Annotated in this window: 91 protein-coding genes and 1 pseudogene (1 of these 92 running past the window's edge); 32 read left to right on the top strand and 60 right to left on the bottom strand. The window is 70.2% G+C overall.

Annotated features, from left to right (window positions below; translation table 11 throughout):
* Together A4X17_RS19750 and A4X17_RS18780 are read right to left on the bottom strand one after the other, a co-directional pair.
* Window positions 1–201: pseudogene (locus tag A4X17_RS19750) on the bottom strand (hypothetical protein); the annotation flags it as partial.
* Window positions 189–758: a hypothetical protein gene (locus A4X17_RS18780; RefSeq protein ID WP_064297167.1), complete on the bottom strand. Its 570-nt coding sequence runs from the start codon at window positions 756–758 to the stop codon at window positions 189–191. The gene A4X17_RS18780 and the pseudogene A4X17_RS19750, both read right to left, overlap by 13 nt.
* A gap of 291 nt (window positions 759–1,049) precedes the next feature.
* Between A4X17_RS18780 and A4X17_RS18775 the strand changes: the two genes are divergently transcribed.
* Window positions 1,050–2,051 carry an ABC transporter substrate-binding protein gene (locus A4X17_RS18775; protein WP_197479120.1) on the top strand — a complete coding sequence of 334 codons (1,002 nt, stop codon included), beginning with the start codon at window positions 1,050–1,052 and terminating at the stop codon, window positions 2,049–2,051.
* Between the two features lie 112 nt (window positions 2,052–2,163).
* Here the strand turns inward: A4X17_RS18775 and A4X17_RS18770 are convergent, their stop codons facing one another.
* Complete coding sequence (locus A4X17_RS18770; RefSeq protein WP_064297165.1) at window positions 2,164–3,906, bottom strand: hypothetical protein; 1,743 nt, start codon at window positions 3,904–3,906, stop codon at window positions 2,164–2,166.
* On the bottom strand, window positions 3,903–4,571 hold the full coding sequence (locus tag A4X17_RS18765) for an ABC transporter ATP-binding protein (RefSeq protein WP_064297164.1): 669 nt from the start codon (window positions 4,569–4,571) through the stop codon (window positions 3,903–3,905). The genes A4X17_RS18770 and A4X17_RS18765 overlap by 4 nt, the downstream gene beginning before the upstream one ends.
* A 106-nt stretch (window positions 4,572–4,677) precedes the next feature.
* On the opposite strand from A4X17_RS18765, the gene A4X17_RS18760 reads away from it, so the two are divergent.
* Window positions 4,678–6,936, top strand: coding sequence for a beta-glucosidase (locus A4X17_RS18760; protein WP_064297185.1), 2,259 nt, complete (start codon window positions 4,678–4,680; stop codon window positions 6,934–6,936).
* Window positions 6,937–6,946: 10 nt separating this feature from the next.
* Here A4X17_RS18760 and A4X17_RS18755 read toward each other — a convergent pair whose 3' ends face one another.
* From A4X17_RS18755 to dnaK, 12 genes are all read right to left on the bottom strand, one after another.
* On the bottom strand, window positions 6,947–8,410 hold the full coding sequence (locus A4X17_RS18755; protein WP_064297163.1) for a glycosyltransferase: 1,464 nt from the start codon (window positions 8,408–8,410) through the stop codon (window positions 6,947–6,949).
* Window positions 8,411–8,419: 9 nt separating this feature from the next.
* Window positions 8,420–9,625, bottom strand: coding sequence for a glycosyltransferase (locus A4X17_RS18750; RefSeq protein WP_064297162.1), 1,206 nt, complete (start codon window positions 9,623–9,625; stop codon window positions 8,420–8,422).
* A 52-nt stretch (window positions 9,626–9,677) separates the two neighbouring features.
* Window positions 9,678–10,247 (bottom strand): DUF2017 family protein, encoded by a 570-nt coding sequence (locus tag A4X17_RS18745; protein ID WP_064297161.1) that lies wholly within the window; start codon window positions 10,245–10,247, stop codon window positions 9,678–9,680.
* The gene (gene clpS / locus A4X17_RS18740; protein WP_056009029.1) at window positions 10,244–10,528 is read right to left on the bottom strand and encodes an ATP-dependent Clp protease adapter ClpS; all 285 of its coding nucleotides are present in this window, start codon (window positions 10,526–10,528) and stop codon (window positions 10,244–10,246) included. Before clpS ends, A4X17_RS18745 begins: the two co-directional genes overlap by 4 nt.
* A gap of 52 nt (window positions 10,529–10,580) precedes the next feature.
* Complete coding sequence (locus A4X17_RS18735) at window positions 10,581–12,302, bottom strand: cell wall metabolism sensor histidine kinase WalK (protein WP_064297160.1); 1,722 nt, start codon at window positions 12,300–12,302, stop codon at window positions 10,581–10,583.
* Window positions 12,303–12,470: 168 nt separating this feature from the next.
* Window positions 12,471–13,388 (bottom strand): DUF817 domain-containing protein, encoded by a 918-nt coding sequence (locus A4X17_RS18730; RefSeq protein ID WP_064297159.1) that lies wholly within the window; start codon window positions 13,386–13,388, stop codon window positions 12,471–12,473.
* A gap of 193 nt (window positions 13,389–13,581) precedes the next feature.
* Window positions 13,582–14,781 carry a methyltransferase gene (locus A4X17_RS18725; protein ID WP_064297158.1) on the bottom strand — a complete coding sequence of 400 codons (1,200 nt, stop codon included), beginning with the start codon at window positions 14,779–14,781 and terminating at the stop codon, window positions 13,582–13,584.
* Window positions 14,782–14,820: 39 nt separating this feature from the next.
* Window positions 14,821–15,462: a hypothetical protein gene (locus A4X17_RS18720; RefSeq protein WP_064297157.1), complete on the bottom strand. Its 642-nt coding sequence runs from the start codon at window positions 15,460–15,462 to the stop codon at window positions 14,821–14,823.
* Between the two features lie 81 nt (window positions 15,463–15,543).
* Window positions 15,544–15,960 carry a heat shock protein transcriptional repressor HspR gene (locus tag A4X17_RS18715; RefSeq protein WP_064297156.1) on the bottom strand — a complete coding sequence of 139 codons (417 nt, stop codon included), beginning with the start codon at window positions 15,958–15,960 and terminating at the stop codon, window positions 15,544–15,546.
* 30 nt (window positions 15,961–15,990) lie between these two features.
* Window positions 15,991–16,992, bottom strand: coding sequence for a DnaJ C-terminal domain-containing protein (locus A4X17_RS18710; protein ID WP_064297155.1), 1,002 nt, complete (start codon window positions 16,990–16,992; stop codon window positions 15,991–15,993).
* A 2-nt stretch (window positions 16,993–16,994) separates the two neighbouring features.
* The gene (locus A4X17_RS18705; protein ID WP_064297154.1) at window positions 16,995–17,669 is read right to left on the bottom strand and encodes a nucleotide exchange factor GrpE; all 675 of its coding nucleotides are present in this window, start codon (window positions 17,667–17,669) and stop codon (window positions 16,995–16,997) included.
* Between the two features lie 2 nt (window positions 17,670–17,671).
* Window positions 17,672–19,534, bottom strand: a complete 1,863-nt coding sequence (dnaK, locus tag A4X17_RS18700; protein WP_064297153.1) for a molecular chaperone DnaK — start codon at window positions 19,532–19,534, stop codon at window positions 17,672–17,674.
* 288 nt (window positions 19,535–19,822) lie between these two features.
* Here dnaK and A4X17_RS18695 point away from each other — a divergent pair, with 288 nt between their 5' ends.
* Window positions 19,823–20,380: a hypothetical protein gene (locus A4X17_RS18695; protein ID WP_139205481.1), complete on the top strand. Its 558-nt coding sequence runs from the start codon at window positions 19,823–19,825 to the stop codon at window positions 20,378–20,380.
* Window positions 20,381–20,492: 112 nt separating this feature from the next.
* Here A4X17_RS18695 and A4X17_RS18690 read toward each other — a convergent pair whose 3' ends face one another.
* Window positions 20,493–23,075, bottom strand: coding sequence for an ATP-dependent Clp protease ATP-binding subunit (locus tag A4X17_RS18690; protein WP_064297151.1), 2,583 nt, complete (start codon window positions 23,073–23,075; stop codon window positions 20,493–20,495).
* A 160-nt stretch (window positions 23,076–23,235) separates the two neighbouring features.
* On the opposite strand from A4X17_RS18690, the gene A4X17_RS18685 reads away from it, so the two are divergent.
* The 4 genes from A4X17_RS18685 to A4X17_RS18670 all read left to right on the top strand — a co-directional run bounded on the left by A4X17_RS18685 (window position 23,236) and on the right by A4X17_RS18670 (window position 26,887).
* Window positions 23,236–24,702: an MFS transporter gene (locus A4X17_RS18685; protein WP_082916293.1), complete on the top strand. Its 1,467-nt coding sequence runs from the start codon at window positions 23,236–23,238 to the stop codon at window positions 24,700–24,702.
* A 73-nt stretch (window positions 24,703–24,775) separates the two neighbouring features.
* Window positions 24,776–25,357: a hypothetical protein gene (locus A4X17_RS18680; protein ID WP_064297150.1), complete on the top strand. Its 582-nt coding sequence runs from the start codon at window positions 24,776–24,778 to the stop codon at window positions 25,355–25,357.
* Between the two features lie 25 nt (window positions 25,358–25,382).
* Window positions 25,383–26,480, top strand: coding sequence for a serine hydrolase (locus A4X17_RS18675; protein WP_082916292.1), 1,098 nt, complete (start codon window positions 25,383–25,385; stop codon window positions 26,478–26,480).
* Window positions 26,477–26,887, top strand: coding sequence for a hypothetical protein (locus tag A4X17_RS18670; RefSeq protein WP_064297149.1), 411 nt, complete (start codon window positions 26,477–26,479; stop codon window positions 26,885–26,887). Before A4X17_RS18675 ends, A4X17_RS18670 begins: the two co-directional genes overlap by 4 nt.
* Before the next feature lie 15 nt (window positions 26,888–26,902).
* Here the strand turns inward: A4X17_RS18670 and A4X17_RS18665 are convergent, their stop codons facing one another.
* The 4 genes from A4X17_RS18665 to A4X17_RS18650 are packed head-to-tail and all read right to left on the bottom strand — an operon-like array spanning window position 26,903 to window position 30,461.
* Window positions 26,903–27,319 (bottom strand): RbsD/FucU family protein, encoded by a 417-nt coding sequence (locus A4X17_RS18665; RefSeq protein ID WP_064297148.1) that lies wholly within the window; start codon window positions 27,317–27,319, stop codon window positions 26,903–26,905.
* A 43-nt stretch (window positions 27,320–27,362) separates the two neighbouring features.
* Window positions 27,363–28,226, bottom strand: coding sequence for an amidohydrolase (locus tag A4X17_RS18660; protein ID WP_064297147.1), 864 nt, complete (start codon window positions 28,224–28,226; stop codon window positions 27,363–27,365).
* The gene (locus A4X17_RS18655; RefSeq protein WP_064297146.1) at window positions 28,226–29,179 is read right to left on the bottom strand and encodes an aldo/keto reductase; all 954 of its coding nucleotides are present in this window, start codon (window positions 29,177–29,179) and stop codon (window positions 28,226–28,228) included. Before A4X17_RS18655 ends, A4X17_RS18660 begins: the two co-directional genes overlap by 1 nt.
* Entirely contained in the window at window positions 29,172–30,461 is a 1,290-nt protein-coding gene (locus A4X17_RS18650) for an L-fuconate dehydratase (protein WP_064297182.1), read from the bottom strand. The genes A4X17_RS18655 and A4X17_RS18650 overlap by 8 nt, the downstream gene beginning before the upstream one ends.
* 180 nt (window positions 30,462–30,641) lie before the next feature.
* Here A4X17_RS18650 and A4X17_RS18645 point away from each other — a divergent pair, with 180 nt between their 5' ends.
* Both A4X17_RS18645 and A4X17_RS18640 read left to right on the top strand, forming a co-directional pair.
* The gene (locus A4X17_RS18645; protein ID WP_082916291.1) at window positions 30,642–31,544 is read left to right on the top strand and encodes a fumarylacetoacetate hydrolase family protein; all 903 of its coding nucleotides are present in this window, start codon (window positions 30,642–30,644) and stop codon (window positions 31,542–31,544) included.
* Window positions 31,541–32,311 (top strand): SDR family NAD(P)-dependent oxidoreductase, encoded by a 771-nt coding sequence (locus tag A4X17_RS18640; protein WP_064297145.1) that lies wholly within the window; start codon window positions 31,541–31,543, stop codon window positions 32,309–32,311. Before A4X17_RS18645 ends, A4X17_RS18640 begins: the two co-directional genes overlap by 4 nt.
* Before the next feature lie 251 nt (window positions 32,312–32,562).
* Here the strand turns inward: A4X17_RS18640 and A4X17_RS18635 are convergent, their stop codons facing one another.
* Window positions 32,563–33,219 (bottom strand): MarR family winged helix-turn-helix transcriptional regulator, encoded by a 657-nt coding sequence (locus A4X17_RS18635; protein WP_231884440.1) that lies wholly within the window; start codon window positions 33,217–33,219, stop codon window positions 32,563–32,565.
* Window positions 33,220–33,272: 53 nt separating this feature from the next.
* On the opposite strand from A4X17_RS18635, the gene A4X17_RS18630 reads away from it, so the two are divergent.
* Complete coding sequence (locus A4X17_RS18630) at window positions 33,273–34,034, top strand: hypothetical protein (protein ID WP_064297143.1); 762 nt, start codon at window positions 33,273–33,275, stop codon at window positions 34,032–34,034.
* Between the two features lie 394 nt (window positions 34,035–34,428).
* On the opposite strand, the gene A4X17_RS18625 is transcribed toward A4X17_RS18630, so the two are convergent.
* From A4X17_RS18625 to A4X17_RS18600, 6 genes are all read right to left on the bottom strand, one after another.
* Entirely contained in the window at window positions 34,429–35,607 is a 1,179-nt protein-coding gene (locus A4X17_RS18625; protein ID WP_064297142.1) for a glycoside hydrolase family 1 protein, read from the bottom strand.
* A 100-nt stretch (window positions 35,608–35,707) separates the two neighbouring features.
* Window positions 35,708–37,477 (bottom strand): ABC transporter ATP-binding protein, encoded by a 1,770-nt coding sequence (locus tag A4X17_RS18620; RefSeq protein WP_064297141.1) that lies wholly within the window; start codon window positions 37,475–37,477, stop codon window positions 35,708–35,710.
* Entirely contained in the window at window positions 37,474–38,394 is a 921-nt protein-coding gene (locus A4X17_RS18615) for an ABC transporter permease (RefSeq protein ID WP_064297140.1), read from the bottom strand. The genes A4X17_RS18620 and A4X17_RS18615 overlap by 4 nt, the downstream gene beginning before the upstream one ends.
* Window positions 38,391–39,362: an ABC transporter permease gene (locus A4X17_RS18610; protein WP_064297181.1), complete on the bottom strand. Its 972-nt coding sequence runs from the start codon at window positions 39,360–39,362 to the stop codon at window positions 38,391–38,393. The genes A4X17_RS18615 and A4X17_RS18610 overlap by 4 nt, the downstream gene beginning before the upstream one ends.
* Window positions 39,363–39,370: 8 nt before the next feature.
* The gene (locus tag A4X17_RS18605) at window positions 39,371–41,047 is read right to left on the bottom strand and encodes an ABC transporter substrate-binding protein (protein WP_082916290.1); all 1,677 of its coding nucleotides are present in this window, start codon (window positions 41,045–41,047) and stop codon (window positions 39,371–39,373) included.
* 188 nt (window positions 41,048–41,235) lie between these two features.
* On the bottom strand, window positions 41,236–42,345 hold the full coding sequence (locus A4X17_RS18600) for a LacI family DNA-binding transcriptional regulator (RefSeq protein ID WP_064297139.1): 1,110 nt from the start codon (window positions 42,343–42,345) through the stop codon (window positions 41,236–41,238).
* A gap of 205 nt (window positions 42,346–42,550) precedes the next feature.
* On the opposite strand from A4X17_RS18600, the gene A4X17_RS18595 reads away from it, so the two are divergent.
* Window positions 42,551–43,351, top strand: coding sequence for an isocitrate lyase/phosphoenolpyruvate mutase family protein (locus A4X17_RS18595; RefSeq protein WP_064297138.1), 801 nt, complete (start codon window positions 42,551–42,553; stop codon window positions 43,349–43,351).
* Between the two features lie 99 nt (window positions 43,352–43,450).
* Here the strand turns inward: A4X17_RS18595 and A4X17_RS18590 are convergent, their stop codons facing one another.
* The 6 genes from A4X17_RS18590 to A4X17_RS18565 are packed head-to-tail and all read right to left on the bottom strand — an operon-like array spanning window position 43,451 to window position 48,659.
* Complete coding sequence (locus A4X17_RS18590) at window positions 43,451–44,317, bottom strand: prenyltransferase (protein ID WP_064297137.1); 867 nt, start codon at window positions 44,315–44,317, stop codon at window positions 43,451–43,453.
* Window positions 44,314–44,694 (bottom strand): hypothetical protein, encoded by a 381-nt coding sequence (locus A4X17_RS18585; protein WP_064297136.1) that lies wholly within the window; start codon window positions 44,692–44,694, stop codon window positions 44,314–44,316. Before A4X17_RS18585 ends, A4X17_RS18590 begins: the two co-directional genes overlap by 4 nt.
* A complete protein-coding gene (locus A4X17_RS18580) occupies window positions 44,691–45,044 on the bottom strand; it encodes a lycopene cyclase domain-containing protein (protein ID WP_064297135.1) in 354 nt (117 codons plus the stop codon). Before A4X17_RS18580 ends, A4X17_RS18585 begins: the two co-directional genes overlap by 4 nt.
* Entirely contained in the window at window positions 45,044–46,624 is a 1,581-nt protein-coding gene (gene crtI, locus A4X17_RS18575) for a phytoene desaturase family protein (RefSeq protein ID WP_064297134.1), read from the bottom strand. The genes A4X17_RS18580 and crtI overlap by 1 nt, the downstream gene beginning before the upstream one ends.
* Window positions 46,621–47,589, bottom strand: a complete 969-nt coding sequence (locus tag A4X17_RS18570; protein WP_064297133.1) for a squalene/phytoene synthase family protein — start codon at window positions 47,587–47,589, stop codon at window positions 46,621–46,623. The genes crtI and A4X17_RS18570 overlap by 4 nt, the downstream gene beginning before the upstream one ends.
* Window positions 47,586–48,659, bottom strand: coding sequence for a polyprenyl synthetase family protein (locus A4X17_RS18565; protein ID WP_079001229.1), 1,074 nt, complete (start codon window positions 48,657–48,659; stop codon window positions 47,586–47,588). The genes A4X17_RS18570 and A4X17_RS18565 overlap by 4 nt, the downstream gene beginning before the upstream one ends.
* Window positions 48,660–48,744: 85 nt before the next feature.
* On the opposite strand from A4X17_RS18565, the gene idi reads away from it, so the two are divergent.
* Window positions 48,745–49,290: an isopentenyl-diphosphate Delta-isomerase gene (idi, locus tag A4X17_RS18560; RefSeq protein ID WP_064297132.1), complete on the top strand. Its 546-nt coding sequence runs from the start codon at window positions 48,745–48,747 to the stop codon at window positions 49,288–49,290.
* A gap of 50 nt (window positions 49,291–49,340) precedes the next feature.
* On the opposite strand, the gene A4X17_RS18555 is transcribed toward idi, so the two are convergent.
* A complete protein-coding gene (locus A4X17_RS18555) occupies window positions 49,341–49,778 on the bottom strand; it encodes a YdeI/OmpD-associated family protein (protein WP_064297131.1) in 438 nt (145 codons plus the stop codon).
* The gene (locus tag A4X17_RS18550; protein WP_064297130.1) at window positions 49,775–50,719 is read right to left on the bottom strand and encodes an EamA family transporter; all 945 of its coding nucleotides are present in this window, start codon (window positions 50,717–50,719) and stop codon (window positions 49,775–49,777) included. Before A4X17_RS18550 ends, A4X17_RS18555 begins: the two co-directional genes overlap by 4 nt.
* A 45-nt stretch (window positions 50,720–50,764) precedes the next feature.
* Between A4X17_RS18550 and A4X17_RS18545 the strand changes: the two genes are divergently transcribed.
* Window positions 50,765–51,250 (top strand): MarR family winged helix-turn-helix transcriptional regulator, encoded by a 486-nt coding sequence (locus A4X17_RS18545; protein ID WP_064297129.1) that lies wholly within the window; start codon window positions 50,765–50,767, stop codon window positions 51,248–51,250.
* A gap of 24 nt (window positions 51,251–51,274) precedes the next feature.
* On the opposite strand, the gene A4X17_RS18540 is transcribed toward A4X17_RS18545, so the two are convergent.
* On the bottom strand, window positions 51,275–51,802 hold the full coding sequence (locus A4X17_RS18540; RefSeq protein WP_064297128.1) for a hypothetical protein: 528 nt from the start codon (window positions 51,800–51,802) through the stop codon (window positions 51,275–51,277).
* A 63-nt stretch (window positions 51,803–51,865) separates the two neighbouring features.
* Window positions 51,866–52,456 (bottom strand): dCTP deaminase, encoded by a 591-nt coding sequence (gene dcd, locus A4X17_RS18535; protein ID WP_056009122.1) that lies wholly within the window; start codon window positions 52,454–52,456, stop codon window positions 51,866–51,868.
* A 137-nt stretch (window positions 52,457–52,593) separates the two neighbouring features.
* Between dcd and A4X17_RS18530 the strand changes: the two genes are divergently transcribed.
* A complete protein-coding gene (locus A4X17_RS18530) occupies window positions 52,594–53,343 on the top strand; it encodes a type 1 glutamine amidotransferase (RefSeq protein WP_064297127.1) in 750 nt (249 codons plus the stop codon).
* Between the two features lie 89 nt (window positions 53,344–53,432).
* Here A4X17_RS18530 and A4X17_RS19575 read toward each other — a convergent pair whose 3' ends face one another.
* The 5 genes from A4X17_RS19575 to hxlB all read right to left on the bottom strand — a co-directional run bounded on the left by A4X17_RS19575 (window position 53,433) and on the right by hxlB (window position 57,332).
* Window positions 53,433–53,597, bottom strand: coding sequence for a hypothetical protein (locus A4X17_RS19575; protein ID WP_162852292.1), 165 nt, complete (start codon window positions 53,595–53,597; stop codon window positions 53,433–53,435).
* Between the two features lie 352 nt (window positions 53,598–53,949).
* Entirely contained in the window at window positions 53,950–54,126 is a 177-nt protein-coding gene (locus tag A4X17_RS19370) for a hypothetical protein (protein ID WP_157583609.1), read from the bottom strand.
* 104 nt (window positions 54,127–54,230) lie between these two features.
* Window positions 54,231–55,754 carry a carboxylesterase/lipase family protein gene (locus A4X17_RS18525; protein WP_064297126.1) on the bottom strand — a complete coding sequence of 508 codons (1,524 nt, stop codon included), beginning with the start codon at window positions 55,752–55,754 and terminating at the stop codon, window positions 54,231–54,233.
* 270 nt (window positions 55,755–56,024) lie between these two features.
* Window positions 56,025–56,651 carry a 3-hexulose-6-phosphate synthase gene (hxlA, locus tag A4X17_RS18520; RefSeq protein WP_064297125.1) on the bottom strand — a complete coding sequence of 209 codons (627 nt, stop codon included), beginning with the start codon at window positions 56,649–56,651 and terminating at the stop codon, window positions 56,025–56,027.
* Between the two features lie 69 nt (window positions 56,652–56,720).
* Window positions 56,721–57,332, bottom strand: coding sequence for a 6-phospho-3-hexuloisomerase (gene hxlB, locus A4X17_RS18515; protein WP_064297124.1), 612 nt, complete (start codon window positions 57,330–57,332; stop codon window positions 56,721–56,723).
* Window positions 57,333–57,433: 101 nt separating this feature from the next.
* Here hxlB and A4X17_RS18510 point away from each other — a divergent pair, with 101 nt between their 5' ends.
* Window positions 57,434–58,726, top strand: coding sequence for a LuxR C-terminal-related transcriptional regulator (locus A4X17_RS18510; RefSeq protein WP_064297123.1), 1,293 nt, complete (start codon window positions 57,434–57,436; stop codon window positions 58,724–58,726).
* A gap of 23 nt (window positions 58,727–58,749) precedes the next feature.
* Here A4X17_RS18510 and A4X17_RS18505 read toward each other — a convergent pair whose 3' ends face one another.
* The 8 genes from A4X17_RS18505 to A4X17_RS18470 all read right to left on the bottom strand — a co-directional run bounded on the left by A4X17_RS18505 (window position 58,750) and on the right by A4X17_RS18470 (window position 64,107).
* The gene (locus tag A4X17_RS18505) at window positions 58,750–59,163 is read right to left on the bottom strand and encodes a phage holin family protein (RefSeq protein WP_064297122.1); all 414 of its coding nucleotides are present in this window, start codon (window positions 59,161–59,163) and stop codon (window positions 58,750–58,752) included.
* A gap of 117 nt (window positions 59,164–59,280) precedes the next feature.
* The gene (locus A4X17_RS18500; RefSeq protein ID WP_064297121.1) at window positions 59,281–59,874 is read right to left on the bottom strand and encodes a short chain dehydrogenase; all 594 of its coding nucleotides are present in this window, start codon (window positions 59,872–59,874) and stop codon (window positions 59,281–59,283) included.
* Between the two features lie 51 nt (window positions 59,875–59,925).
* The gene (locus tag A4X17_RS18495) at window positions 59,926–60,579 is read right to left on the bottom strand and encodes a hypothetical protein (protein WP_157583607.1); all 654 of its coding nucleotides are present in this window, start codon (window positions 60,577–60,579) and stop codon (window positions 59,926–59,928) included.
* Window positions 60,576–61,337, bottom strand: coding sequence for a hypothetical protein (locus tag A4X17_RS18490; RefSeq protein ID WP_064297119.1), 762 nt, complete (start codon window positions 61,335–61,337; stop codon window positions 60,576–60,578). Before A4X17_RS18490 ends, A4X17_RS18495 begins: the two co-directional genes overlap by 4 nt.
* Complete coding sequence (locus A4X17_RS18485) at window positions 61,334–61,711, bottom strand: PadR family transcriptional regulator (protein ID WP_064297118.1); 378 nt, start codon at window positions 61,709–61,711, stop codon at window positions 61,334–61,336. The genes A4X17_RS18490 and A4X17_RS18485 overlap by 4 nt, the downstream gene beginning before the upstream one ends.
* Window positions 61,712–61,824: 113 nt before the next feature.
* Window positions 61,825–62,436, bottom strand: a complete 612-nt coding sequence (locus A4X17_RS18480; protein ID WP_064297117.1) for a DUF1349 domain-containing protein — start codon at window positions 62,434–62,436, stop codon at window positions 61,825–61,827.
* 85 nt (window positions 62,437–62,521) lie between these two features.
* Complete coding sequence (locus A4X17_RS18475; protein WP_064297116.1) at window positions 62,522–63,187, bottom strand: YigZ family protein; 666 nt, start codon at window positions 63,185–63,187, stop codon at window positions 62,522–62,524.
* A 41-nt stretch (window positions 63,188–63,228) separates the two neighbouring features.
* Window positions 63,229–64,107, bottom strand: coding sequence for a CPBP family intramembrane glutamic endopeptidase (locus tag A4X17_RS18470; RefSeq protein ID WP_064297115.1), 879 nt, complete (start codon window positions 64,105–64,107; stop codon window positions 63,229–63,231).
* Between the two features lie 140 nt (window positions 64,108–64,247).
* On the opposite strand from A4X17_RS18470, the gene A4X17_RS18465 reads away from it, so the two are divergent.
* Window positions 64,248–65,123 (top strand): endonuclease domain-containing protein, encoded by an 876-nt coding sequence (locus A4X17_RS18465; RefSeq protein ID WP_064297114.1) that lies wholly within the window; start codon window positions 64,248–64,250, stop codon window positions 65,121–65,123.
* A 59-nt stretch (window positions 65,124–65,182) separates the two neighbouring features.
* Here A4X17_RS18465 and A4X17_RS18460 read toward each other — a convergent pair whose 3' ends face one another.
* Entirely contained in the window at window positions 65,183–65,677 is a 495-nt protein-coding gene (locus A4X17_RS18460) for an FBP domain-containing protein (protein WP_064297113.1), read from the bottom strand.
* A 326-nt stretch (window positions 65,678–66,003) separates the two neighbouring features.
* On the opposite strand from A4X17_RS18460, the gene A4X17_RS18455 reads away from it, so the two are divergent.
* Complete coding sequence (locus A4X17_RS18455) at window positions 66,004–67,212, top strand: cysteine desulfurase-like protein (RefSeq protein ID WP_064297112.1); 1,209 nt, start codon at window positions 66,004–66,006, stop codon at window positions 67,210–67,212.
* A 64-nt stretch (window positions 67,213–67,276) separates the two neighbouring features.
* On the opposite strand, the gene A4X17_RS18450 is transcribed toward A4X17_RS18455, so the two are convergent.
* Window positions 67,277–67,558 (bottom strand): hypothetical protein, encoded by a 282-nt coding sequence (locus A4X17_RS18450; RefSeq protein ID WP_157583605.1) that lies wholly within the window; start codon window positions 67,556–67,558, stop codon window positions 67,277–67,279.
* A 97-nt stretch (window positions 67,559–67,655) separates the two neighbouring features.
* Window positions 67,656–68,138, bottom strand: coding sequence for a MarR family winged helix-turn-helix transcriptional regulator (locus A4X17_RS18445; RefSeq protein ID WP_064297110.1), 483 nt, complete (start codon window positions 68,136–68,138; stop codon window positions 67,656–67,658).
* 105 nt (window positions 68,139–68,243) lie between these two features.
* On the opposite strand from A4X17_RS18445, the gene A4X17_RS18440 reads away from it, so the two are divergent.
* The 3 genes from A4X17_RS18440 to A4X17_RS18430 all read left to right on the top strand — a co-directional run bounded on the left by A4X17_RS18440 (window position 68,244) and on the right by A4X17_RS18430 (window position 70,514).
* Complete coding sequence (locus tag A4X17_RS18440; RefSeq protein WP_064297109.1) at window positions 68,244–68,816, top strand: NADPH-dependent F420 reductase; 573 nt, start codon at window positions 68,244–68,246, stop codon at window positions 68,814–68,816.
* A 66-nt stretch (window positions 68,817–68,882) separates the two neighbouring features.
* Window positions 68,883–69,767 carry a PD40 domain-containing protein gene (locus tag A4X17_RS18435; protein ID WP_064297108.1) on the top strand — a complete coding sequence of 295 codons (885 nt, stop codon included), beginning with the start codon at window positions 68,883–68,885 and terminating at the stop codon, window positions 69,765–69,767.
* Window positions 69,768–69,815: 48 nt separating this feature from the next.
* On the top strand, window positions 69,816–70,514 hold the full coding sequence (locus A4X17_RS18430; RefSeq protein ID WP_064297107.1) for an IclR family transcriptional regulator: 699 nt from the start codon (window positions 69,816–69,818) through the stop codon (window positions 70,512–70,514).
* A gap of 6 nt (window positions 70,515–70,520) precedes the next feature.
* Here the strand turns inward: A4X17_RS18430 and A4X17_RS18425 are convergent, their stop codons facing one another.
* The gene (locus tag A4X17_RS18425) at window positions 70,521–71,894 is read right to left on the bottom strand and encodes an MFS transporter (protein WP_064297106.1); all 1,374 of its coding nucleotides are present in this window, start codon (window positions 71,892–71,894) and stop codon (window positions 70,521–70,523) included.
* 157 nt (window positions 71,895–72,051) lie between these two features.
* Here A4X17_RS18425 and A4X17_RS18420 point away from each other — a divergent pair, with 157 nt between their 5' ends.
* The 8 genes from A4X17_RS18420 to A4X17_RS18385 all read left to right on the top strand — a co-directional run bounded on the left by A4X17_RS18420 (window position 72,052) and on the right by A4X17_RS18385 (window position 80,948).
* Window positions 72,052–72,834 carry a 2-keto-4-pentenoate hydratase gene (locus A4X17_RS18420; protein ID WP_064297105.1) on the top strand — a complete coding sequence of 261 codons (783 nt, stop codon included), beginning with the start codon at window positions 72,052–72,054 and terminating at the stop codon, window positions 72,832–72,834.
* Window positions 72,819–73,631 carry an HpcH/HpaI aldolase/citrate lyase family protein gene (locus A4X17_RS18415; RefSeq protein WP_064297104.1) on the top strand — a complete coding sequence of 271 codons (813 nt, stop codon included), beginning with the start codon at window positions 72,819–72,821 and terminating at the stop codon, window positions 73,629–73,631. Before A4X17_RS18420 ends, A4X17_RS18415 begins: the two co-directional genes overlap by 16 nt.
* Window positions 73,632–73,690: 59 nt before the next feature.
* Window positions 73,691–75,187: a fumarylacetoacetate hydrolase family protein gene (locus tag A4X17_RS18410; protein WP_064297103.1), complete on the top strand. Its 1,497-nt coding sequence runs from the start codon at window positions 73,691–73,693 to the stop codon at window positions 75,185–75,187.
* Complete coding sequence (locus tag A4X17_RS18405; RefSeq protein WP_064297102.1) at window positions 75,184–75,930, top strand: GntR family transcriptional regulator; 747 nt, start codon at window positions 75,184–75,186, stop codon at window positions 75,928–75,930. Before A4X17_RS18410 ends, A4X17_RS18405 begins: the two co-directional genes overlap by 4 nt.
* The gene (hpaE, locus tag A4X17_RS18400) at window positions 75,927–77,441 is read left to right on the top strand and encodes a 5-carboxymethyl-2-hydroxymuconate semialdehyde dehydrogenase (protein ID WP_064297101.1); all 1,515 of its coding nucleotides are present in this window, start codon (window positions 75,927–75,929) and stop codon (window positions 77,439–77,441) included. The genes A4X17_RS18405 and hpaE overlap by 4 nt, the downstream gene beginning before the upstream one ends.
* Window positions 77,442–77,532: 91 nt before the next feature.
* Window positions 77,533–78,633: a 3,4-dihydroxyphenylacetate 2,3-dioxygenase gene (hpaD, locus tag A4X17_RS18395; protein ID WP_064297178.1), complete on the top strand. Its 1,101-nt coding sequence runs from the start codon at window positions 77,533–77,535 to the stop codon at window positions 78,631–78,633.
* A 153-nt stretch (window positions 78,634–78,786) separates the two neighbouring features.
* Window positions 78,787–79,635, top strand: coding sequence for an Ltp family lipoprotein (locus A4X17_RS18390; RefSeq protein WP_231884439.1), 849 nt, complete (start codon window positions 78,787–78,789; stop codon window positions 79,633–79,635).
* A gap of 95 nt (window positions 79,636–79,730) precedes the next feature.
* On the top strand, window positions 79,731–80,948 hold the full coding sequence (locus tag A4X17_RS18385) for a GNAT family N-acetyltransferase (RefSeq protein ID WP_197479119.1): 1,218 nt from the start codon (window positions 79,731–79,733) through the stop codon (window positions 80,946–80,948).
* 16 nt (window positions 80,949–80,964) lie between these two features.
* On the opposite strand, the gene A4X17_RS18380 is transcribed toward A4X17_RS18385, so the two are convergent.
* Window positions 80,965–81,543, bottom strand: a complete 579-nt coding sequence (locus A4X17_RS18380) for a TetR/AcrR family transcriptional regulator (RefSeq protein WP_175484409.1) — start codon at window positions 81,541–81,543, stop codon at window positions 80,965–80,967.
* Window positions 81,544–81,589: 46 nt separating this feature from the next.
* On the opposite strand from A4X17_RS18380, the gene A4X17_RS18375 reads away from it, so the two are divergent.
* Window positions 81,590–82,786 carry a DUF418 domain-containing protein gene (locus A4X17_RS18375; RefSeq protein ID WP_064297098.1) on the top strand — a complete coding sequence of 399 codons (1,197 nt, stop codon included), beginning with the start codon at window positions 81,590–81,592 and terminating at the stop codon, window positions 82,784–82,786.
* A gap of 4 nt (window positions 82,787–82,790) precedes the next feature.
* The gene (locus A4X17_RS18370) at window positions 82,791–84,188 is read left to right on the top strand and encodes an alpha/beta fold hydrolase (RefSeq protein WP_082916287.1); all 1,398 of its coding nucleotides are present in this window, start codon (window positions 82,791–82,793) and stop codon (window positions 84,186–84,188) included.
* Window positions 84,189–84,222: 34 nt separating this feature from the next.
* Here A4X17_RS18370 and A4X17_RS18365 read toward each other — a convergent pair whose 3' ends face one another.
* From A4X17_RS18365 to A4X17_RS18355, 3 genes are read right to left on the bottom strand one after another with little or no spacing between them, the layout of a single operon-like run.
* The gene (locus tag A4X17_RS18365; RefSeq protein WP_064297097.1) at window positions 84,223–84,864 is read right to left on the bottom strand and encodes an ABC-2 transporter permease; all 642 of its coding nucleotides are present in this window, start codon (window positions 84,862–84,864) and stop codon (window positions 84,223–84,225) included.
* A complete protein-coding gene (locus A4X17_RS18360; RefSeq protein WP_064297096.1) occupies window positions 84,861–85,712 on the bottom strand; it encodes an ABC transporter ATP-binding protein in 852 nt (283 codons plus the stop codon). The genes A4X17_RS18365 and A4X17_RS18360 overlap by 4 nt, the downstream gene beginning before the upstream one ends.
* The gene (locus A4X17_RS18355; protein ID WP_064297095.1) at window positions 85,705–86,082 is read right to left on the bottom strand and encodes a GntR family transcriptional regulator; all 378 of its coding nucleotides are present in this window, start codon (window positions 86,080–86,082) and stop codon (window positions 85,705–85,707) included. The genes A4X17_RS18360 and A4X17_RS18355 overlap by 8 nt, the downstream gene beginning before the upstream one ends.
* A 108-nt stretch (window positions 86,083–86,190) precedes the next feature.
* Between A4X17_RS18355 and A4X17_RS18350 the strand changes: the two genes are divergently transcribed.
* Window positions 86,191–86,796 (top strand): class I SAM-dependent methyltransferase, encoded by a 606-nt coding sequence (locus A4X17_RS18350; protein WP_064297094.1) that lies wholly within the window; start codon window positions 86,191–86,193, stop codon window positions 86,794–86,796.
* Between the two features lie 57 nt (window positions 86,797–86,853).
* Here A4X17_RS18350 and A4X17_RS18345 read toward each other — a convergent pair whose 3' ends face one another.
* On the bottom strand, window positions 86,854–87,837 hold the full coding sequence (locus A4X17_RS18345) for an alpha/beta fold hydrolase (protein WP_064297093.1): 984 nt from the start codon (window positions 87,835–87,837) through the stop codon (window positions 86,854–86,856).
* A gap of 129 nt (window positions 87,838–87,966) precedes the next feature.
* On the opposite strand from A4X17_RS18345, the gene A4X17_RS18340 reads away from it, so the two are divergent.
* On the top strand, window positions 87,967–88,142 hold the 5' portion of the coding sequence (locus A4X17_RS18340) for an FAD-dependent monooxygenase (RefSeq protein ID WP_064297092.1). Its footprint extends 1,033 nt past the window's final position; only the first 176 of its 1,209 coding nucleotides appear in the window; it begins with the start codon at window positions 87,967–87,969; the stop codon falls past the right edge of the window.

Genomic DNA, 88,142 nt, shown 5'->3' with positions numbered 1-88,142 from the left:
CCCTCCGCCCGTCCCGCCACCGGAACCACCGCCGGTGCCAGGGCGTTCGACGCTGCCACCGATGTCGACCGAACCGTTGCCGATGCAAGCGCCCGAAATGGCCCCGCCAGCATCGCAGCTGGCGGCGACGGCGGCGGATGCTAACCTGACGCCGCCCACAAGCATGAGCCCGACGGCCAGCGCAGTACCTACTCTCCGCATGAGGACCCCTCCTTGATGACTTCGTGCTTCGCCAGCACGTAGGGCGGTTGATCAGCAGCACCCGGAGCAATATGAACTGCCCAGGTGCGCTTCGCTGGGCGTTCAGGCTTGATGACCGACTCTCCTGCCCCATCCATTGCGTGCAGGCCAGTCATGTCCACGCAGGCGGATCCAACGATGAGGACGCCCGCTGCGTCAGGTTTCGAGTACCAGTCGCTGATCGTGAACACCTCCAGCGAAGCCGCGCCGGAGAACGTCCATCCGAGCTCCTTGAGCTTGGACAGGCTCTCGTTCTCGAATGTTCGGAGCTCTCCGGTCGTCACCTCATCGATGCGAGCAGCATCGACTCCGCCATCTGCGACGACCCGGTTCCACACACCCAAGTAGCTCTCGTAAGCCTCGGTGCCGGCCGCCAGCGCCTGTTCCTCGTTCTCGAAGACCGGCGGCGAGTTCTTCGGTGGCGGCGTAGGTTCAGGTCCGGTGCACGCGGTGAGGGCGAGCAGTCCCGCCGTGAGAACGATCGTGGAGGCGGAGCGAGCGCGAGAGGTCTGTGGCATCCCTCGACGCTAAGCGCGCCCAGACTCCAGTCCAGGGTTATCCACAGAGCAGATATGCCTACACGGACATATGTCGCACAAACTGGTCCGCGTGCCAGCGCGGTGCGCTGATGTGAGCGCACCCCAAGGGACGTGACCGCGGGTCTCCGGAGGGGCGCGCTCGCGTCAGTGACCCGCGCTCACGTCAGCGCACCGCGCTGGCCGAAGCACAAGCGTTACCGGGACGTGACTTGGGAAGCTTAGGCTTACCTCATACCCCACGTCTTCAACGGAAAGCAGAACATGCGCCGCATGCCCCGCACCCTCACCGCCGTCGCCGCCCTCGCGGTCGCCGGCCTCGCCCTCGCCGGCTGCACCGCCGGGTCCTCCACCGACGACGCCTCCACCGGCACGCTCGGCACCGTCGACACGATGTTCGGCGAGGTGACCGTCCCGGAACCCGCCGGCGACCTCACCGTCGTCGCCCTCGGCTGGTCCGACGCGGAGATGGCGCTCTCCCTCGGCGTGGTGCCCGTCGGTGTGTACGACTGGCAGTCCTTCGGCGCCGACAACAAGGCCGTCGGCCCGTGGGCCACCGACCTCTTCGGCGACGTGACCCCCGAGATCATCGAGGACAGCGGTGACACCGTCAACTACGAGCAGATCCAGGCGCTCGAACCCGATCTCATCCTCAACACCCGTTCCGCCGGTGACGAGAAGCAGCACGAGCGGCTCTCGGAGATCGCACCGACCGTCTTCGCACCCAAGGGGACCGCCGCGTTCGCGACCCCGTGGGACGTCCAGCTCGAGCAGGTCGCCGCCGCGCTCGGGAAGACCCAGGAGGGTGACGCGCTCGTCTCCGCCACGAAGCAGTCGATCAACGAGGCCGCCGACCTGCACCAGGAGTTCGCGGGGCTCACCACCGTCGCCGCGACGAAGTTCGGCGACGCCTACGGCGCCTACCTCGAGGGTGACGGTCGCTTCGACATCCTCGCCGACCTCGGCTTCCAGCAGAACCCGGCCGTCCTCGATCTCGAGGCCTCCGGCTTCTACGCGGCGGTCTCCGCCGAGCAGGTGTCCGCGTTCGACGCCGACGTCGCCGTCCTCCTCCCGATCGGGTTCAGCGCAGCGGACACCACCGCCGACCCGCTCCTCGCGAGCCTCCCCGTCGTGCAGGACGGTCGCGCGATCGTCCTCGACCCCGCCGACGAGCTCACGCAGGCCTACAGCGCGGCGTCCGTGCTCAGCATCCCCGTCGTCCTCGAGCAGCTCGTCCCGAAGCTCGCCGAGGCCGCCGCCAAGGTCGCGAAGTAGGGTTCAGCCCACCAGCACCACAGCAGGAGATCCGCGCGAGAGCCGGACGGAATCGCGTCTTCCGTCCGGCTCTCGCGCTGTTGTCCTGTCCTCGCGCTGCACGCGCCGCCGCTCAGGCCGGCCGGGACAACTTCCGCAGCCGCGCGAACCCCAGCGCCGCGACGATCACGAGCACTCCCACCAGCAGGACGACGGCCGCGCCCGGCGCCACCGGCGCCATCGCCGTCAGCCCACCGCCGACGAGGAGCGACAGCAGGACGGCGTCCGACTGCCAGAGCAGGACGTTCAGCGAGGAGGCGTCGCCGAACGGCGTCGGGACGGGCATGAGCAGCAGGATCGGCAGCGGTCCCTTCGCGGCGTCGAACGTGCGGAGCACGACGATCCAGACCGCGAGCAGCAGCCACCACCCGAGCGGCTGGAGGAGGGTCATCCCGCCCGGTGCCGCGGAGGCGAGCACCCCGAGCAGGGCACCGACCCCACCGATCACGACCGCGGCCAGCAGCGGGGCGACGGCTCCGGCGAAGACGAGCGACCGCGGGCTCCGGCCGTAGAGCGTCGGCGTCCCGGCGCTCTCGACCCCGTGCCGCACGGCGTCGCACCAGACGCCCACGGCGAGGTAGGCGAGGAACGCCGCGGGGACGGCTAGCATCCACCGCACACCGTCCGGGAGCCCGAAGGACAGACCGACCGCCGCACCGGACACCGCCAGGACGAGGGAACCGGGGGCGACCCGCCCGGGTGTCCGCCGAGCTCCGACGATCGACCGCCGGAGGACGACGAGCCAGAACGGCCCGGTCATCCGCAGCGGGACACGGCGACCGCTCGTCGGGGAGACTCGCAGCCCGCCGACGGCACCCGAGGCGTCACCGCTCTGCAGCATCATCCCGACCCGCTGCCAGCGCAGCGCCTGGTCGAGGAGGGGTCCGCTCCGCAGTCCGTCCAGTGCCCTCGGGACGCGCAGGAGGGAGACCGCCCCGAGCACGACGAGCGCGACCGCCGGCCACCAGGACACCGGCACCCCCACCGACGCGAACCAGCCACCGCCGCCACCCCAGGTGAAGAGCCCCGCCCAGTCCCCCGTCGCGAGTGCGCCACCGAGCACCATGCTCTCGACGCCGCCCGCGACCGGCGACCAGAGGAGGCCCAGCCAACCCCACGGGGAGACGAGCAGCATGCCGGGGACGAGGAGACCGAGCACTCCGCCCGCACCGGCGACGATGACGACGGCGGCGACCGTCCGTCGCGAACCGTGCTGACCGAGCAGCCACGCCACCGCGAGGAGCAGCGAGAAGCCCACGGCACCGATCACGAACGCCACCACGGCGGCGGGCACGGTCGGTCCGGTCATACCGATCACCGAGGCCGTGTCGGCGGCCACTCCGGCCGAGACGGTCGCCCGCTCCCCGGGCACCAGGAGTCGCGACAAGCCGACCACCCCGGCCACGAGGAGCGAGAGCGCCCCGAGTACGAGCATGGATGCGACGAAGGGACGACGCAGCGTGAGCCGACGCGGCAGTGGCGAATCGGCGAGGAACTGCACCGCCGCAGGCCTCGGCACGACCGGTCCCCTCGTCCGACCCCCGAGCACGACGACGATCGTCGCGATCGCCGAGAGCAGCGCGACCGCCCCGGGCCGGACGGCAGCCACGACACCCGCGGCATCCGGCTCGATCAGTCCGAGGACTGCGAACCGCACGAGCGGAGCGCCCACGATGAGTGCGACGAGCAGCCCGGCGTAGACGACGAACGCGACATCGGTGAGCCGCGGACGCCCGTCGCGCGCGGCGAGCACCGCCCGGCCGGCGCGGAGGATCCGACGGTCGTCGCGCGTGATGCGCCCGGAGCCGGTGCTCACGGGGCTTCGACCGTGATCGCCTCGTCCGCGACCCGTTCGACGAGCCCGGCGTCGTGGCTCGCGAAGACGATCGCCGCCCCGCGCTCCTTCGCGAGCAGGATGCGGTCGGCGACGAGGCCACGCCGCTCGGCGTCGAGGCGCTGCTCAGGTTCGTCGAGCACGAGGACGTCGAAGGGCCGGACGAGCGCCGTCGCCAGGGCGAACAGCTGCGACTGACCCGAAGACAGCTCGGTGGCGAAGCGGCGCGCGAGCGTGTCGATGCGCAGGGCCGCGAGCAGCTCGTCGGCCGCGTCGTCCGCCGCCTGCCCGGTCACACCCCACGTCGTCGAGATGTAGCGCAGGTGTTCACGCAGCGTCAGGTCCGGCGCGTAGGCCGGGGTGCCGATGAGGGCTGAGACGGAGCGACGCACCGTGCGGTCGCGGTCGTCGATGGTCCGGCCGCCGATCGTCGCCGTCCCGCTCGACGGACGCAGCCGTCCGCTGAGGATCCGCAACAGGGTCGTCTTGCCCGATCCGTTCCGCCCCCGGACGGCGAGCGCCATCCCCGGCTCGACCCGGATGTCCGTGGGCGCCAGCAGGGTCTCCCCGTCGATCACCGCTCCGACGCCGTCCGCCTCGATCAGCGGCTGCAGCGCGGCAACCGACTCCCCCTCGTGTCCCGACATCGTCCCATCCTCGCAGGCGCCCGCCGAGGTGTCCTCCGCCGCGCGGCTGATCGTGCGGTCGGCTGTCGGGGCTCAGCATGCCGGTCGAGGGTGCAGAATGCAGAGCATGGGAATCGTCACCGGGCGCCGGAACGCGCGTCCGCCGAAGCAGCGCCGCGCAGGCGGACCACCCGAGGGCGACACCTACGACGAGGTCGTGCGGGAGATCCGCGCCGGACGCCTCGACGCCGACGCAGGCGCCGAACGACTGATCGAGCGGCTGACCGACGCGGAACTCCTGGGGCTGCTCGACGGCGACTCGCCGCGCCGACTCCTCCCGCTGATCCCCGTGCTGCTCCACCGGCGTCCGTTCGTGGCCGGAGCCGTCCCGCGGCTCGGAATCCCGGGGATCCGGTTCAGTGACGGCGCCCGCGGGGTCGTCATCGGCGAGTCCACCGCGTTCCCCGTGACGATGGCGCGGGCGGCGACCTGGGACCCGGTGCTCGAGGAGCAGGTGGGTGAGGCGATCGGTGCGGAGACGCGGATCCGCGGGGCGAACTACTCGGCGTCCGTATGCGTCAACCTCCTCCGCCATCCCGCGTGGGGCCGCGCCCAGGAGTGCTACGGCGAGGATCCGGTGCTGACAGGCCGGATGGGGTCGGCCATGACCCGCGGCGTCCGCGTCCACACGATGGCGTGCGTGAAGCACTTCGCGCTCAACTCCATGGAGGACGAGCGGTTCGAGGTCGACGTCTCCGTGGACGACCACGCGCTGCACGAGGTCTACCTGCCGCACTTCAAGGCCGTGATCGACGCCGGCGCGGACTCGGTCATGAGCGCCTACAACCGCGTGCGGGGCGAGTACATGGACGTCAACCGTCCGCTGCTCACGGACGTGCTGCGGGAGGAGTGGGGCTTCACCGGCTTCGTCACGAGCGACTGGGTCTTCGGCACGCACGACGCCGTCGGCAGCCTGGAGGCCGGGATGGACGTGGAGATGCCGCTCCGCCTGCGACGGGCGCACGAGTTGCCCGCCGCCCTGCGGTCCGGCACCCTCGAGCACGCGACCGTCCTGCGCTCGGCTCGGCGCATCCTGCGGACGACCCTCCTGCACGCCGCGACCCGCGCCGAACCGCAGCCCTCGGCGGACGTCGTCGCCGGCTCGGCCCACCGCGCGCTCGCCCGGCACGTCGCCGAGGAGTCGATCGTGCTCCTCGCCAACCGCCCGGTCGACGACGGCGCACCGCTCCTCCCCCTGTCGGCGACGACCCGTCGGATCGCGGTGGTCGGCCGTCTCGCGGACCGGGCGAACCTCGGCGACCACGGCTCGTCGCGCGTCCGTCCGCCGACCACCGTCTCGCCGCTGCAGGGGCTCCGTGAGGCTCTCCCCGACACGCAGATCACGAGCACCCCGGCCGGGAACGTGCGGGCCGCGGTCGTAGCGGCGGCGGCCGCCGACACGGCCGTCGTCGTCGTCGGCTTCGACCAGCACGACGAGGGCGAGTCGGTCGTCACCGGCGGCGTCGACGTCGGCGTCCTCGGGGCGGCCCTGGACTCGGGTCGACTCCGCAGCGCGATCACCGGCGTCGCGCACCTGGCGTCGCGGTTCGTGCGCGGCGGCGATCGCACCTCGCTCCGCCTCCGACCCTCGGACGAACGCCTCATCCTGGCCGTCGCCGCAGCCAACCCGCGCACGGTCGTCGTGCTCATCGGCGGGAGCGCGATCCTCACCGAGGCCTGGCGCGACCGCGTCCCGGCCCTCGTCCTCGCCTGGTACGGCGGGATGGAGGGCGGTCGAGCGCTCGCCGACGTCCTGACCGGTGTGGTCGAGCCCGGCGGGCGACTGCCCTTCGTGATCCCGACCGATCCGGCACACCTGCCGCCGTTCGACCGCGAGGCGAAAGCTGTCGTGTACGACGACCGCTGGGGCCAGCGACGCTTGGACGAGGAGGGTCACACGCCGGCCTTCCCGTTCGGCTTCGGCCTCGGGTACACGACGATCGACCACCGCCTGCTCGGGCACCGGTTCGAGGACACCGGCGGGACCGCCGAGGTCCTCGTGACGAACACCGGTCTCCGCGAGGGGTCGACCGTCGTCCAGCTCTACGCCGCCGACACCGCACTCGATCGACCGGTCGCCCAGCTCCTCGGGTTCCGGAAGGTGACCCTGCAGGCGGGCGAGGAACGCGTCGTCCTGGTCGTCCTCGATCCGACACCGACGCTCGAACGCGACCCGGTCACCCGCCGCTGGTCGGCCCGCGCCGGCGACTGGGCCCTGCAGGCCGCCCAGCACAGCCCGTCGACCTGGGCGGCGGCGGTCCCGCTGCGGGCCGGCGACAGCGACCTCGACGACGACCCCGCCCGACTGCCGGACTCCGTCGGCTGATCCGATCCGATCAGCTCGGGCCGGCCGGTTCGAGGTCGGCGAGGCCCTCGACCCGCACGGCGAGCTCGTCGTCACGTCCGAGGACGGCGCGGAGCAGACGCTGCGTGTCACGCCGGACGGAGAGCACGGCGTCGTCGCGTCGCAGCACGAGGGTGCCGTCCGGCCCGGTGTAGCGCTGCTGCAGGTCGTCCAGCTCACCGGCCCGGAGCAGCGCCACCGTGCTGGACGCCGCCGGGTCGACGAGACGCACGAGGGCCGACTCTCCCTCGAGCTCGCTCGCGACCACCCGCCGCGCGCTCGCGTCGAAGATCGTCTTCTGCGCCGCCCGGGTCACGACGAACGGTCGCGCCGGTCCGTCGAGCAGCCGGTCGACGACGTCGCGAGCCGCGTCGGGGCGACCGACCCGTCGGGCTGCGGCCTGCATCCGCTCCAGTCGCCCCGGCTCGCCGAGGATCCCGTCGATCTTCCACCCGATCGTCGTCGCGGTGTTGCACCGGACGGCGGCGCCCTGCTCCATGAGGTAGTCGCCGTTGCGCACCTCCTGCCCGGGGATGGGGTTCACGAGCACCATCGGCAGACCGGCGGCCATGCACTCCGACGCCGACAGTCCTCCGGGCTTGCCGATGAACAGGTCGGCTCGGCGCAGGAGCTGCGGCATCTCGTCGGTGAAGCCGAGCACGGTGTAGCGGTCGCCGCCGGGCGCGATGAGGTCCTCGACGCTCCGCCGCAGCGCCTCGTTCCGCCCGCACACGATCGTGGCGGTGAACGGCGACCGGAGGTGCAGTGTCTGTCGGACGACCGCGAGCGCGTAGTCACCGCCGGACGCTCCGGCCGAGATGAGCAACATGGGCGGTGCCGCCGGGTCGCGCTCGGCCGGGCCGCTCGGCTGGGCGGCGATGGGGATCCCCGAAGCCACGACCCGGTCGGGCGGGAGCCCCAGGGCCGTCAGCTGGACCCGTCCCTCCTCCCGCGCGAGGAAGAGCGCGTGGAAGGCGCTCGTCAGCCACAGCCCCTGGAAGTCGTAGTCCGTGGTGACGACCGCGGTCCTGGCGTCGACGGCGCCTCGCAGGATGAGGGAGGCCAGCAACTGGGCCGGGAGGAAGTGGGTGCAGATGATCGCCGTGGGCCTGAAGCGTTTGATCGCGCTCACCACCGGCATCGCGTTCGCCCGCGTCCAGGGGTCGAGCGGACCGCGACGACGGAACGGTGCGTCGCTGAGGTCGTAGCCCCACTCCACGAGCCAGGGCGTCTCCTCGACGAGCACGAAGTACCCCTTGCCGAGGACGTCGCGGTACAGGGAGGTACTCGCCTGCAGGACGTCCAGAACCTCGACCTCGGTGACGTCGGGACGCCCGGCGCACGCTTGGTCCACGGCGGCGGCGGCGCTGTTGTGTCCGGACCCGACCCCGGCCGAGAGGATCAGGACGCGTTCGCCGCCGTCCGGCCCGGGCTGCTGCTTCGATGTCCTGCGCATGAGCCGATGCTAGCGCGCGGCCTCCGGCGCCAGGGCTGCCTCGTACAGGGCGATGAGGCGGGTGGTCTGCGTCGACTGGCGCAGGGTGCGGGCGAGGCCCGGTGCGACGACGGGCGCGGTACCCGCCTCGACGTCGGCGACGGCGCGGCGGATCGCTTCGGCGAGCGCCTCGACCCCACCGTCCGTCGGCTGCCACATCGAGTCGGCGGGGAGCTCCGCCGCGATGTTCGGGTCGCTGATGATCGACGGTGTGCCGAGTGCGGCCGCCTCGAACACGGTCATGCCCTGCGTCTCGAACCCGATCGACGTCTGCACCAGCGCATCGGCGTCGGCGATGGCGCGCAGCGAGTCGGGGTAGGAGACACGTCCGGCGAAGACGACGTGGTCGGCGAGGTCGTGTTCGGCGACGAACGCCTGGGCCTTCGCGAGCAGGAGTCCGGCCCCGTAGAGGCGGAACACCGCGTCGACGTCCGCGAGCCGGACCGCCTCGAGGAACTCCATGAGCCGCTTCTCCTGGCTGAAGCGGCCGATCCACACGAACGACGGCAGCCGGTGCGGCACGTGGAGCGTGGTCGCGCGTTCGTCGAGGATCTCGTCGAGCACCGCGTCGTCGACGCCCGTCGACAGGACCTCGGCGTGGGCGGTCACGCCCTGCTCGCGGAGGACGCGTGCGAAGTGGTGCGACGGCGCGATGACGACGGCAGCACGCTTGGCGAACTCCTGCAGGTAGGACCAGACGCCCGTGGGCAGGGTCGAGAGCCGCGGCCGGAGGACTCTGCGCTGCCACCAGGACAGGGCTCCGACGACGAGGCCCGGCGCCGGCATGGTCTGCTCGATGCCGACGTCCATGCGGTTGTGCATGGTGTGGAGCGCCGGGATCCCGTGCCGTTCGGCGTAGCGGTAGGCCGTGAGCGCCTGCCAGAAGTCGGCCTGCACGTGCACGACGTCGACCGGGGGCAGCTCGGCCAGGCGTGCGTCGAGCCAGCGGTCGGTGAGCCGGCCGGGCACGGTCATCGAGTACTCGCGGTCGAGCGTGATGGGGATCGAGGGGGTGTCGAGGTAGTGCGGGTCGTCGTCGTGCGCCTGGTGCATCCGCGGTGAGCACACCGTGACGGTGTGCCCCGCGGCCTCCAGGAAGCGCCGCTGCAGTCGGATCGAGACCTGGGCCCCGCCGGACGACTCGGGGTGCTGGTCGCTGAAGACGAGGATGTGCATGGTCACCAAGGCTACCCGTGGCGCCAGGGTCCGAGGTGTCCGGCGATGCGACTCAGGCTTCGTCGAGGACGGCGACGATCGACTCCTGCAGGTACCCGAGCCAGGCGTAGATCGCCATCATGAGCTGCGGATCCTGCTCGTCGTCCGACGTCGTCGGAGCCGGGTCGAACGGCTCCACGTCGTCCTCCTCGATGCCGAGTCGAGCCGCGATGGTGAGCCGGGTGTCGTTGAGGAACCGCAGCCAGGTCCAGGCCGTCTCACCCTCGAGGGTCACGGCTGCACCGTCCTCGTGCCCCGCCGGGACCTCGGTCGGCTGAGCCGCATCGGACGCGTCGGTGGTGAGCGCCGCCAGGACGGTCCGCGCCGCGGTCACCTTGCCGCCGACGAGGTCGTCGGCGGTGAAGCGTCGGAACTCCGCGGCGGCCTCGGGATCGTCGCGGTACCCCTCCGGCACCAGTCGCGCCATGGCGGGGTCGAGCTCCACGGCGGTCGCCAGCCCGGCGCGCGTCGCGTCTTCGAGCATGTCGACGAGCTGGCTCGCCAGTTGCTCGAGGATCGAGGTCTCCTGCTCGTCGAGGCGGAGCACGACGGGTCCGACGGGCGGACGGACGAAGGCGCTCATGCGTCGGCCTTCGCGAGCGAGGCCCAGAGCCCGTACCCGTGCATGGCCTCGACGTGGCGCTCCATCTCCTCGCGGTTGCCGGTCGCGACGACCGCGCGGCCCTCGTGGTGCACGGCGAGCATGAGTCGCTCCGCCTCCTCGTGCGTGTAACCGAAGTAGCTGCGGAAGACGAGCGAGACGTAGGACATGAGGTTCACCGGGTCGTTCCACACGATGGTGACCCACGGCTGCATGGTGAGGGTCGCCTCGTCGACGATCGGCTGGTCGAGGATCTGCGCCATCCTCCAAGCCTCCCACGATGTGTACCGAAGCGCCTCCCTGCCGGGGTCCGACTCAGGAAGCGGACGGTGCGCCGGCGCGCGGCTGGCGGAGCGGCAGGGTCACGGTGAAGGTGGAGCCGCGGCCCGGGCGGCTGGACACGGTGATCCAGCCATGATGCGCCTCGGTGATGGACTTCACGATCGACAGCCCGAGGCCGACGCCTGGCCGCGCGTCGTCGCGGACCTCCCTGGCCCGGAAGAAGCGATCGAAGAGCTGCCGCTGGTCGTCCGGCGAGATGCCGATGCCGGTGTCCGCGACGTTGACGGTGCAGGTCTCGCCGTCCACCGCGACGGTCACCGCGACCCGTCCACCCCGCGGGGTGTACTTCACCGCGTTCGACAGCAGGTTGTCGAGGACCTGGCGGAGCCGGCCGCCGTCGCCCTCCAGTTCCACGTGGGGAGGGATCTCGGCCCGAACGGCGACACCGGCCTCCGACGCCTGCGGCAGGATCGCGGCCGCGCTCGCCCGAGCGATGTCGGCGACGTCGGTGAGGGCGATGCGCACCCGCATCTCGGCGTCCCCCGCCGCGAGCAGGTCGCCGATGATTGCGTACAGCTGCTCCGCGTTGCGCTGGATCGTCGAGACCTCGCGCTCCAGTCCGAGCTGCCGGAGGTCATGTCCCTCGGTGAGGAGGTCGAGGTAGCCGATGATCGACGTCAACGGGGTGCGGAGCTCGTGCGAGACGTCGATGAGGAACGCTTCGCGCAGCGCCACCGCATTGGCGAGGTCGGTGACGTCGTGCCCGACCGTGATGGTGCCGACGAAGGTGCCGTCGTCGGTGTGCACCTGTCTCGCGTTGCCGATGATGGCGCGCTGGTCTCCCGGCTCGCCGATCCAATACAGTTCGCCGCGGAAGCTCTCCCCGCGCAGCGCCCGGTTGATGACCTGCTTCTCGGGCGACACCCGAGTCTTCCGGTCCGGTCCGTACACGTGGACACCGGCGCGGGTCTTCCGGTCGAACCCGGCCAATTCGGCTTGCTCGTACGTCGCCTCGTTGCGAAGCGCTGCCGTGCCGTCGGGCCGGAAGAAGGCGACGGCGGCGTCGACGGATTCCGAGACCGTCGTCGCGATGGCCGCCGCCTCCGTCGCCGCGGCGAGGGCGATTCGCGCCCGTCCCTCATGGGCGCGGAGCTGACGCGCGGCCAGATGCACGGTGACGGTCATGATGAGGACGAGCGCCGGCAGGATGCAGATCGCACCCCACCCGCCAGGCGTCGTCGGCCATGCACCGGCGCGCGCCACCGGGATGAGGGAGACGAAGATCGCTCCGAAGACCGGGACGGGCAGGGCCGAGACCCCGAACCCACCCGCGAGCCAGAGGACCGGGATCACGATGAGGAGACCCGACGTCGGCAGGTTCGGCAGGGTGTCGCGGAAGAAGCCGACGGCGAGGATGTCGATGGTCGGCACCAGCACGAGCAGGCCGCGGAGCGCGCCGGACGGTGGCACGGCGAAGAGCAGGGACGTGGCCGCGGCCGTCAGGGAGAGCCCGATGAGGAAGTCGGGCTCCAGCAGGGTCCAGGTCGAGGTCAGGCCGATGTACAGCCCGAGCATCAGGATCGAGGCGATGAACGCGAACTGCGCTCCGGCGAAGAGGTGGTTCGTCCGCGGGAGGGGTGCGGCGGCCGCCGCCGGGACGGAGATGCCGACGGCCGGTGACGCCGGTCGTGGACCGGCGGCAGGTCGAGCCGGGGCGGGCCGGGCCGGGCCGGCTTGAACGTGACCCGCCTGCATGGGGGCTGGCCGGGCGCCGCCACGATCACGGAATCGCGGATCCTGGGGCTGACGCTGGGCCATGGCTGCTCTCCGGAAGGGGACAAGCGATCACCGGGCTCGGGCCGCTCACTCCCGAACCCTACCCGGTGTGCGGACCGCGCTCCGAAACCGTTGACAGCAGGCGGCTCAGGTCGGCACGTGATCGGGCCGCTTGGGCGGGTACACCCAGGTGACCATCACCACCGAGATCATCATGAGGAGGAACCACGACACCAGCTTGGTGAGCGGGACGAGCTGCCAGCCGTCCTCCTGATTCGGGTACAGCCAGGCGCCCGTGATCGTCCCGATGTTCTCCGCGATCCAGATGAAGCAGGCCACGAGCAGGAACGCCACCAGCACGGGCATGCGGTGCGTCCGACGGAACACGCGGAAGTGCATCATCGTCCGCGCGAACACGACGAGGACGGCAGCGAGCAGCACCCATCGCAGATCGACGACGTAGTGCTGGCTGAAGAAGTTGACGTAGATGCCAGCGGCGATGATCGTCGTGAGCCACACCCGTGGATAGCGGTCGAACCGGAGGTCGAAGAGCCGGTACACGCGGACCATGTACGACCCGACGGCCGCGTACATGAACCCGGTGTACAACGGCACGGAGCCGAGGTGCAGGACCCCGCCGCCGTCGTACTCCCACGACCCGATCCCGGTCTTGAACAGCTCCATACCCGTCCCGACGACGTGGAACAGGACGATCACCCAGAGTTCACGACCGGTCTCGAGCCTGGTGACGATCATGACCACCTGGATGACGATGGCAGCGACGACGAGCGCGTCGTTCCGGGCGAGCCAGACCTCGTCGGGGTACCAGAGGCGGGCGGCGACGATCACGGCGAGCATCGCTGCGCCGAAGATGCACGCCCACGCCTGTTTCGCCCCGAAGACGAGGAACTCGACGGCTTTCGCCCGCGCACCACCGTCGGAGGCGTCGCGCAGGAGCCGGTTGGCCCGGTCGTCGATCCAGCGCTCGACCGCGGTCAGTTCGTGCTGGTCCACCCGGCGTGTGTCGCGACCCGCTCCGTCTGCGGGGGTGGGCGGCTCGGACATCGGGCCAGCATACGGGCACACTCGGCGCCGCACCTGGGACGTCGGGACCACCCCGACGCGGGCTGCGACGTCGCGCATCGAGCGCCTCTGGAACGCCGCCTGACGCACATGACTCCTGCAACGCCCGTCCGGACTGTCGACGATGCCGGCGATTGAGCGGCCGGTGCTCGTCGAGCGGTCCAAGCAGCAGGAGTTACGGACGCGGCCCGCCGGCGGCCCGGGGGCGCGAGATCGTCACCGTGAACTTCTGGTTGCGCGCGAGCTGCGTCGTCGGGCCGACGAGCCGCTCGAGCGCCGCCCGGTAGCCGAGGTGCGAGTTCCACACGACGGCAAGGGTGCCACCCGGCTGCAGGACACGCCCGGCCTCGGCGAACAGGTCGTGCGCGACGCCCGTGTGCACGGTGGTCCCGCTGTGGAAGGGCGGGTTCAGGACGATGAGGTCGGCTGACGCGTCCGGCTGCATCGACAGGCCGTCGTCGCGGAGCACCGTGATGCGCTCGGCCAGTCGGCGGTCGGCGTCGTCGTTGGCGGCGATGGTCGCGGTGGTCGAGGCGACCGCTGCGGCGGACTGGTCGGTCGCGATGACCATGAGCTCGGGTCGGGCGATGGCGAGCGACACCGCGAGGACGCCGGTGCCGCAGCCGAGGTCGATGGCCGTCCGGGCGTCGGGCGCGATCTCCGGCAGCGCCTCGAGCAGGAAGCGGGTGCCGATGTCGAGCTTCGTGCCGGCGAACGCCGCGCCGGCGGCGGCGATGGTCAGGCCGATGTCGGCATGGTGCTCGGTGCGCAGCGCGGTCGAGGCCGTGGTGTCGGCCTCGTCACGCTCTCCCTCGACGGCGGCGGTCACCGGGTCGCTGGCGCGGAGCACCCGGGACTTCTGCCGGGCGAGGCTCGCGGTGACGGTCGAGAAGCTCCGACCGAGGACCTCGTTCATCGCGGGCGTCAGGTGTTTCACCCGGCCACCCGCCAGGAGGCGGACGTCTGCGGCGCTCCAACGAGCCACGGCGGCGGCGATCTCGTGCAGTGCCTCGAGGTGCTTGGGCAACTGGAGGAGGACGAGCGATGCGCCGGAGAACAGCTCTTCGCCGAGCGGCAGGTTGCGGAAGCCGCCGTCGATGCCGAGCCGTTCGGCGTTGGCTGCGAGGGCACGTTCTCCGACGGCGGCGTCCTGGTGGACCCGGACGTCCGTCGCCCCCAGGAGCGCGATGGCGCCGAGGGTCAGGGCCCCGTAGGCGTCGCCGACGACGACGATCTCGCCGGGCGTCGGCACCCGCCCGGCCAGGGCCTCGGCCGCTTCGTCGAGCAGGAGCCGATCGGTCGCGTCGACGGCGAAGAGGTTGGGTGCCTCGTGATCGGGGAACCGGCGCAGCGCGTCGAATGAGAACTCGGGCATCCCCTCAGCGTAACCGGCCAGGCGATACGAGGAACGGCGTCACCGTCTGCGGACGCGTCGAGCCGGCTTCTCCGCCTTCACGGCTCGGAGGACGGCCGGGAAGACGAGGACACCGAGCCCGGCGGAGACGAGGAGGTTGACGACCGTGGCGATGGCGACGCCTTGTCCGAAGGCTCGCACGGTCTCGAGGCCACTGGCGTCCTCGGCGCGGACGGACGCGATCGCACCGAACACGATCACGAGGCTGATGACCGCGAAGATGAGCTGCAGTGGGACGGTGGCCCACATGCCCCAGTGCGTGACGGCTCCTGCGCGACGCACGCCGTGACGCCGCAGGATCCGCAGGCTGAGGGCGATGCCACCGAGGAAGGCGACGACCCCGAGCGCGACGTACCCCCACACCCAGGCACCGAACGGCGGTGTGAGGAAGAGCAGGATGAACCCGAACACGCGCGAGAAGCCGTCGACCCATTCGGCCTCGCCCGCACCGAGCAGGACGCCGACGAGGATCGGGGCGCCGATCACGACGAGCGTCAGCAGCGGAAGCACGCCGGCGACGACACCGAAGTACATGAGCGGGTAGGCGGTCAGTCCGGTCAGCCGGGCGCCGCGCCGCCTCCGGGCCGTCGCGGGTGCGGTCTGCGCCGGGTCCGGCTTCGTCACCACGGGCTGCGCGCTCATGCCCCAACCCTACGCGCACCCGAAAGCGCACTCGTGGTCGTCATCCATGTGGGATGACGACCACGAGTGCGCTTTCGTCGGCTATTCGGAGAGCGACGGCCGCCAGACGACGACCTCGGTCCGGCGACGGGTGCGGGTACCGCTCCGCATCGGGACGACGCTCCCCTCCATGCCTGCGGCGAACACCCGGTTGCCCGGAGTCCGCAGCAGGGCGTTGGCGAGCGCGTGCTCGAGCTCCCGCACCCGACCCTGGAGCGAGCTGACCTCGTTCTCCAGGGTCAGGATGCGGGAGATGCCCTCGAGGCTGACGCCCTCGGCACTGAGCCTGGACACCTCACGGAGCTGGGCGATGTCGCGCATCGAGTACCTGCGCGACTTCCCGGCGGTCCGCGTCGGCGACACGAGACCGAGCCGGTCGTACTGCCGGAGGGTCTGCGGGTGCATGCCGGCGAGCTCGGCAGCCATCGCGATCGCGAAGACCGGCGAATGCTCGTCCATGCTCTCTGCCCTTCCGTGTGCTGCTGGTTACTAGCCCCGAGCCCGAGCGATGAGTTCGTCGCGGGGGTTGTCCTTCGGCTCCAGCTCGTGGAACCGTTCGAGTGCTTCCTTGGCCTCGCCGCCGAGGTGCGCCGGCACGACGATCTGCACGACGGCCAGGAGGTCGCCGGTGCCCTTCGTCGTCGCGACACCGCGGCCCTTGACGCGGAGGACGCGACCGCTCGGCGTACCGGGGGCGACCCGCAGCTTGACGGGGTCGCCGCCGAGCGTCGGAACCTCGATCGTGGCGCCGAGCGCGGCCTCCACGAAGGTGACCGGCACGGTGACACGGAGGTTCAGGCCGTCGCGTTCGAACACGGGATGCTTGCGGACACTCACGGTGACCACGATATCGCCGGGTTCGCCGCCGTCCGGACTCGGCTGCCCCTTGCCGCGCAGGCGGATCTTCTGTCCATCCGACACGCCCGCCGGGATCTTCACCTTGATGGTGCGTCCCTCGGAGGTCTGCAGGGAGATGGTGTCGCCCTGCGTGGCCGTGATGAAGTCGATCGTCGTGTGCGCGGTGATGTCGCGGCCGGGCGTGGGTCCGCCGTAGCCCCGGAAGCCACCGGTGGTCTGGCCGAAGCCACCCTGGCCGAACATGCCGCCGAGGATGTCCTCGTATCCGGGAGGAGCCTGCTGGTAGCTGTAGCTCTGGCGACCGCCACCACCACCGCCACCACCGAACATCGACCCGAAGACGTCCTCGAAGCCGCCCTGGCCGCCGCCGGCACCCGGAGCGGTGAAGCGGGCTCCACCACCCATGGCGCGGACGGCGTCGTACTCCTTGCGCTGCTCGGGATCGCCGAGGACCGAGTGGGCCTCGCTGATCTCCTTGAACTTCGCCTCGGCCTTCGCATCACCCGGGTTGGAGTCCGGGTGATACTGCCGGGCCAGCTTCCGGTAGACCTTCTTCAGCTCCGCGGGCGTCACGTCCTTCTTGACGCCGAGGACCTTGTAGAAGTCCTTGTCGAACCAGTCCTGACTCGCCATGGCTAGCTCGCCGGGACCGCGACGACCACCTTCGCGGCGCGCAGCAGGGTGGAGCCCAGGTGGTACCCGGTCTCCACGACGTCGAGGACGGTCTCGCCCTCGGCGCCCGGCGTGGGCTGCTGGAAGATGGCCTCGTGCACGTTGGGGTCGAAGGTCTCGCCGACCGCTCCGAACGGCTTCAGCCCGAGCTTCTCGGCAGCGCCGCGGAGCTTGGCCGCGATCTGCGTGAAGGGGGCGTCACCCTCGAGGTCGCCGTGCTTCTCAGCGCGGTCGAGGTCGTCGAGCACCGGGAGCAGGACCTTGGCGACCTCGCCGGTGGTGCGCTCGCGCTCCACCTCACGGCCGGCCTCGGTGCGCTTCCGGTAGTTCGCGTACTCGGCCGTGACGCGCTGCAGGTCGCCGAGGCGTTCTGCAGCGAGCTGCTCGGCCGGGGAGAGGTCGCCGCCCTGAACGGGCTCCTCGGGAGCCGCGTTGAGGATGTCCTCGACGGTCAGCTCGTCGTCGGCGGCCGGTGCGTCGGCGTCGGCGGATTCGGCAGGTGCGCCCGAGGGGGCCGACGCGTCGGCGTCAACCCCCTCGGTGCCAGGCTGACGAACCTCGCCGGTCTCCGGGTCGATCCGTCGCTTGTCGCGAATGATGGGATCGTCCTGGTTCTGGTTCTGGTTCTCGTCAGTCATGGTTACTTCTTGTCCTTGTCGTCTTCGTCCTCGACGACCTCGGCGTCGACGACGTCCTCATCGGAGGTCGCCTCCTCAGCCGGGGCCTCGGTTCCTGCGGCGGACTCGGAGGCCTGCGCCTGGGCGTAGATCGCCTCGCCGAGCTTGACCTGGCTCTCGTTGAGCTTGTCGAACGCGGTCTTCACCGCGTCCTCGTCCTCACCGGCGAGCGCGCTCTTCAGGGCGTCGACATCGGCCTGGACGTCGGTCTTGACGTCCTCGGGCAGCTTGTCGTCGTTCTCCTTGATGAGCTTGTCGATCGAGTAGGCGAGCTGCTCGGCGCTGTTGCGGACCTCGGCCTGCTCGCGGCGGGCCTTGTCGTCCGCAGCGTGCTCCTCGGCCTCGCGGACCATGCGCTCGATGTCCTCCTTGCCGAGGGACGAGCCACCGGTGATGGTCATCGACTGCTCCTTGCCGGTGCCCTTGTCCTTGGCGGACACGTGCACGATGCCGTTGGCGTCGATGTCGAAGGTGACCTCGACCTGCGGCACACCGCGCGGAGCCGGCGCGATGCCGGTCAGCTCGAAGGTGCCGAGGTTCTTGTTGTCGCGGGTGAACTCGCGCTCGCCCTGGAAGACCTGGATCGCGACGGACGGCTGGTTGTCGTCGGCCGTGGTGAAGGTCTCGCTCCGCTTCGTGGGGATCGCGGTGTTGCGCTCGATGAGCTTCGTCATGATGCCACCCTTGGTCTCGATACCGAGCGACAGGGGGGTGACGTCGATGAGCAGCACGTCCTTGCGCTCACCCTTCAGCACGCCGGCCTGGAGGGCTGCGCCGACGGCGACGACCTCGTCAGGGTTGACGCCCTTGTTGGGCTCCTGACCACCGGTGAGCTTCTTGACGAGCTCCGCGACGGCGGGCATGCGGGTCGATCCACCGACGAGCACGACGTGTGCGATGTCGGAGACCTTCACGCCTGCCTCGGCGATGACGTCGTTGAACGGCTTGCGGGTGCGCTCGAGCAGGTCCTGCGTGAGCTCCTCGAACTTGGCGCGGGAGAGCGTCTCGTCGAGGTTCGCCGGGCCGTTCTCCGTGAGGGACAGGTACGGGAGCTGGATCGAGGTCGACATCGAGGAGCTGAGCTCCTTCTTCGCCTGCTCGGCGGCTTCCTTGAGGCGCTGCTTCGCGATCTTGTCGCCCGAGACGTCGACACCGGTCGAGTCCTTGAAGCGCTTGATCAGGTAGTCGACGACGCGCTGGTCCCAGTCGTCTCCACCGAGGCGGTTGTCACCGGAGGTGGAGCGGACCTGGATGGTGGAGAAGTCGTCGTCCTTGCCCACTTCGAGCAGCGAGACGTCGAAGGTACCGCCACCGAGGTCGAAGACGAGGATGAGCTCGTCCTCCTTGCCACGGTCGAGGCCGTAGGCGAGGGCTGCGGCGGTCGGTTCGTTGATGATGCGGAGCACGTTGAGGCCTGCGACCTCACCGGCCTCCTTCGTGGCCTGACGCTCGGCGTCGTTGAAGTAGGCGGGGACGGTGATGACCGCGTCGGTCACGGTGTCACCCAGGTACTGCTCGGCGTCGCGCTTCAGCTTCGCGAGGATGCGGGCGGAGAGCTCCTGCGGCGTGTATTTCTTGCCGTCGACGTCGAACTTCCAGTCGGTGCCCATGTGGCGCTTGACGCTCGCGATGGTGCGGTCGACGTTGGTGACGGCCTGGCGCTTCGCGGTCTCGCCGACGAGCACCTCGCCGTCCTTGGTGAATGCGACGACGGAGGGGGTGGTGCGGAAGCCCTCGGCGTTGGCGATGACGGTGGGTTCTCCACCTTCGAGGACGGCGACCACCGAGTTGGTGGTACCGAGGTCGATGCCTACTGCACGTGCCATGTGTTGGTTCTCCTTGCGTTGACTGCCGGTTCGGAACTCGTCGACTCGGGCGGCATGCGGATGGCGTCCGGCCGACTCGACGAGCTCGGCACCGAGCTGATTGGTGGGGTGATGCTGGTGTGACATCGAGACTTGAGCCCCGATGACTCAATGCTACCGAGGCCTGGTTTCGACGTCAAGAAAGTTGAGTCCGCCTGGCTCAACTCCCAGCGGATGGCCAGTTTGCCTGCCCCAACCCCCGTGCTGCCCCCGATCCGCCGGATGTGGTGCGGCTCCTAGGCTTGGGGGATGCCCCATCGCCACTCCCCTCGCCTTTTGGCCGCCCTCGTCGCAACGATCGGAGCCCTCGCCCTCGCCGCGTGCGGATCCGGGGCCCCGACGTCGAGCTCCACGACCATGAGCACTCCGAGCGCCACCCCCGCCTCGACGTCCTCCGCCGAGGCGACCGAGACGGCCGCAGCTACGACGTGCGACACGGTCCTCACCGAGCAGGGATACGCGGACCTCGAGCAGACCCAGATGGAACCGCGGGCGTATCAGGTCACACGGACCGATCTGACGTTCCTCGTCGACGCCGGTGGCGTCGCGTGCACCTGGACGAAGCCGCAGACCGACATCTCGGCGACGGTCGCGCAGGCACCGTTCGACGAGACGGCCTGGGCGGCCAAGCAGACCGAACTCGAGGCCGCCGGATTCGTCGAGAGCGATGAGTCCGGACTCCCGTTCCTCCTCGAGCCGACCGACCCGGGCGGCAACCTCTCCGGTGGCTTCGTGTGGCAGGACGGGCAACTCTTCTACGTGAGCGCGCCGAGCCTGCTGGATTCGGTGCGAGGACTTCAGGAGTAGGAACCCTCCGGGCCGCTCCGGTCACCGAGCCTGTCGAGGTTCCCACGCACAGACGACGACAGGCCCAGGATCCGGCGCACCGATCCCTGGGCCTGTCGATCCATCTCCCCGCCTAGGCGGCTTCCGCCACCACCACGGAACGCTCCGTGACGACGATCTTCCCGCCGACCGCGTCGACGTGCACGGTCGAGCCGTCGCCGACCCCGCCGCCCACGACGAGCTCGGCGATGCGGTCATCGACCTCACGCTGGATGAGGCGACGCAGGGGACGCGCCCCGTACTCCGGCTCGTAGCCGAGCTCCGCGAGGAGGGTGAGCGCTTCCGGAGTCGTCTCGAGAGACGCACCGCGTGCGGCCAACCGCTCGGTCGTACGGCCGAGCATCAGTCCGACGATCTCCTGCAGCTGCTGCTGGTCGAGCTTGCGGAAGAGGACGACCTCATCGATGCGGTTGAGGAACTCCGGACGCATCGCTTCGCGCAGTTTGCCCATGACCCGGGCACGCAGCGCCTCCTCGGAGCCGAAGCCCGTCGGGTCGTCGGCGCCACCGGCCACGAAGCCCATCGCTCCGGACCGCGAGGCCAGGAACTCGGAGCCGAGGTTCGACGTCATGACGACGACCGTGTTGCGGAAGTCGATCGTCCGCCCCTGACCGTCGGTCAGGCGACCGTCGTCGAGCACCTGCAGGAGCAGGTTGAAGACGTCCGGGTGCGCCTTCTCGATCTCGTCGAACAGCACGATCGAGTAGGGGTTCCGGCGCACGCGCTCGGTGAGCTGGCCCGCCTCGTCGAACCCGACGTACCCGGGAGGGGCACCGACGAGTCGCGACACCGTGTGACGTTCGCCGAACTCACTCATGTCGAAGCGGATCACCGAGTGCTCATCCGCGAAGAGGGATCCGGCGAGCGCCTTCGCGAGTTCCGTCTTGCCGACGCCGGTGGGGCCGAGGAACAGGAAGCTGCCGACAGGGCGGTTCGCGTCCCCCATGCCCGTGCGGTTGCGACGGACGGCCTTCGAGACCGCGGTCACGGCGTCGTGCTGGCCGATGACGCGAGCGTGCAGTTCGTCCTCGAGGCCGGCGAGACGTTCCCGCTCACCCTCCGTGAGCCGACTGACCGGGATGCCGGTGGCACGGGACACGACGCCGGCGATCTGCGCCTCGTCGACGACCGCGTCGCGGTCGGTGCGCGCGCCGGGGCCGCTGGAAGCGGCGTCGAGCTTCGCCTGGACGGCGGTGATCTCGTCGCGGATGCGCGAGGCCTCCTCGTAGTGCTCGGCCGACACGGCGGCGTTCTTCGACGCCTCGAGTGTCGCGAGCTCCTCGACGAGGGCGCTCACGTCGACCGCCTTCCCGAGCCGCAACCGCAGCCGGGCTCCGGCCTGGTCGACGAGGTCGATGGCCTTGTCTGGCAGGACGCGGTCGGGCAGGTAGCGGGCCGAGAGCTCGACGGCTGCGCGGAGGGCGTCGTCGGTGAAGCGGACGTCGTGGTGCTCCTCGTACGCCGGACGGAGACCGTCGAGGATGAGGACGGCGTCCTCGATCGACGGCTCGCCGACGCGCACGGGCTGGAAGCGGCGTTCGAGCGCCGGGTCCTTCTCGATCCCGCGGTACTCACGGAGCGTGGTCGCACCGATGAGGTGCAGCTCACCGCGAGCGAGACGCGGCTTGAGCATGTTCCCGGCGTCCATGCCGCCCTCGCCGGAACCTCCGGCGCCGACGACGGTGTGGACCTCGTCGATGAAGACGATCAGCTCGGAGCGGTTGGCTGCGATCTCGTCGAGCAGGCCGGTGAGGCGCTCCTCGAAGTCACCGCGGTAGCGGGTTCCGGCGACCATGGCCGGCAGGTCGAGTGAGACGACGCGCTTGCCGCGCAACTGCTCCGGGACGCCGCCGTCGACGATCGCCTGGGCGAGCCCCTCGACGACCGCCGTCTTGCCGACGCCGGCCTCGCCGACGAGGACGGGGTTGTTCTTCGTGCGGCGGGAGAGGATCTCGATGGTCTGCTCGATCTCCTCGGAACGTCCGATGACGGGGTCGAGCGACCCGCCGGCGGCGAGCGCCGTGAGGTCGGTGCCGAAGCGGTCGAGCATCGGGGTGTCCGAGTCGAGGTCGTCCGCATCGCGGTCGTCCTGGTCGTCGGTGGCGACGCCGGGGTCGCCGACGGTCTGGCGCATGCCCTGGGTCAGCGCCTCCGCCGTGACGCCGGCGCGGGCGAGGACCTCACCGGCGGGCGAGTCCTGGTTGATGACGAGCGCGAAGAAGAGGTGCTCGGGGTCGACGTAGGTCGACCCGGCGGCGCGGGCCACCTGGTAGGCGTGGAACAGCGCGCGCTGGGCCGACGGCGTGATGGCCGGGTCCTTGACGCTCGGCGAGGACGCCTGCGGCAGGCGCTGCTCGGCGGCCTTGGCGATGACCTTCGGGTCGACGCCGAGGCGCGCGACGGCGTCCTTCGCGGGCTCCTCGCTCACGATGACGCGCAGGATGTGCAGCGCGTCGAGCTCGTTCTGGCCGCGCTCGAGCGCGAACCGGCCGGCGCGCTGCAGGATCTCCTGCGTCCGCGCGGTGAGGAAGCGGCTGAGGTCGATGGTCCGCGCCGAACGCGCCCGCTCGCCCTCGAGGTATCGGGCGAGGAAGTCGTCGAACGACGACGATCCGCCGTCTGCTGCTGCGCCGCCCTGGGTGAAGTCTTCGGGCACGTGAACCTCCTGGATTCAAACTTGAGTGTCGTACGCTCAAGTCCAACGCGGGGTGCCTCCGGCTATTCCCAGGCCCGTTCCGCGTCCCAGCGAACCCCCAGCCATCGCGCTGCGGGACGCACGCTACCGCCCGTTCACCACGCGGCACTAGCCTCAGTGCATGAGCACGACTCCCCCAGGTGGCACCGACGACACCGGCCGGACAGGCGGGCACGGCGACGAGGCCCCGCGTCTCGGATCCCGGCCCCGCAACTTCCCGCCACCACCGCTCGTCACCCCCGACGCCGCAGCGGCCACCGTCGACCTCGACACCTCGCAGGTCGCCGCCGTGAAGGCGCAGGCGGGTCGCAAGGGTCGCATCTTCGCGTGGAGCCTGTGGGACTGGGGTTCGGCGTCGTTCAACGCGGTCGTCACCACCTTCGTGTTCACCGTCTACCTGACGAGCGACTCCTTCGGCGAGGAGGCCGCGGTGTCGGCGTCCCTCGGGTGGGCGCTCGCGGCCGCCGGACTGCTGATCGCGATCCTCGCGCCGGTCGTCGGCCAACGGTCGGACTCCGCCGGGCGACGGAAGTTCTGGCTCGGCTTCAACACCTACGTCGTCGTCGCGGTCACCGCGCTCCTCTTCTTCGTCGCGCCCGATCCGAACTTCCTCTGGCTGGGCCTCGTCCTCCTCGCCGTCGGCAACATCGTGTTCGAGTTCGCCGGGGTCAACTACAACGCGATGCTCGCCCAGGTGTCGACGCCCACCTCCATCGGCAAGGTCTCCGGTCTCGGCTGGGGCATGGGGTACATCGGCGGCATCGTGCTGCTGCTCATCGTGTACTTCGGCTTCATCTCCCCCGAGGTCGGACTCTTCGGCGTCACCGGCGAGGACGGCATGGACGTCCGCGTCGCGATGCTCGTGTCCGCGGCGTGGTTCGGGGTCTTCGCCCTACCCGTACTGCTCGCCGTGCCCGAGTACCACGCACCCCAGGCCGTCGCCCGGCCGCACGTCGGGTTCTTCGCCTCCTACGGGGTGCTCGCCAAGAGCATCGCGGAACTCTGGCGCGACAGCCGACAGACGCTCTACTTCCTGCTCGCGAGCGCCGTGTTCCGCGACGGGCTCGCCGGTGTCTTCACCTTCGGTGGCGTCCTGGCCGCCGGGACCTTCGGCTTCTCACCCGGCGAGGTGATCATCTTCGCGATCGCCGCCAACGTCGTCGCCGGGATCGCGACGATCACGATCGGCCTGCTCGACGACAAGGTGGGCCCGAAACCCGTCATCGTCGCGTCGCTCATCGGCCTCGTCATCGCGGGAAGCGCCGTGTTCTTCCTCCACGAGGGCGGCGCGACGATCTTCTGGATCTTCGGCCTCATGCTGTGCCTGTTCGTCGGCCCTGCCCAGTCGGCGAGCCGCTCGTTCCTGGCGCGCATCATCCCCGAGGGCCGCGAGGGTGAGGTCTTCGGCCTCTACGCCACGACCGGCCGCGCCGTGTCCTTCCTCGCGCCGACCGCCTTCGCACTGTTCGTCACGCTCGGCGGGGCGCAGTTCTGGGGGATCCTCGGGATCGTGCTCGTGCTGCTCGTCGGCCTCGGGCTCCTGATCCCGGTGCATGCAAAGCAGGGGCGGCTCAGCTCGCGGGCCTGATGCGCGGCTCCGGTGAGCCGACCACACGGCCATCAGCTTGATTTCGTAATTACGATATTTATACACTTGGGTCATGACGACCATCGACCCCGGCGATCTCGAGGCACGTCTCGCGCGTCTCGAAGCCGCCGTGTTCGCCCGACCGGTCGATGAGGGCACGACCACCGAGCGACCGGATGACGTTCCGTCCGCAGCCGCGACGGGCGATGCCGACGACACCTTCTGGGCGCTCCACGGGCTCGAACAGCGCACGGCCGAGCTCGAGCACGGGGCGGTCCTCTTCACCGGATCGGTCGTCGCCGGCGGCGGACCCGTGCAGTGGCAGTACGCCAGAGCGACCGACGACCTCCTCGCGCTCGGCGACGACCCCGACGCCGTGGAATCAACAGGCTCCGGTCCACTCGCGACCGCGGCATCGCGGCTCGCGGCCATCGGCTCCCCCGTCCGGCTGCAGCTGCTCCTGGCCGTCGCCAACGGCACCTCCGCACTCGCGGACCTCGGCGAACTCGACGGCATCGGGACGACCGGCCAGGTCTACCACCACGTCCGCGTCCTGACCGCCGCCGGCTGGCTGCAACCCGCCGGCCGCGGACGGGTCGCGGTCCCACCCATGCGACTCGTCCCGCTGCTCGTCGCCGTCGCCGCCATGGAATGACCACCGACCCCAGGAAGGACCCCGCATGACCGCCACACCACGCAGCACGTCCCGACCCAGACGGGTCTGGGTCATCGCCGCCATCAGCACCGCTGTCGCCCTCGCGGCCGGACTCGCCCTCCGGCCAGGGCCCTCGACGCTTCCCGCAGAGGCCGCCGGCGACGTGGAACTCGCGGCGACCGTCCGCGAACTCGCCGGCCCCGACCGCAAGGCCGTGCTGGCCGTCGTCGTCACCCCGGACGGCACCCGCACCGCGACGATCGGCGCCCAGCCGGACACCCGGTTCGAGATCGGGTCGGTGAGCAAGGCCTTCACGGGACTGTTGCTCGCTGACGCGATCGAGCGTGGCGAGGTCGCCCCGGACACCAGGCTCGGTGACCTCCTCGAACTGGGCGACGCACCCGCGGCGGACGTCACCCTCGAGCAGCTCGCCACCCACACCTCCGGCCTGCCGCGACTGCCGATGGACCTCTCGACGATCCTCTCCTCAGCGTGGTTCGCACTCACGACGGCGAACCCGTACGGAGAGGACCTCGAGAAGCTGCTCGAACAGGCGCGGTCCGCGTCCCTCGACACCCCGAAGGGCACCTACTCCAACCTCGCCTTCGAACTCCTCGGCGCCGCCCTCGGCTCGGCCGCCGGCACCAGCTACGCCGATCTCCTCGAGGAGCGGATCACCGGTCCGATGGGACTCGACTCGACCAGCCCCGTGAGCGATGCAGCAGAGCTCGGCGACCGCGACCTCCTCGGTGAGACCGCCGGCGGACGGACCGCCGCAGCATGGACCGGCACGGCGATCGGGCCCGCTGGCGGCATCCGCTCGGACACGGCGGATCTCGCACGCTTCGCGGAACGACTGGCCGACGGCAGCGCACCGGGCATCGCGGCACTCGCCCCACAGGCGGCGTTCGGCGATCACGAGATCGGCTGGGCCTGGATCACCGATCGGAAGGCGATCGACGGCGAGGACCTCGTCTGGCACAACGGTGCCACGGGCGGCTTCGCGTCCTTCGTCGGCGTCGTCCCGGCGACCGGCACCACGGTGGTCCTCGTCTCGGCGACCCAGGAGTCGGTCGATGCGGCCGGTGTCGCCCTCCTCGAGCAGATCGGAGCAGCACGATGATCGAGATCCTCATCCCCGCCGTCGTCGCCCTGGTCATCGCCTGGTTCCTCGCCCTCCAGGTCGCGCATGCGTGGAGTACGGGACGCTGGGCGGCGACCGAGCGCTACCGGCTGGTCGCCGACGCCGTCGACAGCATCGTGATCCTCGCCCTCGTGCGCGCCCTCGCCGCGCCGGTCGGCGTCTGGTCCTGGGCGTGGGTCATCGCCGTCGCGATCGTCGGCTTCGGACTCGCCGGAGCCGCCCTGCGCTGGCGGTCACTCCCGTGGCACGCACCAAAACCGAAGCGCTCACTCGACGAGCACGGGGCGACGGTCGAGACCGCGGTCGCGCCGAAGGACCGCCGGCGGCAGGTCCAGGCCGGTGTCTACGGTGTGGTCGGCGTCGCGATCGTCGCGCTCTGCTGGTGACCGCACCGAACCGCTTCACGCCGTGCGCGTCACGAGGCCCTTCCGCAGCGTGACGTTCCCGTAGGTCCTGGTCTCGCCCGTGCGGATGATGAGGAAGGCCGTGGCGGCCTCGTCGTAGTAGGCGAACCGGTCGACGAAGCGCACGGCGTCCTCGGTCGTGCCGGCGGCGGCGATGAGTTCCCGCTGGACGTCGAGCACCGTGCCGTCGGCACTCGTCATGAGGTCGAGCACGGGTTCGTCGTCGAGCGGGATCACCGTGCGCACCGCCCGGAGGACCTCCGGCGTCGACAGCGTCGGGAGCACGACGACGCGTTCACCGAGTCGAGCGGCCGGGAAGTGCGCGTCGGCGATCACCACCGTGTCCGAATGCCCCATCGCGTCCAGGTGCAGCAGCAGTTCGCCGCTCAGCACCGGGTCGATCCCTGTCAGCATGGTGACCTCCTCGTCATGATTCCGTGTCCATCCGTCTGCCCGATCATGTCGGTCCGTCGACTCCGACCGGCCCGCGGGGGTCGAGCCGGTAGACGCGCGTCGCCGTCCCGCCACGGAGTGCATCGCGTTCCGACGGCGACAACTCGTCGACGAGACCGGACAGCTCGTGCCAGACCGCACCGTACCCGCCGCTCGTGACGGTCATCGGCCAGTCACTGCCGAGCATCAACCGCTCGGGCCCGAAGCAGGCGAGCGCGGTGTCCCAGGCACGACGCACGTCGGCCGCCACGAACGGCCGACCGGCACGGTTGAGGCCGGACACCTTCGCGACCACGTTCGGTGGCTCCGCCGCCGCGGCCAGCTCGGTCGCCCAGCGTTCGAAGGCCTCGTCGTCGCGCGGCGGCTTCGCGAGGTGGTCGACGACGAGCGTCAGCCCCTCCTCCAGCCGCGCGAGTCCGGTGGCGTCGCTGAGCAGGCGCGGGAAGGCGTTCGGGAGGTCGAGCGGAAGCCCACGGTCCGCGAGGACCGCCGCCAACCGGCGGGCGGGGGCGGCCAGGAGCAGGCAGTCCCGGGGATCGTCGTGCAGCAGCTGACGAATGCCGCGGAACCGTGGATGCGCGCCCCAACGGTCGAGCAGCACCTCGGCCCGCTTCGCGTCGTCGATCGGCACCCAGCCGACGACGCCGGCCACCCAATCGAAAGCGTCCGATGCACTGAGCATGGACATCGTGTCGAGTTCGGTGTCGTCGGCTTGGACGAGGATCGCCGCATCGACGCCGGCCGTCTGCAGCTCTGCGGCCGCACGCTCCGGCGTGAAGTCATCGCGAAGCGACTCGTCGGCCGAAGCGAGCCAGTGATACCCGTCGGCGCGATTCCACAGATGGAGGTGCGCGTCGATCGTCCGCATCAGCCGAGCAGCCCTCTGGTGCGCAGCTCCGTCCAGAAGGTCTCGGGGATCGGTGCCTCGAAGCGCTCCACGTTCTGGATGATCTGCTCCGGCCGCGAGGCGCCGACCGCGACCGTCCGCACGGCAGGGTGGCGGAGCGGGAACTGGAGGGCGGCTGCGGGCAGTTCGACGTCGAACCGACGGCAGATCTCGGCGATGTCGACGGCGCGGTCGAAGACCTCCGGCGGGACGGCACCGTACTCGTAGCGGCCATCCGGGTCCGGCACGGCGCGGGCCAGCAGGCCCGAGTTGAACACCGAGGCGGCGACCACCCCGACGCCGTGTTCCAGACAGGCGGGCAGCAGCTCGTCGGCCGCCGGTTGCTCGGCGAGCGTGTACCGTCCGGCGATCATGATGAGGTCGGTCAGGCCCGTGCGCACCGCGGCGAGCAGGGACGCGACGTCCATCGACCCGATCCCGACCGCCCCGACGAGTCCTTCGTCGCGGAGGGCGGCGAGCGCCGGTATCCCTTCGGAGATCCCGGACTCCGGATCGTTGCGTTCGGGGTCGTGGAGGTAGAGCACGTCGACGTGGTCGAGTCCGAGTCGTTCGAGGGACTCGTGGAGCGAGCGCCGCACGCCGGCCTCGCTCGCGTCCCACTCGCGCCGCACGGTCGCCGGGACGACGAAGTCGTTGTCGGTATCGAGCGCACCCTCCCCCGCGGGGTTCGGCACGAGGAGACGGCCGACCTTGGTGGACAGGACGTACTCGTCGCGCGGTTTCGTCCGCAGGAAGGCGCCGAGCCGACGCTCGGAGAGACCGAGGCCGTAGTGCGGAGCCGTGTCGTAGAAGCGGACGCCGTGTTCCCAGGCCGCATCGAGGATCGCCCAGGCCTCCTCATCGCTGAGCTCGCGGTAGAGGTTGCCGAGATTGGCGGCGCCGTACGCGAGCCGCGGGACGAGCAGGTCAGGCACCGGCGCCCCGGAAGGTGAATTCGGCGATCGACGTCGCGAGCATCTCCGAACCGCCGCCGGGGGCGAGCGGCGCGCGGTACCGCCCGGCGACGATCTCGACGGGCTCGACGAAGTGCTCGTGCAGGTGGTCGACGAATTCGATCATGCGTCCATCTTCGCTCCCGGACACGGCGATGAAGTCGAACATCGAGAGGTGCTGCACCGCTTCGCACAGCCCGACACCACCGGCGTGCGGGCAGACCGGGACACCGAACTTCGCGGCCAGGAGCAGGATCGTGATGTTCTCGTTCACGCCGGCGACCCGCGTGGAGTCGATCTGGAGCACCTGGAGGGCGTCGGCCTGCAGGAACTGCTTGAACATGATGCGGTTGGCCATGTGCTCGCCGGTCGCGACCGGGATCGGGGCGACGCCGCGCGCGATCGCCGCGTGGCCGAGGATGTCGTCGGGGCTCGTCGGCTCCTCGATCCAGGCGATGTCGTAGGGGGCGAGTCGGGACATCCAGTCGATCGCCTCCGCGACGTCCCAACGCTGATTGGCGTCGACCGCGATCCGGATGTCGGGTCCCACCGCGTTCCGGGCGATGGCGAGGCGACGGACGTCGTCCTCCACATTTCCGCCGACCTTGAGTTTGACCTGCGCGAACCCGTCCGCGACCGCTTCGCGACACAGACGGTCGAGCTTCTCGTCGGAGTAGCCGAGCCACCCGGGCGTGGTCGTGTAGGCGGGGTACCCGGCTGCGAGCAGGGCCTCGATCCGGTCCTCCCGTCCCGGTTCGGCGCGACGGAGGATCGCGAGGGCGTCGTCCGGGGTGAGGACGTCGCTCAGGTAGCGGAAGTCGACGAGCTCGACGAGCTCCTCCGGCGTCATCGTGGCGAGCAGCCGCCAGAGCGGCAGGCCGGCACGTTTGGCCTTGAGGTCCCAGAGCGCGTTGACGACGGCGCCGATCGCCATGTGCATGACGCCCTTCTCAGGACCGAGCCAACGGAGCTGGGAGTCGTAGACGAGTTCGCGCCAGAAGGCTCCGAGGGCGTCGAGCACGGGCTCGACCTCGCGACCGATGAGGTGCTCGCGGAGGGCGTGGATGGCAGCGACCTCGACGTCGTTGCCGCGTCCGATCGTGAAGACGAAGCCGTGGCCCTCGTGGCCGTCGTCCGCGTCCGTCACCAGCCGCAGGTAGGCGGCGGAGTAGTCGGGGTCGGGGTTCATGGCGTCCGAGCCGTCGAGGGTGGTGGAGGTCGGGAACCGGACGTCGTGCGTCTCGAATCCGATGATGGTACTCACGTCGGCATGCTCCTTCGGGCTGGTGCCACCGAGCTTAGACATCCGATGTATGGACTGTCAATGCGATCATTTCAGCCGAAAAGAGCTGTTGCGGCGGTCGGCGTGGAGGGTAGAGTTCAGACGTTATCGGCTACGGAGCCGGGTCCGCACGCGGGCACCGGCGGAACCGGAAGGACCAGCATGCGCTTCGCCAGACTCGGCCCCGTGGACGGGGAGACCCCCGTCGTGTTCATGGGCGACACCGCCTACGACCTCCGATCGATCACCCCCGACATCGACGGAGCGTTCCTCGCCGGCGGCGGCGTCGCCCGTGTCCGCGCCGCCCTCGAGTCGGGTGCGCTCCCCGTCCTCGACGGCGCCGACGAGCTCCGGATCGGCGCGCCGATCGCCCGGCCGAGCGCCGTCGTCTGCATCGGGATGAACTACGCGGCGCATGCGGCGGAGTCCGGATCCGCTCCGCCCGAGATCCCGATCATGTTCCTGAAGACGCCCAACACGGTCGTCGGACCGAATGACGACGTCCGCATCCCGCGAGGCAGCACGAAGACCGACTGGGAGGTCGAGCTGGGCGTCGTCATCGGCGAGCGCACCTCCTACCTCGACAGCCCCGAGGACGCTCTCGGCCGCATCGCCGGCTTCGTCACCGCGAACGACGTGTCGGAGCGCGACTTCCAGATGGCGGCGAGTGGTGGTCAGTGGTCGAAGGGCAAGTGCGCTCCGGGCTTCAACCCGACCGGCCCGTGGCTCGTGACGCCGGACGAGGTCGACGCCGGTACCCTGCGACTCCGCAGCTGGGTCAACGGCGAACCGCGTCAGGACTCGAGCACGGCCGACCTCATCTTCGACGTCGCCACGGTCATCTGGCACCTGAGCCAGTACCTGCAGCTCGAACCCGGCGACCTCGTCCTGACCGGCACACCCGAGGGCGTCGCGCTCTCCGGCCGGTTCCCCTACCTCGCACCGGGCGACGTCTGCGAGGTCGAGATCGAGGGCCTCGGCCGCCAGCGACAGCGGTTCGTCGACCCGGTCCCTGGAATCGCGCCGTCGGCCAAGCCGGCCGAGGCACTCGGAGCCCGCGCATGAGCGCCGCAGACACCGGCGAGCTCGACGGACTCGTCGCGATCGTCACCGGCGGCGCTTCGGGGATCGGCGCCGCCATCGTCGAACGCCTCGCCGCCGATGGTGCGAGCGTCGCGATCCTCGATCTGAACCCCTCACCAGACGAGGACTCCGCCACCCGCCTGTCGGTGCGGGCGAACGTCGCCGACGACGCCTCCGTCCGTGCCGCGATCGACGCCGTCGTGGCACGGTTCGGCCGCCTCGACATCGTCGTGAACAACGCCGGTATCGGTGCGCAGGGCACCGTCGAGTCGAACGACGACGACGAGTGGCACCGCGTCTTCGACATCAACGTCGTCGGCATGGCTCGCGTGACGCGCGCGGCCCTCCCACACCTGCGCGAGTCGCCGTCGGCCGCGATCGTGAACACCGCGTCGATCGCCGCGACGGCGGGACTTCCCCAGCGCGCGCTCTACACGGCGACGAAGGGGGCCGTGCTGTCCTTGACGCGCGCGATGGCCGCCGACCACCTGCGCGAAGGCGTCCGGGTCAACTGTGTGAACCCGGGCACGGCCGACACCCCGTGGGTGGGTCGACTGCTCGACAGCGCGCCAGACCCGGCCGCCGAGCGCGCCGCGCTCGAGGCACGCCAGCCGCATGGCCGACTCGTCGCCGCGACCGAGGTCGCCGGTGCCGTCGCCTACCTGGCGAGCCCGCGATCAGGCTCGACGACCGGCACCTCGATCGCCGTCGACGGCGGGATGCAGGAGCTCCGCCTCCGCCCCGAGTAGCGAGGGCGGGGTCCCGATGCCGCCTCACGGTTCACAACTCAGGAGCGCCCCGGCGGTTCTGCCCCGAGACCGCCACCCCAAGGCCGACACGCCTGACTCCTCCTGAATTACGAACCGCATGGACCGGACGGGTCCGATTGTGCAGAACTCAGGCGCACGCCGGCGCGTCCGGCCACAGAGGGGATGATCCAGCTCGACTCACCGGGACGCTCCTGAATTACGAACCCGGAGTCGAGGATCAGGCGGGCGAACTACCGGTCGGTGTCGGGGCGCGGCCACGCGGCGACGAAGCGCTCGAGGAAGGCGGCGAACTGCGCCGCCTCCTCGGGCGTGAACCCCGAGAGCGCGGTCGTGACCGCGTCGCGTCGACCCCGGCGCGCCTCCTGCAGGACCGCACGGCCGGCGGCGCTCAGCTGCACCACGCTGCGTCGACCGTCGTTCGGGTCGACCGCGCGAGCGACCTCGCCGCGCTTCGTCGCTTCGGCCACGAGCCGACTCGCCCGCGGCTGGTCGACGCCGATCGACTCCGCGAGCGCACTGATCCCCATGCCACCGGCCGCCTCGTCACGAGCGAGCGCGTCCAGCATCCGGAACCGGGCCGCCTGGGCGATCGCCTGCTCGCGCGGGTGACGGGCACCACCGCCAGGACCCCAGGGCCCGCCGAGGCCGGGCCCGAAGCCCGGACCGCGCCCACGTCCGCGTTCGTCCTCAGCGCTGCCGTCGGCGTCGTGCCGATGACCGTCCCCGTGCTCATCGTGGTGGTGATGACCGGGCCCTCCGCGCCCACCACGTCCGCCGAAGCGACGGCCTGACTGGTCCCGTCGGATCTGGACGAGGGCCCGCTCGATCATCTCCACCGGGTCGGTTGCTGTGGGTTCGCTGGGCTGCGCTTGACGATCGGCGGACATACATGTCATTATACATTTACATGTAATAGGGCATGCAAATAAGGAGACCACTCATGAACACCCACACGACTTCCCCAGAGCAGTCCACCAGCCCGACCGCCGAGCGCCCGCTCGGCTTCTGGCTCCGCACCGTCGACCACGCGGTCAAGCACTCGATGCACGAGGTGCTCGCCGAGGACGGCCTCGGCCGCCGCAGCTGGCGCACCCTCGAGCTCATCGCCTCCGGCGCCTCGAGCCTCGAGGAGATCGACGCCGCGCTCCCGCCACACCGCCGCGGACCGCGCGGCCCCGAACGGTTCGGCCGCCGCGGCGGGTTCGGCCCCGGTCGCGGCTTCGGTCACCCCGAGCGCACCGCCGAGACGACCGCGGACACCGTGTCCGCCGAGCGTCCGGGCGACCACGAGCACGGCCGCCCCGCTCACGATCGGGCCTTCGGGCGCGGCCACGAGTACGGTCCCGGCTTCGGTCGTGATCACCGACCCGGCGGCGCACCGTTCGGTCCCGGCCACGGCCACCACCGCGGTCCTCGTCGATCGACCGCGGACATCGTCATGGACTTCGCCGCTCGCGGCTGGGTCATCGTCGACACCGACGGCATCACCCTGACCGATACCGGTCGCGCGGCGCACGACGCGCTCCGCACCAAGGTCGACGCGGTCCGCCAGACCGTCGCCGACGCCGTCTCACCCGAGGACCTCGCGACGACGCTCGCCAGCCTCGAGAGCATCGCCCGAGCCTTCGGCCGGGACGAGCACACGGCGCACGAGCACGGCCCGCGTGGTCGCTTCGGTCGCGGCCCTCGCAGCGAGCGCTGACCGGCCGCCGGCGTCTTCCGCCCATGCGGACCCCAGCCGACCACCATGCACAGAGCCCCGGGCAGCAATCGCCACCCGGGGCTCTCTCCGTTCGACCAACCGTCCCGTTCTCAGGACTCCGCCGCGTGTCGCCACCCACACGAGCCCGACACACCGGACATCTCCTGAGTCGGGGACGAACGGACCACACCCGACCCCGACGCCCCTATCTCAGGACTCCGCCGCGTGTCGCCACCCACACGAGCCCGACACACCGGACATCTCCTGAGTCGGGGTCGAACGGACCACACGCGACCCCGGCGCCCCGTTCTCAGGACTCCGCCGCGTGTCGCTACCCACACGAGCCCGACACACCGGACATCTCCTGAGTTGGGGACGGCACCGGGGGCTTCAACTACTCCGTGAGGCCGTTCGCCTTCGCGACGTTCCCGAGCCACGCGAGGCTCGGCTTCGGCGTACGCACGAAGGTCTCACGGTCGACGGCGATGAGACCGAAGGTCGGCCGGAAGCCGCTCGCCCACTCGTAGTTGTCGAGCGCGCTCCAGTGGAGGTACCCCTCGAGCTGGATCCCGTCCTGGATGCAGGCGTGCAGCTCGCGCAGGGCGCCGTCCGTGTAGTCGATCCGACGCGTGTCGTCCGAGGTCGCGATGCCGTTCTCGGTGATCATGATCGGCACCCCGCCCGACAGCTCCCAGGCGCTCCGCACACCCTCGGCTGCGGCCGGCGGGTAGAACTCCCAACCGGTGAGCGTCGTCTCGACGCCGTCCTCGACGGGCAGCGGACCCTTCGGCCCGATGAACGTGCGCGTGTACGCCTGGACACCGAGGAAGTCGTCGCCGGCGGACTGCTCGAGGTACCAGTCGTCACGCGGGTAGCCGTACTCGCGCAGCATCTCGTCGGAGCCGGGCTCACCGTTCGACCGGAACGCCTGCGTCGCGATCGTCCAGCCGGACTTCAGGCCGGACACCTGCGAGAGCACCTCGCGCGAACGCTTGTGGGACTCGAGGAGCGCGTCGGCCACGAAGAGGTCCGGGTTCGGCAGGCCGTACGCGACGAGGTTCGCCGCGTCCTCTCCACCGGCGAGCATCGCGGCGATGTTCGGCTCGTTGATGGTGCAGACGTGTTCGACGCCCTCGCCGACGATCGGCAGGGTGAGCTCGGTGTACCGCGCGAAGAGGTCGGCGGCGTCCTTCGCCCGCCAGAACCCGTCGCGCTCGAACCAGCGCGGCACCGTGAAGTGCATGAGCGTGACGACCGGGTTGAGTCCCAGCTCGTGCGCGGTGTCGACCATGCGACGGTAGTGGTCGACCTCGGCACGCGAGACGATGCCGCGCTCGGGCTCGATCCGCGCCCACTCGATGCTGAACCGGTAGGTGTTGAGCCCGGCGTCGGCGAGCAGCTGCATGTCCTCGCGGTAGCGGTGGTAGCTGTCCATCGCGTCGCCCGAGGGCTCGACGATGTTCGTCCCGGCTTCGTGCTCGTGCACCCACCAGTTGCTGTTGATGTTGTTGCCCTCGATCTGGTGGGCAGCGGTGGCGGCGCCCCAGAGGAAGCCGTCGGGGAAGGTCAGCACGGGTGTTGCTCCTGTTCGTCGTGCGATTCGTTCGCCCCTTTTTGGGCGAACGAGCGTTCGCTCGCCCAAAAACGGGCGAACGGACGCGGGAGGGTCCGCGTCAGCGCTTGGCGCGGGCCGGGTTGGGGACGGCGTCGAGCAGCTGGATCGTGTAAGGATCCTGCGGGTGCTGCAGGACGTGCGCGGTCTCGCCACGTTCGACGACACGACCCTGGTTGAGGACCATGATGTTGTCGGTCACGAGTCGCGCCGACAGCAGGTCGTGCGTGATGTAGAGCATCGAGACGCCCCACTGCTCACGCAGGTCCTCGAGCAGCGCGAGCACACCGGCACGCAGCGACACGTCGAGCATCGACACGGGCTCGTCGGCGATGAGCACCTGCGGGTCGCTCGCGAGCGCCCGGGCGATCACGACGCGCTGCCGCTGTCCACCGGAGAGCTGGTGGGGCAGCTTCGCCGCGAACTGCTCGACGGGCGAGAGGCCCACCGTCTCGAGGAGTTCGAGCACGCGCTTGCGCACCGCGTCACCCTTCAGCCCGGTGAAGTTCACCACCGGACGGGTGAGGGTGTACTCGACCGTGTGCAGCGGGTTGAGCGCCGCATACGGGTCCTGGAAGATCATCTGCACGTTCTTGTGCAGGTTCCGGATGCCCTTGCGGTTCAGCTGGGCGACGTCGAGGTCGCCGAAGCGGACCGCACCGGACGTCGGCTTCTCGATGCCCGTGATGAGCTTCGCGATGGTCGACTTGCCGGAGCCCGAGGCCCCGACAAGCGCGAGCGACTGACCGGGTTCGAGCGTGAACGACACGTCGTCGACGGCCGTCACCGCGGACTCACCGCGACGCGGCGGCGGGTAGACCTTCGAGACGGCGTCGACGATGACCGCCGACTCCGCCGAGCGACCGGCACGCGACGACGCCTTCCCCGACTCGGAGCTCGCGCTCGTCGCAGTCGGGACGCTCGTGGTCGTGCCGGAGACGGGAGCCGTCCCACGGTTGGCCCGCGATGGGAAACCGGGCAGCTCGACGACCGCGGCGCGTGGGTCGGCGTAGTGGCTGAGCAGCATCCGCGTGTACGGGTCCTGCGGCCGTTCGAGGATGTCGCGACTCGGGGCGTCCTCGACGATGCGGCCCTCGTGCATGACGAGCACGCGCTGCGTCGCCTCGAGCACGACGCCGAGGTCGTGGCTGATGAGGATGGCGGTGAACCCCTCGGCCTGCTGCAGCTCGGTGATCGTGTCCATGATCGCGTGCTGCACGAGGACGTCGAGCGCGGTGGTCGGTTCGTCGAACACCATGAGGCGGGGCTCGAGCGACAGGGCCAGCGCGATGGACACGCGCTGGCGCATACCGCCGGACAGCTCACCGGGGAAGCGGGCGAGCACCTGCGGCGTCAGCCCGACCTTGCCGACCAGCTCGGCCATCCGGGCGTCCCAACGGTCGCGGGACACGTGACCGTGCGCTTTGAAGATGTCGACGAAATGGTTGCGGATCGTGCGGACCGGGTTGAGCGCGTTCATGCCCGACTGCAGCACCATGGCGAACCCGCCCTGCCGCTGCTCACGGAGCGCCTCGTCGCCGAGCTCGCGGATGTCCTTGCCCCCGAAGAGGATCTGCCCGCCGTTGATGCGGGCCGGCGGCTTCTGCAAGCGGGTGGCCGCGAAGCCGAGCGTCGACTTCCCGGAGCCGGACTCGCCGACGAGCCCGATGAACTCACCGGCGCCGACGGAGAACGACACGTGGTCGACCGCCTGGACCGGCGCGGCGCCGACGGACTCGTAGACGACGGACAGGTCGCGGACCTCGAGGAGCGCTCCGGTCCCGGCTGCCGACGCGGATGCGCTCTCGGCCTGGAGGTTGACGGCGTTCATCGTGACTTCCCTTCACGGAGGCGCGGGTTGCTGATCGCGTCGACACCGAAGTTGATGAGGGTGAGGCTCATCGCGAGGAGCGCGATGCAGAGACCGGGGGCGAAGAGGAGGATCCACTGACCGGTGAGCAGGGCGTTGGAGTTCTGCGCCCAGTAGAGGATGGTGCCCCAGCTGACGATCGACGAGTCGCCGAGGCCGAGGAACTCGAGGCCGGCCTCCGCGAGGATCGCACTCGTCGCGGCACCGAAGAAGCCTCCGGCGATGAGGGACGTCATGTTCGGCAGGATCTCGTTGAACACGATGCGGAACGGTCGGTCGCCGGAGAAGCGGGCCGCGGTCACGAAGTCACGCGAACGCAGCGACTGCGTCTGGCTGCGGAGCACGCGGGCACCCCACGCCCACCCGGTGATCACGATGACCGCGACGATCATCACGAGCCCACCGTTCTGGAGGTACGCGGCGATGACGATCATGAGCGGCAGGCCGGGCACCACGAGGAACAGGTTGACGATGAAGTTCACGACCTCGGCGCCGAAGCCCTTGATGTAGCCCCAGCTGAGGCCGATCAGCACGGCGACGATCGTCGACAGGATGCCGGCGATGAAACCGACCGTGACGCTGATCTGCGAACCGTAGATGAGCTGGCTGAGGACGTCCTCGCCTGCCGCCGTCGTCCCGAACCAGTGCTCGGGGCTCGAGTCGGCGTTCCGGGGGAACCCGTCCTGGCTCGCGCCGTAGGGTGCGAGCACCGGCGCGAAGATCGCGACGAGGATGAAGAACGCGAGGATGATCAGCCCGAGGCGGGACTTCCAGTTGGCCCAGAGCGTCGCCGCCGATCGACCGATGAAGGCGAACTTCCGCGGCGGACGCACGGCCTGGTCGGACTGCAGTGTCTTGACGTGCTGTGTGGTGGTCATCGGCGGGTCCTTGGGTCGAGTACGCCGTACAGGATGTCGACGAGGAAGTTGGCGACGAGCACGCTCACCGTGATGAGCAGGAAGAGCGCCTGCATGAGCGGGTAGTCCTGTCCGATCACCGCGTTGAACAGGAGGAAGCCGATGCCCGGGTAGCCGAAGACCTGCTCCACGAGGATCGAGCCGCCGACCACCCCGCCGAGCGCGAGCCCGAAGCCGGTGAGGTTCGGGAGGATCGCGTTGCGGGCCGCGTACTTGATGGCGACCGTGCGACCACGGAGGCCGTTGGCCTCGGCGAAGGTCACGTAATCGTCACCGAGGGTGTTGATCATCGCGTTGCGCATGCCGATGATCCAGCCTCCGAGGCTCGTCACGAGGATCGTCAGCGCCGGCAGCACCGCGTGGTACGCGACGTCGACGATGAAGTCCCAGGTGAAGGCCGGCGAAGCCGTCGGCCCGAAGGCACCCGAGGTCGGGAACCAGTGGAGGACGTAGCCGGCGAAGAACAGCAGGAGCAGCGCGGTCCAGAAGTACGGGAACGTGCTGGCGAAGGTGCCGCTCAGCGTCGGCAGCGCGTCGAGCCAGGTGTTCCGCCGCCAGGCCGCGAGCACGCCGATGAGCGTGCCGAGGATGAAGGCGACGATGGTGACGATCCCGAGCAGGATGATCGTGTACGGGAACGCCTGCCAGATGAGCTCGCCGACCGACTGCGGGAAGAAGGTGTACGACACCCCGAAGTCGAGCGTGACGACCTGGTGGAGGTACGTGACGTACTGCTCCCAGAGGTTGCCGCCGGGGACACCGAGTTGGGCCTCGATCGCCGCACGCGTGGCCGCGGAGACCGGACCGTTCTGGGCGAGCTTCGCGATCGCGGCGTCCGTCGGTGAGCCGGGCATGAGCCGCGGCAGGAGGAAGTTCAGCGTGACCGCCGCCCACAGGGTGAGGACGAAGAGGCCGAGTTTGCGCACCATGTACACGGTCACTCACCGTCCTTCCGGAGCTTGAGGTGCGTAAACACGAGGAGCGGGGTCTGGTCGTAGGTCTGGAGCGGTGCGTACGGATTGTCCGCGTCCGGCCAGCCGGTGAACTTCTTGTCGTTGTAGAGACCCCAGAGTCCGCCGTAGTACATGCCGATGACCGGGAAGTCGCTGTAGACGATCTGCTGCATCTGGTGACTCAGCCCGAGACGGGTGGCCTCGTCGGTGGTCTCCTTGTACTGGGCGAGCAGCTGGTCCATCTGCGGGTTGCGGTAGCGACCGAAGTTGCTGGATGTCGTCTCGCCGATGGGCTTCGCGAACTCGCTGTTGAAGCTGTTGTTGAAACCCTGGAACATGATGCCGTTGCCCATTCCGCCCATCGCGACCTGGAAGTCACCGCTCTGGATGGCCTGCTGGTACCCCGGCGGCTGCGGCTGCTTGATCTGCACGTCGATGCCGAGGGCGCCGAGCTCCTTGCGGACCTCCTGGACCGCGCGGAGCCAGTCCGCGTAGCCGTTGGCGGTCGTGATCGAGAAGCTGAACTGTTTGCCCGCCGCGTCGACGAGCTTGCCACCCTGCTGGGTGTACCCGGCGGCCGCGAAGGCTTCGAGGGCGCCGGCGGTGTCCTGCGTGATCATGCCCTGGTTCGGCAGGGTCGGGTCGAGTTCGTCCTCCTGGTTGGGGAGCATGAGGCTCGACTGGCCGGCGGCACCGAGGTAGCCCTCGGTCGCCGCATCGGCGATCTTGTCGCGGTCGAGCGCCAGGGCGATGCCGCGACGGACGTCCACGTTGTCGAAGGGGGCGACGTCCATGTTGGGCACGAGCCCGATCACGCCTCCCGGCGGGAACCAGAACTTGTTGTGGTCGTTGGCCGCAACCCAGGTGCCTTCGACGTTCGACAGGAACGAGTACGCCCAGTCGAAGCCCTTCGTGACGATGTCGATTTCACCGGTGGCCGCGGGGATCACGAGGTGGTTGACCTCGATCTTGTCGGCCTGCCAGTACGTCTCGTTCTTGTCCATCGTGTACTGCTGCGAGGTGTAGTTGCCGAGGACGTACGGACCGGTGCCGACCGGGTTCGGGTTCCGCCAGGTGTCGGGGCTCTTGACGTCCTTCCAGATGTGCTCCGGGACGATGAGCGTCTGCGAGACGATGTCGGCCGCGGGAGCGTCGTCGTCGAGCAGGTGCATGATGACGTGCTGGCCCTTCACCTCGATCGTGTCGATGTGCTGCCAGGCGCCCTTCTGATCGAGCGTCGGGTACTGCTTGATGAGGTCGAAGGTGAACTTGACGTCCTCAGGGGTGAAGGCCTCACCGTCGGACCAGGTGGCGCCGTCGCGGATCGTGTAGTCGATCGTGCGGGCGTCCGGGAGGTCGACCTTCTCGGCGAGCCACGGCGTCTCCTTGCCGTCGAGCACGTTGATGATCACGAGCGGCTCGTAGATGTAGCTCGAGGCCGAGCGCTTGTTCACGAGGTAGGGGTTGAAGTTCCGCTCGAGCATCGGGGTGCCCTTGTCGGAGGCCAGCAGCATCGTGTCGGCGGGGATCGAGGGATCCGGCTCGCTCTTGATCTGGATGCTGCAGCCGGAGACGAGCAGGGCCGCCGCGGCGATCATCGCCGCTGCTCCGAGTCGTCTGCGCCTGCGGACCTTGGTCCGCTCGTGCGTCGTGTGCGTCATCGCCACCGTCCTTGCTGAAGTCTGTACCGGTTGAGTGTAAGCGCATACATTGTCCGACGCAACCCGTGTCGGACATCCGCTCCTGTTCGCAATTCAGGAGACCCTCGGCGTGGCGGCCTCGCGGCGGACGAACGCGTCCGCGGCACGCCGCGGGCTTCCTGAATGGTGAACGCGAGGGGAGGCGATGATCAGGACGTGATCGACTCGGAGCTCTCGCGGAGGACGACCTCCACGGGGAGTCGGACGGACATCGCGGGCAGCTTGGGCTCGGCGAGGCGACGGGCGAGCGCCTGCACGGAGACCCGGCCCAGCGTCTCCATCGGCTGCCGGACCGTCGTGAGCCGCGGAGCCGACAGGCGGCCGGCGTCGATGCCGTCGAAGCCGGTGACGATGAGCTCCTCCGGGACCGCGACCCCGGCGATCCTGGCGGCGTCGATCACGCCGAGCGCCATCTGGTCGTTGGCGCACACGACGGCCCGCGGCAGCCCGTCGCGCCGGAACAGCTCCCGACCGACCCGTCGCCCGCCCTCCCGGGTGAAGTCGCCGCGGAGGGTCGGCTCCTCCGGGGCCTCGAGCGACCGGTCCGCGAGGGCCGCACGGAACCCACTCCAGCGCTCGGCGTCATCGGGCGAGCCGAGGCTTCCCGCCACGTACTCGAGCTCTCGGGCACCGAGGTCGTCGATGAGGTGCGCCGTGAGCGTGCGCATCCCCTCGGCGTTGCTCACGGAGACGTGGTCGAGGTCGTCGTCGCGCCGCGGCCCCGCCATCACGACGATCGGGACGTGCCGCGACAGGCGTGCGAGCTCCTCCTCGCTGGCGCTCCCGGCCAGCACCATGAGGCCGTCCACCCGACCCGCCATGTCGCGCACCGTCTGCGTCGCCGTGGACCCGCGCCCGACGCCGACGAGCAGCGCGAACCCGCTCCGCCAGGACTCCAGCTCACAACCGCGCAGCACCTCGTCGAAGTAGAGGTTGAGCGTCCGCGTGTCGGTCCGCTCCGGGATGTCGCGGACGATGCGCGCTCCCCCGGCCGCCGCCTCGTCACCCTCGAGGGCGATGTCCCCGAGGTCGTCCATCGCGTCGAGCCCCTGGAAGAACAGGCCGATGACGCCGGTACGGCGCGCGGCGAGCCCTCGTGCGGCTCCACTCGGGACGTACCCGAGTTCACCGACCGAGGCGAGCACGCGGTCTCGGGTGGCCGGTTTCACGTCGTCAGGGCGGCTGAGCACCCGCGAGACCGTCGCGATGGAGACGCCGGCGTGGTGCGCGACGTCGTAGACCGTCGGCGGTTTCGTCATGGGAGCGCCTTCCTTCGGCCACCAATGATACGCACGGCATCCTGCCCGCCCGGTTCACCGGCGGCGTGGGATGACGCGTGGAGCGCCCTCGTCTTGCGTCACGGGAGCGCCCCACAGGAGCCGGCAACCGCATCGAACCCGAACGTTCCCTGAATTCTCGACGCTTGTCGGCTGGGCGGCCGACGTCCGCTGGCAGACTGCGGACATGACTGATCAGCATGCCAAAGCCGTCCTCCTCAACTCCCTCCACGAGCCGGGTTCCCCGCTCATCGTCACCAACGTCTGGGACGCCATCACCGCGAAGGTCGTCTCCGAGGCCCCCGGCGTCGTCGCCCTCGCTTCGGCGAGCCACTCGGTGTCGAACGTCCGTGGGCTCGAAGACGGCGGTGGCCTCGACGTCGACGAGGCGATCGCCGCCGCGAAGATCATCGTGGGCGCCGTCGACCTGCCGGTGACGATCGACTTCGAGAAGGGCTACGCGTCCGACGCGGCCGGCGTTCGTGAGAACGTCCGCCGCCTCATCGTCGAGTCGGGTGCCGTCGGGATCAACCTCGAGGACTCCGTCGGTGCCGCGAAGGCCCCGCAGTTCCCGATCGAAGAGGCCGCGGCCCGCGTCGCCGCCGCTCGCGCCGGAGCCGAGGACGCCGGCATCCCGCTCGTCATCAACGCCCGGGTCGACACCCTCGCCGGTGACCCTGAGGCGTGGGACGAGGCCGTCGCTCGCGCCAACGCCTACCTCGAGGCCGGTGCGGACGTCGTCTTCTTCCTCGGGCTCGGTACGGAGGAACTCGTCGCCAAGGCCATCGAGCAGGTGCACGGACGCATCTCCGTCATCGGCTACCCCGGCGCGGTCCCGCTCAAGCGCCTGGCCGAACTCGGCGTCTCACGCGTCAGCTTCGGCCCCGGCACCCTCGGCCTGACGCTCGCCGCCCTCCAGCGTGCGGCGACCGGCCTCACCGAGCTCGGCGAATACCCCGAGGACCTCGGCTTCTCCTTCGAGCTCTGATCCTCGACTGACGACCCGTTCTCAGGAGAACCCGGGCGTGGCGCGGTGCAACGCCTGCGGCGCGCCGGGGGACTCCTGAGACAGGGTCGCGGGTTCCGGTCAGGACGTCAGGAACCAGTACCAGATGATGAGCATCGTGATGAGGAAGCCCGTCAGGAAGTTGAGGCGGAGGAACCGCTTCCAGCCCGCGTTGGCCCGCTCGGCGTCCTCCTCGCGGAGGTTCCAGAACGGCAGCACACTCGCGGCGTAGGGCAGTGCGAGCAGGCCCGCCAACGGGATGGGCCACGGGGTCACGAGCATCAGCGCACCGCCGGCGAGGTAGGCGACGAAGGCGAACCGGACGGTCGCCGCCGCACCGATGACCGTCGCGATCGAGCCGATCCCGCCCTCCCGGTCGGCGATGATGTCCTGCACCGCACCGAAGGCGTGGCTGGCGATCCCCCAGAGGAAGTAGCCGACGAGCAGCGCCCAGAGCGCGGGCGTGAAGACCGCACCGGCGAGGACGAGGCCGTAGACCGCCGGGCTCACGAAGTGCGTGCTCGAGGTGAGCGAGTCGATGAACGGCCGCTCCTTGAACCGCAGGCCGGGTGCGCTGTACGCGATGAGCGCGAACACGCTGATCGCGAGGACGAGCCACGAGAGCGGCGACCCGATGACGACGAGGTAGACGAGGAACGGGACGTTCGTCACGATCGCCGCGAAGATCGTCAACCGGTGCATCCGACGGTCCAGGACCGCGCCCTCGACGCCGCCCTTGCGCGGGTTCCGCAGGTCGGACTCGTAGTCGAAGACGTCGTTGATGCCGTACATCGCGAGGTTGTACGGGATGAGGAAGTAGAGCGTCCCGAGCCAGAAGGTGAGGTCGAGCTCGCGCGTGGTCAGCAGGTACGCCGCTGCGAACGGGTAGGCGGTGTTGATCCACGACAGCGGTCGGGAGGACAGCACGAGCTGGCCGAGTCGGTTCATGCCGGGTCCTCCTGGGACGGGGATGGGGAGACGGGAGCAGGGGTTGGGCGCTCGAGGAGCACCCAGAGGGACGGGAGCAGGACGGCCGCGGCGATGGCGTAGGCGAAGTCCTCGAGGGGTGCGATGCCGATGAAGGCGCCGGAGATGAGTGCCGGGTCGTAGCCGACGAGCCCGATGCCGATCATGATGTTGTCGAACAGCGCGGTCATCAGCAGGAGGACGACGAGCCCACCGCCCACCGCGAGCAGCCAGGTGCCCGCCGTCAGGCCGGCGGACCGCGATCCGTTCACACGGCGGCGATCGAGCCGCACGACCGCCAGCAGGGCGACGACCGCCACGACGGCGAGGAACCATGCGTTGAGGGCCCAGTAGGTCATCGTCCGCTCACCTCGGCGGCGCCGGTCGTCCGGCGGACCACCCGGCCGAGCGTGTGTCGCGCCGCACCGAACAGGTTCATCGTGAGGTAGCAGAGCAGCGTCAGGAAGAAGACCTCCTCGATCGGCAGCTCGGGCGCGACCTGGAGCCCGGTCATGAACGCCGTCTCACCGCGGAAGAAGATGCCGGTGCCGATGCCGAGCAGGTCCCACACGAGGAAGAACACGACGCCGATCGGCAGGATGATCGCGGCCCGCCGTCGATCGGCCCAGAAGAACAGCCGGAACCGCCGGTCGAGCATGACCATCCCGGTGATCGAGACGAGCAGCGCCAGCAGGTACAGCAGACCCATCAGCCGGTCGCCTCGGCGCGCGCGCGCAACGGCTCAGCCATCGGGCCGGTGGTGATGTCGCCGCGCATGCGCTTCACGACGAGCTCCGCGCTGATGAGGCACATCGGCAGGCCGATGCCCGGGATGGTGGAGCCACCGGTGTAGAACAGGCCGTCGACCTTCTTGCTGACGTTGCCGCTCCGGAACATCGCGCTCTGCGAGAGGATGTGCGCCGGCCCGAGGGCGGTGCCCTTCCAGACGTTGAGGTCGGTCGCGAAGTCGGCTGGTCCGACGTCGCGACGCACCACGATGCGCTCGGCGAGGTCGGGGACGCCGGCCCACTCGGCGATCTGCGCGATGGCGGCGTCACCGATCTCCGCGACCCGGGCGTCTCCCCCGCCACCGATGGACGGGTCGGCCGGGACCGGGACCAGGATGAACAGGTTCTCGTGGCCGTCGGGTGCGACGCCCGCATCGGTCGCGCTCGGACGGCAGACGTAGAGCGACGCGGGGTCGGGCACGCTCGTCTCCTCGCCGAAGATGCGGCCGAAGTTGTCGCGCCAGTCGGCCGTGAAGAACAGGCTGTGGTGCAGGAGCTCCGGCAGCTCGCCGCGGACGCCGAGCATGACGAGCACGGCTCCGGGACCGGCCGTGCGCTTCTCCCAGTACTCGGCCGGGTAGGTCTGGAGTTCGCGGGGCAGCAGCGTCGTCTCGGTGTGGTGCAGGTCGGCGGCGGACACCACGCGGTCTGCACGGAGCAGCTGCCGACGACCGCCGGCGTCGAGGTAGTTGACGCCGTCGACCCTGGCGCGGCGGCCGGCGGGCATCGTGGTGATGCCGGTGACCTCGGCGCCCGTGATGATCTCCACGCCCTCGGCGCGGGCGAGCTCGGCGATCGTGTCGATGATCCGCGAGAAGCCGCCCTGCGGGTAGAGCACGCCGTCCTCGAGGTCGAGGTAGCTCATGAGGTGGTACATGCTCGGCGCCTCGAAGGGCGAGGAACCGAGGAACACGGCCGGGTAGCCGAGGATCTGCTGCAACCGGACGTCGGAGACGGTGCGCGCGGCCAGGGTGTCGAGGTCCTCCGTGAGGAGCTTCGCGAGCTTCGGCATCCGGGCGAGGACCTCACGGCTCGCGAGCGTCCGGTACGACTCGAACGTCGTGTACAGGAAGCTCCGGATGGCGATCTCGTACGTCTCCTTCGCGCTACGGAGGTACTCGTCCATCTTCGCGCCGGCACCGGGCTCGACCGACTCGAACAGGGCGAGGTTGCCGGCCCGGTCGGCGGCGAGGTCGAGGTGCCCGTCGCGGCCCTCCGAGTAGACGCGGTAGGCCGGATCGAGTCGCCCGAGGTCGAGCTGCTCGGCCGCGGAGGTGCCGAGGAGCCGGTAGAAGTGGTCGAAGACCTCCGGCATGAGGTACCAGCTCGGGCCGGTGTCGAAGGTGAAGCCGTCCTGCTCCCAGGTGCCGGCGCGGCCGCCGAGCACCTCGCGTCGTTCGAGCAGGGTGACCCGCTGGCCGTCGCGGGCGAGGAGGGCTGCGGTGGCGAGACCGCTGATGCCGCCGCCGATGACGACGGTGCGGTTGTGGGAGGGGGTCATGACTGCGAGCTCTCGTCGATCGTCGGGATGGAGGCGGTGGTGCCGGTCGTGGCTGGTGTGCGACCGGCGAGCGCGCCGGCGGCGATGCGGAGCTTGACCGGGTCGGGCACCCGGACACGCGTGCGGACGAGGGCCGAGGCCGGCGTGGTCCGGATGCGTCGGGCGAGTTCCGAGAAGAGCTCCTGGGCGAGGGCGACCGCGCGACGGCTCGACTTCGGCAGCCGTCCGAGGACCGCTGCCGAACGGTCGAGATCGGCTTCGATGTCGTCGAGCAGGCTGTGCTTCTGCGCCTCGCTGAGCTCGTCGACGGCGACACCCGGGAAGTAGCTGCGTCCGAGCTCGTCGTGGTCGGCCGAGAGGTCGCGCAGGAAGTTGACCTTCTGGAAGGCGGCACCGAGACTCCTGGCGCCGACGACGAACGCGGCGCGCTGGGCGTCGTCGACGTCGTGGCCGCGCAGGAAGATCCGCAGGCACATGAGCCCGACGACCTCGGCGGAGCCGTACACGTAGTCGCGGAACGTCTCCGGGGTGTGGACGGTGCGCGAGAGGTCCGCGCGCATGGACGCGAAGAACGGACGGGTGAGGTCGGTCTCGATGCCCGCGGACCGCGCCGAGATGGCGAAGGCGTGGACGACGAGGTTGCTGCTGTATCCCGTCTCCATCGCATCCTCGGTGTCCTGCTCGAGGGCGTCGAGCATGCGGAGGACCCGCTCGGGGCCGAGCCCGGCCGCCGCGGCCACGCCGTCGACGATCTCGTCGGCGATGCGGACGAGCGCGTACACGTTCTCGACGTCCTGGCGGATGTCGCCACCCAGCAGCCTGGCCGCCAGACCGAAGGACGTGGAGTACCGACGGATGACGATGCTGGCGGTCTCCTGCGCGACCCGGTCGTAGAGCTGTCGTGCGTCGCCGACCGCCGAGGCGTCGTCCGCGGGTCGCCCGGTCCCGTCCCCTGCTGCGGTCATCGCGACCGCTCGAGCACGGTGGCGACGATGGGGCGGAGCTCGTCGCGGAGCTGCGCCGGGATGCTCGGCGAGGCCAGCTGTTCCCAGGCGCGGTTGGCGTAGTCACCGGCCAGCAGGGTCGCGTGCTGGCGGGCGCCCGTCGTCGTGAGGACGTCGCGCAGGACGGCGGCACCCTCCTCGTCGAGGTCCGGGTCGCCGAAGAGGTGCTCGACGGCGTGCCACTCGGGCTGCTCCGCTGCGAACGCCACCATGACCGTCAGCTTGCCCTCGCGGAGGTCGCCGATCGTCGTCTTGCCGGTCGTCTTCGAGTCGCCGAAGACGCCGAGGACGTCGTCGATGATCTGGTAGGCGATGCCGATCTGCTGCCCGAAGGCCCCGAGCGCGTCGATCGTCGCCTCCGGAGCACCGGCCAGGACACCACCCGACTGCAGTGGCGCCTCGAACGAGTAGTAGGCGGTCTTCAGGCGCTCCATGCGGATGATGTCGTCGACCGTCGGGACGACGCCGCCGACCGTGAAGTCGACGTCGGCGAGCTCACCGGCTGCCGAAGCGGAGATGGCGTCGTCGAGGATCTCGCGGAGGCGGGTGCGGACCGAGTCGGCGCTCCCGGCGCGGTCGATCAGACGGTAGGACGCGGACAGGGCGAGGTCGCCCGCGATGACGGCGACGGACATGCCGCGGTGCTCGGCGAGCGGCAGCGGGATGCCCGCGGTCTGCGCGATGTCGCGGTAGCTACCGGAGACGTTGGGGCTGCCGCGCCGGACGAAGTCGCGGTCGATCACGTCGTCGTGGACGATCAGCGCGGTGTGCAGGAGTTCGTAGGCGGCCGCGACGTGGGCGGCCGCGACGATGTCCTCGCCACCCAGCGCCTCGTACGCCGTCATGACCATCCGGGGACGGAACCGCTTGCCGCCGGCCATGCTGCGCTCGATGGTCTCCCAGAGCCGCAGGTAGCCGGCGCCGCCGAACGACACCGCCTGCGTCTTCGCCAGTTCGAGGAAACGCTCGAGGGCATCCTCGACCTGATGCTGTTGTCGATAGGGCACGTCGACGACGTGGTGGGTCTCCATATCACGAGGCTACTTCACGGAGCGGTGAGATTAGTACGCTAGCTGTCCATTCGCGTTCGCCCCGATCGTCGGGGAGAATGGACGCATGTCGGTACCCGAAGAACTCGTCGTCCTGCTCGCCGAGGACGGCACCCGCATCGGCACCACGCCGAAGGCGACCGTCCACACGCTGGAGACGCCACTCCACCTCGCGTTCTCCTGCCACGTCATCGGGCCCGACGGACGCATCCTCGTGACCCGGCGCGCGCTCTCGAAGCTCACGTGGCCGGGCGTCTGGACGAACTCGTTCTGCGGACACCCCGGCCCGGACGAGGACAGCGTGGACGCCGTGCTGCGTCGGGCGAGTGCCGAACTGGGCCTGCCGATCTCCGCGCCGGAACTGGTGCTGCCCGACTTCCGGTATCGCGCCGTCGACGCCTCGGGCGTGGTCGAGTACGAGATCTGCCCGGTCTACGTCGCCTACACGGACGCGACGCCCGAGCCGAACCCCGACGAGGTCGTGGAGTGGGCCTGGGCCGAGCCCGAATCGCTCTTGGCGTCCGTCGAGCAGGCACCCTTCGCGTTCAGCCCGTGGCTGACGCTCCAGCTGCCGCTCGTCGTGCCGCTGCTCGCGGAGTCCACGGCCCGCTGAGCCGCACGGATCGCCCCGGTTTTCGAGCAGATTCAGGCGACTGAGCGAGGTCAGGCGCCGCGGAGTGCGTCGACGGCCGCGGCGATCCGCTTGTCTCGCGTCGCATCCGTCTTCGCCAGCGCGACCGGCTCGGCCAGCGCGCGCTGACGGCTGAACGACAGGGCTCCGTAGGCGGCGAGCGCCTGCTCGTCTCCCGCGAGCGCCGTCTCGAGCTCGGGCGGCAACGAGAACACGCGCGGTGCCTCGTCGAGCTCGAGGTCCACCTCGACCTCGTCCCCTCCCGCGACCCCGGCGGCGGCGCGGTTGGCGGCGCTCAGCGCGATTAGGTACCGGCCGCCCATCGGCGTGATGGTGCTGCGGTAGGTGGTCGCACCGACGGTGACGACGACGGGCACGCGCTTGCCACGATCCAGGCCCTCGACGACGGCGTCGGGGACGAGGATGCCGGTGTTGTTGCCCTGGAGTTCGATGACGGTGCGAAATCTCATGCGCTCAGTATGGCCCGGGGCCGCCTCGCGGTGAAGACCAGGACGAGAGAGCCGGCGACGACCCCGATTCCGAGCACTTGTCCGAGGCTCAGTGCCTCGCCGAGGACCACGAGGCCTGCCAGCACGGCGACGACGGGACTCAGGAGGCCGAGGAACGACACGGACCCGACGGGCAGCGCTGCGATGCCACGGAACCACAGGGTGTAGGCGAGGGCTGCGCCCACGAGGGAGAGGTAGGCGTACCCGCCGATCGCAGCTGCGTCCGGGGCGGCCGATGGGAGCCCCTCGACGATGAGCAGCACCGGCACGAGCACGATGCCGCCGGCGACGAGCTGCCAGGCGGTCGATGCGAGGCCGGAGACCGGTGCGCCGCTGACCTCGGACGGGTCCGGGTCCGCGCATCGGCGCGTGCCGATCCGGCGGCCGACCTCGGGTCTCCCCCACCGCTTGCTCAGCACCGATCCGAGCGACATCGACGCAGCACCGGCGAGTGCGGCGACGACGCCGATCACATCGAGACGAGCGTCGGCCTGCAGTACGATCAGCGCGACGCCGGCCACTCCGGCGAATCCCGCGACGACCCGGCGCACGGTCAACGCCTCCCCCACCAGCAGGCTCGCGAGCACGGCGACGAGCACGGGCCCGATCGCCCCCATGGTCGCGGCGACCCCACCGGGCAGCCGGTAGGCGGCGAGGAAGAGGAACGCGAAGAAGGCGCCGATGTTGAGCGTGCCGAGCACGAGCGATCGCCACCACCAGCCACCTACCGGGAGGGTTCGTGTGATCGCGAGGAGCAGGAGTCCGGCGGGCAACGCCCGGAGCACGGCTGCCAGCAGCGGTCGTCCGGGCGGGAGCAGTTCGCTCGTGACCAGGTAGGTCGTCCCCCAGCTGATCGGGGCGATGGCGGTGACGGCGGCGATGCGGAGTTGATTGCTAAGCACTGAGAAATAATAGCTCAGCGCTAAGCAAATTGCTATGCTGGCCGGATGAGCACGCGCGTCGACGACATCCTGGGCCAGTGGCGGACCGAGCGACCCGATCTCGACGTCTCGCCCATGGCCGTCATCGGACGCCTGTCACGGGCCGCGACGGCGGTGGACGCACGGCTGTCCACGACCTTCGCCGAGCACGGGCTCGACAGCGCGTCGTTCGACGTGCTCGCGACCCTCCTCCGCTCGGGCTCACCGCACGAACTCGCGCCGAAGGACCTCGCCCACTGGTCGATGGTGACGTCGAGTGCGATCGCCCAGCGCGTGAACAAGCTCGTCGAGCGCGGTCTCGTGACGCGCCGTCCGAGCGAGCAGGACGGGCGCGGCACGGTCGTCGCCCTCACCCCGGCCGGCAAGCGCCTCGTCGAAGCGGCCCTGCCCGATCACCTCGCCGCCGAGGAGCGCATCCTCGACGGCTTCTCCACGGCCGAGCGCGAGCAGCTGGCGTCGTTCCTGGAGCGCCTGGCGCGCACCGACACCTGAGTGTCGCGGTGGAGACGGAGCCACTCAGGCGATGCGGCGACCCTCGTTGTGCTCCTGCAGCCACCAGGTCGCGCCCTCGTCGTCGGACACCCAGCTCTCCCAGGTGTACGAGTCCTCGGTGATGCCGCTGAAGTTCCACCGGATGAGCTTGTCGTCGTTCCGCGTGCCGTCCTGGCGGATGCCGTCGGAGCGGTGCGGCGTCGCGACGAGCTGGCAGAACTCGCCGCGCCGTGGCTCGACGTAGTTCACGCGCCAGGCGCCCATCAACCGGTCGTACACGCGGAGAGCCGTGCTGACGGTCTCCCAGCCCGACGGTTCGGCGTCGTTCGCGACGAGCTGGACGTCCTGCACGGCACGCCCCTCGAGGATGTACGACACGATCCAACGGAAGTCGGACTCGACCCACTCGCCGCTCTCGTCGTCGAGGCGCTTCGAGTGGACGTCCCAGGACCCGACGAACTGGCCGAACCGGACCATGCGGCGCGGGTAGAGCGGCGTCGGCCCGTCGGCGGTGATCGCGCGGGCGAAGTCGGGTCGCTCTGACGTGCTCATGGCGGGGCCTTTCTGCTGGTCCACCTGCTCGCCCGTCGTCGGGACGCCCGCCTCAATCCTGCGTCAGCGTTGCGTCTCGCCGACGTCGGTCCGGTGGAAGTTCTGGAAGGAACGGGAGGCGGTGGGTCCGCGCTGTCCCTGATACCTGGAACTGTACTCGCTCGACCCGTACGGGCGCTCGGCAGGTGACGTGAGCCGGAAGAAGCACATCTGACCGATCTTCATCCCCGGCCAGAGCTTGATCGGCAGCGTCGCGACGTTGCTGAGCTCGAGGGTGACGTGGCCCGTGAAGCCCGGGTCGATGAAGCCGGCGGTGGAGTGCGTGAGGAGACCGAGACGACCGAGCGAGCTCTTGCCCTCGAGGCGTGCGGCGACGTCGTCCGGGAGGGACACCCGCTCGTACGTGGACCCCAGGACGAACTCGCCGGGGTGCAGGATGAACGGCTCGTTCGGCAGCGTCTCGATGAGGCGCGTCAGCTCGGGCTGATCCTCCGCGGGATCGATGAAGGGGTACTTGTGGTTGTCGAAGAGGCGGAAGAAGCGATCGAGGCGCACGTCGATGGACGACGGTTGGATCATCTCCGGCGAGTAAGGGTCGAGCGCGATGCGGGAGGCGTCGAGTTCGGCTTTGATGTCACGGTCCGAGAGCAGCACGGTGACAGTGTATCGGCCGGGAGCCTGAAGCCTCGGGCCGGTGGCGGCGCCCGGATTCGCTACGATGCTCCCACGGTGACGACCTCCGCGACCCGGCGGAGACCGGTCGCGCCGCCCCAGCGACCTGGAGGCCTCCGATGACCAGACCGCACGTCCTCATCCTGCAGCACGTCCCCTGGGAGCGACCGGCGGTGCTCGGCGAGGTGCTGACGGCATCGGGGATCGATTGGACGCTGGACACGGTCGTCGAGCGCCGTGAGCTGCCGCCGGCGCGCGAGATCACCGGGTTCGACGGGCTCGTCCTCCTCGGTGGCCCGATGGGCGCGCTCGACGTGGAGGAGCACCCGGGTCTCGGGCTCGAAGCGCAGCTCGTGCGCGATGCGGCGGTACTCGGCATCCCGGTGTTCGGGATCTGCCTCGGGCACCAGCTCATCGCGACGGCCCTCGGCGCCACCCTCCACTCGGCGGCGGCGCATGAGGTGGGTGTCGGCGACGTCGAACTCCTGACCGAGAGCGAACTCGGTATGCGCGGAGAGCGGCTACCGGTGCTGCACTGGCATGGCGACGTCGTCGAGGCTCCGCATGGGGCGACGGTCCTCGCGTCGTCGCCGTCGACGCCGAACCAGGCGTTCCGGATCGAGGACCGGGTCTTCGCGACGCAGTTCCACCTCGAGGTCGACCCGCCGATGCTCGACCGATGGCTCGCGGAACCGCTCATGCTCCGCGACCTGCCGTTCATCGCCGGGACCGCGGAGGAGGCGGCCGACCGGCTGCGGTCCGAGGTCGACGCCGTGGCGGGGCCGATGCGCGAAGCCGGCGAGCGGTTGTTCGGGGCCTTCGCCGATGCGGTGCTCCGACGGACGAGCGTCGATCCGTCATTGCGGTAGGGCTCGGATCCCGCCCGGACGCACCACCCCGGACACAGCGAAGCGGCCGGCCCCGGAGGGACCGACCGCTTCGTGGACTCGAATTCGAGTTAGAGCGCCTTGCGACCCGTGATCGTCCTGATCAGGAACGCGATGATCGCGATCGCGAGCAGCACGAGGCCGACCCACAGCAGGAAGTTGAGGGACTGGACGAACCCACCGGTGATGGCGAGAACGATGGCAACGACGATGACGATGATGAGCAGGATGTTCATGGTGAAGCTCCTTTCGCAGAACTCCGTCCACCGTATGGGGGCCCGACCATTCCGTCGCGGGGGTTGACATCGTCCGAAGTCGTTCCGCTACGCGCGCGGAGCGCCCCCGCGTTGCACACCTCCGCCCTCCACCGTGTCGGTGTGCGCCAGCGCGGTGCGCTGACGCGAGCGCGGGCCATACGCGTGAGCGCGGGTCTCCGGAGGGTCGCGCTCACGCGTATGGGCCGCGCTCAGGCCTGATCCCGCGTGTTCGGGCCAGCGCACCGCGCTGGCACCGAATCACCACAGCTCGGTCGACAGCACCGCGCTGACCAGGGATTCCCGAGCCGAAGACCGTCCCGGGCGAGCCGCGCTAGAGGAGGCCCGGCTGGTCGGCGGGGTCACCGTCACCGGGCTCGGAGCCCGGCTCGTCGACCGTCGGCGCCGCCATCGGATCGTCGCTCTCGGGAGCGTTGTCGGGCAGCGATCGGGAGATCGCCTCCTGCGCGTCGCCGATCGGGTCGTCCATCTCGTCTCGTGGGTCGCTCATGCTGATTCCTTTCCTCGTGTCCCGACGGTAACGCGGGACGCCTCACAGCCACACCCCCTGGCAGAACGGTCCGATTCGTCCTACGAGCCGGGTGCCCGGGTCCGTCAGGACGGTGTCGATGCCGCTTCCCCGAGTCGCTTCGCCGCTGCGAGGACGCGCGCACTCTCGAACGGTTCGACCGTCGGTCCCCCGGCCGCGTCGAACACCTCGATCTCGGAGGCGTCGCGGTCGGACCTCGACCAGCCCGGTGACCCGTCTCGGACGAACGCCACGACGGCACCGTGGACCCGATCAGCCAGCTCCTGCGGCGCGTGCGGGCCCGCCACCCGGGTGACGTCCGGGTCGTCGAGCACGTCGAAGATGAACGGGACGTCGAGGCAGTGCTCCGCGATCCCGCTCACCGTCGAGCGCCACACGAAGTCGGAGACCCAGGTCTCGGCGTCGTCCCGCAGCGCCAGCCAGCGGATGACGCGCTCCCGGAACATGACGTCGCTCACGAAGCGACCCGCGACGAGTCCCGTGCGTTCGCCGGGCTGGGTCGCGACGTACGCCTCGGCGAGCGGCTCCGGCACACCCATGAGCTCGAGGGCACGCGTCGGCGCCACGGCGTCGAACTCGTCGAGCCGACCGGTGAAGAACCCGGCGAACTCCTCTCGGGTCGCGCTGACGAGCAACGGCTTGTCCGCACCTCGTCCCGCGATCATGCCCGCTTCGACGGTGTCGACGACCAGCTCGCCGTCGACCACGGGCCCGAGACCGAGGCGGCCGTTCATCGTCGTCATCCCTCGGAGCACGGACTCCGGATCGGTCGCCCCACCGGGGACGACCTCGAAGCCCTGAGCCTCGATCAGCGTCGCCTCCGAGACGCTCGCGAAACCGGCCAGGGTTGCGGGCACCCCGAGGTGCTCGGCGAGTCGCGCGGTCAGGGCCTGCGCCTCGACGAGCGGGACGTCGCCGGGCACTCCGGACACCGAGATCGCCCGCTCGAACAGGTGCCTGGCCGACGGGACCGTGAGCAGGGTCATGACGGACCCGCCGCCGGCGGACTGGCCGGCGATCGTGACCCGCTGCGGGTCACCACCGAACGCCGCGATGTTGTCGTGCACCCACTCGAGCGCGAGGATCCAGTCGAGCACGCCGCGGTTGGCAGGGGCGTCGGGCAGCCAGCCGAAGCCGTCGAAGCCGAGGCGGTAGGACACCGAGACCGTGACGACGCCGTCGCGGTTGAAGGCCCGGCCGTCGTACCAGGGGCTCGCGGGCGACCCGGCGATGAAGCCGCCGCCGTGGATCCACACGAGGACGGGCAGGCCGGCGCCCTCGTCGGTCGGAGTCGGGTCGGGTGTGAAGACGTTGACGTTGAGCGTCGAGTCGCCGGGGATCGACGGTTCCGGGATCGTCGTGATCTCGGCCATGGCCTTCCGCTGCGGTGTCGCACCGTAGGCGGTCGCGTCGAGGACACCGTCCCAGGGCGCCCTGGGCTCGGGGGCCTGGAACCGTCTCGCTCCGATCGGCGGCTCGGCGAACGGGATGCCGAGGAAGGCGACCGACCCGTCGGCGCGGCGCGTGCCGCGAACCGCTCCCGAGGACGTCTGTGCGATGGGTTGCTCTGGGCTGGAATCGGTCGTCATCGGCGGATCCTTCGGGTACTCGGCTGCGCGCTCATCCGACGAGCGTCGCGTGGTGATCCGCCCAGTATGCCGCGTCGCAGCCGAATCCCGTCCGATGTTCGGACTTCACCCAGCCGACCCACCCGAGACGCCAGCGCGGTGCGCTGACCCGAGCGCGCCCCGGAGCCGTGAGCGCGGGTCTCTGGAGACCCGCGCTCACGTCCGATGCACCGCGCTCACGTCAGCGCACCGCGCTGGCCAACCCGACGGGTGCGGGGTTGGCGGAGGGGGTTAGGCGACGATTGCCGCGCGCAGTGCTGCTGCGGAGGCCGCCGGGTCGTCGGCCGAGTAGATCGCCCCACCGGCGACCGCGACCTGCGCGCCCGCCTGCTGCACCGACGCGATCGTCGACACGTTCACGCCACCGGCGACCGAGAACGGCACGGCGGCCGCTTCACCGTCGGACAGGAGCGTCTGGAAGGTGAAGCCCTCCTCGGCCTGCTCGTCGAGACCGGCGTGCATCTCGACGAATGCGGCGCCGAGAGCAGTGACCTCCTTGGCGCGCTGCACCTTGTCGGCGACCCCGATGAGGTCGACGACGACGGACTTGCCGTGCGCCTTCGCGGCCTTCACGGCGCCGACGATCGTGCTGTCACCGGCGGTTCCGAGGACGGTGACGATGTCCGCACCGGCGGAGAAAGCGATGTCGGCTTCGAGCTCACCGGCGTCCATGGTCTTGAGGTCGGCGAACACGATCTTGTCGGGGTGGGCGTCCTTGACCGCGGTGACGGCACGCAGGCCCTCGCTCTTGATGAGGGGCGTGCCGAGCTCGAGGATGTCGACGTAGGGCGCGACCTTCCCGGCGAGTTCGAGGGCTGCCTCGGTGGTGAGGACGTCCATGGCTACCTGGAGCTTCATGTGGTGCTGCTTTCTGTCGTGATGGGAGGCGTCCGACGTCTGCCGGGCGCGTTGAAAGGGATCGGGTGACTACTCGAGATTCGCGTGGCGCGGCCACAGCTGCTCAGCACTGACGCCCGCTGACTGCCAGAGCGCATGGAAGAACGCGTCGCCGAGCAGCATGACCGCCTGCTCGAAGAGGCTGCCCGAGTACTGCACGGAACGCGTGCCGCCGTGGTCGGTCTTCTGCGCGGCGGGGACGACGATCGTCTCGGCGGCCAGCTCGGCAAGCGGGGATGCGGGGTCGGTCGTGATGGCGATCACCTGGGCCCCGACGGAGACGGCCGTTTCCGCGGCGCGGACCACACCCGTCGTCGTGCCGGAGCCGCTGGCGACGAGGATGACGTCACCCGCGACGATGGCGGGGGTCGTCGTCTCGCCGACGACGTGGACGGTGAGCCCGAGGTGCATGAGCCGCATCGCGGTCATGCGGAGCGCGAGACCAGAACGACCGGCACCGGACACGAACACGCGGTCCGCCGTTCGCAGGCGCTCGAGTGCTCCGGCGAACGGGACCGGATCGGCCTCGAGCAGGCTCGACACGGTCCGATGCAGCTCGGCGTCGATCGCGGCGAGCGCCCCCTGGACCGTCGAGGTCGCAGGCGTCACCGACGTGGATGGAGGGACGGTGGGGTTCGACATCCCTCCATCCTGGGCGTGATCGAGTAGGTGCACCGCTGCTCGGCCGAACGGTTTCACCTACCCGAACGGGTGGGAGGAGGCGGATGGGATAGGGTGCGGACATGATCGAACGCCCTGTCACCTACCCGGTCGAGCTGCTCGACGGCCTGGCCTCCGTCGCATCCAGCTCGCTGCTCCGCATCGCCGGTGCGTTCCGGGAGGTCCTCGAGCCGGTCGTCGCCCATTCCGCGCTCGTGATCTTCACCGAGGACTGCACCGGCCGCCCCCGGAAGAAGGCCGGCGACCCCGCGATCGTCGAGGGCGTCACGATCGCCGAGCTCGACGCCGTTCGACAGCGCACCCCGCGCGGCCCGGTCACCACAGCGACCGCTGACACCGGACCACACGCCGACCGGCCGACATCGGCGGTGATCGCAGGCGCGGAACGTCCGATCGCCGCGTGGCTGGCCGACACCGGCGCCCTCCTCGTCCTGACCGACCCACAGGGGTCGATCGACGACCGGCTCATCGGCGCCCTGTGGGGGGTCGTCGCGGCCGGTATCCGGCAGCAGGTCGCGACGGCGGCCCCCGACTACCTCCGTGACTCGCGGGCGGCGTCGAGCGAGCGCGCCGGCGCCATCGCGGAACTCACCGACGCCCATGCGACGACACTGGAGTCGATCCTCGCCGTCACCCGGTCACGGCAGACGTCGGCGGAGGACGCCCGAACGGCGGTGACCGAGATCGCCTCGGCCGCGATGGTCGAGCTGCGGGCGGTGTCCGACCGCGACCGCCAACTGGCCGAGGAACCGGTCGCGCGCGCCTTCGCCAGGCTCCGCGAGGATCTCCGTCCGCTGGCCCGCTTCGGCGGTCCCGAGGTCCAGTTCATCGAGCCGCCCGTCGACGGTCGGGCCCTCCCCGGTGAAGTGGCGCACGCCGGCCGGGCGATCGTCCGCGGCACGGTCCTCGCGCTCGTCGAGCAGTCCTCGGTCGGGCGGGTCCGGGTGCAGTGGGACTGCGACGGCAGCAACCTGCTCATCGGCATCCGCGACGACGGCCCCGGCGAGTTGACCGTCGACACCCCGAGTGTGCAGCAGCTCGGCGCTCGCGTCGCCGCACTCCGCGGCAGTCTCGATGTCCAGGCGACGCCCGGGTGGGGTTCGGAACTGCACGTGACGCTTCCGCTCGACCCACCGCCCGCAGCCCAGACACGTTCCGACTCGGCGGCCGCCGCGTTGACCGAGCGCGAATGGCGCGTCGCCGAGCTGGCCGCCGGCGGAGCACGGAACCGGGCGATCGCCGAGACCCTCACCATCAGCGAGAACACCGTGAAGTTCCACATCGCGAACGTCCTGCGGAAGCTCGGCGTTGCGAGCCGCGTCGAGCTGGCAGCCGCCTTGGCCGCCGGCCGCTGATTCCGTCCGGGCTTCGTCGCCGCCTACCGCTTCGTGCGCTTGCCGCCTCGATCGCGATCCCGGTCGCCGAACCGGCGCGTGATGAGCGCCCAGCCGAGGATCCAGCTTCCGAGCGCCGTGACCAGCCACACCACCAGCGGGGCGAGCACCCAGGCGAGGACACCGCGGATGTGGAGGCCGCCGGGGAGGATCGACGCGACGAACAACGACACGAGCGTCGTCACGAGTCCGATGCCGCCGAGGATCGCTGAGGCGTAGCGCCGTGCGAGGCGCAGGATGAAGGGCCCGAGGACGCCCTGCGCGATCGTGAAGACGACGACGGCGATGACGAAGCCGCCGAGCGACAAGCGGACGCCGGGTACGACCCAGTCCGCGACGAGCAGCCCGATCGCCGAGGACAGCAGACTGACGGCGATGCTCAGCAGGAAGCGGGTCATGTGCCGACCCTAGCGCTGGGTGTCGGCCGCGTCGAGAGCGCGACTGAGGGGAGGCGGATCGTCGCCTGACGGACGGCCGGACGACGACATGCCTCCCCTCGGGAGTGCCGGGACGGCTCAGTCCAGCGCGAGCACCCGACCGGTGCCGACACCCTCGATGGCGCGCACGAAGGCGAGGCCGACCACGTCGGAGGCGACGGGCGGGAAGCCCGGGAACGCGTCGTGGTACCCGGTTGCCTCGGCGAGCACCGTGGGGCTGACGGCGTTGATGCGGATGCCGCGCGGGAGTTCCGGGGCGACACCGATCACGAAGGACTCGACCGCCCCATTGGCCATCGAGGCCGCCGCACCGGTCGCGATCGGCTCGCGGGCGAGGATGCCCGTCGTGAGCGTGAAGGAGCCGCCGTCGCGGACGAACGGCGTCCCGATCCGCACGACGTCGAGCTGGCTGAGCACCTTGCCGAGGAAGGCCGCGCGGTAGTCGTCGCGCGTCAGCTCCCCCACAGGCTTGAACGGGACCGAGCCGACGGCGACGATCACCGCGTCGACCTCGCCCACCTCGGCGAACAGCGCCTCGATCGACGCCTCGTCGGTGGTGTCGACGGCAGGCGCCGTCGAGCGGGACACCGCGATCACCTCGTGACGTTCCGCAAGGGCGTCCTGCGCCGCTCGTCCGACATGTCCACTGGCTCCGATCAACAGGATTCTCATGCGGGCGACGCTAGCACCGGCGTCGGACGCCGGCGCTGCCGATCAACGGCGTCAGTGGGCGTCGTCCATCCCGGTGACGTGGACGGCGTAGCCGTGGCAGCCGGAGAGCTTCCAGTCGTACGGTTGATCGTCGGGGTTCGTCCCCCACCGGGCCAGGAACGCCGCATCGGACGACTCCGACATGACCATGCCGAAGAGTGGATCGAGGATCTTGGAGCGGTCGTTCGTCCACGCGTACCAGAACCCCTGATCAGCCATGCACTTCGCGATGATCTGCTGCTGCGCCTCCCAGATCCCGGTATTCGTCTCGCCCCACTCGTTGGTCGGCGGGATCACGATGTCCGCCGGATCGGTGGTCGCGTCGAACCAGCCCTCCGGCGTCTGCGAGTAGTCGACTCCGGACGCCGGCGAGACGGGTTCGCCAGCGTCCGGCGTGGCAGCGGGATCCGCGGGCACCACGGGTTCGACGGGCGGGAGGTCGTCGAGCGACGCGGCGGCCTCGGCGACCGCTTCGAGGGATCGGGCGTCGTCAGCGGCCGCCTGGGCGTTCGACACCCCGATGAACACCCCGCCTGCCGCCACCGCGAGCACCCCGCTCATCGCGATGCCGAGCCCGATCCGTCGTCGGAGCATTCCAGGACTCCGGCGGACGGGTGCCGCCTCCTGCGCCGCGTCCGGCCCGTCGTGGCTCTCGCTGCCGCTCATACCGTCTCCCCCTGCATCGACGCCACTGCGTCCCGTTCCGTCGTTCGGCGACCCCCCGGCCACCACCACACCGCGGCTCCGATGAACCCGAGCGCCGCCCCGACCCCGATCGCCACGCTCATCACCCACCACGGTTCGAATCCGGCGCCTTGCGAGCTCAGGCGGGACACGATGAGCACGCCGGTCGCGCTGACGCGGTACATGATGTCGCCCGCGAGCACGCCGATGAGGACCGCTGCGGGCGCCAGGAGCCCCGCGCCGAGCCATCGACTGCGTCGCCGCAGCGACAGCGCGAGCCCCACGATGCCCAGGACTGCGGCGATCGCCACACCGAGCGCGCCCGTCGGCACCTCGACGACGTCGCCGATGACGAGAGCACGCAGGATTCGGACGAGGAGGAACAGCGCTGCTCCGGTGACCAGGACGCCGCCGGTCACCACGAGGGCTGCGAGGACGTCACCGGCCCGCCGCATGCCGAGCGGCATCGGATCGACGCCGTGGCCCGCGCGCAACTGCCCGGAGCGCCACGAGAGGTCGTGCGGGATCCCGCGGATGGCCCGCAGCATGATGTCGCGCCGGAGCCGCTGTGGCGTGACGCCCGTCTCGTGGGCCCAGACGGCGTGCTCGTACAGGTCGGAGGCGATCTCGTCGCGGCGCTCCCCGGCGACGTCGGGCGAGAGGTCTCGGGTGTACCACCCGCACCAGTTCAGGACGCGGTGGGCGGCCGTGCGGTATTCAGGCGTCCGGATGGCGGTCATGCGATCGCCCCATGCGTCCACGCCGCACCCGCCGGCCTCGCCGCGGAGGCCTGCTCACCGGCGATCCTCGCGTGCTCACGATCCCGGGCCGTCGCGCCTTCGCCCGTGATCCGATACAGCCGTCGACGGGGGCGGCCCTCCGCCTCGGCGACCTCCGGAGCCTCCCACGTCGCCTCGATCAGGCCGGCGTCCGCCATCCGCGACAGGGCCTTGTAGAGCGTGCCGTGCGCGGTGAGGGCGGCATCCCCGGCTTCGGCGAGCTGCTTGGCGAGGGCGAACCCGTAGAAGCTCCCATCGGTCGCCTGCAACACGGTGCCGACGTCGAGGATGTCGAGCTCGAGCGGGAAGAGCGTGCCGGGTCGTCTGCGTGCCATGGAGCCACTATAGGAAGATAGGTTCCGATCCGTCAAGCCGCCCTTGCATTGAGTCGCCCGGAACTGCGCACGCATCGCCGGTTTCCGTGCGTTTCCGGGCGACTCAGCGGCGGTCAGCTCCCGTCGCGGAGGTCCGTCGGGGGTGCTGCTCCGAAGGCGATCTCGTCGAACCGCGCCTCGCAGGGTGGACCGAGCGGCGCCTGCGAGAGGAAGCCGACGCGCACCGGGGCGTCGCTGTGCAGACGGAAGACCCGGACGAAGTCCCACGTGACGCCGTCGGTCGAGCTGTGGAACGCCCACGCCTCACCGAGACGACTGACGCGCATCCACACGTGGTCGGCCGCGACGTGCGTCGAGTTCACGTCGTCCGACCAGGTGTTCGTCACGACGCTCACCACCATCGCCTGCCCCTGCGGCGACTGCTCGAAGCAGAGCTTGGCCCAGTGCTCGTCGTCGATCCAGAGTGCGAGGGCGCCGGCGTCGAAGGTGCTGCGCTCGCTCACGACCGCGATCCGCGCCGAGAGCGTGAAGTGTTCGGGTGCGTCGAAGGCGAGCGCCGTGGCACGCAACTCACGCGGCCCACCGAGCGAGCTGTTGCTCCAGTCGACGCCGGCGGCGGAGGTGAGGGTGAGCGCTCCGGCATCGGCGTCGAACGCGGCGATTCCGCGGGTCGAGGTCCAGGCGAGGTCGGGAAGCCCGTCGATGCGGGTCACGTCGGTGTGCATGGTCCGACCCTATCGGGATCGCCCGTCCCCGTGAGTCGCCCGGATCTGTTCAGAATCCGGCGGATTTCGCGCAGATCCGGGCGACTCAGCGAGGTCTGCCGGCGGGGACGTCGACGACGCGCTCCTCCCCGACGGCCACGACGAGCGAACCGTTGGAGGCCGAAGCGACGTCCGCTTGGAGCCGCTCGAGCTCCGCCGGCGGCACCCACAGTTCCAGCTCAGCCTGCGCCCCGTAGACCGGCTCACCGAGCGTCGCACCGTGGGTTGCGGCCCAATCGCGCAGCAGGTTGTCGTACCGCCCGGCGTCGGCGTGGGGGACGACGAGGGTCGCACGGGTCAGGGTCTCACGGCGCACGAGCGAGGCGAGGTCGAGCGTCTCGGAGGCCGCCGAGGAGTACGCGCGGACGAGCCCACCGGCCCCGAGTTTGACGCCGCCGAAGTACCGCGTGACGACGACCACCACGTCGGTCAGCTCGCGCCGCCGGATGACCTCGAGGATCGGCATCCCCGCCGTGCCGGACGGTTCACCGTCGTCGGACGAGCGGGCCTGGTCGCCGAGCAGCCCGGTGACCATCGCGACGCAGTGGTGTCGCGCATCCCACGCCTGCTTCTTCACCCGCGCGATCACCGCTTCCGCGTCCTCCGGCGACGCGACCGGGTGGGCGAGGCCGAGGAAGCGCGACTTCTTGATCACGAGTTCTTGCTCGACCGGCGCGGCGATCGTCGCCGGGGACTGCCGCGCGGTGGTCATCCGTCCGAGCGTACTCGGCCGGTCGACGAGACCCGTTCGGCCTACGGCCGCAGCACGTCGTCGGCCGGGTGCGCCTGCACGTGCCCACGGACGAAGATCAAGCCGATCACGGCCACGAGCATGATGAGCAGGTTGGCCGGACCGGCGATCGCCAGGAACACGCTCTGACCGGCGGCCGCTCCCGCGTGGTCGATCCCACCGGTCGAGAGGAAGAGCGTCGGGTCGTAGAGTCCGTGGATCAGGATCGGCCAGATGAGGTTGCCGGTCACCCGGAGCGTCAGGTACATGCACACGCCGAATCCTAAGGTGTAGACGACGGTCACGAGCACGGTCACGACCGGCTGGCCCGACAGGAGGTTGGAGGCGTGCAGCAGCGCGAAGACCAGCGAGGAGATCACCATCACGATCCACTCCGAACTCCCGGCGTCGCGCAGCATCTTCACGACCAGTCCGCGGGTCAGGATCTCCTCGGCGAACCCGATGAACACGCCGGACAGCATCGCGACCACGACCACAGAACCCTCGTAGCTCCCGTAGTCGATGCCGAGCAACCGCAGGACGACCGCGGCGAGGATCACGATCGGAGCGGCCCACATCCACCAGCGTCCGCGGATCGGCTGCTTCGCGAACAGCTCCCGGAACCAGCCGACCGAGAGCACGAACCCGGCCAGGATGAGGGAACCGACGATGAGCGGCAGCATGAGCCCGAAGAACACGCTCTGCGGGGTCGCGAAGAGGTCCTCGCCGATCTGCGAGCCGAAGAGCTGCCCGACGACCCAGCCCGCACCGAGGTACAGGGCGAGGTAGCCGATGGCCAACAGGAACGCCCGGCCGATCCCGCCCTTCGCCCAGAAGTCGTGCCATCCGCTGGTGGTGAGTGTCCGCTGACGTCGGTGCTCGTGACCCCTGTGCTCGCCCATGCATCGATCCAACCACGGAGCACCCGCCTGAGTCGCCCGAATCTGCGCGGAGCCGGCCGGAATTCGTGCAGATCCGGGCGACTCAGTGGGGCTGTGGAGAACGTGGGCAGAGAACCGGTCCGCGCAGGCACAGTGAGGGGATGTCACCTGACCTTCCGGACGGACCGTTCCTCGTCGGCGACGCGCTCCGCCGCGGGATGACACCGGGCGAACTCCGCAGTCGTCGGCTCGAGAAGCCGGGTCACGGGATCCGGTCCGCCCGTCCGGTGGAGACGGTCGAGGATCGCTGCCGCGCATTCCTCCACCGCCTGTCCGACCAGGTCTTCGTCTGCGGTCCGACCGCCGCGCTCCTGCTCGGCCTGCCGCTTCCGTACCGCCTCTCCACCCCCGAACGCCTCGACCTCGCCGTGGCCGCGCCGGCCCGCGCTCCGCACACCGCCGGGATCGCCGGTCGGTCGATCACGATCGATCCTCAGGACGACGTGATCGTCCGCGGCGACATCCGACTGACGAGTCCGGTTCGAACCTGGCTCGACCTTGCCGCGACGCTCCCGCTCGCCGATCTCGTCGCAGCGGGCGACCACCTGCTTCGGACTCGAACCGCAGGCCTGGACGAGTTGGAGGAGACAGCAGCCCACTATCCGGGTCGGCGCGGCCGTCGCGCGATCGCCACCGCACTCCCCCTCCTCGATCACCGCGCGGAATCGCCGCCCGAGTCCATCGTCCGCGTCGCGCTGGCGCGCGGCGCCGTCACCGGGTTCGAGCCGAATCAGGGGATCCGGGCGGCGAACGGCTCGTTCCTCGCGCGCGCCGACCTCTGCCACCGGGCAGCGCGGGTCGTCATCGAGTACCAGGGCGACTACCACCGGGTCGAGGTCGACCGGTGGCGCAAGGACCGCGCTCGCTCGAACCGCCTGCGGGCCGCGGGTTGGACGGTCATCGAGCTGACGGCCGACGATCTCCGTGACCTCCGCACCGTCGTCGCCTCGGTGCGCGCCGCCCTCACCGGCCATTGAGTCGCCCGAATCTGCACGAGAATCACTGGATCTTGTGCAGATCCGGGCGACTCAGTGGGTCAGCCGACGCCGTTCAGGACCGAGGAGGCGAAGGAGACGGCACGGACGCCGAGCGTCGCGATGCGCTCCTGGCGGGCCGCCTCGGCGTCGAAACCGACGTAGGCGAGCGGCGGCAGCTTCCGAACGTTGGCCGAGCACTGGAAGTCGGCGCAGACCAGCGTGCCGACGGTGTCACCGTTCTTGCCGGCCTGCCCGGCCCGCTTCGCGCTGTAGAACACGACGTCGTTGCTGAGCGTGATGTCCTGGCACCACGCGCACTGCGGCCGGGTGCGGGGTGTCGCGTCAGCCTGTCGGAGGAGGATGCCGACGGGTTCGCCGTCGACGATCGTGACCACGTACGCGCGTCGCGGCAGCTTCTTGTCGCGCCACCCGAGGAAGTCACGCACCTCGAAGTCGATCGCGTCGAGGTCGACGGGAAGGCTCACGTCACTGACCTCCTTGCGCGATGCGTTGACGAAGGAGGCACGGATCTGGGATTCGTTCAGGGGGATCATGGGTTCACCGGTTTCGGCTGGGCCGTCGGGGAGACGGCGGGAAGCCCTCCGCGCGTCGATGCGCTGCGGCGGGTACGTCAGGGTGCGCGGCCCCGTCGTCGTCGCTCGGACGAGCGCGATTGACGAAGCCGACGTCCTCACCGGGTGGGCGAGGTGGTCGACCGGATGGACCGCTCTCTCGGGCCGGCGTTGCGGACGCCGACGACCTCCAGACGCCCGACACGGGGCGGAGCGATGAGCATGGACACACCGGCACTGTATCAAGCGATGGCGCACTCGCTCCCCCGATCCGCACGTTCTGGCTCCCGGCGCGGCAGGATGGACGTATGACCCTCGACGTCGCCCTCCTCCGCACCGCGTTCCCGTCCCTCGCCTCGGGCATCGCCCACTTCGACGGCCCCGGCGGCACCCAGACGCCGCTCGCCGTCGGCCAGGCCATCCTCGACACCCTCACCGGGCCACTGTCCAACCGGGGTTCGTCGGTCGCGTCCGAGCGCCGGGCGGACGACGCCGTGACCGCTTTCCGCGCCGCGTGCGCCGACCTGCTCGCCGCAGAGGAGCGGGGCATCGTCTACGGTCGCAGCGCGACCCAGCTCACGTACGACTTCTCCAGGCATCTGTCGCGCGGCTGGATCGCCGGCGACGAGATCGTCCTGTCCCGACTCGACCACGACGCGAACGTGCGCCCGTGGGTGCAGGCGGCGGACCGCACGGGCGCGACCGTGCGCTGGATCGACCTGGACCCGGCGACGGGCGAGCTCGACCTCGCCGACCTCGACGACCTCGTCACCGAGCGGACGAGGCTCGTCGCCGTGACCGCTGCGTCGAACCTCCTCGGCACCATCCCGCCGGTGCGGACGATCGCCGACCGGGCGCACGCGGTCGGCGCGCTCGTCTGGGTCGACGGCGTCCACTACACGGCGCACCACGTCGTCGACGTCGAGGCCCTCGGCGCCGACTTCTTCGTCTGCTCGCCGTACAAGTTCTTCGGGCCGCACTGCGGTGTCCTCGCCGCGTCGCCTGCGCTGCTCGAGTCGATCCACCCCGACAAGCTGCTGCCGTCGACGAACGTGGTGCCCGAGCGCTTCGAGTTCGGCACGCTGCCCTACGAGCTCATGGCCGGCGTGACGGCGGCCATCGGCGTGCTCGCGTCGATCGACCCCGGTGACGCCACGACGAGGCGCGACCGTCTCGTGGCCTCCGCCGCAGCCGTCCACGAACGGGAACTCGCGCTGCGCACTCGCATCGAGGAGGCCCTCGCGGAGCTCGGACCGCTCGTCGAGCTGCACTCGCGGGCCGCCGAGCGCACGGCGACCTTGTTCATGACGTTCCCGGGCAGGCGTGCAGCCGACGCGGCCGCGTTCCTCGCCGCTCGCGACGTCCTCGCACCGGCTGGCTCGTTCTACGCGGTCGAGCCGTTCGCGGCACTGGGCCTCGACGACGTCGGCGGCCTCCGCGTCGGCGTCGCCCCGTACACCTCGGACGAGGACGTCGACCGCCTGCTCGACGGCATCAGGGCCTTCCTCGCCGGCTGACCGGCTCGCGGGCTGACCGGCTCGCGGGCTGACCGGCTCGCGGGCTGCCCCGGCGACAGCGCCCTCAGGACCGCTTGCCGCTCTCCCGTCGCAGGACGACGAACCCGGCGACCATGACGACCGCCCCGAGGACGAGGGTGATGATCCGGAAGAACCCGAAGTCGTCGACACCGAAGATCAGGGGTCCGGCGAAGAGGAACGTGGCGCCGACGAAGTACCAGACGGAGGTCGTCCCACCGGTGAGCGACGTGGGCGGCGGCGTCGACTCGGGCTCCGCCGAGGCGGGACCGTCCTGGGGCACCTCGTCCCCGTGTGGTGCAGGTTCGGGCTGCGTCGATCCGGTCATCATTCGCTCCGATCCGCGTCGCGCTCGGTGGTGTCCACGACGTCGAGCCCCACGCTACGCAGCCCTCGAGCGCCGCAAATCCCCCAGGTGACGGAGATCAGGCCTCGCTGGCGAACATCCGTCCGTCTGGGTCGAGCTTCGTCAGGAGGGCGGCGGAGATCTCGCCGAGCTGCTCGATCTGCGCCGGCGTCAGCGCGTCGAGGACCAGGGATCGCACGTGCTCGACGTGGCCCGGCGCGGCCTGGACGACCTTGCCCCAGCCCGCATCGGTGAGCGTCACGTTCGTCGCCCGTCGATCCTCCGGGCACGGTGTGCGCGCCACGAAGCCGGCCTCCTCCAAGCGAGTCAGCACCCGCGACAAGCGGGGCAGCGTCGCATTCGTCCGGGCCGCGAGCGCCGAGGTGCGCAGCGTGCGGCCCGGCGTCTCGGACAGCATCGCGAGCGTGAAGTAGTCGAAGTGGGTCAGGTGCTCGTCCCGCGTGAGCTGGAGGTCGAGCGCGGCCGGCAGGAGTTCGAGCACCGCGGCGAAGCGCACCCAGGAGCGTTGCTCGTCGTCGCTCAGCCATCGCGTGTCGGTCATGTCTCCAGCGTAGCAATAGTTGCGCCTACAACTAACTAGTGTTACGTTAGTTGTATAAACAACCAATTGACCCGTGACCAGGCGGCCACGAGAAGGAGCATCGTCATGACGAACGTCACCATCTTCGGAACCGGCAACATGGGCAGCGCCATCGCCGGCGTCCTCGCAGCAGGCGGCGCCTCCGTCGACCACCTCGGGTCGGCCGAGACCGGCACGATCACCGGCGACGTCGTCGTCCTCGCGGTCCCCTACCCGGCCCTCGCGACGATCGTCGAGCAGTACGCCGACCAGCTCGCGGGCAAGATCGTCGTCGACATCACCAACCCCCTCGACTTCTCGACCTTCGACGCCCTCGCCGTCCCCGCGGGCAGCTCGGCTGCAGCGGAACTGCAGGCGAAGCTCCCGAGCTCCCACGTCCTCAAGGCCTTCAACACGAACTTCGCCGCGACCCTCGCCGCGAAGCAGGTCGGCGACGTGGCCACCACGGTCCTCATCGCCGGGGACGACGCCGACGCCAAGGCCACACTCCAGCAGCTCGTGACCGCCGGTGGCCTCGAGGCCGTCGACGCCGGGTCGCTGAAGCGCGCGCACGAACTCGAGGCGATCGGCTTCCTGCAGCTCACGCTGGCGGCGTCGGAGAAGATCTCCTGGACCGCCGGGTTCGCACTCGTCAAGTAGTCGTCGGATCGTGATCCGGGAGGAACGATCCTCCCGGATCACGACGGACTGGAGGACGATGGGCGCATGACCTTCCGCGCCCTCGCCCCCGGCCAGCGTTCCAGCGTCCTGCTCGGCGGGCCGCACGATGACGCGCCCGTCCTCCTCTTCGAGACCGACGAGCTCCTCGTCGAAGCACCGAACTGGTCCCTCGACGGCCGGACGCTGCTCCTCAACGGCAACGGGCGGCTCTGGGCACTCCCGGTCGACGACCCGACCGCGGGGCTCACGCCGATCGACTTCCACGGCCTCCCGGAGCTCAACAACGACCACGTCCTCGACCCCGACGGCGAGCACATCCTCCTCTCGGCGATGGACGGTCACATCTACCGCGGCGCGCTCTCCGGCGGGCCGGTCACGAAGCTCACCGCCGACGACGACCGGTGGCACTTCCTCCACGGCGTCTCCCCGGACGGCACGCGGATCGCGTACGTCGAGCTCGAAGGCTTCGAGCACCCCGGTCGACTCGCGATCGCTCCGGCGGTCGAGGGCGGCGGCCCCGTCACCGTCCTCGACACGGGCGACGGCCACCTCGACGGCCCGGAGTGGTCGCCCGACGGCCGGTGGCTGCTCTGCAACACGGAACACTTCGGCACCGGCCCCGGCCATGCGCAACTCGCACGGATCCCCGACGCCGGCGGCGAGCTCGAGCAGCTCGTCGTGAGCGACACCGTCGACTGGTTCCCGCACCTCTCCCCCGACTCCCGACTGGCCTCGTACATCGCCTTCCCCGCCGGCACGATCGGGCACCCGGCCGACCTCGACGTCGAGGTCCGGCTCGTTTCGACCGACGACTGGGCGACCCCGCTCCGTCGCTACCCGCTGTTCGGCGGGCAGGGCACCCTCAACGTGAACAGCTGGTCCCCCGACAGCTCACGGTTCGCCTTCGTCGCCTACCCGATCGACGACTGAGGCACCGGAACTCCGGGCGCGCGGGCCGTCAGTCGGTACTGTCGGAGCGTGACCGATGCCAGCAGCGCCCACTCCCAGACGCTCTCGCGCGGCATCCGGATCCTCGAGGTCCTGGCCGACGCGCGCACCCCGCTCACGATCGACACCCTGAGCGCGACGCTCGGCCTGCACCGGAGCGTCACCTACCGGCTCCTGCGGACGCTCGAAGACCACCGCCTGGTCGTCCGCGACGGTACGGGACGGATCGCACTCGGATCGCGCCTGGCAGCCCTCGCCGCCGGTGTCTCCCACGATCTGCAGGCCGCCGCCCTGCCCGAGCTGACGGCCATCGCGAACGAGCTCGGCATGACCTGCTTCCTCACCGTGCTGGACGGCGACGAGATCGTCACCCTCGTCAGCGTCGAGCCACGGCACACGATGGGGTCGATCGCGCAGCGACCCGGCACCCGGCACCCGGTCGGTGTCGGCGCGCCCGGCAAGGCGATCGCGTCCCGCCTCTCCGAGGCGCAGTGGCCGGACACCCTCGACGACGACCACCGCGGCGAGCTGGCAGCGGTCCGCGAACACGGCTGGGCGTCGAGCCACGACGAGGTCATCACCGGTCTCCGCGCCGTCGCGGTTCCACTCGCTGTGCACGGCTCGCCGGCAGGCGCCCTCGCGGTCGTCTACGTCTCCAGCAGCCGCCCCGAAGCCGACATCGCGGCCCGCCTCATCGAGGGGGCCGCGACCATCGCGTCGTCGGTCTGACCGCGCCTACCTCCGCGCGCCGTAGACCTGACCACGGCTTTGTTCGCCCTCAGCTTCGCCACCGAGCGGGATGCCCGTGCGGTCACGAAGGAGGAGGGTCGCCGCGAAGGCGATCACGATCATGCCGGCGATGTAGAACGCGACACTCGTCGCCGAGCCGGTGACCTGCACCAACCAGGTCGCGATCGTCGGAGCGAATGCGCCGCCGAGGATGGCGCCGATCGCGTAGGTGACCGAGACGCCCGTGTACCGGATCGACGCGGGGAACAGCTCGGCGAAGTACGCCGCCTGCGGCCCGTAGGTGAAGCCGTTGCCGATCGTGAACAGCGCGAGCCCGAGGAACAACAGCCATGGGTCACCGGTGTTCACGAGCGGGAAGAGCACGAAGACGGTTGCCAGGAACGCGACCCAGCCGATGATGTAGGTGTTGCGTCGGCCGATCCGGTCGGAGAGCGAACCCGCGAACCACGTGACGATCAGCCAGACGATGGCCGACCCGGTGACCGCGAGCAGCACCGGTGTCCGCTCCATGCCCACCAGGCCGCCGTCGGCGAGCGGCGTCGTCGCGTAGTTCTGGATGTAGCCGCCCGTGGTCATGTAGCCGGCGGCGTTGTTGCCGGCGAAGGTGAGCGCCGCGAGCAGCACGAGCAGCCAGTGGTGCCGGAAGAGCTCGACGATCGGGACCCGGCGACGTTCCTTGTTGCGGGCGAGGGCGACGAAGACGGGGCTCTCGTCGACCTTCCGGCGCACGACGTAGCCGACGATGATCAGGACGAAGCTCAGCAGGAACGGGATCCGCCAGCCCCACTCGAGGAACGCCGCGCCGGGCGAGATCACGCCCGTCATGAGGGCGAGCATGCCGGAGGCGAGGAGGAGTCCGATCGGGACGCCGATCTGCGGGAACGCCCCGAACCGGCCGCGGCGGCCGGAGGGCGCGTGCTCGACAGCCATGAGGACGGCGCCGCCCCACTCGCCGCCGGTCGACAGCCCCTGCAGGATGCGGAGGAACACGAGCAGGGCGGGGGCGATGATCCCGATCTGGTCGTACGTCGGCAGCAGACCGATGAGCGTCGTGGCGGCGCCCATGAGGAAGAGCGTGATGACGAGCATCTTCTTCCGGCCGATGCGATCGCCGAAGTGTCCGGCGACGAACGCGCCGAGCGGCCGGAACAGGAAGCTCACACCGACGGTCGCGAACGACAGCAACAGCGCGGCCTGCGGTCCTGCCGGTTGGAAGAAGAGCTGCGAGAAGACGAGTCCGGCGGCGCTCGCGTAGAGGAAGAAGTCGTACCACTCGACCGTGGTGCCGATGACGGTGGCGAAGGCCACGCGCCGGAGTTCCGCGGGCGTCGTCGCTCGCGCCAGAGATGCGGTTGTCATTGTCTCGAGACCCCTTTGTCCGTCGCGGCCCGCCATTGGACCGCCAGAATGTACACCACATCGTATACAATCATGCTCACCGCGCAAGAGGCAGTCGACGACGACGCACCGTATCGTGATCGCAGGCCGCAGTCGACGCAGATGAGGACGGGATGCGATGCAGGATCACGAACGGCAGGCGATCGCCGACGAACTGGCGGCGGCGCACGAGGAGCGGAGCGTCATCCCCCTCCTCACCGCCCGGCACCCGGACATGACCATCGAGGACTCCTACGCCGTGCAGGCGCTGTGGGCCGAACGCCGCATCGCCGCCGGTCGGCGCGTCGTCGGCCACAAGATCGGCCTCACCTCGAAGGCGATGCAGCAGGCCACCGGGATCACCGAACCCGACTACGGCGTCATCCTCGACGACCAGGTCTTCGACTCGGGCGCGACGCTCGACTTCGACGCCTACTCCAACGTCCGCGTGGAGGTCGAGCTGGCGTTCGTCCTCGGACGCCCGCTGCAGGGACCGCACTGCACGATCTTCGAGGTGCTCGACGCGACCGACCACATCGTCCCCGCGCTCGAGGTCCTCAACTCCCACATCGAACTCGACGGTCGCACGATCGTCGACACCATCGCCGACAACGCGGCCCTCGGCGCCATGGTGCTCGGCGGAACGCCCGTCCGCCCCGACGCGATCGATCCGCGATGGGTCTCGGCCCTGCTCTACCGAAACCAGACCATCGAGGAGTCCGGGGTGGCCGGCGCCGTCCTCGGGCACCCGGCACTCGGCGTCGCGTGGCTCGCCGGCAAGCTCGCCCAGCACGGCGGGAGTCTCGCCGCTGGGGAGATCATCCTGTCGGGATCGTTCACGAGACCGATGTGGGTCGAACGGGGCGACACCGTCCACGCCGAATACCAGGGACTGGGAGCCGTGACATGCCGATTCGAATGACCCTGCCGCCGACCTTCGGCGAGCGCCTGCGCACCGCGGATCGCCCCCTCATCGGAATGTGGGTGGTGTCTGGCAGCCCGATCGCGGCGGAGATCGCGGCGGGCAGCGGGCTCGACCTGCTCCTCATCGACGGCGAGCACTCGGCGAACACCCTGGAGAGCATCCAGCTACAGCTGCAGGTGGTGGCCGCCTTCCCGGTGTGTCCGCTGGTGCGGGTGCCGTTCGGCGACGCGGTCGTCATCAAGCAGGTGCTCGACCTCGGGGCGCAGAACCTCATCGTGCCCATGGTGTCGTCGGCCGAGCAGGCGGCGGCGCTCGTGCAGGCCGTGCGCTACCCGCCTCAGGGCGTCCGTGGGGTCGGCAGCGCGCTCGCGAGGTCCTCCCGCTGGAACCGGATCGACGACTACCTCGCGCAGGCGGACGATTCGGTGTCGCTCACGGTGCAGATCGAGTCGGCGGAGGCGGTCGAGCAGGTCGAGGACATCCTCGCGGTCGACGGCGTGGACGCGGTGTTCGTCGGTCCGGCCGACCTCTCGGCGTCGCTCGGACTGCTCGGTCAGCAGGGGCACCCCACCGTGGTCAGCGCTGTCGAGCGGGTGCTCGATGCCGCCGCCGCCGCGGGCAAGCCGGCCGGCGTGAACGCCTTCGACCCCGTCGTGGCCGAGCACTACCTCGACCGCGGGGCGTCCTTCGTCCTCGTCGGTGCGGACGTGTCGCTCCTCGCGCGCGCGTCCGAGCAGTTGGCGGAGCGCTTCATCGACGGTCGGAGCGACGCGAGCCGCGGCGACGGGTACTGACCCTTTCCCACTGCGTCCAGATCGTATACGATTCTGAATACCGACGACGAGGACGTGTGATGAGCAGCCACCAGGGCATCGAAGGTCTCCCGAACAGCGGGGGCGGCAAGATCATCGCCGTCCACCTCAACTACCCGTCACGGGCGGCCCAGCGCGGCCGCACGCCGGAGCACCCCTCGTACTTCCTCAAACCGTGGTCCTCCGTCTCAGGCACGGGCGGCACCATCGAGCGCCCGGCCGGCGCGGAACTGCTCGCCTTCGAGGGCGAGATCGCGATCATCATCGGGACCGCGGCCCGCCGCGTCAGGGTCGAAGACGCCTGGCAACACGTCTCGGGCGTCACCGCGGCGAACGACTTCGGGCTCTACGACCTTCGCAGTGCCGACAAGGGGTCGAACCTGCGCTCGAAGGGCGGCGACGGTTACACGCCCCTCGGCCCGTCCGTCATCCCCGCCGAGCAGATCGATCCGGCCGCCCTCCGCGTGCGCACCTGGGTCAACGGCGTCGTCGTCCAGGACGACTCGAGCGACACACTGCTCTTCCCCTTCGCGCAGCTCATCGCCGACCTCTCACAGCTCTCGACACTCGAGCCGGGCGACGTCATCCTCACCGGGACGCCCGCCGGCTCATCCGTCGTCGTGCCCGGCGACGTCGTCGAGGTCGAGGTCGACGCACCGACCGCACCAGGCGCCCCGACGAGCGGTCGACTCGTGACGACGGTCGTCGAGGGCACCGAGCCCTTCGGCGGGTTCGGCGCGAAACCGGCCGTCGACGACCATCAGCGCATCGAGGCCTGGGGGGACGCTGCGGCGGCGGGTCTGCCCGCACCGGCTGAGCCTCTCACCGCTGCATCGCCCGCCGAACCGCTCGACCCCGCGGTCGCCGAACAGCTCGCCTCGGTCTCGACGGCGACACTCAGCGCCAAGCTGCGGGCCCGCGGGTACACCGAGGTCTTCATCGAGGGCGTCCACGCCTCGCGACCGGGCACGCGCATGGTCGGCGTGGCCCGCACCCTCCGCTTCGTCGCCTACCGGCCCGACCTCTTCGCCGAGCGCGGCAACGGCTTCAACGCGCAGAAGCGTGTCTTCGACACCGTCGAGGCCGGAGAGGTCGTCGTGATCGAGGCACGCGGCGAGCGCGGCACGGGCACCGTCGGCGACGTCCTCGCACTTCGGGCGCAGCAGCGCGGAGCGGCCGGGGTCGTCACCGACGGCGGCATCCGCGATGCCGAGCAGGTCGCGGCGTTCGACCTGCCGACCTTCTCACAGGGCCCGCACCCGTCCGTCCTCGGGCGCCGCCATGTGCCGTGGGAGATCGACGTCGCGGTCACCTGCGGCGGGGCGACGGTCCTGCCCGGCGACGTGATCGTGGGGGACGGTGACGGCGTCATCGCGATCCCCCGGGCGCTCGCCGCCGAGGTCGCCGCGGAGGCGGTCGTGCAGGAGGCGGAGGACGCCTGGATCGCCGAGCAGGTCCGTGGCGGTGCAGCGGTCGACGGCCTCTTCCCGCTGAACGCCGAGTGGCGGGCGCGATACGAGAGCGAGCAGGGACGATGAGCCGGCCACAGCCGACGACCGGGCAGGAGGCGTCGCTCAGCAAGTCCGAGCGCGCCTACCGGTTCATCCGCGAGGCCATCGACGAAGGGCGCTTCGTCCCCGGCTATCGACTGGTACTCGGCCAGATCGCCGGTGAGCTCGACATCAGCGTGGTCCCGGTGCGCGAGGCGATCCGGCGGCTGGAGGCCGAGGGGCTCGTGACGTTCGAGCGCAACGTCGGCGCGCAGGTCGCGATGCTGCACGAGACCGAGTACCTCTTCACGATGCAGACGCTCGCCCTCGTCGAGGGCGCAGCGACCTCGATGAGCGCCGCCTACCTCACCGACGACCACCTGGCCCGCGCCCGCGAGATCAACGAGCGGATGCGCCGCACGCTCGACGACTTCGACCCGCACGCGTTCACGGCGCTGAACCTGGAGTTCCACACCGTCCTCTTCGAGGAGTGCCCGAACCCGCACGTCCTCGACCTCGTCCACCGCGGCTGGCGGCGGCTGAACGCGCTCCGCGACTCCACGTTCAGCTTCGTGCCCGGCCGCGCGCGGGAGTCGGTCGCAGAGCACGACGGCATCCTCGAACTCATCGCCGCCGGCGCGCAGCCGCTCGAGATCGAGATCGCCGCCCGCGACCACCGCACCGCGACCCTCGACGCCATGCTCGCGTACCAGGCGGAGCACCAGCCGCCCACCACGGCCCGCCCGCCGTCGTCACCGCCGTCCACCACCGACCGGAGGAACCACCCATGACCCAGCACGTTCCGGCAGCGTTGCCCGACCGTATCCGGCACTACATCGACGGCGCGTTCGTCGACTCGGTCGACGGCGACACCTTCGACGTCCTCGACCCGGTGTCGAACGAGACCTACGTCCAGGCCGCCGCCGGCAAGCAGGCCGACATCGACCTCGCCGTCGCCGCAGCCAAGCGCGCCTTCGACGAGGGTCCGTGGCCGCGGCTCCTCCCCCGCGAGCGCAGCCGGATCCTGCACCGGGTCGCCGACGCCGTCGAAGCGCAGGACGCCCGCCTCGCGGAGCTGGAGAGCTTCGACACCGGGCTGCCGATCACGCAGGCGCTCGGTCAGGCGAAGCGCGCCGCCGAGAACTTCCGGTTCTTCGCCGATCTGATCGTCGCCCAGCACGACGACACCTATAAGGTCCCGGGGCGGCAGGTCAACTACGTCAACCGCAAGCCCATCGGTGTCGCGGGGCTCATCACGCCGTGGAACACGCCGTTCATGCTCGAGAGCTGGAAGCTCGCTCCGGCCCTCGCGACCGGCAACACGGTCGTCCTGAAGCCGGCGGAGTTCACCCCGCTCTCGGCGAGCCTGTGGGCGGACATCTTCCGCGACGCCGGCGTGCCCGACGGCGTGTTCAACCTCGTGAACGGGCTCGGCGAGGACGCCGGCGACGCCCTCGTGAAGCACCCGGAAGTGCCGCTCATCTCGTTCACCGGCGAGAGCAGCACCGGTCAGCTCATCTTCGCGAACGCCGCGCCGTTCCTGAAGGGGCTCTCGATGGAGCTCGGCGGCAAGTCACCGGCCGTCGTGTTCGCCGACGCCGACCTCGACGACGCCCTCGACGCGACGGTGTTCGGCGTGTTCTCCCTGAACGGCGAGCGCTGCACCGCCGGCAGCCGCATCCTCGTCGAGCGGAGTGTCTACGATGACTTCGTCGAGCGGTACGCCGAGCGGGCCCGCAACATCGTCGTCGGACATCCGAGCGACCCGGCCACCGAGGTCGGCGCGCTCGTGCACCCGGAGCACTATGAGAAGGTCATGGGCTACGTCGAGATCGGCAAGACCGAGGGCCGCCTCGTCGCCGGTGGTGGTCGCCCCGAGGGGTTGACGACCGGCAACTACGTCGCGCCGACGGTCTTCGCCGACGTCCCGCCGAGCGCCCGCATCTTCCAGGAGGAGATCTTCGGGCCGGTCGTCGCCATCACCCCGTTCGACTCCGACGAGGAGGCACTCGCCCTCGCGAACGACACGAGGTACGGGCTCGCCGCGTACATCTGGACGAACGATCTCAAGCGGGCTCACACCTTCTCGCAGAACGTGCAGGCCGGGATGGTGTGGCTGAACTCGAACAACGTGCGCGACCTCCGCACGCCGTTCGGCGGCGTGAAGGCCTCGGGGCTGGGTCACGAGGGCGGCTACCGCTCGATCGACTTCTACACCGACCAGCAGGCGGTGCACATCACGCTGAACCAGGCGCACTCCCCGCGCTTCGGCACGGGCGGGCCGCTACAGGCCGCGCACTGACCGCTCCCGGTCGACCTCCACCCAGCAACCGAGATCAGCAAGGACGCAGATCATGTCGAACCCCATCACCCCGTCGTCGGCCGAGCCCGTCATGACCGCCACCGACCCGATCCCCGTGCCGGTGAACCGCATCCCCACGCCCGCGGCCACCCCGCCGGACATCCTCCGCTGTGCGTACATGGAGATCGTCGTCACGGATCTGGCCGCGAGCCGGAAGTTCTACGTCGACGTGCTCGACCTCGTGGTCACGGAGGAGGATGAGCACACCGTCTACCTGCGGAGCTTCGAGGAGTTCATCCACCACAACCTCGTGCTGCGGCAGGGGCCGGTGGCGGCGGTCGCGGCGTTCAGCTACCGGGTGCGGAGTCCTGAGGACCTCGACCGCGCGGTCGCCTTCTACACGGAGCTCGGGTGCCGGGTGGAGCGTCGTGCCGAGGGGTATGTGCAGGGCATCGGCGACTCGGTGCGCGTCGAGGATCCGCTCGGGTTCCCCGTCGAGTTCTTCTACGACGTGGAGCACGTCGAGCGGTTGGCCTGGCGCTACGACCTGTACACGCCGGGCGCGCTCGTGCGGCTCGACCACTTCAACCAGGTGACGCCCGATGTGCCGCGGGCGGTCGCGTACATGGAGGACCTCGGGTTCCGGGTCACGGAGGACATCCAGGACGAGGCCGGGACGACGTACGCGGCGTGGATGCGGCGGAAACCGACCGTCCACGACACCGCGATGACGGGCGGTGACGGACCGCGCATGCACCACGTGGCGTTCGCGACGCATGAGAAGCACAACATCATCGCGATCTGCGACAAGCTCGGCGCGCTGCGGATGTCGGACGTCATCGAGCGCGGCCCCGGCCGACACGGCGTCTCGAACGCGTTCTACCTGTACATCCGGGACCCCGACGGCCACCGGATCGAGATCTACACCCAGGACTACTACACGGGTGACCCCGACAACCCGGTGGTCACGTGGGACGTGCACGACAACCAGCGTCGCGACTGGTGGGGCAATGCCGTCGTGCCGAGTTGGTACACGGACGCGTCGCTCGTGCTCGACCTCGACGGCGAGCCGAAGCCCGTGGTCTCCAGGACCGACGACTCCGAACTCGAGGTCACGATCGGCGCCGACGGCTTCTCCTACACCCGCAAGGGCGACGAGGCGCAGGGCTTCAAGCTCGGCAACACCCTCTAGGCCTCGGTTCATTCGCCCATTTTTGGGCGACCCAGTACTCGCTCGCCCAAAGATGGGCGAATGAACCGGGCCAGGTGGAACCTCCCGAATCACCCCTGCACTGGGGGCAACACCACTCTCGGAAGTCGGTCGCTCGACTGCCATGCTCACAGTGTGACCACATCAGAACCGCTGGGGGGCGGCTCACAGCAGCCCGACCCCGCCTACGCACAGCAGCCGACCGCGCCCTACACGAACCCGTACGCACCGACGGCCCAGTACACCGACACCACGGCACCGCCGCCTTACGGCCAGCAGCCATACGGTCAGCAGCCGCAGCAGACACCGCCCCGTCCGACCTCGGCAGGGCTCGCGATCGCGGCCCTGATCGTCGGTATCGTCGCGTTCCTCATGGGCCTCATCCCCGTCGCCGGTGCACTCGTCGGAATCGCGGCGATCGTCCTGGCGGTACTCGCACTGCAGAAGCGACAGTCCAAGGGGCTCGCGGTCACCGGTCTCATCCTCGGAGCCGTCGCGACCATCGCATCATTCGGCACCCTCGTCGGAATCGACGCAGCGGTGAACAGTGTGTCCGATGACAAGCCTGCTGCGATCGTGGAGACCTCGACGCCGGCCGACGAAGCGGCCAAGCCGGTCGAGACGACTGCGCCCGTCGCCGAGACTCCGGTTCCCGCAGCTCCTGCTGCACCCGCGGTGCCCGTCGAGTACCAGTCCGCGCTGATCAAGGCGAAGAGCTACTCGGACCTCATGCACATGAGTAAGGCCGGCATCTACGACCAGCTGACCTCCGAATACGGCGAACAGTTTTCACCGGAGGCGGGCCAGTACGCCGTCGACAACCTGCAGGCCGACTACAACGCGAACGCGCTCGCGAAGGCGAAGTCCTACCAGGAGACCATGTCGATGTCGCCCGAAGCGATCCGCGACCAGCTGACCAGCGAGTACGGCGAGAAGTTCACGCCCGAAGAGGCCGACTACGCGATCCTGCACCTCAACGACTGACCTGAGGTGAGGCGGATCGTCGCATGCTCGCCGCTCGGACGACGATCTGCCTCACCTCAAGGTCGATCATCCGCGCACTTCCCTATGCTGGCTGGATGATGAGCCCGGTCGGCTACACCACCTTCACCGGATCCGCACCCGACGGCGTGTGGGGCGAGGTGACGCAGTTGTTCGTCGCGGCGTTCACCGCCGAGCCGTACAACGAGGACGCGATCGACCTCGCGACCATCCGGCAGTGGGGCCCGGAGCATCTCGGGCACCGCGGCGGGCGCCTCGTGATCGCCACGGTCGACCGCCGGATCGTGGGCTTCGCGCTCGCCCACGGCCTCGACGCCGACCCCGCCTGGCTCGGCATCCTCGCGCAACTGGCCGACTCCAGCAGCACGGCTTCGACTGCGCTCGCGCGACCGGCGGACGCCCTCGTCGTCCACGAGCTCGCCGTCTCGGAGGAACAGCGCGGACGCGGGATCGCCCGCGGCTGCCTGGCTGAAGTCTTGCAGGAGCGCACCGAGTCGACGACCTTCATCGGCGTCTACGAGCGCGCGACCAACGCCGCGTCGATGTACCACCGCTGGGGGCTCAGCGAACTCGGTCGCGTACCGATGCCTGGCGACGCGATCGCCCTCCGCGTCCTGTCCGCACCCACGACCGAGCTGGTTTCGCGCCTGCGGTCCGCCGACCCGGCGTCGGCGCGGATGACCCGGCGGACGCTCTGGCTCAGCTCCTGGGAGTGGGATTGTTGCGGCGGACCGTTGGAAACCGGCCAACGGGCGACCTTCTCCGTCTGGCCCGTCGACGACGGCCAGCGGACCTGGCTGACCGAGGAGATCGGGGCGGATCTGACGGCGCGGATCGACGGTGTCGAGATGCACCACGAAGAGGACGCCGCACCGGAGCGGCTGACGGGCAGGCTGGCGAAGCTGTCGAGGGTGTCGATACCCTCGCGCCGCGTCCACACCAAGCGACCACCGTTGCCGCTTGGAGCTCTGCCCGCGACGAGGCGCCTCATTGGGCCACCAGGCAGCGGCGTGTACATCGGCGTAGCGGTCTCCGACTACGTCGCCCACCATGAGACCGTCCCCGGCCCGCCCGTCGTCGAGGAGACACCGCGGATCCCGCTCACGCGCGGGATCGATCACCCCGACGCCCAAGCAGCGGCAGAAGCAGCGGCGGCCGCGGCACGCGCAGCGGCGCAGACGGCGGAAGCTGCCGCTCGAGCGGCGCAGACGACCGGCCCGCCACCACCCGGCGAGGTCGAACCCCGACTGGTCGGCTACCTCGTCGAACTCGAACCCGAACCCGACGTCGACTGAACTGAAACCTCGCGACTCAGCCCGCTCGGCGCAGGCCCCGGAGCGTCGCGGCGATGAGCCGTTCCGCCCGCTCCGGGGTCATCCGGTCCGACTGCTCCGCCGCTCGCGCGACCGCGATGCCGTCGAGCACCGCGAGCAGGAGTGCCGCATCGTCCGCAGCCAAGCTGTCGTCAGGGAACGCTGCGACGAGCAGCCGCAGGAGGACCTCCTCGGTGCGGGCCCAGTCGACGGCGTGGATCGCTCGCACCTCGGTCTCCGTGCTCGCCCGCGCGGCGAAGGCGACCCAGACGATCCCATCGGTCAGGTCGTCGCCCTCGATGCAGGCGATCTCACGACAGAAGATCCGAAGTCGCTCCTCCTCGGACGCCACGGCCTCGAGCCGCGCCGCCACGCGCCGACGGAACCGCTCGTTGACCTCGGTCATCGCCGCGACGACCAGTCGGTCCTTCGTCGGGAAGTGATGCTGGACCGCGCCGACGGAGACCCCGGCTTCGCCAGCGACCGTGCGGATGGTCAGGGCGTCGGCTCCGCGCGACGCCATGATGCGCAGCAGTGCATCGAGGATCCGATCCCTGTTCGTGTCCTGCTCGGTCATCGCCTCCGCTTTCGCCATCGCCCACTCGACAGGGTACGGTCATCTCATGACCAATACGAGCGTATTGCCACCGTCGCGTCCAAGCAACCGACGGATCGCCGCACTCGACGTCGTCCGCGGACTCGCCATCCTCGGCACGCTCGGCACCAACATCTGGCTGTTCTCGCACCCTTGGGGCATGGTCGGCATGCTCTCGGCCCCGGTGACGCCGGAGACCGGCCCCGCGGCGGGCACGATCCAGCTCGCCCTCATGGCACTCACGCAGGGCAAGTTCCTCGCTCTGCTGACCCTGATGTTCGGCGCCGGACTCGCGATCCAGCACGCCGCGGCACGCCGACGCGAGCAGCGCTGGCCGGGCCGGTACCTGTGGCGCGCCACCCTGCTCCTCATCGACGGTGCCGTGAACTACGTCCTCATCGCGGAGTTCGACGTCCTCATGGGTTATGCGGTCACCGGCGCCATCGTCGCCTGGCTCCTGCTCACCAGGCCCCGCGCCCAGCGCGCCATGATCGCCGTCTTCGGGGCGCTGCACGTCCTCCTCATCACCGCGATCGTCGCGTTCATCGCCACGACGCCGACGATGTCGGGCGACCTCTCCCTCCCCGCCGGACCGAGCCCGTACGCCACTGACTCGTTCCTCGGCCTGGCGGCCTTCCGACTCGAGAACGTGGGGGTCTTCCGCGCGGAGCCCGTGCTGATCGGGTTCCTCACGCTCGCGATGTTCCTCGCCGGCGCACACCTCTTCCAAGCCGGCGTCTTCGGGGAGACCGGCGGTCGACTCCGACGCCGCCTGATGATCGTCGGTGCCTGCGCGCTGCCGGTCGACCTCGCCCTCGGTGTCTGGGGCGGCACCGCAGGACTCCTCGCGGAACGCTACCTGGCCGCGCCCCTCGTGGCGCTCGGCATCCTCGGTGCCACCGTCGAGCTCTGTCGTCGCTTCGGTACCGAGGGCTGGATCGCCTCACGCCTCCGCGAACTCGGGAAGGTCGCCTTGAGCGCGTACCTGCTCCAGAACCTCCTCGGCGGCGCGATCTTCTACGGCTGGGGCTTCGGCCTCGCCGAACTCGCCGCCCCGTGGCGCGTCCCGGTCACCGTCGCTGCGTTCGTCGTCATCGCCGCGCTCGTGACCGGCTTCGCCCACCTCTGGCTCCGACGGTTCGCGCTCGGCCCCGTCGAATGGCTCTGGAAACGCGGCGCGGAGCTCGGGACGAAGCAGCCGGAGGGCCGACCCTCGCTACGGTGAGACCATGACCACCGTGCACCTGATCGGCCAGTTGATCTGCGCGACACCGACCGACGTGGCGATCGTCGAGACCCTTCTACCGGAGCATGTCGCGCTCACCCGCGCCGAACCGGGGTGTGTGTCGTTCGAGGTGACGCCGACGGACGACCCGCTCGTCTGGGATGTCGCCGAGGTCTTCGAAGATGACGAGTCGTTCGCAGCACACCAGGCCCGCGTCGCGTCCAGCGAGTGGGGGCGTGCGACCGCGGGCATCGAACGCCGCTACCAGGTGACCCGGTCGCCAGCAGGCCAGGCCGTTTTGGACGTCAGCGACGACGACCTCGCCGACCTCCGCCGCAGACTCCACGACACCCGCTGGCCCGACCGGTGGCCGACCGCGGGTTGGGAGGCCGGCACCGACCAGGACGAACTGCGGCGGCTCGTCACCTACTGGGCGGACGACTTCGACTGGGCGGCACAGCAGCGGGACATCAACGCCCTGCCGTGGCACCGCGCCGAGATCGGCGGGGCCGCGATCACCTACCTCCGGTTCGACGCCGAGGCCCCGGGCGGCATCCCCGTCGTCCTCACGAACGGATGGCCGAGCACCGCCCTCGAACTGGTCGGACTCGCCAGGCGCCTCGCGACACCGTCCCGGTACGGCGGAGACCCGGCGAGCGCCTTCACCGTCATCGTGCCCGCACTGCCCGGACTGCCGTTCTCACCGCAACGGCCGAGCTTCGGCGACCAGACGCACGAGCTGTGGCACACGCTCATGCACGACCACCTCGGCTTCGCCCGGTACGCCGCCCACGGAGGCGATCTCGGATCCGGAATCACCTCTCGGCTCGCGCAGGCGCATCCCGAGGCGGTCGCCGGCATCCACCTCCTCGCGGTCGCTGCACCGCGCGAGGTCGACGCCGAGACGCTCACCGAGGAGGAGCGGGCGCATCTCGCCCGGGTCGATGCCTGGGACGCCGAGGAGGGTGCGTATGAGCATCAGCACCACACCCGTCCGCTCACGCTCGCTCCCGCGCTGTCCGACTCCCCCGTCGGCCTGCTCTCATGGATCCTCGAGAAGCATCGGGCCTGGAGCGATTGCGGCGGCGACGTCTCGTCCCGGTTCAGCGACGAGTACCTCGCGACGCTCGCCTCCGTCTACTGGTTCACGAACGCGATCGGCACGTCGCTCCGCCCGTACTACGAGTCCGCGACCGGGATCACGACGCGTGTCGACCGGGTCGAGGTGCCGACCGCGGTCGCGCTCTTCCCGCACGACCTGGCGAGTCCGCCGCGCAGCTGGGCCGAGCGGAGCTACGACGTGCGGCGGTTCACGACCATGCCGCGGGGTGGCCATTTCGCGCCGCACGAGGAACCCGAACTCCTCGCGGACGACATCCGGGCGTTCCTGACGACGCTGTGATGCCGGGAACGCCCGGGACGGATGCTGCGACTGCTCAGAGTTCGCGCTTGCGGTACAGCGGCACGGCGACGAGGACGCCGACGACGATCCCGGTGGCGCCGAGCGCGAGTCCGAGGCCGACTGCGAGCGGGAGCGGAACACCGGTGGCGGCCTCTTGCACGCCGTCCAGCACGCCGATCGCCTGCGCGAGCCAGGCGAGGCCTGCGATCGCCAGCGCAGGGGCGTAGCTGATCAGTCGGCCGCGCGTGTATCCGATCCGGAACAGGACCGGCAACTGGATGCTGGCCGACAGCCCGACGAAGGCGACCGCGACGGCCTGGATCACGAGCAGGAGGCCCCAGTCGAGTGAGGCGCCGCGCACGCCGGCCATGAGCAGGGTCACGGCGAAGGCGATCGCCGAGGCGAGCAGGGCGAAGACGACGATGGAGCCGGCCCGTCCCACCACGACGGTGGACCGCGAGACGGGGAGGATGCCGTAGAGCGTGTCGAGGCGTCCGCGCTCGTCGCCGAGGAACGGCGCGGCGATCATGAGCGAGGTGACGATCGCCGCGCCCATGATCGCCATGCCGGGCACGGGGAGCAGGATCCCGACGACGGCGACGAAGCCGAGCAGGAGGAGCGTCTGCCGCCGCGGCAGCCAGGAGGTCAGGTCGAAGCGGATGAATGAGCCGATCATGCGGAAGCCTTCCCGTGTGCTGCTGCCAGGTGGATGACGATGTCGTCGACGCTCGCCGGGTCGATCACGGTCTCCGGTCCGAACTCCGCCATCTGCGTCGTCCGGATGAGCGCGGACCACTGCTCCCCGCGCCGCTCGAGCCCGAGCACCTCGCCGGTCGGCGGCGCTCCCGCGCCCCGCACCATCGCGAACTCGTCGACGGTGTCGGCGAACCGTCCGTCATAGGCGACCCGGCCGTTCACGAGCACGAGCAGGTCGTCGGCGAGCTCGTCGAGATCCGTCGTGATGTGTGTCGAGAAGAGCACCGCGTGCTCGGGGTCGACCATGAACTCGCGGATCAGGTCCCCGATCTCGCGGCGGGAAGCCGGGTCGAGGCCGCTGGACGGCTCGTCGAGGATGAGGAGTTCCGGCTGCTGCGCGAGCGCGGTCGACAGCGACAGCTTGACGCCCTGCCCACGGGACAGCTCGCTGACCCGCTGCTCGCGGGGCACCCCGAGGCGGTCGAGCAGCCCCTCGAAGCGTTGCTGATCCCACGCCGGGTAGAACGGGCTGAGCCGTCGGCCGATCGATGCGACCCGCCACTCCGGAGCCGCGGTCGGCTGGTCGAGGACGACGCCGATGCGTGCGAGCGCACTCGGGGAACCGGCCGGCCGCCCCAGCACCTCGATGTCGCCGGCGTCGGGGGTCAGCAGGCCCAGTAGGGCACGGATGGTGGTCGTCTTGCCGGCCCCGTTGGGTCCGACGAGGCCGGTCACGGTGCCGCGTTCGACCGCGAAGGAGACGTCGTCGACGGCGAATGATCGCCGCTGGACGCGCAGTCCCTCGATGCGAAGGATGTTGTCAGTCATCGGTACTCCACCTCTGTTCGAGTCGTGTCTGGATGTCGGTCCTGCTGAGGCGCGCATGCCGAGCCGCGATGACGAGCTCGCTGATGACCTCGTCGACCCGCGACTGCAGGAGGGTGCTCGCCGTCTCGGGGTCGACGTCGAGGACGACGAACCCGCGTCCGTGCTCACTCCGCACCAAGCCCTCGGCGACGAGATCGTTGTAGGCCCGGGTGACGGTGATGACGCTCACCCGGAGATCCGCCGCGAACTGCCGCAGGGACGGGAGCGTCTGCCCGACGGGGATCTCCCCGGCGAGGATCGACGCACGCAACTGGGTCTCGATCTGTTCGTAGATCGGTGTTCCCGAACTGTTCGAGATCACGACGCCCATGGCACCTCCATCTGTTTATAAACACCATAACAGTTGGCATGCGGAACCGCGAGGCCCGCCTCTCCATCCCGACGGCGAAGCGTGCCGCGTGCTCGCTACGGTGGAGCCATGAGCACCGTCCGAGACGCCTACACCCGACGGTCCACCGAGTACGCGAAGCTGCTGGGCACGATGGCCTCGGTGCATCCGTCGGACCGGCAGCTCGTGACCTCCTGGGCCGACCGGATCGCCGGTCCCGCACTGGACGCCGGCTGTGGCCCGGGACAGTGGACGGCTTACCTCGCCTCGCGCGGCCTCGACATCCGCGGCATCGACCTGGTCCCCGAGTTCATCGCGCATGCCCGCGTCGAGCACCCGGAGACCCGGTTCGACCTCGGCAGCCTCGACACCCTCGACGCTGAGACCGGCTCGGTGGGCGGCGTCCTCGCCTGGTACTCGCTGATCCACCACCGTCCCGACACGATCGAGACACCGCTCGCGGAATTCGCTCGCGTGCTCCGGCCGGGAGGTGGACTCCTCATCGGCTGCTTCGAGGGGCCATCGGTCGAAGCGTTCGACCATGCCGTGGCGACGGCCTATCGCTGGCCGATCGCGGAGCTGGCCGAGCGCGTGCGCCGAGCGGGCTTCGAGGTCATCGAGACGCACACCAGGACGAGCCTCGATCAACGACCGCACGGAGCGATCCTGGCCAGGCGAGCCGACCCGGTGAGGTGAGGCGGTTCGTCACCCGGCCCGCGGCTGAGCGACGAACCGCCGCATCTCAGCGAGCGCTCAGTCGTGGTCGATGGAGGCGACCGCGTCGGCCACCTGCGACTTCCCCTCGGCCACACGGTCGTCGTCGTCGGTGACGATTCCGATCGTCTCCTCGATGCGCCCCTGCACAGCCTGGATGACCGCCTTCGGCTGCGGTGCCTCCGGCTCGGAGTCGTCGCTCCCGTCCGAGTCCTCGGGGTAGACCCGGAGCCGGTCGTCGTCACCGTCCGCCACCGTGCGTCTGGCGTGGTCGACGCAGAGTTTGGCGACCTCCTCCGCGTGCGCGTACATGACGGAGTGCGCTGCGCCTGGGATCTCCCAGAGGCGCGAGGAGGGCAGGAGTTCTCCGACCCGCTCCACCCACTCGCGCGGTGCGACGGCATCGTACTCGCCGCGGATCACGAGCGTGTGCGCCTGCACCTTCGGCAGGGCCTCCTCGATCGGATACCTGAGCATCTGGGGCAGAACCCGAGAGAACCACTTGAAGCCGCAGAAGACGTAGGCGCTGACGGCGAGCACCTTCACCGTGAGCGGTTCGTGCCAGCTCGACTGCAGGAAGCGGACGGCCTGGGTGAGCACCCGGCGCTGACCGGGCACGACGACCGGGCCGATGAGGACGAGGGTGGACAGCTCAGGACGACGGGAGACGAGGTCACTGACCACCTGGCTGCCCATCGAGTGGCCGACGATGATCGGGTCCTTGAGATCGAGCTCGTCGATCACCCGGCCGACGAGGTCCGCGTACTCGCGGATCGTGAGCGTCGACGAGGGGTGCGGCACGCCGCCGAAGCCGGGGAGGTCGAGCGCGTGCACGGGGCCGAACTCGTTGAGGTGCGGCGCCAGGCGTTCGAAGTAGGTGGAGGAGACACCGATGCCCGGGATGAGGATGAAGGAGCGGTCGCCGCTGGATCCCACGGAGTTGACCCGGACGTAGACGTCGCCGTCGTACACGCGATCGACCCGCACACTCCGCCTGCGACGCTTGCGTTCGATCCTCGACATGCCCCCAGCGTACAAGCGGGTGACGCCTGCACCGCCGGAGCTGTCAACCATGCGGGATTCGGATCGGCGATTGCGATGATGGAGGCAACCGGAGCGGCAGTCCCACGCTCCTCGAGAGGTGGCACCACCATGACCGTTCCCCGCGTCCTGATCTCCGGAGCCAGCATCGCCGGCCCCGGCCTGGCCTTCTGGCTGAACCGCTACGGCTGGGAGACGACGGTGATCGAGCGCGCGCCGGCGTTCCGCGACGGCGGCCAGAACATCGACGTGCGCGGCGCCGCTCGCGAGGTCCTGCGACGCGCTGG

The sequence above is a fragment of the Plantibacter sp. H53 genome, from assembly GCF_001650455.1.
GTDB classification, from domain to species: Bacteria; Actinomycetota; Actinomycetes; order Actinomycetales; family Microbacteriaceae; genus Plantibacter; species Plantibacter flavus_A.
The sequence above is the reverse complement of the archived record's forward strand: the minus strand, read 5'-3'. Positions and strand labels throughout refer to the sequence as shown.

What these genes read in the sequence shown, in the direction of transcription:
- A4X17_RS18780 (WP_064297167.1), bottom strand. Translation starts at nt 758, where the DNA reads ATGCCACAGACCTCTCGCGCTCGCTCCGCCTCCACGATCGTTCTCACG.
- A4X17_RS18775 (WP_197479120.1), top strand. Translation starts at nt 1,050, where the DNA reads ATGCCCCGCACCCTCACCGCCGTCGCCGCCCTCGCGGTCGCCGGCCTC.
- A4X17_RS18765 (WP_064297164.1), bottom strand. Translation starts at nt 4,571, where the DNA reads ATGTCGGGACACGAGGGGGAGTCGGTTGCCGCGCTGCAGCCGCTGATC.
- A4X17_RS18760 (WP_064297185.1), top strand. Translation starts at nt 4,678, where the DNA reads ATGGGAATCGTCACCGGGCGCCGGAACGCGCGTCCGCCGAAGCAGCGC.
- A4X17_RS18755 (WP_064297163.1), bottom strand. Translation starts at nt 8,410, where the DNA reads ATGCGCAGGACATCGAAGCAGCAGCCCGGGCCGGACGGCGGCGAACGC.
- A4X17_RS18750 (WP_064297162.1), bottom strand. Translation starts at nt 9,625, where the DNA reads ATGCACATCCTCGTCTTCAGCGACCAGCACCCCGAGTCGTCCGGCGGG.
- A4X17_RS18745 (WP_064297161.1), bottom strand. Translation starts at nt 10,247, where the DNA reads ATGAGCGCCTTCGTCCGTCCGCCCGTCGGACCCGTCGTGCTCCGCCTC.
- clpS (WP_056009029.1), bottom strand. Translation starts at nt 10,528, where the DNA reads ATGGCGCAGATCCTCGACCAGCCGATCGTCGACGAGGCGACCCTCACC.
- A4X17_RS18735 (WP_064297160.1), bottom strand. Translation starts at nt 12,302, where the DNA reads ATGCAGGCGGGTCACGTTCAAGCCGGCCCGGCCCGGCCCGCCCCGGCT.
- A4X17_RS18730 (WP_064297159.1), bottom strand. Translation starts at nt 13,388, where the DNA reads ATGTCCGAGCCGCCCACCCCCGCAGACGGAGCGGGTCGCGACACACGC.
- A4X17_RS18725 (WP_064297158.1), bottom strand. Translation starts at nt 14,781, where the DNA reads ATGCCCGAGTTCTCATTCGACGCGCTGCGCCGGTTCCCCGATCACGAG.
- A4X17_RS18720 (WP_064297157.1), bottom strand. Translation starts at nt 15,462, where the DNA reads ATGAGCGCGCAGCCCGTGGTGACGAAGCCGGACCCGGCGCAGACCGCA.
- A4X17_RS18715 (WP_064297156.1), bottom strand. Translation starts at nt 15,960, where the DNA reads ATGGACGAGCATTCGCCGGTCTTCGCGATCGCGATGGCTGCCGAGCTC.
- A4X17_RS18710 (WP_064297155.1), bottom strand. Translation starts at nt 16,992, where the DNA reads ATGGCGAGTCAGGACTGGTTCGACAAGGACTTCTACAAGGTCCTCGGC.
- A4X17_RS18705 (WP_064297154.1), bottom strand. Translation starts at nt 17,669, where the DNA reads ATGACTGACGAGAACCAGAACCAGAACCAGGACGATCCCATCATTCGC.
- dnaK (WP_064297153.1), bottom strand. Translation starts at nt 19,534, where the DNA reads ATGGCACGTGCAGTAGGCATCGACCTCGGTACCACCAACTCGGTGGTC.
- A4X17_RS18695 (WP_139205481.1), top strand. Translation starts at nt 19,823, where the DNA reads ATGCCCCATCGCCACTCCCCTCGCCTTTTGGCCGCCCTCGTCGCAACG.
- A4X17_RS18685 (WP_082916293.1), top strand. Translation starts at nt 23,236, where the DNA reads ATGAGCACGACTCCCCCAGGTGGCACCGACGACACCGGCCGGACAGGC.
- A4X17_RS18680 (WP_064297150.1), top strand. Translation starts at nt 24,776, where the DNA reads ATGACGACCATCGACCCCGGCGATCTCGAGGCACGTCTCGCGCGTCTC.
- A4X17_RS18675 (WP_082916292.1), top strand. Translation starts at nt 25,383, where the DNA reads ATGACCGCCACACCACGCAGCACGTCCCGACCCAGACGGGTCTGGGTC.
- A4X17_RS18670 (WP_064297149.1), top strand. Translation starts at nt 26,477, where the DNA reads ATGATCGAGATCCTCATCCCCGCCGTCGTCGCCCTGGTCATCGCCTGG.
- A4X17_RS18665 (WP_064297148.1), bottom strand. Translation starts at nt 27,319, where the DNA reads ATGCTGACAGGGATCGACCCGGTGCTGAGCGGCGAACTGCTGCTGCAC.
- A4X17_RS18660 (WP_064297147.1), bottom strand. Translation starts at nt 28,226, where the DNA reads ATGCGGACGATCGACGCGCACCTCCATCTGTGGAATCGCGCCGACGGG.
- A4X17_RS18645 (WP_082916291.1), top strand. Translation starts at nt 30,642, where the DNA reads ATGCGCTTCGCCAGACTCGGCCCCGTGGACGGGGAGACCCCCGTCGTG.
- A4X17_RS18640 (WP_064297145.1), top strand. Translation starts at nt 31,541, where the DNA reads ATGAGCGCCGCAGACACCGGCGAGCTCGACGGACTCGTCGCGATCGTC.
- A4X17_RS18635 (WP_231884440.1), bottom strand. Translation starts at nt 33,219, where the DNA reads ATGTCCGCCGATCGTCAAGCGCAGCCCAGCGAACCCACAGCAACCGAC.
- A4X17_RS18630 (WP_064297143.1), top strand. Translation starts at nt 33,273, where the DNA reads ATGAACACCCACACGACTTCCCCAGAGCAGTCCACCAGCCCGACCGCC.
- A4X17_RS18620 (WP_064297141.1), bottom strand. Translation starts at nt 37,477, where the DNA reads ATGAACGCCGTCAACCTCCAGGCCGAGAGCGCATCCGCGTCGGCAGCC.
- A4X17_RS18615 (WP_064297140.1), bottom strand. Translation starts at nt 38,394, where the DNA reads ATGACCACCACACAGCACGTCAAGACACTGCAGTCCGACCAGGCCGTG.
- A4X17_RS18610 (WP_064297181.1), bottom strand. Translation starts at nt 39,362, where the DNA reads ATGGTGCGCAAACTCGGCCTCTTCGTCCTCACCCTGTGGGCGGCGGTC.
- A4X17_RS18605 (WP_082916290.1), bottom strand. Translation starts at nt 41,047, where the DNA reads ATGACGCACACGACGCACGAGCGGACCAAGGTCCGCAGGCGCAGACGA.
- A4X17_RS18600 (WP_064297139.1), bottom strand. Translation starts at nt 42,345, where the DNA reads ATGACGAAACCGCCGACGGTCTACGACGTCGCGCACCACGCCGGCGTC.
- A4X17_RS18595 (WP_064297138.1), top strand. Translation starts at nt 42,551, where the DNA reads ATGACTGATCAGCATGCCAAAGCCGTCCTCCTCAACTCCCTCCACGAG.
- A4X17_RS18590 (WP_064297137.1), bottom strand. Translation starts at nt 44,317, where the DNA reads ATGAACCGACTCGGCCAGCTCGTGCTGTCCTCCCGACCGCTGTCGTGG.
- A4X17_RS18585 (WP_064297136.1), bottom strand. Translation starts at nt 44,694, where the DNA reads ATGACCTACTGGGCCCTCAACGCATGGTTCCTCGCCGTCGTGGCGGTC.
- A4X17_RS18580 (WP_064297135.1), bottom strand. Translation starts at nt 45,044, where the DNA reads ATGGGTCTGCTGTACCTGCTGGCGCTGCTCGTCTCGATCACCGGGATG.
- crtI (WP_064297134.1), bottom strand. Translation starts at nt 46,624, where the DNA reads ATGACCCCCTCCCACAACCGCACCGTCGTCATCGGCGGCGGCATCAGC.
- A4X17_RS18570 (WP_064297133.1), bottom strand. Translation starts at nt 47,589, where the DNA reads ATGACCGCAGCAGGGGACGGGACCGGGCGACCCGCGGACGACGCCTCG.
- A4X17_RS18565 (WP_079001229.1), bottom strand. Translation starts at nt 48,659, where the DNA reads ATGGAGACCCACCACGTCGTCGACGTGCCCTATCGACAACAGCATCAG.
- idi (WP_064297132.1), top strand. Translation starts at nt 48,745, where the DNA reads ATGTCGGTACCCGAAGAACTCGTCGTCCTGCTCGCCGAGGACGGCACC.
- A4X17_RS18555 (WP_064297131.1), bottom strand. Translation starts at nt 49,778, where the DNA reads ATGAGATTTCGCACCGTCATCGAACTCCAGGGCAACAACACCGGCATC.
- A4X17_RS18545 (WP_064297129.1), top strand. Translation starts at nt 50,765, where the DNA reads ATGAGCACGCGCGTCGACGACATCCTGGGCCAGTGGCGGACCGAGCGA.
- A4X17_RS18540 (WP_064297128.1), bottom strand. Translation starts at nt 51,802, where the DNA reads ATGAGCACGTCAGAGCGACCCGACTTCGCCCGCGCGATCACCGCCGAC.
- A4X17_RS18530 (WP_064297127.1), top strand. Translation starts at nt 52,594, where the DNA reads ATGACCAGACCGCACGTCCTCATCCTGCAGCACGTCCCCTGGGAGCGA.
- A4X17_RS19575 (WP_162852292.1), bottom strand. Translation starts at nt 53,597, where the DNA reads ATGAACATCCTGCTCATCATCGTCATCGTCGTTGCCATCGTTCTCGCC.
- A4X17_RS19370 (WP_157583609.1), bottom strand. Translation starts at nt 54,126, where the DNA reads ATGAGCGACCCACGAGACGAGATGGACGACCCGATCGGCGACGCGCAG.
- A4X17_RS18525 (WP_064297126.1), bottom strand. Translation starts at nt 55,754, where the DNA reads ATGACGACCGATTCCAGCCCAGAGCAACCCATCGCACAGACGTCCTCG.
- hxlA (WP_064297125.1), bottom strand. Translation starts at nt 56,651, where the DNA reads ATGAAGCTCCAGGTAGCCATGGACGTCCTCACCACCGAGGCAGCCCTC.
- hxlB (WP_064297124.1), bottom strand. Translation starts at nt 57,332, where the DNA reads ATGTCGAACCCCACCGTCCCTCCATCCACGTCGGTGACGCCTGCGACC.
- A4X17_RS18510 (WP_064297123.1), top strand. Translation starts at nt 57,434, where the DNA reads ATGATCGAACGCCCTGTCACCTACCCGGTCGAGCTGCTCGACGGCCTG.
- A4X17_RS18505 (WP_064297122.1), bottom strand. Translation starts at nt 59,163, where the DNA reads ATGACCCGCTTCCTGCTGAGCATCGCCGTCAGTCTGCTGTCCTCGGCG.
- A4X17_RS18500 (WP_064297121.1), bottom strand. Translation starts at nt 59,874, where the DNA reads ATGAGAATCCTGTTGATCGGAGCCAGTGGACATGTCGGACGAGCGGCG.
- A4X17_RS18495 (WP_157583607.1), bottom strand. Translation starts at nt 60,579, where the DNA reads ATGAGCGGCAGCGAGAGCCACGACGGGCCGGACGCGGCGCAGGAGGCG.
- A4X17_RS18490 (WP_064297119.1), bottom strand. Translation starts at nt 61,337, where the DNA reads ATGACCGCCATCCGGACGCCTGAATACCGCACGGCCGCCCACCGCGTC.
- A4X17_RS18485 (WP_064297118.1), bottom strand. Translation starts at nt 61,711, where the DNA reads ATGGCACGCAGACGACCCGGCACGCTCTTCCCGCTCGAGCTCGACATC.
- A4X17_RS18480 (WP_064297117.1), bottom strand. Translation starts at nt 62,436, where the DNA reads ATGCACACCGACGTGACCCGCATCGACGGGCTTCCCGACCTCGCCTGG.
- A4X17_RS18475 (WP_064297116.1), bottom strand. Translation starts at nt 63,187, where the DNA reads ATGACCACCGCGCGGCAGTCCCCGGCGACGATCGCCGCGCCGGTCGAG.
- A4X17_RS18470 (WP_064297115.1), bottom strand. Translation starts at nt 64,107, where the DNA reads ATGGGCGAGCACAGGGGTCACGAGCACCGACGTCAGCGGACACTCACC.
- A4X17_RS18465 (WP_064297114.1), top strand. Translation starts at nt 64,248, where the DNA reads ATGTCACCTGACCTTCCGGACGGACCGTTCCTCGTCGGCGACGCGCTC.
- A4X17_RS18460 (WP_064297113.1), bottom strand. Translation starts at nt 65,677, where the DNA reads ATGATCCCCCTGAACGAATCCCAGATCCGTGCCTCCTTCGTCAACGCA.
- A4X17_RS18455 (WP_064297112.1), top strand. Translation starts at nt 66,004, where the DNA reads ATGACCCTCGACGTCGCCCTCCTCCGCACCGCGTTCCCGTCCCTCGCC.
- A4X17_RS18450 (WP_157583605.1), bottom strand. Translation starts at nt 67,558, where the DNA reads ATGACCGGATCGACGCAGCCCGAACCTGCACCACACGGGGACGAGGTG.
- A4X17_RS18445 (WP_064297110.1), bottom strand. Translation starts at nt 68,138, where the DNA reads ATGACCGACACGCGATGGCTGAGCGACGACGAGCAACGCTCCTGGGTG.
- A4X17_RS18440 (WP_064297109.1), top strand. Translation starts at nt 68,244, where the DNA reads ATGACGAACGTCACCATCTTCGGAACCGGCAACATGGGCAGCGCCATC.
- A4X17_RS18435 (WP_064297108.1), top strand. Translation starts at nt 68,883, where the DNA reads ATGACCTTCCGCGCCCTCGCCCCCGGCCAGCGTTCCAGCGTCCTGCTC.
- A4X17_RS18425 (WP_064297106.1), bottom strand. Translation starts at nt 71,894, where the DNA reads ATGACAACCGCATCTCTGGCGCGAGCGACGACGCCCGCGGAACTCCGG.
- A4X17_RS18420 (WP_064297105.1), top strand. Translation starts at nt 72,052, where the DNA reads ATGCAGGATCACGAACGGCAGGCGATCGCCGACGAACTGGCGGCGGCG.
- A4X17_RS18415 (WP_064297104.1), top strand. Translation starts at nt 72,819, where the DNA reads ATGCCGATTCGAATGACCCTGCCGCCGACCTTCGGCGAGCGCCTGCGC.
- A4X17_RS18410 (WP_064297103.1), top strand. Translation starts at nt 73,691, where the DNA reads ATGAGCAGCCACCAGGGCATCGAAGGTCTCCCGAACAGCGGGGGCGGC.
- A4X17_RS18405 (WP_064297102.1), top strand. Translation starts at nt 75,184, where the DNA reads ATGAGCCGGCCACAGCCGACGACCGGGCAGGAGGCGTCGCTCAGCAAG.
- hpaE (WP_064297101.1), top strand. Translation starts at nt 75,927, where the DNA reads ATGACCCAGCACGTTCCGGCAGCGTTGCCCGACCGTATCCGGCACTAC.
- hpaD (WP_064297178.1), top strand. Translation starts at nt 77,533, where the DNA reads ATGACCGCCACCGACCCGATCCCCGTGCCGGTGAACCGCATCCCCACG.
- A4X17_RS18385 (WP_197479119.1), top strand. Translation starts at nt 79,731, where the DNA reads ATGATGAGCCCGGTCGGCTACACCACCTTCACCGGATCCGCACCCGAC.
- A4X17_RS18380 (WP_175484409.1), bottom strand. Translation starts at nt 81,543, where the DNA reads ATGACCGAGCAGGACACGAACAGGGATCGGATCCTCGATGCACTGCTG.
- A4X17_RS18375 (WP_064297098.1), top strand. Translation starts at nt 81,590, where the DNA reads ATGACCAATACGAGCGTATTGCCACCGTCGCGTCCAAGCAACCGACGG.
- A4X17_RS18370 (WP_082916287.1), top strand. Translation starts at nt 82,791, where the DNA reads ATGACCACCGTGCACCTGATCGGCCAGTTGATCTGCGCGACACCGACC.
- A4X17_RS18365 (WP_064297097.1), bottom strand. Translation starts at nt 84,864, where the DNA reads ATGATCGGCTCATTCATCCGCTTCGACCTGACCTCCTGGCTGCCGCGG.
- A4X17_RS18360 (WP_064297096.1), bottom strand. Translation starts at nt 85,712, where the DNA reads ATGACTGACAACATCCTTCGCATCGAGGGACTGCGCGTCCAGCGGCGA.
- A4X17_RS18355 (WP_064297095.1), bottom strand. Translation starts at nt 86,082, where the DNA reads ATGGGCGTCGTGATCTCGAACAGTTCGGGAACACCGATCTACGAACAG.
- A4X17_RS18350 (WP_064297094.1), top strand. Translation starts at nt 86,191, where the DNA reads ATGAGCACCGTCCGAGACGCCTACACCCGACGGTCCACCGAGTACGCG.
- A4X17_RS18345 (WP_064297093.1), bottom strand. Translation starts at nt 87,837, where the DNA reads ATGTCGAGGATCGAACGCAAGCGTCGCAGGCGGAGTGTGCGGGTCGAT.